We start from the raw sequence: 115,343 nt of genomic DNA, 5'->3' as shown, positions 1-115,343 counted from the left end.
CATTTGCGTAAGCGGATGGTTTTTTTTTGTGGGGGGTGCGCTATACTCTCCGCGTGCGTCATTGCAATGTTAGATTTGTCTGAACCGGGCTTTGGGTAGATTTCCCGGATTTATGGGATTTTTCTCGTCCTCTCATCTGTCTGAACTCGAATTTGGGGGAATTATTAGAATTTTTTGAATTTGCCTGGCATTCCACTAATTCCTTAATTTGATAAATTCGAGTTCAGACAAAACAACCAGACAAAAAATCCTGCCCATCCCAAAAATCCCCCCAAATCCCGGTTCAGACAAAAATCAACGAAATCAACGAAATCAAAAACATCAACGGTTATCTTTGCCCACATGCTGATATCACCATCTACCCTACGCACCTTTACCGAAGATATTTTCAAGGCAATAGGCTGTAGCCATGAACACGCCGCATTAGCTGCCGATGTACTGCTCAAATCAGATTTAAGAGGCATCGACTCGCACGGCGTGGCGCGTTTAAGCGGCTATGTACGCCTATGGGAGAAGAAACGAATTAATCCCGTACCGAACATCCGGATAGTACACGAAACACCCACCACAGCCACCATTGATGGCGACGCGGGCCTTGGTTTGGTGGTAGCGCCTTTCGCGATGGAAGTTGCGATTAAAAAAGCAGAACTATATGGCTCGGGTTGGGTATCGGTACGCAATTCCAATCACTTTGGTATTGCCGGCTATCATGGGTTGATGGCAGTAGAAAAAGATATGATCGGCTTCGCCATGACCAATGCCAGTCCGCTGGTGGCCCCCACTTTCTCTAACGAGCGTTTACTGGGAACCAACCCGATGTGCTATGCTTTTCCGGCCGGCAAATATCCACCGGTAATTGTTGATATGGCAACCTCGGCGGCGGCCAATGGCAAGCTGGAAATAGCCCAGCGTTTAGGAAAACAAGTACCAGAAGGCTGGATCCAGGACAAAGAGGGTAATTACACAACCGATCCGCATGCGCTGAAAACCGGTGGCTCGCTCCTGCCCCTTGGTAGTGATCGCGATCATGGCAGTCACAAAGGCTTCGGATTAAGTGCGACCGTTGATATTCTATCAGCAGTATTATCAGGTGCAAACTATGGCCCATGGGTGCCGCCGTTTGTTGCATTTCTTGATCCTCCTGCTGACCCTGTTGGTGCTGGTATAGGCCACTTTTTAGGCGCAATGCGGGTTGATGGTTTCCGCCCGGTTGATGAGTTTAAAAACCATTTAGATAACTGGATAGAGCGGTTTAAATCATCATCTACGGTTGATCCGGATCAAAAGGTAATCATCCCCGGCGAGCCGGAGTTAGAAGCAGAAGCTGATAGGTTAGCGAATGGCATACCATTAGTTGATGCCGTTGTAGAAGATTTGAATAAACTGGCTGAGCGGTTTGGAATAACTAAACTTTAAAAAACTCAAAACGGGTACATAGAATGAATTGCAACCCCACTTCCATCAAAAATGGCTATAATGTTTTTATATCTGATTGACCCAGGAAAAGTTTTAATTGATATTACTGAATTATCTTCCAATACGCTTTTCTTTCCATTATACATAAGTATGACTTGATCAAAATATTCAATAACGCATCCATTCGGTACAATCTTCGTCGAAATAGGTTTTATGGCCATATTGCTTTTAGTAACTCCTTTCGGCAATAAAAAATCAGTCGAACTCAATTTTACTGGTGAGTCCTTGTTATCTTTTCTAAAAGATAGTCCTTTTAAACTTCCATCGTTTAAAAAGAAAAAACAATTATTTGAACTGTTAAAAGAGTAGACAATATTTTCTTCGTCTATTCGAGAATTACTCAATAAATCATGCAAAGAATAGGCTTCGGTACCAACATCATCAATGCTGATTTTATTTGTATTAGCTTCATCTTTATATAAATACTTTCTTTCCTCTGTTCTGCTAAAAGCACTTTTTAAGTAATCGAAATTTCTTTGTGATTCGTAATTCAATACATCGTAGCCACTCCAACCAGATCTTAGCGAATTTTTGGAAACTGGCTTAGGTTTAACTTTTAACCTACTTCCTATCTCTACCATTTGGCCATGGAATAAGCCGTCCGAATTAGACGAAATCATTACAGATCCAGATTTGGCATTGATGTTTGTCGTTTTCGCGTCGAATACTCTCTCTATTTTTTCGTTAAGATGAACGGAATTATCATCGTTAATACTAAAACCTGATTCGTATAAACCTTGTCTATTTCCAATAAATAATCTCATTCCATAGACTTGCATATCAAATACGGGGACACTTTCTAACGTTTGTAATACTTTGGGTTCCGATTTATCCATGGTGAATTCATACTCAATATTGGTATACTTTCGCCAAAGTTTATCAAAACCTTCTTTGAATTGTTTTATAGAAAAAAAAGATTTTCCTTGTTCATTCTTTAACCAATTATTTTGAGAAAAAATAATTTTAAAGAAGTCGTGTTCTTCAGACCCTGGATATATATGTTGAGTTATAATATCCCATAATGGAATGGTTTTTAATTCACCTCCATTCTCAATAAGAAATAGTTGTCCGCCGTATAAATACCCATCCTGAAAATCTCCCTTAATGTAGAATCTAATAGTCTTCATAAAGTTCCTTTTTCTATTTTAACTATTACATGTAGCGGCAATTTATCCTTTAACAAATCAAGTTGTTCCGATGATGGTCGATTTTGAGGTTCATCGGTTGAAACCGGATATCCATGCCATGGCTCTCCATTATTTCTTTCATTTGGAAATTTAGCCAATTTTTCGCCATTTTTTCCAAGAGTCACCTTTGCAGAGTCTATTATACTAAAAATACAATTATTTTCTTGCGAAAACCAACAATTATAATCTTCTGCCGCAGGTTTAAATACGCTATATTCTTCTCCCTCGTCAATACACCACCTTGTCTTCTGCTTTTTATATTTAGCAGTTCTTCGATGGTCTTGTTTTGATGTGTAATAATGTCCATTAACGGTTGGTCCATATGTACCATCTAAATTTCTCGCGTACTTAATTAAGGGCATAAAATATAAATATATCTATCTTCATAAAGATATATTTATTTATAATAAAAATAGAAATATTGTATTAATAACAAATAACAACTTCGGCGAGATTGCTACTTGAATAAAAGTTAAAGGCCTGTTTTGCTTCGCAAAACAGGCCTTTAACAATAGTTTCCCCTTCAGGGGGGTAGGGGGTTAATGAATCAGGTTAAACAACCTGCTCCAGCGGATTTTATGAATAAACGATGCGTTATCATCAATACTCATCCAGATAAACAGTGCCTTGCCTACAATATGATCTTCAGGAACAAAACCCCAGAAACGTGAATCTTCCGAGTTGTGGCGGTTATCACCCATCATAAAATAATAATTCATTTTAAAGGTGTAGCTATCGGCTTTTTGTCCGTTAATGAGGATATTACCATCACTTACTTCAACCTTATTGCCTTCATAAACCGAAATACAACGGGCATATAGCGGATAAGTAAGGCTATCCAGCTTCACAGTCCAGCCTTTTTTGGGTACTATGATGGGCCCGAAATTGTCTACATTCCATTTATAATCAGGGATTTTAGGTGTAAGTACCGGGTTGGCAAACGCAGCAGGATATACCGCGTTAATCGGATCAGATGCCCCGCGCGGAGCTACCTCCTTCGTTACTGATTTAATTCCCGAATAGCTGCGTAATATCCGGGCCGATTCTTCGGTAGTGTTAGTTCTAAACTCCGGACTGTTTAAACCATCCGGCGGAACATCCGAAAGATGCAGATCAGTTGCCAGCTGCGGGTTTAAGCCGTTTCCGTCGGTTTTAACCAGGTATGTCATTTCGCCTTTAGGTGGTGTAATTGCGGCTTTCGAATTTATAAACACCTGTGCATTAACAACACTTAAAGTATCACCCGGTGTACCCTGGCAACGTTTTATATAATTTTCACGCTTGTCAACCGGTCGGTATAATGGCGAATCAGCATCCATCGGGTAGTTAAATACCACCACGTCGCCTTTTTTAATATCGCTTAAACCGGGCAGGCGGTAATATGGCAGCTCAATACCGTCCCAGTAAGCCTTGGTGTTAATAAGCGGCATGGTATGGTGCGCAAACGGAAATGCTAAAGGCGTCATCGGTAAACGCGCGCCGTAGTTTACCTTACTCACAAACAGGTAGTCGCCAATAAGCAGCGAACTTTCCATCGAAGCACTTGGAATTACATAAGCTTCGATAAACAGCGTACGAATCAGCGTAGCCGCTATTACCGCGAAGATGATTGCATCGGTCCACTCGCGGGTTTGAGTTTTTTTGAGGGCTACTTTATATTTTTCCCTGAATGCCGGGCCGGCCGATTGGCCCAGGTATTTGGTATCCTTATCACCTCCCCACTTCGGGAAATAAATAAAAGGCAATACCACACCTTGAAAATGCTCTGCAAGGGTAAATTTTCCGTACGATTTTAAAAAATCGATAAGCAGCCCCAACGCGACTAAAAAATTAAGACCGGGTACAAGCAGCAGAATAAACCACCATGCAGGTCGGCCGGTAAGCTTAATGATTATTAAAAAATTATATAACGGTACTATACCCTCCCAACCTGGCCTGCCTGCTTTTTGAAATAGCTTCCACAAACCGGCAAATGGTAATATTATAAAAAGAACAAATGCAATTATTAATCCTATTCCGTTCACAATGCTGTTTTTAAATTATAATTAATGGATCCCCCTGAATAAACGGTTCCAACGGATCTTATCAAAAAATGCCGCGGTGCTGTCAATACTCATCCAGGTAAATAAAGCCTTACCTACTACGTGATCTTCGGGTACAAAACCCCAAAAGCGCGAATCTTCCGAATTGTGGCGGTTATCGCCCATCATCCAGTAGTAGTTCATTTTAAAAGTATAAGTATCGGCTTTTTTTCCGTTAATGAATACATCCGCGCCTTTAACTTCTACCTTATTATTTTCGTAAATTTCGATAGCACGGCCATATACCGGGAAGGTGAGGCTATCCAGCTTAACCGTCCATCCTTTTTTAGGGATGATAATAGGGCCGTAATTATCTACATTCCAGGTATAGTGCGGAAATTTAGATGATATTTTATAACGGGGATATTTAACCGGATATACCGGATTCAGGGGATCGGCAGTGCCTTTCATGGTTATTGCCGGTATTATTGATTTTACGTTTGAGTATGTTTTTAAAGTGGCCAGGGCCTCTTTAGTCATCTTCATTTCATAACGGTTATCGCCCATGGGTTGCGGCTCTTCTATTTTAAGTTCATTCAAAATAGCCGGGTTAAACTCCGTTCCGTTGGTTTGAACAAAATAGCCTTCTTTCCCTCTTTCGGGGTTGGGTGCTTTTTTACCATTTACATAAACCTGGGCATCAACAACACTTAAAGTATCGCCTGGTGTGCCCTGGCATCGCTTAATAATATTCTCGCGTTTATCCACCGGGCGAAAATAAGGTGAGTCTGCTTCTATCGGCGCGTTAAAAACCACAATATCCTGTTTTTTAATATCACTTAAACCCGGCAAACGGTAGTAAGGCAGCTTAACCCCATCCCAGTAGGCTTTGGTACCAAAGGGGGTGGTGTGGTGCATAAATGGGAACGATATGGGTGTTATCGGCATCCTTGCGCCGTAATTCACTTTACTTACAAACAGGTAATCGCCCACAAGCAGCGAGTTTTCCATCGAGCCGCTGGGGATAACGTAAGCTTCGATAAATAAGGTGCGGATAAGGGTGGCAGCTATAACAGCAAAAATGATGGCGTCGCCCCATTCACGAAGCGTGCTTTTTTTCTTTTTTACCTTAGTTGTATTTTTCTTTTTCCAGAATTTCCAGTTCATAATCTTGATGTGCAGATTTCAGATGTGCAAATGTGCAGATTTTTTGATGTTTATATTTGTTGTATAAGATATATGTTACACGTTATATGTTACGCTCTTCAATATTAAATATAGGTTTTCATTAATTAATCATTTTTGCGTTCAAAATCTACACATTTGCACATCTGAAATCTGCACATATCCCTAATTAATTCTGCTAAAGACTCTGTTCCATCTTATTTTATTGAAAGATGGAGCTTCAGCGTCCCAGCTCATCCACACAAACACGGCCTTCCCCACAATATGATCTTCGGGTACAAAGCCCCAAAAACGCGAATCTTCCGAATTATGGCGGTTATCGCCCATCATCCAGTAGTAATTCATTTTAAAGGTATAGCTATCCGTTTTTTTCCCGTTAATGAATATATCCTTGCCCTTAACAGCTAACCCGTTATTTTCGTAAACCGAAATAGCCCTGCTGTAAAGCGGGAGTGTAACGCTATCCAGTTTTACCGTCCAACCAGCTTTGGGGATAACAAACGGCCCCCAGTTATCCTCGTTCCACCTCAGCCGCGGATTATGCGGAAATACTTCCGGATCATAAAATCCACGTAGCCGCACATCGGGCTTCACACTTTTGATATATGGTGATAATGCTAATTTCTCTGCAGAGGCAGCTGTAGTATTCAGTGTATAATCGGCCCGGGTAAACTGTTGCACATCTTTTAAATGAAGCCTGTAACGCATATCGGGCCCGGGCGCCCTGCCTGTTCCATCGGTATGCACCCCGTATTCCATTTGGGCATTGGCTGGCGTAGTTACGGATTTTCCGTTTATATAAACCTGGCCATATTCCATTTTTATCGTATCGCCGGGGCTACCCTCGCAGCGTTTAATATAATTATCCTGTTTATCAACCGGGCGGTAATACGGCGAATCGGCATCCATTGGGTAGTTAAACACCACGGCATCACCATTTTTTACATGGCTAAAGCCGGGTAGCCGATAGTAAGGCAGCCCGATCCCTCCCCAATATGATTTAGTGCCCGTATAAGGCATCACATTATGCGCAAAAGGAAAGGCCACGGGCGTCATCGGCAGGCGTGCACCGTAATTTATTTTACTTACAAACAAAAAATCGCCCACCATTAATGAGCTCTCCATAGATGAAGAAGGGATGGTATAGGCCTCCAAAAAAAATCCCCTGATAGCACAGGCCACAAGCAGGGCAAAAAAAGCAGCCTCTGCCAGTTCGCGAACCGGAGACTTTACTGTTTTGCCGTACCTTTCCCTGAAATCGTCACCCGCTACGGGCCCCACATATTGCGTGTGCTTGTCAAAACCCCATTTGGGTATAAACACAAAGGGCAGCAATACCGCCATGGTAATTTGCCGCACACGTACCTTGCCAAATGATTTATGGAAATCGATAAGAATGACGAAAAAAAGAATAAGATTGATACCAGGTACCGCGAGCAACAACAGCCACCACCATGGCCGCTGGTTTAACTTAAGCATAATATAAAGGTGGTAAACAGGGATAAGAGCTTCCCAACCCCGCCTGCCGGCCTTTTCAAAAAGCTTCCAGTAACCGGCCAGTATTAACAGCAATAGCGGGCTTATTGTGATAAAAACACCCATATAGCCCGCTATTCCCATTGGTATTAACAGTATAGTTTAGCTGTTAAAATCAAACATGGCTTCTACCGAGTAGAAACCTTTTTTATCGTGCAGCCACTCGGCGGCCAGTACGGCACCAAGGGCAAAACCGTTTCGGTTATGCGCCGTATGTTTAAACTCGATGCTATCCACCTCCGAATCATAAATAACTGTATGCGTACCCGGCACACTGTCAATCCTTAACGATTCGATCAGCAACTGGTTAGGCGCAACATTGGCATCGTCATCTTTATCATCAGTGGTTAAAACATTAACCCACTCGTTTTTACTATCAGTATTGTTGATAATGCCTTCAGCAATGGTGATGGCGGTACCGCTTGGCGAATCGAGTTTTTGAATGTGATGAATTTCTTCAACCTGTACCTCGTAGTAAGGATAGCGGTTCATCACTTTAGCCAGCAACTTGTTAACATGGAAAAACACGTTAACCCCCACGCTAAAGTTTGATGCATACAACAGCGAATTGTCGCCCTCCTCGCACAGTTGCTTTACTTCGTTCAGTTTTTCGTACCAGCCGGTGGTACCAACAACTACGGGCACGCCTGCATTAAAGCAATGCTTAATATTATCCAATACCGATGCCGGAGTAGTAAACTCAATTACCACATCGGCTTTCTGAAGATTTTCGGGAGTTAGATCATGAAGCGTTTCATGATCGATGGTCAATACAATTTCGTGCTTGCGGCTCTGGGCAATCTTTTCGATGATCTTGCCCATTTTTCCGTAGCCAAGTAACGCTATTTTCATTTCGGTTATCTGGTTTTCCTTAATTAAAACGTAAAGGTAACTTTTAAACCCGGAATATAGCTATTATTAAGTCCTGTTGCATATGTGGGTTGGTTAATTAATCCCGGCGCAACTTTAAACGACAGGTTATTATCCACCGTGTACGAGTGGATAAACTTGGCATCGATATAGGCATCAATAATCTGGATGCCCCAAACACCTAAAAAGCCAAAAATGCTCAGGTCGCGGTTACGGCGGGAGTTTTCACGTGCATCGTTCAGGTTGGCATCAGGTACTCCATTATCCCGAAAAGCGATATACTCCTCGTAATAAGGATCACCTTTTTTAGGTGGGTTGCCCTGCCGGTACCTCGAAATAGTAAGGTATTCTTTATAATAATGCTGGTTATCAATAATGTTTTTGGTAAACAAGCCTAAGCCAACGTAAATAGCGGGCATTTTCCACCACCAACCTGTGCGGTTATACCACTGTCCCCAGCCGGGTATCATTAATGAGCGCATAACCGCCTTATGCGGGCTGTGCAGGCTATCGGGATGGTAAATTTTTTCTTTTGCGGGATCAATGCGGGGAGCAAATGATCCTATTTGCGTTCCGGAGGCTTTCCTTTTTACTTTTTGGATGGTGTCCACTTTTTTTGCGGCTGTAGTATCAACCTGTGCTTTGGCTGCAAAGGCAAAAAAAGTGAACAATCCTAAAAATAACAGAGATCTATACATTATAAATATTAGCTTTACCAGTCAAGCATTTCCAGGATCCGACCGAGATCATCTTCCGAAAGGAAGGGAATTTCGATAACGCCGCTACCCCGGCTGCCTACTTTCAGTTTTACACGTGTGCTGAATTTCGAAGCCAGGTCGTCCTGGATCTTCTGCAACTGGTACGATACCGGCTCGGGTTGTTTGCCCTCTTTTTTTACCGGTGCTTTTTGCATATCCCTTACCAGTTCTTCAACCTTACGAACGGATAAACCTTCTTTTATGATATGCTGATGTATAAATATTTGTTTTGTAGGATCGGTAAGCGTTAAAATAGCCTTGGCATGACCCATGGTAAGCTCGCCATCGCGTATCGAAGCCTGGATAACCGGCGGCAACCTCAACAAACGAAGATAATTGGTAACGGTCGAGCGGTTTTTGCTTACCCTGTCGCCCAGCTCTTCCTGTTTCAGGTTACATTCCTCAATCATCCGCTGAAAGCTAAGGGCAACCTCAATGGCATTCAGGTTTTCGCGCTGAATGTTTTCGATGAGGGCCATTTCCAGCATCTGCTGGTCATTAGCTGTACGCACGTAGGCCGGGATCTGGGTTAAACCTGCCAGTTTTGAAGCACGGAAGCGGCGTTCGCCCGAGATTAGCTGGTATTTATGCGCACTTACTTTGCGCAGGGTAATAGGCTGGATAAGGCCCTGCAGTTTGATCGAATCGGATAACTCGGCTAATGCCTGCTCATCAAAATCGGTACGGGGCTGAAACGGGTTTACCTCAATTTCATCCAGCTTTATTTCATTTACCGAGCCGAGGTCGTTTACCTCGGCCGGGCTTGCAGTTTCTTTACTTTTATTTTGGTATGGTTGTACGTTGGGCGTATCATTCAACAGCGCGCTCAGTCCCTTGCCCAGGGCATTTCTCTTTTCACCACTCATTTGTTATACTATTGCTGCTGCAGTTGCAGGTTCGTCCTTCACCAAACCGTTTTTGGCTAATATTTCGCGTGCCAGGTTTAAATAATTCACGGCTCCTTTACAGGTTGCATCGTGCATAATTACTGATACACCAAAGCTTGGGGCCTCGCTTAAGCGGGTGTTACGCTGAATGATGGTATCAAATACCATATCCTCAAAGTGGGTACGAACCTCATCAACCACCTGGTTGCTCAGGCGTAAACGCACATCATACATGGTAAGCAGGATGCCTTCAATCTGTAATTGCGGGTTTAAGCGCGATTGAACAATTTTGATGGTGTTTAATAATTTACCCAAACCTTCCAACGCGAAGTACTCGCACTGTACCGGTACAATTACCGAATCGGCTGCAGTTAAGGCGTTAATGGTGATCAAACCTAACGATGGAGAGCAATCGATGATGATAAAATCGTACTCGTCGCGCACTTTATCAAACACCTGCTTCATTTTGTACTCGCGGCCGCTTAGGTTAATCATCTCAATTTCGGCACCTACCAGGTCAATATGCGCAGGAAGCAAATCAAGATTAGGGGTATCAGTTTTCTGGATAGCCTCGTGAGGATCAACCTCATTAATAATGCATTCGTAAATACTGTTTTTTATATTGCGGGGATCAAAACCGATACCCGATGTTGAGTTAGCCTGGGGATCAGCATCAACCAACAAAGTTTTAAAATCCAATACAGCTAAGCTTGCAGCCAGATTTATAGATGATGTAGTTTTTCCTACGCCACCTTTCTGGTTGGCCAACGCAATAATTTTACTCATTCTATAGTTTAAAAAAATTTATATTACTGTGATTTATAACAACGAAAAATAGAAACAGAAATTTCTACTTTCGTAAAGTTTTTATCCGGTGATAAAGATACGGAATTAAATAATGCAGAATTCCACAGGTTTTGCCTATTTACAAACATAATTATTGAATTGGCAGGTTATTGGTTTAAAGGTTTAGCTTAAGTTATGATTTAAATCATAGCGAAGCAAATTACTCAATAACAATATATTATCAAATAAACGATATCTTATTTTGCCGGTTTAATTATTAAAAATTATTAACATATCAATGATAACCATTATATCCTCAACCAACCGTCCCGGCAGCTCGACGCTTAAACTGGCTAAAATTTATCAGCAAAAGCTTCAGGAAAAAGGGGTTGAGGCCGGCATATTATCATTAGCACAACTACCTGCAAACATCATCGAAAGTGACCTGTACAACAAACGCAGCGCCGAATTTGAACCCATTCAGCAAATAGTAACCAATACCGATAAATTTATCTTCCTCATCCCCGAGTATAACGGCAGTTTTCCGGGCGTATTGAAAGTTTTTATAGATGCCTGCAGCTTTCCCGAAAGCTTTTATGATAAAAAGGCGGCATTGGTGGGCCTGTCATCAGGCAAGTATGGCAATATCCGTGGGGTTGATCATTTTACCGGCGTTTGCCATTACCTGCACCTTAATATTATGGCGCTTAAAATACATATAGCCGCCATCCATAAAGAGTTTGATGAAGACGGAAACCTGTTTAAGCCCGATACCCTTAAGTTTGTTAATGAGCAGATAGATAAGATCATTACTTTTTAGTTTTTGGGGATTACACCGATTATCGCATTAAAAATACCCAACCCGATATTCTCGGCAAATTATTTTTACGATCGATAATGTAATAATACGTACCCATATCAAGCGGGCGACCGTTACGTGTACCATCCCAGGGCCTGTTATAACCAATGCTTTTAAAAACTACAGCTCCGGCCCTGTCAAATACCATTAACAGGCAATCGGTATAAGCATCCAGATTAGTGATATTCCACACATCGTTAACGCCATCGCCATTGGGTGAAAATATGGTGGGGATGGTTAACTTAGGCGCACTGGTTATAAATTCTATATCATCCAGCAGCAAATCGTTTCCGGGACCACCGGGGGCGCTGTTACTTATTTTTAATACCAGGCTGCTTACACTTTCGGGCGTTTTAAACGTTAGGCTAAACTTTTTCCAAACAGGCGCGGCAGTAGCCGGTATTGGATGGGTTTGCAACATATCAAGCACCTCACCCGTTGTTGTTTCGATTGAAAAAAGAATATCGGGCTGTTGTACCGTTGGCCCTGTGATAGAACTTTTAAGCAGATTAATTACATAAGCCGAAAACTCGTACGTAGTGTTTGGGCATAGCGAAGGTACCATGCGGGTATAAAAAGTGCTGGGCTCGTTGGATGCATTGATCATCATCATATACCCGTTTTTATTGCCGGTATGATCAAACTTTACGGTATGCCACTCGCCGGGGCTACAGCCTTGCGTGGTGTTCACGATGGTATAAAACCCATCGGCAGTACACTCGGGCGTGTAGGTCATGTTGGTAACGCCGGGTGGCAGCGCGGGGCCATGACCAATACCCGAACCAAAATCTTCCCTGATAAGCCAGTGACCTAAATTACCGGTACAATCCATTGTTTGCGCGTTGGCATTTGCCAGGATCATCGCAAGCAAAAAAATAAAAAACAAGGTAGAAACACGCGCCTGCATGACCGGATCAACAGTTGAACCCTAAATTTAGGTTCAAACACGTATTTTACCCCGGCAGTCTACTGTTAGTTTTTTGTGAAGCGATGATAAGCCACTGTTTTAATGCGCAATATATACCCAACCCGATTGCAAAGGCGATCCGTTTTTTAAATCGATGATGTAATAATAAGTACCCGATGGCAAAACATAACCGTTATAGCCGCCGTTCCATGGTTTGCTATAGCCCGTGCTGCTGAAAACCTGCTGCCCGTTACGGTTATATACCTTAAGCTGGCTTTGCGGGTAGGTTTCGAGGGCTTCAATCTCCCAGGTATCATTTACACCATCACCATTAGGGCTGAATGTGGTATGGATAATGATTTTTTTGTAAACACGTACAAAAACATCGGCCGTGGTTGTACCGCATCCTATGCCCGAAGTGGCGGTCAGGGTATAAGTAATATCATGCGTTGGGCTGGCAATGGGGTTGGGACTTGTAGGATCGCTCAGGCCTTCAGTAGGTGTCCACGAATAGGTATCGGCATTGGAGGGCTTTGCATCCAGCACAATTGACTGGCCCTCAACTATTATCTCTTTAGGCGACAGCACTATTGTTGGCGGCGGCAGCACAGTTACCGTAACTGATTTTTGGTCTGTACAACCATTGTTGTTGGTTACGGTAACCGTATATACGGTTGTTTGGCTGGGCGAGGCTGTAGTTGTGCCCGATGTTGGGCTTGACAAGCCATCAACCGGCTGCCAGCTATAGCTTTTAATATCAGCTCCGTTTGGGGTTACATTTAACACGGTTGAAGCTCCGGCGCAGATTGGCGAAGGACTATTAATAGAAAAAACCGGCCTGGTATTAACCGCAAGATGTACCGTGTTAGAAAATACCGGGCAGTCGCCGGTAGTTGTTACCTTAACCCGGTAATCACCGGCATCAGCCATTGAAGCATGTTCAAGCGCAAAATTTTGCAGGTTCCGGTTTGCATCAGTAACACCGGGGCCAATCCATTCGTATTTCATTCCGCCACTGGCCAAAATATTAACAGGGTCGCCGTCACATACCGGGGCAACCTGGATAACCGGCGGCACCGGTTTTGGATTTTGTGTTATCCTAAGCGGTTCTGAGTAGGTGCGGCAATTAAGCGATGAAATATTATCACCTTCGGCAGCGGCCATCCGGTACGCATAGTTGCCCACAGGTGCATTGGCCGGCATTGAAAATGAATAAGTCAGATTGGTTTGCCCGGCTATATCTGCCCAGGTAACACCGCCATCTGTACTTTGCTGCCATTGAACTTTGGGAGCTGTATAGCCGCTGCCAAGCTGGGCAACAAGGTTGTAGTTACTGGGTGTACCCGCACAACTATTTTGAGGCATGGTATTACCTATAGTTGAAAATCCGGGGGTAATTAACGGGCCGCAAGCTCTAAATTCGATATCATCAAGCAGCAAGTCATTACCGTTGCCGCCGGGCCCGTTATTTTTTATCTCCAGAACAATGTTTGTAACGCCGGGACCGGTTGAAAAGGGCATACTGTATTTTACCCATTCGGGATTTGCTGTTGGCGGTATGGTGTTTGTATCGTATTGCTCCAGGATAGATCCGTCGGGCCTTCTGATAGTGAACAAAAGATCGGGCTGTACCGTGCCGGAAACACTTGCGGATAGTGTTAATAAGTTAAGTACATAGGCAGAGAATTCGTAATTAGTGTTCTCACAAAGATTAAGGCTTTTGCTTGCCGTAAAAAAAACCTTCGGCGTTTCCGAAGCATTTACAAGCATCATATATCCGCCCGCATTGCCTGTATGATCATGTGTAACAACATGCCATGTAGTGTGACACGAAGTTTGGCTGCTTACTATAGAGTATTGACCATCGTTTGCACAATCAGGCACGTAGAAAAAGTTAGTAATGCCGTCTTCCAGCGGGGGCCCCGTAGCATTCACTCCCGAACCAAAATCCAGTTTAACTACCGGATCGCCATAGCTGCCTTCACATTGCTGCGCTTTAGCCACAGAAAAAATCATTAAAAATAAAAGCAGGCAAAACAGTGACAGGGGCAGTCGTAGGTACATTAAGTGCTTGATTAAAAGGTCGAACTTTCAAAAATATATTTTTTTAGCTATCGCGATGCATAAAAGCTTGCAAAAGCATGAATATATTATCGCAGGCATGTATCTGCATCCCTATTTAAGCGAAAATGATATGATAATTAGTTGTTTAATAATGATGAGAGGCAGCTTAAATTCAATCAGTCTGCTCAATACGCAATAAACACCCAGCCCGAGCGTATCGGCTCGCCATCCTTTAAATCGAGGATATAATAATAGGTTCCGGTAGGTAAACGATAGCCGTTATAGCCACCATTCCAGGGTTTGCTATAGCCGGTAGTGGTAAAAACAGTTTGGCCGTTGCGGTTAAAAACCTTCAGTTCGCTTTTGGGATAAGTTTCAAGGGCCTTGATATTCCAGGTATCGTTTACCCCATCGCCGTTGGGCGTAAAGGCCGTGGGAATATTCACCTTTTTAAACACTTTTACAAAAACGCTTGCAAAGGCAGGTTCGCAGCCGTTATCAGACATGGCTTTGAGCGTGTAAGTAACGTCATCAACAGGGCTTGCCACGGGGTTTAATTTGGAGGGATCGTCCAGTCCGGTAGCGGGTGTCCATAAATAAATGCCGGCGTTGGGGGCCTGGGCCTCCAGCACAACAGATTTACCTTCAAATACGGTTTTATCCGGGCCGGCGATGGCCTGGGGTGAGGGTAAAACCTCCAGGGTTATCGTTTTACTATCTTCACAACGATTGGCGGTTATAGCAGTTACCGTATATACCGTGGTCTGCTTCGGGCTTACTGTTAAAGTGCCCGTAGCAGGATCGGATACACCTTCGGCAGGCGACCACACGTAAGTTTTGGCATTGGGGGCATAAGCCTGCAAAACCGCTGTAGTGCCGCTGCAAATTTGCGAGGGGCCGGTAATAGTGATTACCGGCTTAGTTTCAATACTAACAGTTATAATATTTGATTCCTTAACACAACCACCCGCCGATTGTACATACACTTTGTAATCACCGGCATCGGTTAATGAAGCATTTTTTATTTCCAGATCGGGTTTGTTTTTATTTACAGCATTTACTCCGGGGCCAACCCATTCATAGCTTGCGCCCCCCGAGGCCCTAAGGATTATTGGCTCGCCAACACAGGTATAAACAGGATCGATATGAGGCACTACGGGATATGAATCCATATTGATAGTGAGCACTCCCGAGTATGTACGGCAACCTGGCGAATTGATATTGCGTCCCTCGGCAACCGCAAGGCGATATTGGTAAGTGCCGGGTGGCTTGGTCCCGTCGAGCGTTAAATCATAGTTGGGTGAGGTGGCTTTAGGGTCCTGTATATCCGTCCAGGTAGTTCCTTTATCAAAACTGTTTTGCCATTGATATTTAGGATCGTCATAACCGGCGCCGGGATTAGCAACAAGGTGATAGGTTTTGGGATCCCCGGAACAGGCGGGCTGGGGTTGGGTATTACCTACCGCACCAAAACCCACAGGTATAGCAGGACCGCAAGCCCTGAATTCGATATCATCAAGCGCCAGATCATTACCCGTACCTCCCGGCGATTTATTGACCATCTCGAGTGTTATAGCGGTATTACCCCGCGGCGTTCTGAAGGGCATGCTGTATTTGCGCCAGTCGTCAGGGTTTGCACTTTCGGGTATGGCACCCGTATCATAAGTAACTTTTGTGCCATCGGCCCGGGTAATGGAAAAAACAATATCGGGCCTTGAAAAACCAGGGCCGGCTAATTCCTTTACAATCAGGTTAAGTATAAATGCCGAAAACTCATACTTGGTATCGGGGCATAACACACCATTGGGTATTTTGTAAGTAAAAAAAGTACTGGGATCATGCGAGGCGTTAACAATCATCATGTAACCGTTCGGGTCGCCGGTATGATCATGGGGGAGTGGTTGCCAGCCACCGGGATGGCAGTTTCCGCCACCGTTTCTCGGGTTAATATTACCACTGTTAACAATGGTATATTGGCCATCTGCCGGGCATGCCTGCGTATAGATAAAATCCGTAAAATCGGTGCCCAGGGGAGCGCCGTAGTTAGGTCCGGCACCAAACGTATATTTAAGTACAGGATCACCCAAACTGCCGGTGCATACTACCGATTGTGCCTTTGCTTTTGTAAAAACAAAAGCAATCATCAGCATTAAAAATATTTTGGCAACATCCGGGCGCATTCAATCAATCAGGGGATTAAAACATCAAGCCTTCAAAAATAATTTTTTTAATCAGCATAGCGCGCAAAAAGCATTCTAATAACCAATATATTACAGCTTGTTAAACAATTGTTTACGTTGAAACAAACACTGCCTTTAAAAAGTTAACTATTAGTATATCAATACTGCAAAATGAAAAACAAACTCATTATATATGCTTTAACTACCTCCAGCCTGTTTATTGCCTGCAAGCAAAAACCACATGCCAACTATAACAAAGCCGATACGGTGGTAAACAGCAGCCGGCAGGAAGTTAAGCTACCTGCGCCTTATGAAACCAAAGCTGTAAAAAACTTTTGTGAAGTGATTGGCTGGCCCAAAGGCAAAATGCCCGTTGCTCCGGCTGGCTTCTCGGTAAACCTTTATGCCGAAGGTCTGGATAATCCGCGCAATATTTATGTGGCCGGCAACGGCGATGTTTTTGTATCAGAAGCCAATACCGAAATAAGCGGTATTAAAAAAATTGGTGCCGACATTATAGGCGCGAGCAAATCGCAGCATTATAGTAAAAGTGCCAACCATATTTTGCTGTTTAAAGACACTGATGGCGATGGGGTGCCCAACTCAAAAACGGTGTTCATGAGCGGATTAAATCAGCCTTACGGGATGCTGATACTGGGCGACTGGTTTTATGTAGCCAACACCGATGCGCTTTGGCGTTACCCTTATAAATTGGGCGATATGAAGGTAAGCGGCAAAGGCGTTAAAATATTAAGCCTGCCTGCAGGCGGATACAATAACCACTGGACGCGCAACCTGTGCGCCAATGCCGATGGCAGCAAAATATATGTTTCGGTAGGATCGGGCAGTAATGTGGCCGAGCATGGCATGGAACATGAAAAAGAAAGAGCCTGTATTTTAGAGGTTAATCCTGATGGCAGCGGCAAGCGCATTTACGCTTCGGGCCTGCGCAACCCGGTTGGGATGGCCCTGCAGCCCGGCACCGGGGCTTTGTACACTGCAGTTAACGAGCGCGATGATCTGGGCGATAAGCTGGTGCCGGATTATTTAACTTATGTAAAGGAAGGCGGATTTTATGGCTGGCCCTGGGCTTATTTCGGGCAGCATGAAGACCCGGTTGTGGCACATAATGATCCTAACCCGGCGATGGTAAAAAGAACTGTTGTACCCGATTTAGCGCTTGGAGCACATACCGCATCGCTGGGATTAGCCTTTTATACCGGAACAAGCTTTCCGCAGCAATATGATAACGGAGCGTTTATAGGCCAGCATGGTTCGTGGAACAGCTCAAAACTGGTGGGGTATAAAGTGGCATTTGTCCCTTTTAACGGCAATAAACCGGGCGGCGTTGTTACTGATTTTTTAACGGGTTTTATTGCCGATAATGCTAAGCAAAAAGTTTACGGACGCCCTGTTGGGGTTGCGGTGGCTAAAGATGGCTCGCTACTGGTGGCTGATGATGCAGGGAATAAAATATGGCGGGTGCGACATTGAGAGCCCCTCTAAATCTCCTCCTCCGGGGGAAACTTCTTGTTATCTTTTTTGAAACCTTTTTGTATGTTCTTTATGGTGAAGAATTGGTATGATGGCTTATCAAGATATTTACATAGCGATGCTCACTTTTACAGCTACAAACACCTATTTTTGAAAACCATCGCCTATCATCCGTTTATGTTAAAACTGTTTACTACCCTTACTTTTGTTGTAGCTGCCACAGTTACAGTTAATGCTCAAAATAAAATCCCGCAAAAAAAAGACACCACGCAATTACAGCCGGTTGTTATAAAGGGGTACCTTAACGAACAACCTATTATCGGCGTACCGGCTTCTGTAAGCGTTCTTGGCGCTGCGCAACTCAGAATTCAGCCCGATAACTCGTTTGTAAATGCACTCAATACCGTGCCCGGCGTGCGTACTGAAGAGCGTTCGCCTGGCAGTTACCGGCTTTCATTAAGAGGAAGTTTGTTACGCTCGCCTTTTGGTGTGCGTGATGTGAAAATTTATTTTGATGATATCCCTTTAACCGACGCGGGCGGCAATAGTTACCTCAACGCAATTGACATAGCAGCGATACAAAAGGTAGAAATTTTGAAAGGGCCTGATGGCAGCTTGTTTGGCGCCAACTCGGGCGGGGTAGCTATCCTCAGTCCGCTAAACAGGTATAACGACAGTACTTTTATTTCGGCGGGAGTTAGCGGTGGATCGTACGGATTATTCCACGAAAAAACCAACGCCCAGCTTAAAAGCGCCGATTATACCCTCAACATTAATCAAAGTTATCAAACCTATCACGGCTACCGGCAAAACAGCGATATGCATCGCAATTACCTGCAACTGGCCGATAGCTGGAACTACAGTGGTAAAAACACGCTGAAAGCCCTGGGTATATTTTCAGATCTGGCTTATCAAACGCCTGGCGGCCTTAACCTGGCTCAATACAATACCGATCCGCGGCTGGCCCGCCAGCCAACTGCTACCTTGCCTGGGGCCATTCAGCAGCACATCCGCATCACTACCAAAATGTACTTAGGCGGATTAACTAACGAATACCATTTTAACAATCACATCCGCAATGTACTGGCCGTTTTTGGCAACCATGTTGATTTTGCCAACCCTTTTATTACTAATTACGAGCAGCGAAGCGAAAATACCTACGGTTTCAGAACTTATTTTGAGCTTACCGGCAATAAAAAAACCAACCTCGACTGGAAGATTGATCTCGGTTTTGAGTGGCAGCAAACCAACTCGCACATTGCCAACTACGGCAACAGGCAGGGCGTAAAGGATACCACCCAAACCATTGATGACATCCGCACCAACCAGCATTTTTTGTTTGTACGCTATGCGGCCGATGTTTATAAACGCCTGCATATTGAAGCGGCCGCGAGTTTAAATAACTATGGATATGATTTTAAAAATGTTTATCCCCTCGCTCAAAATAACTTTACCAAGCGCAGCTTCAGTGCGCAGCTAATGCCGAGGCTGGCCCTATCCTACCAGATTGTTAACCCGCTGGCCTGGAGGGCGAGTGTAAGCCGCGGCTATTCGAGCCCAACCACTGCCGAGGTAAGGCCCACAGACAATATCATCAACACCAGCTTACAGGCACAATACGGCTGGAACTATGAAACCGGCTTCCGCCTCCGCAACAGCGACGAAACCTTGATGCTTGACGCATCGGTTTATTACTACCGCTTAGATAATGCCATAGTACGCCGCCTTAATGCTGATGAAACCGAGCATTACATTAACGCCGGCGGCACCAATCAACTGGGCACCGAAGCTTCATTATACTACTGGATCATCCGACCGAACAGATACTTGTTTATCCGCGGACTGCAGTTTAATGAATCATTCACTTACAGCCATTTCAGGTTTAGGGATTATATTGTCACCAATGCCAACTACTCGGGCAACAGGCTTACCGGAGTTCCTAAAAATGTGTTTGTTACCAGCTTGCAGATCCGGTTTCCTGAAAATCTGGCATTGTTTGTACAGCATAACTTCACTTCAAAAATCCCGCTTAATGATGCTGCCACCGTTTATGCAAACCGGTATAACCTGTTGCAGGCAAGGGTTAGCTATCAGCCGCTTATCGAGCGTAAAACCCGCTTTGAGATTTTTGCTGCCACGGATAACCTGCTGAACGAAAAATACAGCCTGGGTAATGATCTTAATGCGGTTGGCAACAGGTATTATAACGCTGCACCTTTAAGGAATTATTCGGTTGGGATGAATTTTATGTATTGAGTGGTTCATAGTTGATGGTTCATAGATCATAGTAAAAATCCTAACGGGCCAATACTGGTCGAAGTTTAGCGACAGCGTAACTTCGACCTAAAGTGGCGGAAGCATTCTGCTTCCGGGATGCAGCGTTAAATATCTATTCAAATCGAAAAACTTAAGTTGAAAGTTTAATACAGTTAAAGTCGAGGTTACGCTGTCGCTAAACTTCAACCAGGAACCGGGCCTCGGCGGCCGGAGGCCGTGAGATAGTTGCCACTCGGTAGGAACCCATAGCCGTTAACTTAAGGATTTTTTTGTCGAAGAAAATTTGAAAAGAGAATAATGCGAGGCTTCGCCGTAGGGCAAAACCAATTAGATTTTCCCATATTTGTATAGTTTTAATATTTATTGAAAAGGCGGTTTGTTTCCAGGCAAGACCGCCTTTTCTTGTATAAATATAACACTTTTTTTCAGACGAAGTGCTTTTTGCTAAGGGAAAAGCTCCTTTCATTTTTGATAAAAGTAGATTCGTTTCAGATTATTCGGATACCCTGAATAGTTCCATCTGCTCGGTTATTAAGGCTGATAAAATTGCTGAACTCGCCCGCCAAAGCGGTTTTTGTCGTCGTAGTTCTAAACTTAAGCCAGAAGCATTTATTGATACGCTTGTATTCAATAGCATTGATCACCAGATTAGCCTTCAGGATTGTTGCGATGACCTGATTAGGCAAAGCGGTAAGTCATTGAGCAAAGTCGGCTTGCATAAACGGTTTAACGAAAGTGGTGTTGAATTTATGAAGCTGGTTTTAGCCGAACAAATGGCTACCAGATTAGCTATCCGGAATCACGATACCTGGCAACCATTCGCGCGGGTACTGATTACCGACTCTTGTAAGTTCTGCCTGCCTGATGAATATAAAGAGAGTTATCCGGGTTATGGAGGAGCTGTTACCAATCCGCTAATGAACATACAATACTCCTTTGACCTCAAAAATGGAGATTGGGAGAACCTGGAGTTAACCAAGGCAACAAAAAATGATCAGAGTTATTCAAAGAGAACAGCATGCCGCATAGCTAAAGATGATCTACATATCCGGGACCTGGGTTATGTTACAATGGCTTATTTGAGAGGAGTTACAGAGCGGAAAGCCTTTTTTCTTAACAGACTGCAACCGAAATGGAAACCTGTTCATAAGGCAACAGGCAAAGTAATTGACTGGTCCTCACTTTATGAGCGCATGCGGACCAATAAACAGGCATGCTTTGAAACTGAAATTGTACTTGGCAAAGGTAAAAAAGCGCTTGAATGCCGCCTGATCGTAGTACCAGTCGCAGAGCAGACCTGGGCTGAACGGATAAGAAAAGCTCAAAAACAGGCAAAGAGCCGGGGGCGGGAACTTTCTGAAGAATACAAACAGCGATGCCGGTTCAGCGTATTTATTACCAATGTAGATCCGGCTATCTTTAATTCAAACGATGTGATTGAACTATATCGTCTCAGATGGCAAATTGAACTCATTTTTAAAAGTTGGAAATCGTTGTTAAACCTCCACAGGATAAAGCCTGTAAAAAAAGAACGGTTTGAGTGCCTACTCCTTGCAAGGTTCATTTGGATATTGATCAACTGGAAAATATTCCGATGTCTCGACGATTCTATCCAAAAAGAAAATAGAGAATATGCCTGTTCTCATTGGAAGTTCTTTAAACAAGCCAGGTTATGGGCATATGCGTTAAGAATGGTGATGAACCATAACATAACGTTCGAAGCCTGGCTTGAGTTATTTATCTTCCCAATAATAAAAAGCCTGCTTATTGAACCGAAGAAAGGTAAAAAAGCAAGCTTCTGTATTGTCAATGATATCTTTAACCCCTTAAGTTAACGGCTATGGGTAGGAACCGAGCGGCAGCAAAGATTAAGTAAAAAGGGCTTCTGTTTTGCTGCGCAAAACAGAAGCCCTTTTACCGATTTGCAAACTGCAAACCCAAAACTGCAAACTGAAATCAAGGGTTCAAATTATCCCCGCCTTCAGCAATATTCCCTCCCCTGCCTTTTACATCAAAAGCGCGGAACTTTATGATCCCGCCTTTATAATCAACCGGCCCGGTGTATGCGTTACTGTTTGCATCCGGATCTTTACCATTGGTAGTGTAACGGATAGTTAAACCCGGAAATTCCACATTGCTCAGGTATTTTCCATCCTGTAAACTGATACCGGGTTTAGGTATGCGATAATCATAGCCCCCATTGTAGTAGCTCAACCGCGGCAATTCGCGCTTACCTAAAACATTCAGAAAATTGGCCCAAGCCTCATCATATAGCTGTTTGCTTTTCGCCGGATCTTTTTCTGTAGCCCATGCCGGGTCGGGTGCCCAGGCCCTTTCGGCCAGGCCAAGCAAACGGGGGAAGATCATGTAATCCATCCGCTCAGGGCTTTTAACCGTTTCGGCCCATAACGCACCTTGCAAACCTGCTATATTGCTTTTGCCATAATCGGTAAGCCGTTGCTTGCCTATAAAAATGTTCCTGTTGATAGGATTGCCCTGTTTATCCACATCGGCATTTTTAAAATAATCGTAGGGGATAAACGAGTAAAATTTATCAATCCCTAAAAATGCTCCCCAATAATAGCCAGGCTCATCAAATGATTTATAGTTGGCCATATCAAAGTACAGGTTGGTAACACAGGTTAACACCACTTTGTAACCGGCATTGGCCAGGCGGTAAGCCAAGTCTTCCTGTCCGCCGCCTAAAACATTGTTCCATACATCAACCTGTAGGTGCTCTTTCGTAAAATCGGGATTGGGTACATAAGCCGGTTGCCCATCCAAGGTGGTTTTGCGCAGGGCCATTTCCTCCCAGCCCGAAAGCAGGATTCCTTTTGCTTTCAGGATTTGGTTAACACGGCCGTAAAAGTAATACCACAAATCGTTGGTGCTTTGTATTTCGGGGTTACTCGCCTTTAGGGCCAGATAAGCAGGCGATTTTTCCCAAACATTGGCAGGAACCTCGTCGCCGCCAAAATGAATGGTTGGCAGCGGTGCGCCGGCTTCCTTATAAGTACCAATCAGGTCATTAACCACTGTTTGGATAAAATTATAGGTTGATGGCAGCGACACATCAATCACGTTATCATTCCAGTATTGTACCGAGCGGTAATCTGATTTATCATTCAAATCATACAGCAAGTTTTTTTCGGCTTCGGCTTTTTTACCTTCGGCCATCAAACGATCATAACGGGCATTCATGGCTTTAATAGATGCACGGGCATGACCGGGGGTTTCAATTTCGGGCACTACGGTGATGTGGCGGTCGTTAGCGTATTTCAGGATCTCGATATAATCGGCCCTGGTATAATAACCGCTCCCCGCAGCGTTGTTAACATCCGGGCCCGAACCGTGCGACGGTGGCAGGTTATGTTTGCTATCAAGCGTATGGCCGCGCTTTGAACCTACCGAAGTAAGCTCGGGTAAGGAGGGGATTTCTATTCGCCAGCCTTCGTCATCTGTTAAATGCAGGTGCAGTACGTTTAATTTGTACAGGCTCATCGCCTCCAGTAATTTTAAAACCTGTTTTTTGGGTTGAAAGTTACGGGCAACATCCAGCATCACGGCGCGGTGTGCAAAGCGTGGAGCATCAGCAATTTCAACACAAGGAATCTGTACCGAAACAGGTGCTTTAGACCATACATTTGCCGGAATCATGCTTTTGAATGATTGAATACCATAAAACATTCCGGTATTGGTTGATGCGCTGATAATTACGGAGGCCGGTTTTACACTAATTTCATAAGCCTCATCACCTAAACCGGTTTTGTATTGCAGCGATATCACATTATCCGAATAACGGTTGCCGTTCTTTTTACCTAAAAGGGCCACAATGTAACTATTTAACAGCGCAGCTTCTTTGGTAAAACGTGTGTCGGATGCCGAGGTATGAATATTGGCTGCAAATGTAAATGTGCCGGAGCTCGCAATATAACTTGCAGGCGTAGGGAAAACCTTAATCAATTGATCCGCCGGGATATCAGCAACTGTTTTATTCCTGTCATACACTATTTCGGGTGTAATCAATCCCTGGTAAGTGGGCTTAAAAGGAATAATGTTGTACGAACCAAATGAGTAACCTTTTTCGGGCTGAGCATCCCAAACCAGGTAAGGACCTTCGGGGGCATCGGTAATGTTCACCACAGGGTCATCACAAACAAATTCAATGCGGGCGGTCTCGCCGGGTTTCAAATCTTTAAAACCCGAAGTTGGGCTGATGCTGTACATATCGCCATTCACCGGCTCGATGATGGCGTTGTTGCTCAGGGCTGCCTTTGCAAAGCCACGGGCCGAATTAAAATAGATCTTCCATCCGCCGGCAGGCAAAATTTCGTGGCCTTTGTTGGTAATTATTAATGCAGTTAAGGCTTCATTTTTATTTTGATAGTTATTATCTATTACCTGCCAGTTGACGTGCAGGTTGGCTATGTTCGGTTTTTTATCATCAATAAATTTAAAACCGCTGCACACAAAAACCGCGGCGATAACCATCATCGTAAAAAGTTTGTTCATAATTGATTACTGTGCCTGTGAGATAGCAGACAGGTAAATATAATTACTTTTTAAATTATTTTAATAAGTAATTTCTTGAAGTACTTAGTCATAAGTAAAAAGTTATAAGCCAGCACGCAGAATAGTCATAGTTATCAGTTCATACACCAATCTCACTGAAGACTCAGAACTTTTTACTTACGACTTATAAAGAAAACTTAATCCAACCGTCACCCTCATACCCAAATATGAACTGTTTAGGGCGGATAATCTCGGCCAAAATTTCAATCGAGTCCACTATCCGCGGGCCGGGGCGGTTAAAGTACTGGTTACCATCGGCAATATACAACCTGTCGTTTTTAATGGCTTTTAGTTCGGTAAAACCGGGCAGTTCAAGCAACAGATTAATTTCTTTCATGGTACGCTCAATACTGAAACCGCAGGGCATTACCACTATAATTTCCGGATCCTGTAACCTTATGTCCTCCCATTGCACGTATGGCGAATGTTTACCATCCTGCGCCAGCAATGCAGTTCCACCGGCAATATTAACCAGGCCGGGCACCCAGTTGCCCGATATCATCAAAGGATTGAGCCATTCAATACAAGCCACGGTGGGCTTGCTTTCTATAAATTTAAGTTTATGTTTAATGATATCAACACGCTCCTGCAGGCTCTCCAATAAACCGGCACCTGCCTGCGGCACGTTGAAAGCAGCAGCAACTGTGGCTATATCCTTAAAAATATCGTCGAGGCTGTTTGGTTGCAGGGAAATGATCCTGGCCTGTTTGTCTAAATAGCTTTCCAGCGCCTCTTCCACATCTTTTAATGATACGGCGCAAACCTCGCATTGGGCCTGTGTTATTACTACATCGGGCTTAAGCGCTTTAATCTGTTCACGCTTCACGGTATAAACCGAAAGCGCATCGGCCAGAATCCCTTTTACCTTGATATCGATATCTATGCTGCTCATTCCATCGGTAAAATTAGCTTCGGTGCATACCGGCAACTGCCTCACCGATTCAGGAAAATCACATTCGTGAGATCTCCCCACCAGGTTCTCTTCCAATCCTAAGGCACAAATTATCTCGGTAGCGGCTGGCAGTAATGAAACTATTTTTTGAGCTGACATGTTAACAAATTAAAAGGTTGCAAATGTAAGAATTATAGATGTGCAAATTTCAGATGTGCAAATTTCAGATGTGCAGATGTGCAGATTTCGAATGTGCAGATGCGCAATATATCTGCACATCTGAAATTTGCACATCTGCACATTAACAACCTATCTTTACGGCGATGATATTTTTAACGTTTTTCATCGGGCTCATAGCTAATTTCATCGGCTACATACCGCCCGGTAATATAAACCTAACTTTAGTACAGATCACCATAAACCGTGGGATAAAGGAAGCTGTGCGTTTTATCACTGCGTTTTCGGCAGTCGAATTTTTCTTTACCTACTTTATTATGCACGCGGCAAGGTGGCTTTCGGGCCAGTTAAGCCTTGGTACCATTATCGATTGGGTAATGTTTGTGTTGTTCAGTGTAATGGGATACATCACCTGGATACACCGTAACACCCCTCCAAAAACAAACTACTCCGAACATGCCAGCATTAAATACGGCATTTTATTGGGCTTTTTAAACCCAATGCAAATACCCTTCTGGATGGTGACAGGCACTTACCTCATCACACACGAATGGATTTTAGACGGGCGCGTGGCACTGGTAATTTTCAGCCTCGGATCGGCAGGCGGCTCGTTTTTATGTTTATTTCTCTATGCCAAATTTGCCAAGTATATTAAGGAGAAATTTGCTTTGAGCAACAAACTGATCAATACCAGCATAGCCTTACTATTTTTCGGATTTGCGGCATATCACGTAGTAAAACAGATTTATTTAACTTTCTTTAAATAGAAACCATGATTTTCAGGATTTGAGGATTTCATGATATAGGGATGCCGTTCTACACACCTCATAATTCAAGGCAATCCTAAAATCCTAAAAATCAAGATTAAGAACATCCACCTTATCCTGCGCCAACTGCACCTTCAACTCATCAAGCGATGCAAATTTCACATCACCGCGGATGTAGTGATGAAATTCCATGCGGATGGTTTGGTTGTAGATCTCCTCGTTAAAATCAAAAATATTTACCTCGATGTTGCGGGTGAGGCCATTAACCGTTGGGCGGCTGCCTATGTAGGCCATTCCCTTATATTTTTTGCCCGCAACTGTAACCGTTACCGCAAATATCCCATCGGATGGGATGAGCTTGTATTTTTCTTCAACTACGATGTTGGCGGTAGGGTATCCTATTTGCCTGCCAATCTGGTCGCCGCGCACCACCTTGCCGGTAATAAAAAACGGGTAACCCAGGCAGGTGTTTGCCAGGCTGATGTCGCCATTGAGTAAGGCTGTACGGATGCGGGTTGAGCTAATGGCCACCTCATTAATATCCTGTTCCGGAATCTCCACCACATCAAAACCATAAACCGGACCGAGGCGCTGCAAATCGTCCAGGCCACCCAGGCGGTCTTTACCAAAGCGGTGGTCATAGCCAATCACTATTTTTTTGGTGCCTATTTTATTTACCAGCACGTCGCGGATATATCCCTCGGCGCTTTGGTTGGAAAAATCGCGCGAAAAGGGGGTAATAATCAGGTGGTCAACCCCGAGGCGTTCCATTAATTCGGCTTTCTCATCAATGGTGGTGATCAGCTTAATGCTTTCGTCTTCGGGATGCAGTATCATGCGGGGGTGTGGAAAAAAGGTAAGGATCACCGTTTCGCCGCTTATGCTATCGGCCAATTCCTTAATACCTGCTATTATTTTTTGGTGACCAACATGCACGCCATCAAATGTACCGATGGTTACTACCGCATTGTTTACCGCCTTAAAATCGTTTATATTATTGTAAACCCTCATTAATTATATGAGTAAAACACAAAGTTAATTTTTAGTTGATGGGATTAACCGCCCAGAGTGTTTGCGCTTTGTAAATTTAGTTAACGCGCAGTATGCACATCCGATACTTTCAAATCCCTGATGGTATTTACCAGTTCCATTACCTCCCAGGCATCCTCAATTTTGAAATTCCCGCTGCGGGTACGCCTCAATTTCGACAAATAGGCCCCGTTACCCAAAGCCGCCCCAAAATCATGCACCAGCGAGCGGATATAAGTACCCTTACTGCATACTACCCTGAAATCAATTTCGGGTAATTCAACACGGGTGAGCTCAAATTGGGTTATGGTTACATTGCGTAACTTAAGCTCCACATCCTCGCCGCGGCGGGCTTTTTCGTACAATCGCTCACCATCAACCTTTATAGCCGAATGTGCGGGCGGGTATTGCTGGATATCGCCGGTAAACTGTTTGCAATTGTTACGGAGCACCTCCTCGTTAAGTTGGCTGATGTCAAAACTTTTATCGGGCTGGGTTTCCATATCGTACGATGGTGTAGTAGCGCCCATCACCATAGTACCTGTGTATTCTTTCTCTTCGGCCTGGAAGGTATCTATCTGCTTGGTCATTTTGCCGGTGCAGATAATGAGCAGCCCGGTAGCCAGCGGATCGAGCGTGCCAGCGTGGCCTACCTTTAACTTAAGCGGTTTAAATGAGTTACGAAGTTTGCCAACCACATCAAAGCTGGTCCACTGGTAGGGTTTGTTAACCAGCAATAACTGGCCTTCGGCAAATTCTTCTATTTTGGTGTACGAGTTCTTCAAATCCTGTTAAATCGATCCGCGGTATAGCCGGATTTGTACAAAGGTACAATTTATGATTTGATTGAAGATATTGCCGATGTTGCCGAAAAGGCCATAAAGCATAAACGGGGCTCACCGGCCCCGTTTATGCTTATTAAAAAATTTTAAATTAAACGTTTTGCAGTTGGTAACCGCTTAACATCAGGCCGATGATTATGGCACCTACAATGATACGGTACCAACCAAATAATTTAAATCCTTTGCGTTCAACAAAAGTTATAAAGGTTTTTATAGCCAATAAGGCCACAACAAAGGCAATAACGTTACCTATAGCTAAAAGCTTAATCTCATCGCCGGTGAAAACATGTCCCTCCTTGTAAAAATCATAAAGCTTCTTACCTGTGGCTGCAAACATGGTTGGCACGGCTAAAAAAAACGAAAATTCGGCAGCGGCTGTACGACTAAGCTTTTGGGTCATGCCGCCAACAATGGTGGCTGCTGAACGTGAAGTGCCAGGAATCATGGCCAGGCATTGGAAAAATCCAATTTTAAGTGCAGTTAAATTACTGATATCTTTTTCGGCCTTTACCACCGGTTTATTGAACCATTTATCAACAAACAGCAAAATAATGCCGCCAACAAATAAGGTAATGCCTACTACATATACGCTCTCCAACAGAGCGTCAATTTTCTTGCTAAAAAGTACGCCGAAAATAGCTGCCGGGATAAAGGCAATAAACAGTTTCAAATAAAAATTAACTGATTGCAGAAATCGTTTCCAGTACAAAATAACAACCGAAAGGATGGCTCCTAATTGGATGGCGATGGTAAATAACTTTACAAAAGGATCGGCAGCTATGCCCATTACTGATGAGGCAATAATCATGTGCCCGGTTGATGATACGGGCAAAAATTCGGTTATCCCTTCAATAATAGCCAGGATAATAACGTGGATGAGTGTCATTAGGGTTCAGGGGGTTGATTGGGGTTATATATTTGTTGGCAGGTAAGCAAACTTACCTGCCCTGAAAAGGCACTCCTGTTAATATTTATTAATTAACCGACGGCTTTTTAAGTATAGCATAAAAGCCTAAACCAAAACCGGCCAGTACCACAACCGGGGCGATAACTATTTTGGTAGCACTGTAAATATCTGTAGTGCCCGACATGAGTACGAAACCCAAAGCAACAATAGCCACGCTGATGATCAGAAATTTATAATTGCTTTTATCAAATATAAACTGTACCGGTTGCGCAGGCGCTACAGGTTTAGCTGCGGCGGCCGAGGCTGATGTTTTTATAGTTGTTGTAGGTTTAATTTTTTGTGCCATATCTTTTTAATTTTGAATTGTTGAGTTAGTGAATTAATGATTGAGGGTTGGTCAAAAACCTTGAGCTACCTTAATCTTTTTCCATCGGCGAATTTCAAAACCTTTCCGCTTTTACCCTTCGCCTTTAACCTTATCTATACAGATCGTATATTTTTAAACGTAAAAATTTGTTAACTGCTAAAAATGTGCTGAAGCCTGATATAAAAATACCCAGACCAACCACGCCTAAAAACACAACGCCAAAATCATAGTAGTTTTGTAAAAACACCAGTTCGGGTACGTTATCATAAGCAATGTATAGTGTACCTATCAACAGTATAATTGCTATTAAACCGCCTAACAAACCATGCCAGATGCCGTACAACAAAAACGGCTTGCGGATAAAACCTTTGGTAGCGCCAACCAGCTGCATTGATTTAATGAGGAATCGCTGCGAATAAATGGCCAACCTGATGGTATTGTTAATTAACGCTACCGAAAGCACCACAAAAATTCCGGCAAAGGTAAGGATGATCAAACTGATGGTAGTTACGTTCTGGTTCATCTGGTCAACCAGCGATTGCTGGTATTTCACCTCTTTTATTAACGGGTTTTTAAGCAGTTCGGCTTTAAATTTTTCGATATCCTTGTTGTTGGCATATTCGGCTTTCAGGTAAATATCTACCGATTGTGATAGCGGGTTATAACCCAAAAACTTCACAAAGTCTTCGCCAAGATCTTTTTGCAGGTTGCGGGCTGCCAGCTCTTTACTTACATACTGGGTTTGCTTTACCATAATGTTGCCATCCAACTGTTTTTGAAGCTGTAATACATCACTTTCGTGCGCGGCATCATCAACAAAAATATTGAGTACGATATTTTCCTTTACGTAGCTCGATATATTTTTGGCGTAAACCAATATCAGGCCCAGTAAACCCACCATTAACAACACCATGGCTATACCAAATACAGTTGAAATGTATATGGTTTTGGTTTTTTTTGACGATGCACTTGCTTCAAATTCTTCCATTTACCTTTTTTAGATCTTAGATGTAAGATACGAGATTTGAGATCAGCTCCCTCCTTATGCTTACATCATAGTTGTGCGAAAATAAGAAACCCACCATAAAGGTAAAAGTTTATTACTTATAAATATTGTTTAATAACCCTTTAGCTAAACAGATTTAACATTTATTAACACTGACCGTTGATGGGGATGATTACGTTGATTACGTTGATTCTTTTCTGAACCGTCTTCCGGATGAGGCTGATTCTTAAATTCCCCAGATGAAATCAGCGAAATCAACGTAATCATTCTGATCAGCGGTTCAGACACCTAAACAAAGCGCCCTTGCCATTGTTGTAAATCATTATGACAAAGCCAGCAAACCAAAAAGATAAACCCTCGCCATCAGATACCCCGACCCACAGGCCGGCCGATGAGGGGCATAAAAGCAAAATACGCAAAGAGGATAAACAATACCATGCCGATAACCCGCATGGCGGCGATATTGCCAAAGAGCACGAAAAGGAAGAGCAGCCGGTGCATTCGGTAAAAAGTGTTCCGAAGTCATAAGTTCTAAGTCAAAAGTCGTAAGTCGCGTTCGGAAACAAAATAAAACTTGCAACTTTCGACTTAGAACTTAAGACTTACGACTTAACTATCCCCGCCGAGTTAAACTGCAGATCGTACAGCTTACGGTAATGCCCGTTCTCAATTTTCAACAGTTCCTGGTGGGTACCCATTTCCATAATCTCGCCGTGGTCAAGCACAATGATCCTGTCGGCATTTTGAATGGTTGATAAGCGGTGGGCTATCACTATAGCGGTACGGCCCTGCATCAGTTTATTGATGGCATTCTGAATCAGGATCTCGGTCTCGGTATCTACCGAAGAGGTTGCTTCATCCAGTACCAAAATAGCGGGATTGTAAACCAGCGCCCTGATAAACGAAATCAACTGCGATTGCCCTGCCGAAAGCGTTGAGCCGCGCTCCATCACATTGTAATCGTACCCGCCGGGCAAGCGCTCAATAAAATCGTGCGCGCCTACATCTTTAGCGGCGGCTATAATTTCATCACGGGTTATTGTTGGATTATTGAGGCTGATGTTATTGGCTATGGTATCGCTAAACAAAAACACATCCTGTATTACGGTGGCTATCTGCGAGCGCAGGTAGTTTACATCATAATCATGAATATCGTGCCCGTCAACCTTTACACAGCCCTGCCCTATCTCATAAAAACGATTAAGAATATTGATGGTTGATGATTTGCCGGCACCGGTTGCCCCTACCAGGGCCAGTGTTTCGCCGGGTTTAATATGGAAGCTGATGTTTTTCAGCACCCAGTTTTCATCGTTGTAAGCAAACCAAACCTTATCAAAGCTGATATCGCCCTGTAGCCTGCCTGTACGCAGGGTGCCTTTATTTTCGGCAACTTCGTCGGTATCCAGCACTTTAAAAATACGATCGGCACCTACCATGCCCATTTGCAGGGTGTTAAATTTATCTGCCAGCTGGCGGATAGGCCTGAAAAGCATGTTAAGCAGTACGATGAAACTGGTGATGAGCCCGGGGGTAATACCTTTTCCGGATGAGGTTATGGCGGCAATCTGGCTATCCGAAAGCATCCGTTTGCAGCCATACCATACCAGCAGGCCCATACAAATAGCAAACAAAATCTCAACTACCGGGAAAAATATGGAGTAATACCAGTTAGAACGGATATTGGCGTCGCGGTATTTTTCGTTTACGGCTTTAAACTTGCGCATCTCCTGGTCTTCACGGGCGAAGATCTGGATCACGCTCATGCCCGAGATATGTTCGGCCAAAAAGGTGTTAAGCCGGGCCACCTGTGTACGCACCTCCTGGAAGGATGATTTAATGGCTTCCTTAAATACATAAGTTGAAGCGAACAGGAATGGCATAGGGATGAGGGTAATGAGTGCCAGCTTCCAATCCTGCCAAAGCATGTAGCCGATAACTGCTATCACCAGCAGCATATCGCCCATAATAGAGATCAAACCTTCGGAAAAAATATCAGCAATTGTTTCCAGATCGGATACGGTACGGGTGATGAGCATCCCGATAGGCGTACGATCAAAATATTTTAGCCTTAAACTGGTAATGTGATTAAAAATATCAATCCTCAAATCGCGGATCACATACTGGCCCAGGGCATTAGTTAAATAGGTTTGGTAATACTGAGCAAAAGTTTGGATGATTAACTGGCCAATCATCAGCTCAACCATAAAAACCAGGCCGTTATAATCATCGTTCAGGATATTAATATCCAATGTGCGCTGAATAAGAATAGGCTGCAGCAGGGCATTGGCGGCTATAAAAATGGTTAGAAAAGTGGCTACAACAAATGTTTTGTTATAGGGCTTTACGTAATGCATTACCCGGCCAAGCAATTTCCAGTCGAGAGCCTTTCCGGTTACGCCTCCCCCGCCCCCTGAAGGGGGTGCCTCTTGTTTGGTTTGTGCCGTTGCCGGCGCATCCTGCTTATCTTTTTTATCTTTAGCCACTATATCAAAGTTAATGTATAATTATAAATCCTAAAACCTCATTAGCACTATTGTTCCACCTTCAGGGGGTTAGGGGGCGGGGCGTTAGCTGGTACGGATATTTAACCTCCGTTAAATATAACCCGCAGGCAGGCACACTGGTGCCGGCGTTCGATCTGTTTTTACTTTCAATAATTTCACGGATGCCTTCGGGCGGCATCTCGCCCCTGCCCACCATCATCAGTGTGCCTACTATAGCCCGTACCATATTACGCAAAAACCTGTCGGCCGTGATATGAAATACAATACCTTGTTCTGTTTTCACCCATTCGGCGCGGGTAATTTTGCAGTTATTGGTTTTTACCTGTGTGTTTGATTTGCTGAAACAGCTAAAATCAATATACTCCATCATCATAACCGCAGCCTGGTTCATCAGCTCCAGGTTTGGCTCATCGCGCAGCTGCCACGAAAACCCATGCAAAAAAGCATCTTTATTAAAGTGAATATGATATTGGTATGAGCGTGCCGTGGCATCAAAACGGGCGTGGGCATCGGCGTGTACCGGGATCACATTTTTTATGGCGATATCGTACGGCAGCAGGGCGTTTAGCCCCCCCCGCCCCCTGAAGGGGGTGCTTTCGAGCGCATTGGTTTCGCCTTCGGCGAATTGGGCATCGAAATGGGCGAAGAATTCTTTGGCGTGCACGCCGGTATCGGTGCGGCCGCAGCCGGTTGTTTCTATGGGCTGGCGCAGGATGGTGCTTAGTGCCTTATTAAGCAGTTCCTGTACGCTTACGGCGTTTTGTTGTATTTGCCAGCCGTGGTAGCTGGTACCGTTATATGCAAGTTCAATAAAATAGCGTTGTTGGCTCACAAAGGCAAAGTTAATAATAAGCAAGGCTTGCGGCTTCATAATTTGGTCATACTGATGTGGCAGGCTCAAATACATTTACAGCCTATAAGCAAAACATTTATATTTGCCTTTATAATTTTTAACACCATGCTGCAACGCATTCAAAGCATTTATCTTTTATTCGCCAGCCTTGTGCTGTTCGCGCTGTTCTTTTTCCCGCTTGCCCACAATGTTTATATTAATGATAAACCATCAAGCATTATGGTTACCGGTATTTACCAGGACGTAAACGGTGTACAGCAACATACCCAATCATTTGTGGCCCTTACGGTAATTACCGCCATAGTTGCCATTGTTCCGCTGGTTATCATCTTTTTATATAAAAACCGCAAACAGCAGATAGCTTTGTGCTACAGCGCCATGCTGGTACTTATTGGCTATAGCTTTTGGATGGCACAAACCGTTAAAGGCGCTGCCGGCAGCATTACGCTGGATACAAGCACTATGGGTATTGGCTTATTCCTTACCTCATTAAGCATCGTACTCATCATCCTGGCTAAAAAAAGTATTCAAAAGGATGAAAAACTGGTGCGTTCGGCCGATAGGTTAAGATAAACTCCTTATTTCTATCCATCATAAACATCTGTAAAACAGATTTTTAAATCCACATTTCCGGATAGTTTACAATTACCTGTTAACAGGTATTACAGTAAAAGCTTAAACTGCTATTTTTACTGATGAACTTATCTGATGAACAGGCTTTTAATCCGTGCACCCTACCTGGTTTTAGTTTTGTTGTTCATGGCGTTGGGATGCACCAAAGCCCGGGCACAACAAATGGATACCCTTTTTGTAAAAGGCCCCGTTAATGATGAGCTGAGCAACTATTACACCTGGTTTAAAGATGGCAGCAACAAACTTTCGCCCGGCGCGGTGCTCGACAGTCTTAAGGCCGGAAAATTTAAAGGCAACCATGGTGTTCACTCATTTAACCAGGGTTTTACCAAAAGCAGTTACTGGCTCGCTATCTATGTAAAAAACGACACTACTGTCCGTCTACCCGTTTTATGGAGTTTTTATAATAACAATATCAGTTTCAGCCTTTACGAAGTTAATCAGGCTAAAAATTCGCTCGCTTACCTGGGCAGTGCATCCAGTATGGATCCGCTTAGTAAACGTCCTTTCCCCGTGCGGAGCACATCATTCAGGATAGTGCTTCAACCACACCAATCAAAATTGTTGCTGGTTAAAGCACAAACCATTAATGCCGATAATATTTACTTCCCTACTGATATCACCACCGTAGCCGATTACCTGCAGTGGGAAACCCGCTATTCATTCCTGATAGGCAAATATATTGGCTACTTTATGTTTGCACTGGTATTTAATATACTGCTTTGGTTTGCTTTGAAAAACCGCATCCACCTTTGGCATGCGGCCTATGTGTTTACGCTTATCGGCTTTAATCTCAACGAGTTTTTGTTCGATTCGTTCACTTTTCCCGATTGGCTTTACCGGCTTTGGGTGCTTTTACCTAAATCATTATTCCTGCTGTTACCGGTTTACCTCTCATTCAACATTTTCCAGCTCTTTGTTAACCAAAAACAGGAGTATCCAGTGTTTTATAAACTGTTTGGGGGATATAAAATATTAGCTGTAATTGTACTTGTTATTGTGTTGCTAAACGCATTTTTGCTCCCTTTTGATAATGCCTTTGTTTCTATTGGGAGGCAAACAGCGTACTACCTGTCGTTTGCGGGGATTATATTACTGGGCATAAACATAATTGCGGGCATCATCAGGCGGCATTACTATACTATATTGTATTCTATATCTACGGTGTTCCTGCTACTTGCTTTTCTTGATTTTATCCTTAATGCCTTACGGGTTGGCCAGCTGTTTTTTATTTCGCCGGGCAATATAACGGTAGCCTTTACCTTCGAGATCCTGGCCCTTACGGTAATTTTTGTTTTTAAATATAAAAACGAGAAAAACAACAGCATCCACGCGCTTAATGAAACAGTAACCCTGCGCAACAACTGGACCACCGAAATTATTAAAGTGCAGGAAAGCGAACGCGAACGCATAGCCCGCGATTTACACGATGACGTTGGCGCCACCCTAAGTACCCTCAAACTTCACCTGAGCAACACCCCGGCAAAACCGCGCAATAAAAAGGAAGCGGCCGACTATGAGCGCACGATGGAACTCATCAATAAAATAACAGACGATGTGCGCAGCATCTCGCACGATTTGCTTCCGCACGATTTTATTGACGATGGTTTATTTTTTTCATTGCAAAACCGTGTAGATGCATTAAATTACCATGGCAAAATAAAATTTCAGCTGGTTACCGAGGGTGATGAAACCATGGCCGACCATACAACCGCCATCATCATTTACCGGATAATTAATGAGTTGATAAGCAATATCACCAAGCACTCGGATGCCAGCGAAGCTTCGGTACAGCTGGCCCTGCTGGATACCTGTATCCAGATTATTATTGAAGATAACGGCATCGGTATGAACAATGTAACCAACAAAAGCGGGATAGGCCTGCGTAACATTGCCAAACGTGTTGAGTTTTTAAATGGCCAGATGCATATCGACAGCAGTAAAAAAGGATCGACGTTTATAATAACTATTCCGGTTTTTAAAATTAACCAGGCAAATGATTTTACCTGATACACTTATCAATATCGTAATTGCCGAAGATCACCCAACGTTTTCGTTCGGGGTGGAGCAGTCATTGGCGCGTGTGCCCAATATGCGCATTATGGATAAGGTACTTAATGGTAAACAATTGCTGCAATTGCTCAATATTAAAAAACCCGATCTGATACTGATGGACGTGCTGATGCCCCATATGAACGGTATTGAAGCCGCTATCCGGATCAGAAAAGATTTCCCGGCCATCAAAATCATTTTTATTTCTATGTATGAGGAAAGTTCGGTGATTAAACAGTGCATGCAATATGGCCATGGTTATATCCCCAAAGCCTCCACTACCGATGAACTGATCAGCGTAATCAATACCGTAATAGCCGGCAATACCTATTTCCACAACAGTAAGCCGCTTTTATTTAAGCAGCCTTATAATGATGATCTGATTAAAAAATATAAACTCACCAAAAGGGAAATAGAGTTAATTCAGTTGTTGAAAGATGGGCTCACTACTAAGGAGATTGCCAACAAACTATTCCTGAGCACGCTCACCATTGAGACTCACCGCAAAAATATTTTCCGTAAGCTGGAAGTAAAAAACATTACCGAGCTGATAGTTTTTGCGCTAAATAACCAGATAGTAAGCTGATATTTTATTAGTTTAAGACCAGCATAAGCGCACCTTCTATTACAAAACTTATAATTAAGTTGCTTTTTTTCAGCAAATTAAAACCATTATGATAATAAATACGCCTGCCGCCAACTAATTCATGGGCATCTATTGTAATTAAAAATAATAAACACTATCTTTGCGCCCGATTTGGCGATGTTGCCAAATTCGTTATTTTAATTCATGAACAACCCATTTATTGAACTGGGAATCCGTCATGATATTGTTAATGCCATCTCTGAGTTAGGATTTGAAAATCCTACACCAATCCAGGAGCAGTCAATCCCGGTATTGTTAACAGGCAGCAACGATTTTGTCGGATTAGCCCAAACCGGGACCGGAAAAACTGCTGCCTTTGGCCTGCCACTTTTAGAACTGCTTGATTTCGAAGAAAATCACCCACAGGCACTTGTTTTATGCCCCACACGCGAACTTTGTTTACAAATCGCGAACGACATTAAGAACTACTCCAAAAAAATGAGCAACGTACACGTTGTTGCTGTTTATGGCGGAGCAAGTATTATGGATCAATTGCGCCAGATTAAACGCGGCGTACAGATTGTAGTTGCTACACCAGGGCGTATGCTTGATATCATTAACCGTAAGGCTATTGATTTTTCGGCTGTGAAGTATGTAGTATTGGACGAGGCTGATGAAATGCTCAACATGGGCTTTCAGGAAGACATTGATAGTATCTTATCTACCACACCCGAAGAGAAAAAAACCTGGCTATTCTCGGCCACCATGCCTGCAGAAGTTAGGCGGATCGCTAAAAAATACATGACCGATCCGTACGAGCTTACTATGGGCGCAAAAAACACCGGCAATGCCAATATCGAGCATGAGTACTATATAGTACGTGCCCGCGATAAGTATGCCGCGTTTAAACGTATTGTTGATTTTAACCCTGATATTTTTGGTATCGTATTTTGCCGTACCAAAATTGAAACCCAGGAAATTGCCGAATCGTTGATTAAAGATGGCTACAATGCCGATTCATTACACGGCGACCTTTCGCAGCAACAACGCGATAAAGTAATGAAACGCTACCGTGAGCGCAGCCTGCAATTGTTAATTGCTACTGACGTTGCAGCCCGTGGTATCGACGTTAACGACGTAACACACGTTATTAACTATTCATTGCCAGATGAGGTTGAAAACTACACCCACCGTAGCGGTCGTACAGCCCGTGCCGGTAAAACAGGTGTATCTATCTCTATCGTTAATGCTAAAGAGTTAGGTAAAATTCGCCAGATTGAGCGTGTTATTGGTAAAAAATTCGTTAAAGCTGAAATCCCGACCGGTTTTGATGTTTGCGAAAAACAACTGTTCTCTATTGTTCACAAAGTACATAACGTAACTGTAAACGAAGAGCAGATTGAACAATACCTGCCACGTATATACGACGAGTTTAAAGATTTCACCAAAGAGGATTTCATTAAACGCTTTGCATCTATCGAGTTTAACCGCTTTTTGGATTACTATAAAAACGCACCAGACCTAAACGCCAACATTGAAGAAGGCCGTAACAGGTTTGAAGATCGTGGCGAGCGTGGTAACGGTGTACGCGGTAATTTCACCCGTCTGTTCATCAACCTTGGTTCGGTAGATGAGTTTAACCGTGGCGATTTGTTAGGTTACATCTGTAACACTACTAAAATCAGCGGTCGTACCGTAGGTAAAATCGATGTTAAAGGTGTTTATTCATTCTTTGAAGTTCAGAACGAGGATGTTGATAAAGTGATGAGCAGCTTTAAAGAAGCCGAATACAAAGGCCGCCCTGTAAGGATAGAAATATCCGGCGAAGGCACCAGCGAACGCCGTGAAGGAGGTTACCGTGGTGGCGACAGGCGCGAAGGCGGATACCGTGGCGGCGATCGTCGTGAAGGCGGTTACCGTGGTGGCGACCGTCGTGAAGGTGGATACCGTGGCAACGAACGTCGCGAACATAGCAATGGCGGCGGTTTCCGCGATTTCTCTGGCAAACGCAGTGAAGATCGTCCGGAACGTAGAAGGAGATTTTAATCATCCGGCATAAAAAAACCACCATGTGCAAAGCATGTGGTGGTTTTCATGAGCTTCCTTTAGTAAGAAGCATTAGTTTTAGTTTAGTTTTGTTAACAAAGCCTTAAGTACCGCTGCACACGGAGAACGAAGGCTTTTGTTTTTATACACGTTTGAGTTTCTTCAACTCATTAGCAAAGCTTTCAGCCTTAAGCATTCCGCTTTAAGCTCCAAACTAACGGTTAAATTCAACAATATCCGAATCCGGATAGCAAAGCGTAAGTTTACTATCAGTAAGTTCCTTTATAGCAAACTTAGTGAAAGGGCGGGCTCCTTCGTACGAGGTATAAATGGTATCGCCTTTTACAAAATAATCCTCTTTACTGGCTTGGCCGTCATCCAGGATAAAATCCTTATCTGTAATAGAAAGTTTGGTTGCGCCATCCTTTGATTTCCAGTTACCTTCCAGCTTTTTATTTACCGCGGGGGGCGCAGGCGGGTTTGAGCAGGAATACAATACGGTGGCAGTAGCGGCAAACAACAGCATTAAAGCAAGCTTCTTCATAGCAATTACAGGTAAGGTATTTTAAACTAAAAGCCCCGCAGGGCTTGGTTAATTTTATTAATTGGCAGGTTTGTTAACCAGTTCAGATTCTTTCAGATAAACGCGGTGACCTTTTTTATCTACATAAAAATAGTGCGAATATTTGTCGATATAAATGGTTTCACCATTAGGTCCCGATTTGCCGGCGTATTTTTTATCTACAATAGCGGCAGTGCCTTTCACGGCAATTTCAGATGTTTTATGGCCTATTTTTTTAGTGGTTTTCTTGATTTTTCCACCCAGGGTTGAATCCTGATGCGTTTGGGCAAACCCCGGCGCAACCATAAAGGTACCGGCAGCTAATAAAGCTATTTTCAGCAGATTTTTCATAGCGACTTAATTAAGTTTGTTTTATTAAATCAGCTCAATTTTTCGGCCAAATTTTTCATTTCAACCACCGGCGAGCGTTTTTGATATAAAATAGCGTAAACAGCTTCGCAAATGGGGATGCTTACACCATACTGTTTATTAACCTCGTGCAGGCAATTTACTGCATAATAGCCCTCGGCAACCATGTTCATTTCCAGCTGTGCCGATGTTACGGTGTAGCCCTTCCCTATCATATTACCAAACGTACGGTTGCGGCTAAACTGCGAATAGGCGGTCACGAGCAAGTCGCCAAGGTAGGCCGATTCTTTGATATCCCTGTCAATAGGGTGCACAGCGGCCACAAAACGCTCCAATTCGCGTATGGCGTTAGAGATCAGTACAGCCTGGAAGTTATCGCCGTAGCCCACGCCGTGGCAGATACCGCTGGCTATAGCATATACATTTTTTAAAACCGCGCCATATTCAGTACCATAAATATCATCAGATACGATTGTTTTCAAATAACGGGTATTGATCATCCCGGCAAAATTAGCGGCCAGTTCGGTATCGCCCGAGGCTATCGTTAAATACGATAATTTTTCGAGCGCAACCTCTTCGGCATGGCATGGCCCGCTGATCACCATAAAATCACAAAACGATATATCGTATTTTTGATGCAAAAATTCGGCAATTATCAGGTTTTCGTCGGGTACGATACCTTTAATAGCGGATACTATTTTTTTGCCTTTTAAATCGGCCGGGGTAATATCTTTCAGCGCGTCTTTTAAAAAAGCAGCGGGTACGTTTAGCAATATGATGTCTGCTGCTTCAATAAGCGGCTTTAAGTCGGTCGATATATTCTGCTCAGGCAATTTAATCTCTACCGAACTTAAATAGTGAGGGTTATGAGCAAACTTACGCAGGTGGTCAACAGCCTCGGCATTGCGCATCCACCAAAAAATTTCTTTTTCGGTAGTGTTATCAATCAGCATTTTGATATTGGCCGTAGCCCAGCTTCCTCCGCCTACAACTGTTATCTTATTTATCTTTTTATCCATTAACTTAATAATAGCAATATGGCCGTATGGTTTTCATCGGCTAAGCAAATTAATAAAATATTATGCAGATTGGTGGCAAGACTTTTAGATGCAGGAGGCAAGAGATGGTTCCACGCCATTGCGAATAATAAAAGCCGAGGTCCCTGAAGGATTATATGACATTAAGTGTGATGGACCGCACCCTGTGCTTGTCGAAGGGTCGCGCGCAGAAACCCTCCCCGCCATGCTTCGACGGGGCTCAGTATGACACCCTTTTTTAAACATATCATGGGTAGGCACGAAGCAATCGCACGAAATCGAATCTGCCGCAGGTTTAGCGCAGCGTAACCTGTGGTTTAAAACCGTGGAAGTTTTCAACTTCCGGGTAATGGAATTTAAGTTATAAACTTAAACTATTACACACCACGGGTTACGCTATCGCTAAACCCGCGGCAGTGGGTAGGTACAAACAGAGATGCCCGGCTTCGCCGGGCATCTCTGTTTACTATATTTTTCTCATCTGCACATCTGAAATCCGCACATCTGCACATCCACTCATCTACTGCTTATTATTCTCGGCACTAAACAGTTTCGATTTATCAACTTTCTCCACCATCTGCCCGTCGCTCAATGTTTTAGATATGGCCGAGAACGGACCGGAAACCACTTCTTCACCGCCTTTCAATCCCGATAACACCTGGATGTACGAATCATCCTGGATGCCGGTAGTTACCTGCACCTGTTTCAGTTTCCCTGCATTCAAAACAAACACATATTCTTTGGCAACCGGGCTTATCTGAGGCTTGCTTTTATCGTCATCAGCTTTCGGCGGGCCATCATTTTGTTTTTTCTCTTCGCGGGTAGTTACCGATTGAATTGGTACTGATAAAGCTTTGGCCGAATTGGTACTGATATCAACAGTAGCTGTCAATCCCGGGCGGAATGGTGATGGGTTATCGGCTGTTTTTTTCAACAACGCGATGTACGATTCGGGGTTGATCCTTACTTTAACCGTAAAGTTGGTCACCTGATCGGCCGAGGTACCTACTACGTTGGCCGAGCTGCCTATTTCGGTAACTACACCTGTAAATTTCTTGCCTAAAAATGCATCAATCTCAATTTTTGATGAATCGCCAAGCGAGATCCTGTTGATATCGTTTTCGTTCACATCAACATTCACATCCATTTTGCTCAAATCAGATATGGTCATGATCTCGGTACCGGCAAATTGCTGGGTACCTAATACACGTTCGCCTTTTTCGATAGATAGTTTTGATACCACGCCATCAACAGGTGAATAAATAGTGGTTTTGGCAAGATTGTCCTGAGCCTCTTTCACCGAAGCCTGCGATTGAGCCAAACCGTATTGCGAACCAACTACATTTTGTTTAGCTGCCTCTAAAGCGGCTTTTGCATTTTCGTAAGCCGCTTTCGCGTTTTCAAACTCAGATACGGTTAACACCTTATTGTCGTAAAGTTCTTTACTGCGTTTGTAAATACCAACCTGGTTATTGTAAGTTGCTTCGGCCTGCTTTAGCATCTGGCTGGTGTTACCAACGCTTGCTTTTTGGGTATTATATGAAGCCACAGCACGGTCATAGCCCGATTGCAAAATATCTGGCCTGATTTTACAAAGCAACTGGCCTTTCTTTACGACGTCACCCTCTTTAATAGGTAATTCAACCACCTCGCCCGATACTTCCGGACTGATCTTTACCTCAACATGCGGTTTTATTTTACCACTTGCCGATACGGTTTCGTTAATCATCCGCGTTTCGGCCTTCTCTACGGCAACCTGCGTTAAGGCAGGCTTGCCAATTAAACCGGTTACTTTGGCAACGATCAGCAGGACGATCAGTGCACCAAGGCCTATCAGAATATATTTAGTAGTTTTTCCCATGACGGTGAATTATTGAATATTTTATGGTTTTAGTTTTTAATTAAAGGGTTATCGGGTTGCCTAAATAGTAATCAATCACTTTGCTCCTGAAAATTACCTGGTACTGCGCCTCAATCATATCAAACTGCGATTTATTGAGGTTGGTTTGCGATGTATTATAATCGAGCGAGTTAACCAAACCTACTGTATAACGCTGTGATATGGTATTAAAAGCAGCCTTATTGGCGTTATAGGTTTGTGTTGCCGATTGATAGCGTTTATCCGCAGCCTGCAAATCCCATACGGCCTGGTAAATAATTTTGCTCAGGTTGTTACGGGCAAGTTGCGCCGTTACTTCGGCATTTTGATTTTGCAGTTTGGCCTTACGTACGGCGGTGCGCGTGGTAAAGCGGTTAAAAATCGGAATCTGTAAACTCAAGCCTACTGTTTGGTTAAAGTTATCGCTTATCTGCCTAAAAAAAGGATTGCTTTTAAACCTGACGATATCGCCGGAAAATGGATCGGTATAAGCTATATTCTTGGCATCCGAAAAATATGAACCTGCCGCGCCGAATAATACTACCGAGGGGTAATAACCGCTTTGGGCTATTTTAATACCCTGCGCGGCGGCTTTCTGGCGTTGATCGGCCAAAATCACATCAGGGTTAACGGCGGTAGCTGTTTTTACAACATCCTGCGGATCATAAAGTATCTTAACATCTTTTAGTTTGCTTATATCGGGCCTTTCAACTTTGATATCGGTGGCCGGGTCCATCTCCATATACTGTTTTAGCGTTAATAAGGATTGCTCCAGCTGATTCTCAGCATTGGTATAATTAAGCTCATTGGTTGATACTTGTGCTTTAGCCTGCGACAGATCGGCAAGTGTCTGGTTACCCACATCAAAATTTTTCTGGGCACGGTCTAATGCTATTTTCGAAATATCAATCTGTTGTTGCGCTGCGGTAACCAAATCCTGGTTGGTTAGCACTAACAGGTAAGTTGTAACTACGTTTAATATCAGGTCGTTCTTTACTTTGGCAACATTTGTCCTATCAGCATCAAGCAAAATTTTGTTTTGGATGATGGTATTGCGCAACTGACCACCCTGGTACAGCGTTACTTGTGAGTTAAAATTACCATTAGCAGCCAAAATTCGCTGGTTAACGAACTGGTTGGTTGATGGGTCGATATTGCGGCCGAAATTAAATGATGTTTGCGGACTTACACTTAAATTTGGCAATTGATTGTTTTTTGATTGTTTCAGGTCTTCCTCGGTAATTGCCGCGGTAAACTGGGCTTGTTTAATGGTAAGGTTGCGTTCAAGCGCCAAATCAACGGCTTTTTGCAGGCCTATTACCTCTTGTGCACCCGCATTAAGTCCAAACATGCTAAGTATGATGGTGCAAATGAGCGTTGCCTTTACTGATAGTAATTTTAGTTTCATAAGGTTTTTCTATACAATGTTAAGCAACTGTTCATTACATTGCAGCGTTTATCTTTGTTAAATGTTGTTAATCGGGAATAAAACACAATTGTCTTGATCCGTATGTATTTGGTTAAAACTCCGCGACTGCTGAAAAAGCTTTATCCCGAACTGATTTGGGATGTAAACCAAACTACCCCTTGTATTTATCTCACTTTTGACGACGGCCCTATACCAATTGTTACACCAGCTGTATTAAATATTTTAAAACAATACAATGCCAAAGCCACCTTTTTTTGTATTGGCGATAATGTACGCAAACATCCCGACATTTTTGAAGAGGTAAAAGCAGGCGGCCACGCCATAGGTAACCACACTTTTAACCATTTAAAAGGCTGGAAAACCGAAACGCAAACCTATGTTGATAATTTTTTACATGCAGATGAATTGCTGGATACTACGCTGTTTCGCCCCCCTTACGGGCGTATTAAGCGGGCGCAGATTAAAGCTTTAAAAACAGCCAAACCCGGTTTAAAAATTTTTATGTGGGATGTGCTGAGCGGCGATTTTGACATGACACTGAAGCCGGAGGATTGTTTGAAAGGCGTGCTGAAATATACCGAAGCGGGATCGATGGTGGTGTTTCATGATAGCCTCAAAGCTTTTAAACGGTTGGAGTACGTTTTGCCGAGGGCTTTGGAGGTTTGGAGTAAGGGGGGGTATAGCTTTGGCCCCCTAACCCCCTGAAGGGAGAATTTTGACGATTAAAACAAATGCCATTGTTAATAAAAAAGCTGCACACCTGTTTAGGATGCACAGCTCTTATGCGTTTTACAGTTGCTTTCTTATTTTTTTACCGAAGCATTTTCGGCAGCTTTAATAATTACGGCGGCAACAAGTTTTGGTTGCGACATGAATACTACGTGGCTTCCTTTTATTTCGGTGATTGCTGTATTTGAACGTTTATACATAGCGCGCTCAATATCGGGGTTGATGCTTTTATCTTCGGTGGCAACTATACCGTAAGATGGTTTGTTTCTCCAGGCAGCATTAGTAAGCGGTGTAATAAAACCTTTTGCATAAAAAGCACCTTGCGAAGCGTACATGAAATCAGCTTCTTCTTTGCTGATATCGGCACAAAAACCGGCGTGGAATTTAGCTTTGTCGTAGTAAACTATGCCTTTATCATCTGGCGATAAAACACCATTTTCAGGAGCCGGAGGGGCAGTTTGTAACCATTGCACGGTTGTTTCACCTTTATCGGGCTGTAATGCGGCAATGTAAACAAGCGCTGCTACTTTAGGATGGTTACCGGCTTCGGTAATTACCGAGCCTCCCCATGAGTGGCCAACCAATATTGCAGGGCCATCTTGTTTATCTAAAGCTACGGTTACGGCTTTAACATCGTCTTCTAAAGAAGATAAAGGATTTTGAACCACGGTAACGTTATATCCTTTTTTGGTAAGTTCGGTATACAAGGCTTTATAACCTGATCCATCGGCAAAAGCACCGTGAACCAATACTACGTTTTTAACGGCCTGTGCCTGTGCCAATGAATTGAAACCTAAAACTACGGCAAAAGTTAATACTAAACTTAAAAGGCCTGCTTTAATTCTGTTTTTTAATGATGGAGTTTTCATATTGTTTTTGTTTTGAATTATTCTGTTTGATTTAACAATACAAAAGTGCCCCAAATGCGGCAGGTGGGAAATGTCGCGGTTTCCCGAAAGATTGTAATTTTTTCCCGGAGGAGGGCTAAATGAAAAAAGCTTAGTTTAATTCCCTCCCTCGGGAGGGGTGCGGCTGGTTTGCGCCGTCGCAGGGAGGGGTTTGTACGCCATGCTAACGGATGTATCGGGCGGTGAAACCCCTCCCTACACCCTCCCAGGGGAGGGAATCGCACATCCCCCCCGCTTTTGTCTCTCTAAATCAATACGTTTGCTTTCCCTTACGCCGCCACCGCCTGCACTTTCCCGCTCCTGAAATCAGCAGGCGATTGTTTGGTATGCCGTTTAAAGAAATTACAGAAATAGGCCGGATCCTCAAAACCCAGTTCGTAAGTAATTTGCTTAACCGACTTACTGGTATAACTCAACAAACGCCTTGCCTCAACAATAATCCTTGACTGGATTACCTGTTGCGGGGTTTTATCGTTATACAGCGAAAATATATTTGAGAGTGTTTTTGGCGACTTGTTCATCATTTCGGCATAAAAACTAACCGAATGCTCCGTGCGGAAATTCATTTCAACCAGCAGGTTAAATTTGCGGAAGATATCCAGCTTCTGATCTTGGTTATTTTCGGCAGGGATATATTTTGCCCGGGCCAGTTGTGTAACCATAATGATGAGCCGCTTGAGCAGCATGATCAGCATATCATTCTGGATATTATCTTTCGTATTCAGCTCGAGTGTGAAGATATCAAGCAATACTTTCAGCTTTGATTGATGAGGATCATCCAGGGGGATAAACAGCAGATCGCCCATGCCGAAAAGAAAGCCTACGCAGCTTACTTCGGTATCGTGGTCAACTATACAATAATACTCCCGGTTAAACTGCCAGGCAATGATCTCTGTGGGCCTTTCGAAAGTAAAGGTTTGATCGAACATGAGGGGCAGCAGGGTATTGGCGTTAAACTCGTGATCTATGCCATCTATATTGATAGTTTGTTTTGCGCCGGTATTCCAGGCTATGGTGAAATATTTTTTGGCTTTATCGCGGGTATAAAAAAAGCGGTCGAAATTTTCTTCTTTGCTGATCAGTAACAGATCGCCACCAGTTTTATGATCGGAAACAATTAGCTTCATTAATTTTTTGGTGTTAAAGATAAGGCAGATCGACGAGGTTTGAGGAGAACATGTGGGTTTTTGACATTTTTAAAACTTCGCGCCACACTATTTTTAAATACCAATCAGCTATTGGAGCTACTTTGAACTATTGCCGAATTATCTTTCCTTTGCAACCATGAGCAACGAACTCACCGACAAAGCATTTTGGGCCGGTTACTGGGAATCAAAAAAAGATCTGGCCTTCAACGTGCCGGCTAATTATACTTTTCACAAACTGTTAAAAAGCCTTATTGATGGCAGTAAACCGGCATCGGCTATCGAGCTGGGCGGCTTCCCGGGCTATTTCGCCATCTTTTTAAAAAAACACTTCGGACTCAAGACTACCCTGTTTGATTTTTATGTACACCCCAAAGTATTGAAGGAAGTTCTTGACGCCAACCAGCTTGGTAGTAATGACATAGCTGTAATTGAGGGCGACCTTTTTAAATACGAGCCCAATACCCAATATGACCTGGTACTATCCTGCGGACTGATTGAGCATTTTAATGATACCAAAGGCATTATCGAAAAGCACCTTTCGTTTTTAAAACCGGGTGGAACACTATTTATTACCCTGCCCAACTTTACCGGTGTTAACGGCTGGGTACAACGCAATTATGATTTGAACAATTACGAAAAGCATAACATCAGCAGCATGAACCCTACTTTGCTGGCCACCTGTTGCAAAGAGCTTGGCTTAAAAAATGTGGAAGCATACTACTACGGTAAATTTTCGGTTTGGCTTGAAGATAAGGCTAATAAGCCGGCTACTGCCAAAGCTATCACCAAACTGGTTTGGATAGCAGGGAAAGTGTTCACTAAGATAGTACCGGTAGAATCGAAGGCTTTATCGCCATATATTGTGGTTACGGCGACGAAAGCTTTGTAAGGCTGAAAGTTTCAAAGATCAAAGAAATCCAAAAATCCAATAAATCAGGGTTTACTTATCTTTTGCTTCACAAACCTTACCACGCGCTGCACCAAACTTCCTTTCCTGTTGGCCAGGAAATGTTTGATGGCTTTGTAAGCCTCTTCGTCCTCCTTAATTTCATTCGGAAATTGCGTTACGGCTTTGCGGGTCATCTGTACGTGATAAATATCCTCATTGTTTGAGTGCACTCCGCTGCCATCGTGCCCGATATTCTGAATGAGTGACTGCGACGGATTTAAGGTTAAGCCATTCTTCAAAAAAATGGATGCATACCAACGGATGGCCCAGGAGTTATTCTTCCCCGCTTTAAACTGTTGAATCTGTTTCCAGAAATTCATTTTGCCTTCTATCGAAAAACGGGCAATTTTCAATGTATCAAACTGCGCTATCAGCTTATCAACATCAGGTTCAAAGTTACGCCATGCGCGGGCCCAGGTAGCCCATCCCCAGCTGGTGGCCGCGCGATAAAAAAAAGTTTCGGGGAGATTTTTATCATGCAGGTTGTACATGTAGGCACCAATATGCATTACCTGCTCCTGGCTGGCATACCTGTTCAGGGCATCATTAAAATATTGCAGGGTGTAGGGTGATGAAAGCAGGTCATCTTCAAACACAATCACCTTGCCATATTCATACACCAATTGGGTAACACCGCTTATTACAGATTCGGCCAGGCCGAGGTTACGTTCGCGGGCAATAACTTTTACCGATTTGAAGCCTGTTACACCATTTACCAGTTGCCGTACCTCCTCTACTTTTCCCTTATCGGCATCGGTTTTAGCAGCATCGCAAAAAATATACAGCCGTGTTTCATCAGCCAATAAATTTTGTTGTAAATAGCTGATGGTTCGGCGGGTATGATCGGGCCGGTTGTAAACAAAAAGGGCTATCGGGGCAAGGTTTTGCATGTTGTAGTTTGAAGGCAGATTGGTTTGGCAGGATTACAGGATGCAAACACACACCGTCCCCTCCCAAACCATTAATGAGGTGGCAAAATTATAGCTAAAACAACGCCGTGCAAAACAAAAGCATAATTTGTTTTACCCTACCGATTTTACCGTAAATGTAATGCGGCGGTTAAGTTGCCGACCTGCAGGGTTATCCTTACCGTTAGGTAATTTATTAGGGGCAATAGGCATGCGTTTTCCGTATCCTTTAGCAGTAATGCGGCCTTGTTTAACCCCTTTCAGCAACAGGTAAGCAACGCAGGCCTCTGCCCGTTTTTGCGATAGTTTAAGGTTATCGGCATCGCTTCCTATGCCATCGGTATGCGAGGCAAGCTCTATCTTTATCTTCGGGTTATCAATCATCACCCCGGCCAGTTTATCAAGCGTACCGAACGATTCGGGGCGTAAATTGGCATTCCCAAAATCAAAGTAAATATTATCAACGGTAATAGGCACGTTAACCTTGTAGCTCTGCATGCAAATATCCGGATTGATCAATGTATCAATGCCAGGCCTTACTATAGGCGCCGGAACGGTTTTGGTAAAATATCCTTTTTGCGAAATCTCTACCTGGTAGCTGGGCAGCTTTTCTTTCACTTTAAAAACATAGCTGCCGGCCGTATCGGTAACAGCCGCCAGGATGCCCCTTTTTATAGCCGGGTCTTTAAGCAATACCCTTGCTCCGGCCATACCTTTTCCACTACCACAATCTATCACCTTGCCGTTAATGTACAGCGCCTGGTACTGCCCGGTAAAAAGGCTTAGGCAGCAATCAGAACCGCGGGCCGAACTGAGGTAAAATTTATTGGCATTATTGGGATCGAGATTGTAATAAAGATCGTCTTTTGAGGAGTTAACCGGGTAACCTAAATTTGAAGGAACCGACCAGTGACCGAAATCGCCGTCGCTGCGGTAAATATCAAAACCGCCCATGCCGGTAAAACCTGTCGAGCTGAAAAACAAAGCCTTATTGGCCTGATCGTAACAAGGCGATTGCTCATCATAAATGGTATTTACAGTACTGCCCAGGTTACTAACTGTTGTAGGTTGGCCATAATCGTCCAAATCACTTTCCCAGATATCATCACCGCCTTCACCGCCTGGCCTGTCTGATGAGAAGAACAAGCGCTTACCATCCGGCGTAACAAAAGGATGTTTTGAATTTGATCCATCAGCATTTACCGTATTGTTCAACCTTTCGGGCTGCTGCCATACGCTGTTCACCAGTTTACTTAAGTAAATAGCCGACACGGTTTTACCGCCTTTTTTATACCAACGGGTAAGGTACATTCTGTTACCTGTACCATCAAGTGCCGGAGTGGCATATTCAAATTGCCCTTCCTTATCAAAGGCGTTGAAATTAGTTGCCAGCGCTTTGGTCGAATCAAGTATCGCCGAGCTGTAAATGCGGTTGGTATAAAACTTATCCTTCTCCACCATTCTTGATGAGGTGAACCAATAGCGGCCCAGGTTTACCGAAAGCGCATAATCGCCCTGGTCCTTATTTAAAAACACCAATGGCGATACATCCACAGCACGCGGGTTTTCCATTTGCTTCATGGCATAACCGCAAGAAGCTATTTCCTTTTTGGCAATGGCCAGATATTTATCGTCGGCCGCGCTGCCTGCAAACAGGTTAAGCTGCTCTAATGCCTCCTGGTATTTACCGTTGGCCTGTAAACTAACCCCATACCATAGCGGTATTTGCGGGTATTGCTTTACTCCCTCGGGCGTATTTGCCTTTGCATACCATATAGCAGCATCGGTGTAATCTTTATACAAACGGTATGATTCGGCCAGTTTATAGGTTACGTACAGGTTTACCGCCTCCTTTTTTGAGGGAGTTGCTGCATCTGCAATATGCTTGTAGTAATAAGCAGCTGCGTAATATTCCTGCCTGTTAAAAGCCGAATCGGCCAGGGTTTTATAGTTTTTTGAGGCCTGTCCAAATGAAACCGCCGGAAATGCAAATAAAAAAAAGTAAAGTAAAAGCTTCTTCATATTATATCCTTGGGCATATTGGAGCCGGAGAATCGGCATAACGACTAAATATATAGCTTATTGATAACTCAAAACCACCTACGCCCGATGTTACCGAACGAAGGCCTGATGTATTAAAATCATAACTGGCACCTATCACCATGCGCCTGATGTGGTAGCCTATATTGGCAATCGCAGCATCCTGCAGGCGCAGCATGCCTCCAAGTACCAGGCCATTATCATCAGCAAACTTAAACTCGGAGTAGATACCGAAAGCCTTAATCTCAGCCTTATTTTGTTTAATGTAAACAGCATTGGGTATCACATCCAGCAATTGCGAAGCTTTGATGCGGATACCGCCGTGTGCGGTGAAACGCATCGGCAATTTACTGTTGATGCCGCCCGAGGCAAAGGGATCCTTTACATCGGTAAGGTGGTTTACGCTTACCCCGCCAAACAGGTTGGCTTTATTCATAGGATCGGCATTGTAATAATAGATGCCGGCGCCGGCATCAAATACCGTAGCCGATGAATAGCCAAAATTTTCAAAGTTGGGGATGGTGGGATCGAAACCGGTATTTGGATCGTACTGATTATCTGATTGCAATTTGCCTGGATCAAAGCTGCGGTTAATTACACCGGCCTGTAAACCAAAATGCAAACGCTGGTTACCATCACCTGAGATAGGGATCCCGTAACCAAACGAACCGTAGGCGGTAAAATAGTTATAACCGGCCGTGCCTGCTTTCTGGTCAAGCACGTTAAAACCAATGGCGGCCTTATCGTTTACCTTATGATCCATCGAAACACCGGCCGTACGGTAGCCATTGTTAATATTGCTCCACTGATCGCGAAAATTGGCTGAGAGGCGGGTATCACCGTCAAATGCGCCGGTAAGCGCCGGGTTTAACCACAGCGGGTAAGCATAATATTGCGAAAAGTGCGGATCAACCTGCGCTTTCACTATCCCTGCAGCCGCAAACTGCAACGCTATTGTAAGTATGAGTAATAGTTTTTTCATCGTAATAGCGTAATTGTTCCTTTTTTCTTCAATTCCGCTCCGTTATTCATCGTAGCTTTTAAATAGTATACATAAACGCCCACCGGCATTAATGATCCTTTAAAATAGCCATCCCAGCCTTTATTAATATCTGTTGAGGTAAAGAGCAACTGCCCCCATTGGCTGTACACATAAAATGCCATGGTTTGGATGTTTTTTCCGTGCACGTAAACCACATCATTATTACCATCGGCATTGGGTGTAAAGTTGTTGGCTACAAATATCACATTGTTGTTATCAATGGTAGTAGCTGTTACTGCCGCCGATGCCTGGCTAAGCGTACAGTCTGTTGCGCCAAGTGCTTTTACTGTAATAGTTACCGGCACATCCACATCAAGCCCGCTTATAGTATGGCTTAAACCGTTGGCGCCCGAGCTTGGGGCTTTATAGGTTGCACCATTATCGGTACTCACCTGGTAACTGGTGGCGCCGTCAACAGCATCCCATTTAAAGGTTACGCTGGTTGCAGTAACTTCGCCAACGGTAACCACAGGCGGGTTAAGTGGTTGCGTCATTTTTACCTGTACCGGAATACGGGCATTGGTAGTACAGCCCCCTGTGTTTGTAGCTTCAACATAATAAGTTGTAGCCGCATTTAAATTAGGGGTAGTATACGTAGCGCCTTTGGCCAGCAGGTGGCCGCCGGTTGCAGCATCGTACCATGATATTACGGAATTAGTTCCGGTGGCAGATGCGGTTAACGTAGCCTTTGTACCGGAACATATAGAAACTCCCGCCGCATCCACAACCGTAACCACAGGTGGCTGAACAGGAGTAACACTGATTGAAGTTCGTGATGATGAAATACAGCCTGTTGCATTTACAGCACGCACATAATAAGTTACCGCACCGTTTACATTATTCAATACAAGACTGGTGCCTGTAAATACAACATTGGCATCGTTGGGGTTGTTAAACCATTGATAAGTGATGCCGCTTTGCGGATTTTTTATGCTGAGGGTGGTTGTTGTGCCTGTGCAGGCGATAACCGTGCTCTGGTCAAACTGAGGGGCCGCAGGTATGGGATCAATGTTAACCTGTATGGTTGTCAGCGCGCTGCCGCAGGTACCATTTGATGCCTCAACGTAATAAGTTTTGTTGGTGTTTAAAATTGGTGTTGTATAGGTGCTTGCGGTTGATAACACCACAGTTTTAGCCGGAGAATCGTACCATTTATAAGTAAAACCGGCCTGCTGTGTAACGGCTAAGGTAACGCCCGAACCCGCGCAAATGCGGTAAACAGCCGCAGCAGGTGTTGGCGACGCCGGAGGAGGCGAAACCCTGATAATAATTACATTACTGTTAACCGGTGTTGTACAAGCACCTGAGGATACCACACGGCGGTAATAAGTATCCTTTTTTAAAGCCGCCGGGTCGTAATTTTTTCCGGTTGCACCAGTAATATCAGTAAAAGTCAAATTATCTGTTGATGACTGCCACTGGTATGTAAAAGTACCATCGCCGCCGGTTGGCGTGCTGCCGGTAATTGAGGTAGGATCGCCGGTTGAGCAAAACTGGGTTACCGGCGGTGCCGAAATGCTGTTGTTGGTTACCGAGCGGATGGGGCGTACGGTAACATCGTAATATGAATCGAAAGCGATAACGCCCGCAGTGCTGGTGCGGCGGCGCAGACTGTAAACGATGCTTGATGCCGTATTATTAGTTAACGATGAAGTAATGTAATCCTTCAAAGTATTGCCGGCGGGAGCACTAACCCAGTTGCCATTGCTGTTTATCTGCCACAAAAAACTATCCGGAACCGGGTTTTGAACTTCGCCGTTAAGCACAGCCGCCGCTGCCGAACAGATGGTAATGGTTATTACAGCCGGTGCAGGTGGGTTGGCAATATGATTAAATTTTATGACATCGTTATAAGCCGCAAATCCAGCTAAGGTATTAACATCGCCCATACCAAAAGCTTTAATCCCGGAGATCCGAAGCTCGGTTGTCCGGCCAAAAGTGGCATGCGGAATAGATAACAGGCAAAGTATTGCCCATAAAAAAAGGTTATATAAACGAGCAGGCATTGGGGTGCATAGCTTAAATTAATGGATAATGTTAATAATTATCCGTCATATTATTAAATTTTCAGAATATTTTAACTGCCGGCAAACTATTTTAAAGCCAGACGCAACAACTTTAGCCCTTAAGGGGTAATATGGCCTAAGTTTTTACTTAAACAGGTCGCCGCTGTGAAGCCGTAGCTTCATCCATTCTGTTCATTTTTACGGAGAAGTTAATTATAATGTTTACCTAAATACATTTTTTTAACATTAATTAAAAACACCAGGGTTGTACCGTAAAACACTATCCTTTTACATGATCATACTGAGCAGATTTATGATTGAAAAAAGAACTATCAATATTTGTGACAGGCCGGTTATTCACAATAAAAATCCGGACTAAGCGCCCCGTTTTAAAATGCGGTCAAATATAAGATTTATATCTTCCGAAATTTTTAAAATATAGGCCAGAAAGGCATAAACAATCCCCACAATTACCGAGCGGTAAAGCATATCAGCATATACATTTTTAAGCCGTGGCAGGTAAATACCTATCAGCATACAAACAGCAAAAACCAACAAGGCATACAAATGCGCTTTGCCAAACGGCTGAAGACCAAACTTGACCTTAATAAACAGCCAGTAGGTAAAATTGAGCACCAACATGGTAACCAGGTAGGATATGGCTGCTCCCATCATACCCATACGGGGTATCAGTACCAGGTTGCATACCAGGCATAATATCACACCGGCAACATAAAAAACAGTGGTAAGCCTGTAATATTTTGATAGGTTGATGATGTAATTATTAAGGCCGCCCGTCATATCAACCAAAAAAGCCACCCCTACTACTATGAATACGTTAAAAACGCCGGCGTACTCGGGCTTATGCAACAGCATAATGATAAATTGTTTATTCACCACAAGGCCGGTAAACAGCAGGCAACCTATCAGCATTTGTACTACCGATGTTTTGTAATATACCTTACCTATTTTGCCAACATCATTTGATGCCCATGCCTGCGAAACAATTTGTAACGACGTACGGCTTAAAGCCCGTGCCGGCATACTGATCACTACCGCGATGGCAAAAAAAGTACCATAAATACCTACGTATATAAATGATTGTTTGGTAAGCAAACTCAGCATCAGTGTATCCAGGTTTTGGATCATCACGAACGAGCTGTTGCTGAGCAGCGTAAATACCCCGTAGTTAACAAATTTCCATCGGTCGTTTTTTACAACTGCCTCTATCCGCGAGAATTTAAAATTGCCGTCTTTAATTATATAAATCCAGAGTATCAGCACCATCAGGGCGCTGGCTAAAACATAAATTAAAATAAAGGCATGATAATCAATCAGCCCCGCGGCAATAAGAAAAACGCTTGCAGTAGTAAACAACCGCAGCCCTACCTCGCGCAAAAAAGATGAAAACACATTTTTAAATACAGTAAGCGCAAAGCTTTCAATAACCGAAAAAGTTAAGGTAAAAAGCGCCAAAGGGATGAGATAGTAAAAATACCGCACCAGTAGCTGCGAGCCTTCCCTATCCTTATAATGATCAATGATATTATTGCGCGAAACCACAAATAACACGGTGAAAGCAATAAAACTGATCAGTGTCCACCAAAACGCAAAGGTTACAAAGCCGCCGTGTTTTTTATCGTCGGTGCGGTAGTATGGAAAAAATTTAATGATGATGTTGTTTATCCCTACACCTGCAATCTGGGTATAAAGTGCCAGAACAGTTGTTGTGAGGCTGAAAAAGCCAATCTCCTCAATACTTAATACACGCTGAAAAAGTATAATTCCGTTAAAAAAGCCCAGCATGATGCCCGCATATAAAATGAGGCTGTTAAAAAATCCCTGTTTCTGTAAAAGATTCATTGAGTTTTATTTGCTGATGCTGTTTTGAATGATACGATCGAGCAGGTTGATACGCAGATTGATATCGTAATTATTAATCATGTGCCAGCGCGCGGCGTTACCCATTTTTGCCGCCAGGTGCGTATCATCGGCTAATATCATCATTTTTTTGGCCATGCCTTCAATATCATATTCATCAACCAAAAAACCGGTTTCGCCATCAACAACAGCTTCCTTAATGCCGGAGTGGCGGGTTGAAACTACAGGCAAACCCGAAGATGAAGCTTCGAGCACGGTTACCGGCGTACCTTCCTTATCGCCATTGGCGGCGGTTACCGAGTGTTGCACAAAAGCCCGCATCTTAGCCATTAAAGCTCTTATTTCATCAGATTTCAGCACACCGGTTAGGGTAATGGCACCCTGAAGATCCAGTTGGATTATTAGATTTTTAGTTTCATCAAACAACGGTCCTGTACCGGCCATCCACAGTCCGGCATCGGGATATTTTTCGTGAACGATTTTGAATGCACGGACCAATGATTGAGGAGATTTCTTTTCGACAAAACGCCCCACAAACAAAAAATCACGTGCCGAAGCCGAAATATCAAGCAAGGGAAAAGCCGATGTATCAACTCCGCATGATGCAGTATACACTTTATCTGCCGGTGCCCCCATTTGCTTGAGCGTTTCGGCCATTTCGCCCGATACTGCTATAAATGCGCTTGCGTATTTAAAAGCACCCTGGTACAAATCGGCATAAGCGGCAACCGTATCACGATGAAATACATCAGCGCCGTGAAAATGGATCACTAAAGGTACCCCGGCAAGTTTGCAGGCCTCGGTAACAGATGCCCCCACCATTCCGTACTCGGCAAATACAGCGTCTATTTTATTTTCTGTGAGATAATTTTTTAATGCACGTGTACGGATGCCGATTTTTTTTTGCCTAAAAACTCTTTTTTGGATAAGATAAAGCAGCAAACCCAGTTTTGAACGGATCAGGGTTTTATCTTCATGATCATAAACCGGGAAAGCGCCGCCATAAAGCACCTTTTTGTTACCGCCAAGGCGGTAGATATGCATTTGTATAAAGGTTTCGGAAAATGCAGATTTATTGGGCTTGATGATACATAAGTTATATGCCTGATCCATATCAGCCTAACTTTTTACGAACAAATCCCCTGCGGAAGAAACTGCCTAATTTGTATATGGCCTTATTAAAGATCCTGCGGCTGCGCTGCGATGCGGTTACCGGTTTGGGATGAAAGAAAGCGGCTTCAAAATCGCTGTTTTTTTCCAGTACGATATGGGCATAGTCGCCAACATTCCATACATTTTTCAGTTCGTACAAAATAACCTCGGTGCCGGTATCTGCCGCCAGCTTACCAATCACATCAAATGAGATATGCTCATCAACAGGCTGCATAGTTTCGGGCTTGTTAACTAACGACCATTTGAGGTTTGCCGGGGTTGGCACGGTTAAAATAATCCGCCCCTTATCGCGTAATATTTTGGCCAATGCCGCATGAACAGCAGGCCTGTCGGTAACTGCAATATGCTCATACACATCCATAAATATGATGAGATCAAACTGTTCGTTAAAAGTATCGGGGGTAAGGATGCTTTCCTTAAAATTCAGTTTACTATCGCCAAAAAGCTTTTGGGCTATCTGGATAGACATGGTGCTTATATCGATGCCTGTAATAACAGCATCCGGCCAATACTTACGCATGCGCGAGCAGATATTACCCATTCCGCAGCCTACCTCTAAAATGCGCGCCGGTTTTGAAGGCGTAAAACGCTTAATGGTTTCCCATCCATATTCAATACGCGGGTTTACTACAATGTAATCATTAAGCTTGTTTTTAACGTGCTCATCATAATAAGACACTACATTTTCGCGGTTCGGATTTTCAGTCATTACAGATACAGAGTATATAAAGCTATGCTTTGCAGGTACAAAGTTAATAAATAATATTAAAGGGGCTTTTGGGCAACTATTACATAGATAGCACCGTCGCGGTCACGTTGCGCCTGGGTATTTATTTTATTAAATAACCCTATCATGGCCTGCATTACCAGCGCAAAAGGCGGAATTAAAAATTTAGGCAGTTTAACGGCAATACCATCCTGAAACAATTGCAAACCACTTGCAGATAAACCTAAAATGCCATAAAACATGCTGATCTTAAAATTTTCAGCCTCGATGGTTTTACGTAAACCTGCGCTTGTCCAACGCCAGTAGTCGTTAGGTGTTGGGTGATAAAACCAATGGCCATGGGTGGTGATGATAGCCGTTCCGCCGGGTTTTAAAATACGCAAAGCTTCCTGAAGATAGCCTGAGGGCGTATCAACATGCTCCAGTACCTGGTTGCTTAATACAATATCACAATAATTATCGGGCAATGTTGTTTTACTGTCAAAGCCTATATGGTGCTCGGCTTTGGGGTTCATTTCCAGGTCGATACCCAGGTATTTACCCACCAGCGGATCAATGAGTTCGCGGTAGGGCATGTCGCCGCAGCCAAAATCGGCCAGTAAAAGCGTTTTATTATCTGCGGTGAGCTGCTTTATTATTTCGATTGTTTTATCCCTCAGTTGCGAAAGGACTATGTAGCGCGTGTGAAAAATGGAGGGGTATAACCGGTCGTTACCTTTCATGCGGCTAATTTAGCAGTTTTACCGAAGTTTTTATTTACGCATTAAAAGAAGTGCCAGTTGCTCTGTTATCCTGTTTACAATTTAAATGAGTTGATTCTTAGTCATTTTTCCGGGCAGCTTTCTTTTTAGCAGCAGCCTTGGTAACAATCAATACTACGCCATTCGCGGCTTTCTCGCCGTAAATTGCAACTCCCGTTTTATCCTTTAACACGCTGATGCTTTCGATATCAGATGGATTAAGCGAGTTTAAAACAAAGCGGCTATTTTGCACTTTTCCGTCAACAATATACAACGGTTGCACAGGTCCGTTAACATCTCTGAGTATAACGGTTGATTTGGTTGTATCCCGGCGCACCTGTGTAGAAAATGACGAGACGGGGTTACCTGTTTCAACCGCGCCGGTTTTATTTTCTCCGGCTTTTTCTTTTTGATCATCGGCCAGCTTAAAACTTATCGGCACGCTGTACTGCACTTTAACTGGATGTCCGTTTTGTGTGCCGCATTTCCAGGCAGGCGAAAGTTTCAGCACCCGCACCGCTTCTTCATCGCAGCCGGAACCAATTCCTCTAACAACCTTCATATCAGTTAACGAGCCGTCCTTTTCAACTATAAAAGTAATAATTACCCGGCCCTGCACGTTGTTATCGCGAGCGGCTTTGGGATACTTAAGATTGATTGCCAAAAACTTGCCGAAGGCTTCTATACCACCCGGAAACTCCGGCACCTGTTCTACAGAGGTAAAAACAGGATCAGATGTAATTTTTCCTTTAATGCCCGGCACCGTATCAATTGTAGCTACATCATCCGGGGCCAGCGAAAAATTGATAGGTACAGAATATTGCACCCTAACCGGCCTCCCGTTTTGTATACCCGGTTTCCATTTTGGTGATAACGCTATAACACGCAGCGCTTCGTTATTCAAATCATCGGTAATACCCCTTACAATTTTCTCGTTTGACAGAGCGCCGTTTTTTTCAACAATAAAAGTGATGATCACCCGGCCCTGGATCTTTTGTTCGCGGGCGGTTGCAGGGTACCTGATGTTTGAGCCTAAAAATTTGCCAAAGGCTTCAATCCCGCCCGGAAACTCAGGCACGTTCTCAACAGCAGTGAACACCTCCGTAGTATCAGCAGGGGTAACCTGGTTATCCTCAATAGCAGGAAGTGGTTCATCAATTGTTATTTCGGTTACCTTACTGGCCGGGGTAGCAAAAACTTTATCGGCTTTGGTATTGATCACCGTAATAGCATCACTATTATTAATAGTAGCCGATGATAAAATCATCATCAAAATAAACAAAGGTGCCGAAAGCCCGTATTTGATCAGTTTAATGCGCTGCGAATTGTTTTTCTGCAACATTATAATCCTTGCCTTCAGCATACTTTTGTTAAAAAACGGGTTAACCAAATCATGTGTTGGCGTATGGAACGTTTGGCTTAAAAGCAGCATGGCGTAATCGGCCTTATTGGTGCCTGCTTTAATGGCCTGCCTGTCGGCAATAAACTCATGGATATGTTTAATGGCCATGCGGTAAAAATAAACCACCGGGTTAAACCAGTTGATAATCATCACCAACTCAACCAAAAGCACATCGGCCGAGTGCCATTGACGGGCGTGCACCTCCTCGTGGGTGCTGATGGCGGCATGTTCTTCATCATCGGCATTAAGTTTCACCGTTTTAAAAAAGGAGTAAGATACAGGAGGCTCGGGCTGGCTGATCACTTTTTTTAGCCTGATAAGCTGCCAGATTAGCCTGCCCGATAAAAACAGGATCCCAGCAACATAAATAATAAACAATATCTGCCCAATGCTCACCGGCGATTCTTCAATCGGCTTAAAGTGATAAACCAACACGGGGCTGTTATACAAAGTATATTTTACCTGTTGAGTGATAAACAGGTTTTGCACCCAGTTAGCCTGGATAACAGGGATCATGAACGACAGAACGGCGGCACTTACCAGGTAAAGCCTGTTAAGCTGAAAAAAAGTTTCCTTCCGCAACAACAGCATATAAAACCCGTAAAACAGCAACAGGTATATGTTTACCAACAACAGATATTGCCACCAGCTCATAATTATTTTTCTTTTAGTTTTTCAATCAGTTTCATGATCTCATCGGCCTCGTTCAGGTCGATTTTTTCCTTCTTCACAAAAAATGAAAACATGCGGTTAACCGAGTTATCAAAATAGCCGTTTAACAATTTATCGGCTGCAAAATTCTGGTACTGCTCTTTGCTGATAACCGGGTGATACTCGTGACTTTTGCCGTAGGCCGTATGCCCCACAAAACCCTTGGTTTCCAAAATCCGGATTATGGTTGATACGGTATTGTAGGCGGGCTTGGGCTCGGGCAACTGGTCGATAACGTCTTTAACATACCCTTTTTTTAATTGCCAAAGCACCTGCATAAGCTGCTCTTCGGCGCGGGTTAACTCTTTAATTTCCATGTGTGTACTTTTAATATTAATACCTCGTGTATTAATTTAACTGATCGGTTTATCTAAGGTAGATGATGTATTTCAAATTAACAACTAAATTTTTAGTTTTTAGTTTGATAAACTTTTAATTGCCATCTTCGTTGTGATACTTCATATACCATTTATAAATGAATATAACTTTTCATGGCGCTGCCCGTAACGTAACCGGCAGCAAGCATTTAGTTAGGCTTAATGACGGCACCGGCATTTTACTTGATTGCGGCATGTTTCAGGGCCTGGGCGAACAAACCGAAGAAATGAACGAGCATTTTGGTTTTAACCCAAAAAAGGTTGATCACCTGATCCTTTCACACGCACACATTGATCATTGCGGACTTATTCCGCGGCTGGTTGCCGAGGGTTTTGAAGGCAATATTTACTGCACCCCGGCCACAATGGACCTGGCCCGTATCCTGCTACTTGATTCGGCTAAGATCCAGATGCAGGATATTGAATATGACAATAAACACCGTGCCCGTAAAGGCCAGCCACTGCTTAGTCCGCTATATACCGACGAGGACGTGATGGAAGCCCTGCACCTGTTTAAAATTGTAGAATATGGTGAAGAATATGTGATAAACGAAAATGTAAAATTCAGCTTTACCGATGCCGGGCATATTTTGGGCAGTGCAGCGGTGCATCTCAATATTTTGGAGGATGTTAAAAGCTCCCGCATTTCATTTAGCGGTGATGTGGGGCGCTACGGCGATCTGTTATTGAAAAGCCCCGAACCTTTTGAACAGGCCGATTACATTTTGCTCGAATCAACATACGGCGACTCGCTTCACAAAGAACTCGGACCGATTGAAGATGCGCTGCTCGATATTATTAAACAAACCTGCGAGGTTAAAAAAGGAAAGGTGATCATTCCCGCTTTCGCCGTTGGACGTACACAAGAGCTTTTATACGCCTTAAATGGGTTGGAATTGAAGGGTATTTTACCTGATGTTCATTATTATGTAGATAGTCCGTTATCTGAAAAAGCTACCCAGATACTGATGAATCACCCCGAGGTATATAATAAACAAGTACAGGATGTTTTAAAGACGGATGCCAACCCGTTTGGGTTTAAAGGGCTAAGGTTTATTGAAAGCGTAGAAGAATCAAAAGCGTTAAACGATGATCCGCGCCCATGCGTTATTATAGCTTCATCGGGCATGGCCGAGGCCGGGCGGGTAAAACATCATATTAAAAACAATATCAACAACCAAAAAAACACCATTTTAATGGTTGGCTATGCCGAACCAAACTCGTTGGGCGGCCGCCTGCTGCGTGGCGATCATGAAGTACACATTTTTGGTGAACAATACGAGGTTAAGGCCGAAGTACGTTCGATCAGATCGATGAGTGCCCATGGCGATTACGACGACTTACTGCATTTTGTATCCTGCCAGGATCCGGCTTTGGTAAAAACCGTGTTTCTTGTCCATGGCGAATATGAGGTGCAGCATCATTTTGCCGGCAAGCTTAAGCAGAAAGGATTTCAGCATGTAGAAATCCCCTATCAGCACCAACGGATCGATTTAAAATAAGCTGGAAAATATTCTTTAATTCATAGAAAAATTTCCATATTTGTATTGGATAAACTTTTAAAGTCATGGAAAAGCGTAAATCAACCACCGGCAAAACACCAAAACCCAATCAATACAATATTGAGCCTATGGTAAGTTATGTAAATGACTTTCAGGAACCTTACATCACCATACCCCGGTACAATGATGATATCGGCCTGCTCGACAGATCAAAAAAAGGACTTGAAGCTAAAAGCGCTCTTGATTTTCTGGCACTTTCGGGTTTTACGCAGGATGAATTTCAGGAAACTTTTAAAACCACGGTAAAAACCATTCAAAACCACGTTAGCCGCCAGTTAAAGCTTGATGCCTCATTAAGCGAAAAACTGCTTAAATCATTCGCTTTGTTTGATAGCGGTATTGAGGTATTTGGTTCGGCACAGGCTTTTCAGCAATGGCTGCATGCGCCTGCTTATGGGCTCGGCAATCGTGTACCTTTTAATTTGATGGATACGATTACCGGAATTCAGTTTATTGACGAGGAGCTCACCCGCATAAAATACGGCGATCTGGCTTAAAACATGCTGATATACAGGATAGCGCTTGCCAAATACGCGGATAAGCTGATAGCATCGGGCAGGGCCGCACGTTGGAACCCGAACGAAGTGGATATGATCTATACGGCATCAAGCCGGTCGTTAGCCTGCCTTGAAAACGTGGTGCACCGTAACCAGCTGGGGCTTATTGCGGCTTTTAATGTAATGACTATTGAGGCGCCGGATAAACTTAAAATAACTACCCTTAAATTAGATGATCTCCGTGTTGATTGGAGCGATTTTAACCAAATGCGTTATACTCAATTGATAGGCGAAAATTGGATCAGGGAAAGAAAAACGGCTATTTTGGCCGTGCCATCATCAATTATTGAAGAAGAATTTAACTACCTGCTTAACCCTAAACATGAAGATTTTGGGGAGATCAAACTAATCCGGTCGGTACCGTTTATTTTCGACCAGCGGATAAAGCAATAGATTTAATAACAAAAACGTCATTGCGAGGAACGAAGCAATCCCAAACTATACAGGTCGAACCTGCTAATCGGGGATTGCTTCGTTCCTTATAATGACACGTGTTTGTCAATTTTTATATTACCTTGCCGGTTGAGGTTTCGGCAATTCTTTACGCGGAATCATCTCGGCGCGTTGCGAAGTATGATATACAAATGAAGCTACGATGGTAGCAGCCTGTTTCAAATCATCTTCTATCAACCTGTCATAAGTATCCTGGTTACTATGGTGGGTACGGGTACCATAGTCAATTGCATCCTGTATAAACTGGAAGCCTGGAATGCCAACCGCATCAAACGACAGGTGATCCGTGCCACCTGTATTTCGGATGGTAAGCGTGGTAGCGCCTAAATCTTTAAAGGGCTCTAACCATGCCTTGAAAATAGGCGCGGCAGCCGAATCGCCCTGCAAATAAACGCCGCGGATTTTACCGGTGCCGTTATCTAAGTTATAATAGGCCGATAGCTTAGCTTGTTCCGGTTTTAATTCCATGGTTTTTGGATCGCCAAAGTGGTTGGCTACGTAACCGCGCGAACCAAATAAACCCTGCTCTTCCGAGCTCCATAAGGCTATGCGGATGGTGCGTTTTGGTTTAAAGTTGATGGCTTTTAATATACGCATCGCCTCCAACATTACCGCGCTGCCGGCCGCGTTATCAGTAGCGCCGGTTGCCGCATGCCATGAATCAAGGTGACCGCCAATCATTACCACCTGGTTTTTCAGTTTTTTATCCGTACCCGGAATTTCGGCAACAACATCGTAACCCTGCAAATCATCAGTAATAAACTGAGTTTTAATTTCGGCCTCCAGTTGTACCGGCTGTCCGCCTTTCAGCAAACGTAATATACGCTGATAATCTTCGCTGCTGGTTTCCAGCTCGGGCGCTACTGCTTTGGCTGTATCAGCGTACGACGCGCCGTTGGTTGTAAACACCGTGCCATCAGTGCCGCGGCCCTGGCTTAATATCAGGCCTACTTTTTCGTCAACCAAAAACTGGCTTAAAGCAGTTCTGAAAGCGCGTAACTTACGGAATGATGCCATTTGTGCAGCGTTAGGATCAGGAGCATTGCGCCGCGGACCGGCCGGTGTAGCTTTGGCATTAGCCATTTCTGCAAGCTCTTCGTCGGTGTAGCGGGCTGCATCAATCTTCCAGGTGCGTTCGGTTGGGGCTTTGGTATCAAATATTACAATTTTACCGGCCAGCTTGCCTTTATACTGCTCCAACTCGACAGCCGAATCGGCTTTTAAAATCATCACGTCGCCTTTAATTAAGCCATTGGTACCAGGTGTCCAGGCTTTAGGAATAGCGATAATAGCGTGATAATACGGAACGGTAATGGCGGCGTAGTTTTTCTGCACTTCCCAACCTTTACCAAATTTGCCCCAGCTTTCCAGCCTGGCATTGCTCATGCCCCAGGTTTTAAGCTGGTTAACAGCCCATTTCTGCGCACGGATTAAACCCGGCGAGTTTGCCAGGCGCGGACCCGAAACATCAGTAAGGTAAAAGGCCGTTTCCATTACCTTTGAATGGTTCAGGCCTTCCTCCCTTATCTTTTGCACCATGGCCGCATCAACGGGCTCCTGGGCTAATGCCGGTACTGCAATACCGGCTGCAATAAAACACGAAAAAAGTAGTTTTAACTTCATAATAAATAAATTATAAGATCAGTTCAGTCAGTAACAAACCTATTTATAATAAATTAAAATCGGGGAGATGTTGATTTAACAAAGTTGTTACATGCTTTATATTTTATAAGGTATATTTGGCTTATGAGTAATTACAGATTAGACAGAATGGCATTTAAAGCGCAAACTGCAAAAGAAGCTGCAAAGCATAGTACTTACTACAAAGATTTAACCTGGCAGGAGCGTTTACGTATCGCCAACTATTTAAACAGCGTTGCTTATAATTATCCGGAAAACGAACCGCCACGATTAGATCGGACAGCGTTTAGCATTAGAAAGCGCCAAAAATAATGGGCAATATTTTCAATCAGGATTTTCGGGACTTCATACATGAATTGAATGAAGGAGGTGTGAGATATATTTTGATAGGAGGCTACTCTGTTATTTTACACGGACATTCGAGAAGTACTGGTGATATGGATATCTGGATCGACAGGACTATTGAGAATTACAAGAAGTTAAAACTTGCATTTAGCAGATTTGGGATGCCAATTTTTGATATGACCGAAGAGAAATTCATGTCTCCGGAAATTGAAGTGTTTACTTATGGTAGGCCCCCTACATCCATTGATGTGATGACTACAGCATTGGGACTTGATTTTGATACCTGTTTTGAAAATGCCATCTATTTTGAAGAAGACGGTTTATCAATAAGGACAATACATCTAAACGATTTAATCAGCGCAAAAAAGGCATCTGGAAGACACAAAGACTTGGATGATCTTGACAACCTTATAAAGTAATACCTAAATGCGTCAGCCCTCCGGCGTTTTTTTCAACTCCGTTAGGAGTATCGTGTTTATAGTAGTGAGTTGTCATAGCGAGCAGGCTCCGTAGGTGCCCTGTATTCTAAAAAGCCAAGTCCTGTATAATTGTTAATTAATCAACAGCTTATAACCCCTGCCATGCACGTTAATGATCTCAACGTTCGGGTCATCTTTAAGGTATTTGCGGATCTTGCTTAAAAACACATCCATACTGCGGCCGTTAAAGTAATTATCATCGTGCCAGATATTTAGCAGGGCCTCTTCGCGGGTAAGCACTTCGTTTTTGCGCATACAAAGCAGGCGCAACAATTCGGCTTCTTTGGTTGAGAGTTTTTGCTGGGTATCGGCAATCATGATCATCTGCGAAGTATAGTCAAAAGTGTATTTGCCGATGTTAAATGAGGTTTGCTTTTCCTCTTCTTTTTTTCCCGCATTATCCGTGCGCTTCAATAACGCGTTTATCCGGAGAAGTAATTCTTCAATACGGAATGGTTTAGTGATATAATCGTCCCCACCCAAATTAAAGGCCTGGGTTTTATCTTCAATCATACCTTTGGCTGTAGCAAAAATAATAGGCACCTGGGCGTTAATTTTGCGGATATCCTTGCCAAGAGTAAAGCCATCTTTTTTGGGCATCATCACATCCAGTATCAGCAAATCATATGCTTGTTTGGTAAAGGCGCGCAGGCCTTCTTCCCCATCCTTACACAAAACCACATCAAATTTTCCTTTCAACTGCAGGTAATCCTGCAATAACAAACCCAGGTTGGCATCATCCTCAACAAGTAGTATTTTTTTCATGCTTATTCTTTAGTCCGGAGCTTACGCCACCGCGAATTTCAACTCAAACTCCGAGCCTTTGTCTTTTTCAGATTTTACACCTATGGTGCCGTTAAGGCGTTTCACAATCGTATTAACATAGCTTAACCCCAATCCAAAACCTTTAACATTATGCACGTTACCGGTTGGGATGCGATAAAACTGCTCAAATATTTTTGATTGCTGATCGCGGCTCATTCCTATGCCCTTATCTGCAACCCTGATAACAACCTGCCCGCTTTTAACGGCAGTGCTTATGGTAATATCAGGCGCCTCATTACTGTATTTGATGGCATTATCAATCAGGTTGTATAGCACGTTCGAAAAGTGGAGTTCGTCGGCAATAATGAAAGCATTATCGGCCTCGAGATGCAGCGTGGTTTTGGCATTGCACTTTTGCAGCTTAAGTTCCATACTATCAAGCACCAATGAAACCATTTCATTTACATCAACCGGCTTTTTATCCAGTTTAAAATCGTTACGCTCAATACGGGCAATATTCAGTACCCTTTCAATATGACTTCCCAGGCGCGCGTTTTCTTCAAAAATGATATTAGCCAGGCGGGAAACGCGGGCTTTATCTTCGGCTATTTCGTTATCCCGCAAAGCTTCACTGGCAATCATAATGGTTGATACCGGCGTTTTAAACTCGTGGGTCATGTTGTTGATAAAATCGATCTTCATTTCTGAGATCTTTTTTTGTCTCAGGATAGAGAAGATGGTATAACCAAAACAAAATATCAACACCATGGTAAGGCCGCCGGTGGTAGCCATCGATGCTGTCATGTTGCGCAAAATGAGCGAGTTTTTTTGCGGGAAGGATAGCATGATCTTACCCGGATCATTGATTACCTCTTTAGTAAATATTGGCGTTTGATAGGTGTTGGCCGCAACAAATACCGGAGGTTTCTCGCCCTCGCTATCACTGGCGTTCGAGAATATGAGCGAATCGCTGTTGGCAGTACTTATTTCATAGCTAAATGGCAACGTAATGCCACGGGTATGCAGCTCAAACCTCAATAACGAATCAATCCAAAGCGGATTAATGCGCTTGTTAAGCGGCTCACCCGATTTCCTGTACTCTTCGGCAAGGTTTTCAATAACGGTAGGTTTGTTGCTGGCCAGGTGCACTTTCTCAAGCGAATCAACCTCCAGCATTTTTTTGATCTGCAATAGCTGTTTTTCCTTTTGCTTGCGGGCTTGCTCCTGAACCCAAAGCGGGTTAATGCGGGGTACAGAGATCATCTGTTTACCAAATTGCGGATCTACATAAACATACCTCAATGTATCATACTTATGCAGTTTTTTAGGGCGCGTTATGCGGCGGGTAATGTGTGTACGTACAATTTCGGGTGTTAGCTGTTCATGCACCACACCAAACTCATCAGTATATTCTTCAACATGCACTTTAAAATCAACAGTACCTTCGGTTTGCAGCAGTCCGTTCAGCTCATCATCCATTTTTTTATGGTTGATCATTCGCTGCAGGCTATCCCTGAGCATGGCTATCCTTTTTTCGCGGGCAGTTTGTTTTTTGCTTCCGCTATTGGTTTTTACAGTGCGGATAGGTGCCGATCCGCCATCTTCACTGTCGGCAATTACATTACTAACGGGTTGAGTTTTGGCCTTTAAAAAGTTATTGGCGTCCTGCCGGGTAACTTTATCAACCACGCTATTGAGCGATTCGCGCACCGAACGATCAAACAGATCAGATTGCATCTGGTACGATTGGCGCAGGAAATAAAACTGCATGGCTATTACGCTCAAAAGCGCAAAACCCATCAATCCAATTATTAAACCTATGCTTCGTTTCTTCATTTGTTAACACACAAAATTATTTGAAATACATGTACGGTGTTGGTTTTTAACAATATTTAACAAAAGTTAGGGTAGAGATTAGAGGTTGGAGATCGGAGGTTAGTGGCATATTGTCCCCCTTTCGCAAAACATACTCGCCATAAAACTCCATAGGAGTACCGTGTTTATAGTTATAATCGTTTAGGATTTTTTGGCTCCGTAGGGAGCCTCCTTTTAAAAGCGATTACCCCGGGCTTTATTCACCTAAAGCAATATACAACATATATTATACCTGGCGACCGTAAAAACAAAAGGCTCCCTGTTTAATGAGGAGCCTTTTGAAAATTTTATTTTTATGCTGATAGCTTAGAACGGCAAATCGTCATCATCGCTTGATGAGCTGATATCGGCAGCCGGAGCAGCGTATTGAGGTGCGGCAGCAGCGCTGTTAGCAGCAGCCAGCGGAGTAATCCTCCATAACTGTAACGAGTTGAAATATGTCTTTTTGCCGGTTTTGTCTGTCCACGGACGGCCTTTTAAATTGAATGAAACTTCAACATCGTCGCCAATTTTTACGTTATCCAACAAATTGCAACGATCCTGTATCGCTTCAAACTTTAAATATTCAGGGTATTGAGGGTTCTCAATATATTCAAGTATAAGTTCGCGTTTTTTTAGCGATTCGGTTACTTGCTGGGTAGCCGACACTTCATGTACCTTACCTTTAACTTCCATAATTAGTCTTCAAATAATTTAAAATGTAAAGTTAATAGTAATGAAATTAAAATGGGGGCTTTTTAATTGTTAATTTTGCCTAATTAATATGCAAGTTTTCCACACCGAGAGTAAGATCATCATTACCTGTAATAAAAGACTATCGCCCTACCTGCAACAGGAGGTTGAAGCTTTAGGGTACGAGCCAACCCGTGTTTTCAATACCGGAGTTGAGCTTAAAGGCACCGTTACAGATACCATACCGCTTAATTTAAATCTGCGCTGCGGCAGCCAGATCCTGTATTTATTAAAAGCATTCACCGCCAATGACCCTGCCGAGCTTTACAACGAGCTGGTAACCATTGAATGGGAAAAGCTGATAGATTTTTCGGGATATTTTTCGGTAACATCCAATGTTAATAACGAACATATCCTTACACCCTTGTTTGCCAACGTTAAGGTAAAAGATGCCATTGTTGACAGGATTAAATCGGCAAAAGGCATCAGACCCAACTCTGGCCCGGAGGCTAATAAAACAGTTGTACACTTATACTGGCAGGATAACCGCGCCGAGATATTTTTAGATACATCGGGCGAAACGCTGGCCAAGCATAGCTACCGCAAAATACCGGGCAAGGCCCCCATGCTGGAAGCATTGGCAACCTCAACCATTATGGCAACCAACTGGGACAGGAAAAGTACTTTTATAAACCCCATGTGCGGCTCCGGAACATTGGCTATTGAAGCCGCCTTGCTGGCTACAGATAAACATCCCGGCCTTTTCAGGATGAACTATGGCTTTATGCACATTTTAGGCTATGATGAAACGGTATTTTTTGCCGAACGCCGCGCTTTAAAGGATAAAGCCAAAAAAGAAACCGGCTTTAAAATTATCGCCTCGGATATTTCGGCCGATGCGGTGGATGTTGCCCGCAAAAATGCCAAAACCGCTGGCGTAGAACATTTGATTGATTTTGCCGTTTGTGATTTTGAAGAGACGGAAGTACCTGCCGAACCGGGCATTGTTATGTTTAACCCCGAATACGGCGAGCGTTTAGGCGTACACACCAAATTGGAAATGACTTATAAACGCGTAGGCGATTTTCTGAAAAAGAAATGTCTTGGCTATCGCGGTTATGTGTTTACCGGGAACCCCGATCTGGCCAAAAAAATCGGCCTTAAGGCAGCAAGAAAAATTGAATTTTACAACGGAAAGCTTGACTGCCGTTTGTTTGAATACGAACTTTACGAAGGCAGCAAACGCGAGCCCAAACCCGAAAATTAAATGAAAAGGATTCTGTTTTTTATAACACTTATTTTATCATCAGTACTTGTAAAGGCGCAAACGCAACTGGTTTTCCCATTTCAGGGCGGCAGCCCCATTATGAATCGCTTTTTTAAAGACAGCCTTGTTGTATCGCCCGAGATCATGAAAAAGAAGGCCACCGGTACAGCCGTTTTTAAGTTTACGGCAGATGATAAGGGCACTATCAAAAAAATTATTGTTTATTATGCTGATGATGCTATCCTGGTAGTACCCATTATTGATGCGCTCAGAAAATCGAACCATAAATGGATTATCCCCGATCATGAAAAGCTGCACGATTTTATTCTCCCTTTTTCAATCAGCTTTAATGCCTCGGCAAATACCAGTAACGCTACCATTAAGCAAGCCTTTGAGTATTACAGCCAGCGCAAACCCATTATATCATACAACCAGGTACCGATAGAGACTGCAACCTTGCTGCCTACAGTATTGATAAGCTATGATTTGACGGAATAAGATCCCCAACCGGGCATTATAAGCAACAGGTAAAGCGATGAATTGAAAAATTTATCGCTTTTTTTTTATTTTTTTTGATATCGTATTAATTAATCCGCTGTTTAAAGCCCTGGGCAATTCAAACTTATACACAGCTGTTAAAATTTACTTTAAATTAAAAATAACAAAACCAAAATGTCGGTAATTACGTAAGTTTTGAAAAAAAATAAAAAAAGCAAAATCCAGGCATAAATTATTCTCGTTAGTTATAGTTGAATAATTATGTAATTGGATGAAAGATATGCTTAATATCAAGATAAAAGCGATTGCTGCTAACATCAGGCATACCAGGGAAGGATTAAATTATACCCAGGAATACCTTGCCGCCAAGCTTAGTATCTCGCAAAATGCTTATAGTAAAATTGAATTGGGTTATACCAAAATAACCGTTGAAAGACTGTTTCAGATAGCCGCCATTTTGGAGGTTGATGTTACTGAACTGATAAATACTGATAAAGTAGCCGCTGCTTAACGTTTTATACACATTACCCTTGTTCCATCTTTTGCTTACTATCTTTGCGAAAGATGGAACATAACTCTTTAATATCCGCCACAATTACCTTTGTGCGCGATACGCTTAAAAATGCCGAAGGTGGCCACGACTGGTGGCACATTCACCGTGTGTGGACTAACGCCAAACTCATTAATCAAACAGAAAAAACCGATCAGCTTGTAGTTGAGCTTACTGCCTTGCTGCATGATATTGCCGATAGCAAATTTCATAACGGCGATGAAGAGATAGGGCCGCGTACGGCAGGCAACTATCTGCAAAGCATGAATGTTGATGCGACTATTGTTGAACATGTACAGCAAATTATCAGGCACATGAGCTTCAAAGCCAGTTTTGATAAACCTTCATTCCACTCGCCCGAACTGGCCGTGGTACAGGATGCCGACCGCCTTGACGCCATTGGCGCAATTGGTATTGCGAGGGCCTTTACTTATGGTGGCTTTAAAGGCCGCGAGCTTTATAACCCAGAAATTAAGCCAAACCTTAACATGACCAAAGAGGAATATAAAAACACCTCGGCCCCCACCATAAACCATTTTTACGAAAAGCTTTTATTGCTTAAAGATAAAATGAACACCGAAACCGGCAAAAAACTGGCCGCGCAAAGGCATGCATTTATGGAAGCTTATTTAACACAGTTTTTTGATGAATGCGATTTGAAGTAAAGTTGAAAGCTTACTTTTACGCCAAATTAAGTTTATGAAAAAAATTTTACTTAGTATATTTTCATTATTTACGGCTGCATTTGCCTTTGGGCAGGATACCGTAAAACAGCAGCGCTTTAACTTCCATTTCCAACAAACGGTTATTACGCAGCATAAGCCATCGTTCCATGCCGATTATACCGGCGATAACAGTTTGCTTACCGAAAAGGAAACGCAAAGCTCTATAACCACCACGCTTTTTGGCGGTGCAAGATTATGGAAAGGGGCCGAGGCCTATTTCAATCCCGAACTTTCTGGCGGATCTGGTCTGAGTAAAACTTTGGGAGCGGCCGGCTTTCCAAACGGCGAAACTTTTCGCGTTGGCGGTGCCGAGCCTAAAATTTATATAGCCCGCTTATATTTTACCCAAAACTTTGAATGGGGAAAAGAAAAAGATACCATCAGCGATGATGCCAACCAACTGGCGGGCCTCAAAAGCAAACGGTATTTTTCGGTTACCGTGGGCAAATTTGGCATGGCCGATTTTTATGATGGCAACGAATTTAGTCATGACCCGCGTACACAGTTTATGAACTGGAGTTTGATGGATAACGGAGCATGGGATTATCCCGCCAATACCCGTGGCTACGTAATGGGTATCCATACCGAGCTGGGCCAGCCTAACTGGACACTGCGCTTCGCCTTCACCATGTCGACAACTACGGCAAACGGAGCTATTTGGGATCAGAAAATTGGTAAAGCCAATACCCAAACCATTGAGTATGAAAAACGCTACACCCTTAACGGGCAAAAAGGCGCCGTACGCATCCTTGGCTTCCGCAATAACGGCAAAATGGGCAATTATAGGCAGGCCCTTGCGCTTAGTCCCACGGCACCTGTTGTAGATACCACGCAGGCCTACGGCAGGCATAAATATGGTTTTGGCATCAGCGCCGACCAATATTTAACCAAAGATTTTGGCGTATTTGCCAAAGTAAGCTATAACGATGGGAAAACCCAAACCTGGTATTTTACTGAGATCGACCGATCATTAAGTTTCGGCGGTGTGCTGAAAGGCGGCTCATGGAACCGTGGCGATGACGAACTGGGCCTGGCTTTTGTTGCTAATGGCATATCATCAGCTCACCGCGATTACCTCGCCGCCGGCGGTTACGGTTTTATTATTGGCGATGGCAAACTTAACTACGGCACCGAGTTTATTGCCGAGCTTGATTATAAAATCAACGCTTATCAAAAAAAATTCTGGCTTACCCCCGGTTACCAGTTTTTGCTGAACCCGGCTTATAATAAAGACCGCGGGCCGGTAAATGTGCTTTCATTAAGGGCGCATATCGAATTTTAAAAGTTGCTTTAAAGCGCCGGTACAGGTCAATTAAAAACATTGAATTTACCGGCGCTTTATCTATTTTCTTCTTTATTCTTTCGCATTCGCGGATAAGTTTCTTTCTTCCTCCTACGCTATGATTTGCGTTGCTGTACATGCTAAACAGAAGCAATTAATTTGAATTTTCGATATTTTCAAAATAGTAAATCTTCCATCACCCCTAATTAAAACAAGGCACCCAAATTTGGTTTTTAGTTTCTTAATTATCAAACATTAACACGTTGTTAATCTTTCATTTAAGCAAAATCCATACTCCTGTTTTGCGTATCTTAACGAAGTACAACACAGATGTGCTGTATAAAAAATAATCCAGGCATAACAAATAAACTAATCATCATAAAATCACCTTTACAACCCTAAGCTATTTTAATTATGGAAAATGTATCTGTTTACACTGCCGCGTTTATTTCATGGATAAGCACCTTCGGTCTTAATTTATTAAGCGCCCTGCTTGTTTTCGTTATCGGTCTTTATATTATTAACTGGCTTGGCCGCATTTTTAACACATCAATGGCTAAAGGCAAAATTGATGTATCGCTGCAATCGTTTTTCAGCAGTTTAATGATGGCAGGTTTACGCGTATTGTTGCTGATAACCGTTGCCGGCATGCTGGGCATTCAAACAACATCGTTTGTTGCTATTATCGGTGCGCTTGGCCTGGCTGTAGGTTTGGCCCTGCAGGGCTCGTTGGCCAACTTTGCAGGTGGCGTGCTTATCCTGGTTTTCAAGCCTTTTAAAGTTGGCGATATCATCGAATCGCAGGGGCAAAACGGCGCGGTGATTGAAATCCAGATTTTTAACACCGTATTGCTTACACCCGATAATAAAACGGTGATACTGGCAAACGGTGCAGTATCAAACAATACCGTTGTAAACTACAGCAGGCACGGCAGCATCCGGGTAGATATCTCGTTGGAGATTGAACCTCAAAACGATATGGATGTTATACGCCAGATTGCTATTGATGCCTGTCTGTCGCACCCTCTTGTTTTAGCTAACCCGGCGCCGGTTGTTAACGTATCTAAAATAAATGAAGGCAAGATAGCGATAGGTATTTGCCCATATGCTAAAGCTCATGATTACTGGACGGTATTTTTCGGAACCCAGGAACTTATTAAAAAAGCATTTGATGAGCATAAAGTTGGGATGCCCAAGCCTCATTTTTATATTACCCAACGCCCTGTACATACTACAGCTATTGCTTAAACGTACCCGATTGACGTGGAACGAAGTTAGCTTGATAAACCGAAGAAGGCTGTTTCTTACTTCAGAAACAGCCTTCTTCGGTTTAATATCATTTTGATTCTTCAGTTTCTGTTTTACTCAATAACCTCGCACTTTCGGCCAGTTTTATAAACTCGGCGCGGTATCCCTCGTTATCATCACCTTTTGCGGCACGTGCCATACTGATGGCCTGTTTATAACTTGCATTTTGCTTAAACTGCGAATCGCGCAGCAACATCCCAATCTCGGCTACCGAGGCCGCGAAACGAAAATCGGTAGATGTAGCGTTTAAAGCCATTGGCTGATCTTTTACAACAACCTGGCTCAATTTACTTTTCATCGAGGTTGGCTCCTTATACCTGAATTTAATGGTCATCATTTCATCAGATGCCGAAGAATAATTGGCTTTAGCCGGTTTTTGATATTTAAGCGGATCAACGCTTTAAGAATAATCATCTTTAACACCAGCTGGTACTATTTCATAAAAAGCAGTAACTGTATGGCCCGAGCCCATATCGCCGGCATCTTTTTTATCATTATTAAAATCTTCTTTGGCTAAAACCCGGTTCTCGTAACCCAACAAGCGGTAAGCCTGCACCCTGGCCGGGTTAAACTCAATCTGCAGCTTAACATCTTTTGCTACCGTAAATAAAGTACCGCCAAACTCGCTTACCAGGGTTTTGCGGGCTTCGGTAATGTTATCTATATAGGCATAATTACCGTTGCCTTTATCGGCAAGTACTTCCATTTTACTGTCTTTGTAATTGCCCATCCCAAAACCAAGTACCGAGAGCGAGATACCACTTTCGCGCTGGCGCTCAATTAGTTTTTCCATATCATCGTCGCCGGATGCGCCTACGTTAAAATCGCCGTCGGTGGCCAGGATCACCCTGTTGTTGCCGTTTTTCAGAAAATTCTTTTGGGCTATGCTGTAGGCTAATTTTATACCCTCCCCTCCGGCCGTAGATCCCCCGGCACTCAGGTTATCGATGGCATTGTTGATGGTTTCTTTATGATCGCCGGGGGTTGAGGCAAGTACTTCGCCAGCCGCGCCTGCATACACTACAATAGCCACCCTGTCTTTGGCGCGCAATTGGTTAACCAACATTTTTAATGAGGATTGCACCAGCGGCAATTTGTTAGGCATATTCATCGACCCCGAAACATCTATCAAAAAAATGAGGTTTGAAGCAGGCAGATTACCGGTAGGAATAGTTTTGGCTTTTAAACCGATGCGGATAAGACGGTGCTTATTATTCCACGGAGCGGTTGATAGCTCGGTATGAATAGCAACCGGATCGCTATTGGTTGGGCTGCTAAGGTTATAGCTAAAGTAATTGATCATTTCCTCAACCCGCACGGCATCAACCGGTGGCAATTGCCCGCCGTTTATAAAACGCCTCACATTGCTGTACGACGCGGCGTCAACATCAACCGAAAAAGTGGAGAGCGGCTCACTTTCCGGATTTTTAAATCCGTTTTCGGTAATGGCCTTATAACTTTCATCCTGCGGATCGGCCGGCGCAGGGGCAATATAACCATATTGATTAGCATTCACATTTGCTTTTATCCGATTACCTTTTGATGTTACGTAAAGACCAGCCACCTTGCCTGCTAACTGGTTGGTTATTGTATAAGGCTGACTTACAATGCCGTTGCTAACAGAGCTTGCGCTGCCGGTAATATTTACCCTTCTTTTGGGCGCGCTCATAGTAACCACCACTTCGGCAAGCGATTGTGATGATGCATTGAGGTAAACATTCAGCTTATCGCTTTTATCCGGTTTAACAGTTTGCGAAACATAGCCTATAAAACTAAAAGTGAGCGTGTTTTTACCCTCGGGTAAATTGATACTGTATCTGCCTTTGGCATCTGTTAGGGTACCCATGGGTGTACCGTTAAGCCGTACCGCTACACCGGGTATCGGCAGGCTGTCTTTACTATCGTACACCACGCCGCTTATTTGGCGCACATTAAGGGGCTTAAACCCGGTTAAGCCTGCAAACAACAAAATAATCACAAATATTCTCTTCATGGCTCCTTTTATTTTTACCTTAAGGATGCCCGGAATACTTGATTTCCATAAACCATTAAAAAAAATTAATTTTGTAATGTTTTAATGAACCTATTTATAAAACCCAAAAAACCAGGGACATCAACAGACGAGGAACTACTTAGTGATTATCGGGCAAACGGTAACCTAACGGTTTTGGGCAGCTTATACCAACGGTATATGCAGCTTATTTATGGCATTTGCCTTAAATATCTGAAAGATGAAGAACTGGCCAAAGATGCCGTAATGGGTATTTTTGAAGAGCTGGTTGATAAAGTGCAGAAGCATGATATTAAACAGTTCAGAAACTGGGTTTACGTACTTGGGCGCAATTATTGTTTGATGCAATTGCGAAGCGGTAAAAAATTAGACCTGGTTAATTTAGATGAGGTTATGGAATTTACCCCACTTGTGCATCATGATGATAATAACAAGGAAGAAACACTAAAAGCGCTTGAAAGCTGTATTGAAAAGCTAACGGGTGCACAAAAACAAAGTATCGATCTTTTTTATTTAAAAGAGAAGTGCTATAAAGAAATTGCCGAAATAACCGGGTATACCTTAAATGAGGTGAAAAGCTATATCCAAAACGGCAAGCGTAATTTAAAAATTTGCCTCGAACGTAACAGTGCATAGTAAAGGGATCGACATATTGCAAATACAAAAGTACCTTGCCGGCGAGCTTGATGCCCGTGCTATGCACAAGCTTGAAATGCAAGCGCTTGACGATCCGTTTTTAATGGATGCCCTTGAAGGTTATGGGAGTGTCAAAACCGACCAGCACCTTAACCTGGCCGATCTGTCGCGCCGTTTGCAGGAACGAACCAAAGAAGAACGTGGTTTTGTTATTCCGTGGAAGGTTTGGCCTATAGCGGCTTCTGTTTTAATTGTGCTTACCATTGGCGGGCTGTACCTAAAAAAATCGGCAAATACAGAGCTCAAGCCTGATAAAAACATTGCAGACAATAATATTACGCCGCCGATACCGATAGTTGGCGATACTATAAAAAAAGGCGATACCATAAAATCGCCGCTGGTTGCGAAGCAGGCATCAAAGTTTTTTACTCCCGGAGGCAAACGAAAATCGACCAAAGCATCTGCAAATGCCATTTACCAACAGGAAATTTCGGCAGGCGATAATAAAATGGCTAACAACCTTGTACCAGCTGCCAATAGTGGTTTTGGCTCTGAACCGCCTGCAGCAACCGAAAATAAGAGTACGTACCAATACAACGTAAAACCTGATGTAAGCCTTGACGAAAGGGTTGCCTTAGGTTATACCTCATCAATTAAAAGAGACTCGACAGCTCAGAATTTATTGGGGTTAAACGCCAAAACTACCGCCAAACCCACCCCTCCGGCGTTATTTAAATTACAGGGTAAGGTTGACGGTGTAACTTCAACCCCGGCACCCGGCTTCAGCAATAAAGCCGCTGCTGAATCATTGTATATAGCCGGTACCATTATTTCGAGAGATGACGGTTCGCCTATTATCGGCGCGGCCATCAGGATAAAAGGCACTAACCGCAGTACCGTAACTGATGTTAACGGCAAATTTTCGCTTTCATCCCCGGTTGATAATGCCACGCTTGATGTGGCTTATATCGGTTACCAGCACCGCCAGGTTAGCGCCACACGCGGCGACAGTGTAAAAATTGCTTTAGCCGAAGATAAAAGCGCGCTTAGTGAAGTTGTAGTGTCCGCCTACGGCCGCAAACGGGATGATGACGATAGCGATGCACCCGCCGTTGTGGCAGCACACCCGCAGCTTGGTTGGAGCGCTCTGAAAAAATATCTGCAAACCAATGCCGTATTGCCCGATGGAACAACGGGAACAGTAACGGTTATATTCACCGTTTTCCCGAGCGGAATAATTGATGAGTTCGGCATCAAAAAAGGCTTGAACGAAACGGCTAACCAAAAAGCCATTGAGTTGATTAAAAACGGCCCATCATGGGTTGGCAACACCAACCATAAACCCGAGCAGGTTACGGTGAAAGTGAAGTTTCAGAAACAGCAGTAGTAAAATTATTGTCGATGAATTTGCCTCCCGCAATAAAAAAGTCGCCTAATATTCCTTATCCACTATGAGTTAGCATAAGCTCACTTTAATCCCAATTCTATCCCGCTTGGTTATTTGGGCTAAAGCCTTCTTTCTGCTTTCATTATCAGTTGGTTAAAACCAACGGCAATGAAGTTAAATGCGGATTCAGAAATACCGATAAACCACCAAAAAACTTAAAGCCTTTGCGACTTAGTTCCTTTGCGTGCTTAAAATGAACGACAACGAATTTAAATGCAAATTATGTTACTAAACCGCAAGCATCATTAAAATCTTTGCGCCTTAGCGCCTTAGCGTGCCTAAAAATATACAGCAGGCCTAATCACAACAAAAGGAAACAAGCTACCTCATCCCCTTTTCAATCCAAAAAAATCTTTATTTATCCTTTCTTCTTATCAGCAAAACCAAATACCTTTTGCAATAAAGGTGTAGTGCGTGCGCCAAGGTTTTGACGGATGTTCAGTTCCTCTTTAGCTATCTCCACAAACAACCCTTCAATAGCTTTTTGGGTTACATAATCGCTGATATCGGGATTAATTTTTGATACAAAAGGAACTTTATTGTAAGCCTGGGCAGCATCGGTGTAGTATTTGGTGGCGTTAACCTTGTTTAAGCTGCCTTGTATTACAGGTTTAAACTGTAAGCTAAGTTTAGCCGTTGTAGTACGTTTAAAATATTGTGTTGCCGCATCCTGGCTTCCCAATAAAATATTGGTAACATCCTGTAAGGTCATTTGCTTAATGGCATCAACAAAGATAGGTTTGGCCTGTTTGGCTGCATCTTCGGCAGCACGGTTAAGCGATAGGATCACATTATCGCAAAGGCTATTCAAACCCAAACTGCGTAAAGTTTTCTCGGCTTTTTGTGCTTCGGGCGGGAAAAGGATTTTAATGGCTGCGTTGCCAAAAAAACCGTTAAGTGCCGAAAGATGGTCGGAACTTTTGCCGGTGCCTATTTCAAGCGCCTGCTTTAAGCCGTTGCCAATTTCGAGCGAGGTTGGTGTGCCCTGGTTTTGAACGGTTGCGTTGGCTACCTGGTTAAGGGTATCACAGCTGCTTAAAGTAATAAAGGCAATTAATGCCGGTATGATAAGTAGTTTTGTTTTCATAGTAAGTAAATGTAACAAAAATACCTGCCTTCGGTTAGGCAAAAAAGTGTAACAAAGCAAATACCGAACCGGCAATCAGTGCCGAAATAGGTATGGTGATGATCCAGGCCCAAACCAGGTTAATGGTTACGCCCCAACGCACGGCCGATACCCTTTTTGTTAAACCCACACCTATAATTGAACCTGTAATGGTATGCGTAGTTGAAACCGGAATCCCGAAACGCTCGGTAATAAACAGGGTAATAGCACCCGCGGTTTCGGCGCTCACACCTTCAAGCGGAGTTACCTTGGTAATTTTGGAGCCCATTGTTTTCACAATCTTCCAACCGCCCGACATGGTGCCGGCAGCAATAGCCGAGTAGCAGGCCAAAGGGATCCACTCGGGCATTGTATCGCCTGCTTTAATTATTTTTGATGCGATAAGGCTTACATATAAAATACCCATTACCTTTTGTGCATCGTTACCACCGTGAGCAAAGCTTAATGCTGCTGATGATACCAGCTGCAGGCGTTTAAACCAACGCTCGGCAACAGCAGGACGTGCATTTTTACACAGGTGTAATATTACAATGGTAACTATGTAAGCTATCAGCAAACCAATAAATGGCGCTAAAACTATGTAGGCTATAATTTTAAGTACATAATTCATCTCTACGGCTTTGGCAACATTAACACCCAAAAAAAGTGCGTTAGTCATGCCCGCTCCGGCAAAACCGCCTATCAATGTATGCGATGAACTTGAAGGAATGCCAAACCACCATGTGATCAGGTTCCAGGTAATGGCGGCAACCAATCCGGCTAAAATTACCGGCAGCGTAACAAATTGTTCTATAACAATTTTTGATACCGTGTTGGCCACCTTGTGGTCTTTTATAAAAAAGTAAGCAGCAAAGTTAAAAACCGCGGCCATTAATACGGCCTGGAAAGGTGTTAATACTTTGGTGGATACGATGGTGGCAATAGAGTTTGCCGCATCATGAAAACCGTTGGTATAATCAAACAGCAGGGCAAGTACAACAATAACTACAAGTAGGGAAGTAACCATTTAGTTGGAGATAAGGTAATACTTAAGCGTTTTTAACTAAAATTGATTCCATAACATTGGCTGCATCTTCGCACATATCGGTGGCGGTTTCTAAAGCGGCCAAAATTTCTTTGTATTTGATGAGGCGGATAGCGTCTTTTTCATACAGGAACAAATCTGCTACGGCACGGTCAAACACATAATCTGCCTGGTTTTCAACGCTGTTTATCCTGATGCATGAATCGGCTATGTTACGCACGTTACGCAGGTCTTTCAGTTCTCTTACCGCTTTTTCCAAATCGATGCTGGCCTGTAAAATCAGGTCAGACAGTTTGCGGATGTGCTCGTTCAAATCATCAATACGGTACAGGCTCATACGGTTGGCAGCGCCTTGTATGTAATCGGCAACATCATCAATAGCAGTGGCCAGTGCGTGGATATCTTCGCGATCAAAAGGGGTGATAAAGTTCTTGCCCAGCTCCAGGTAAATCTGGTGGGTGTACTCATCGCCTTTATTTTCCAGTTTATCAATCTGTTTATAAAGCTCTTCGCGGGTGGCTTCGTTGTTGGAGTTTACAGCTTCAACCAATACTGTGGCCATGGCTACAACGTTGGCTGTGGCCTGTTCAAACAATGGGAAAAAGATTTTTTTATCTTTTGGTACAAAATATTGGAATATGCTGTTTAATGACATAATGATTTGAAATTGTGTAAAGGTACGGTTAGTATATTAAATTAATGTTAACTTTTTAACACAGGTAAATTTGGGAATGGTATAGTTTGCTTGGCCCGCTGCAAAGTGAAGCCAAATGTTGAACCCAAACCTTCGGTACTGCGCACATTGATGGTTTGCTGATGTGCCTCAATAATGTGCTTAACAATAGCCAGGCCCAGTCCCGAGCCGCCAATTTGCCTTGAGCGGCTGCTATCGGTACGAAAAAAGCGTTCGAACAGGCGCGGCAAAAATTTTTCTTCAATGCCTATGCCGTCATCGGTAACTTCAATCAACACCTGATCATGCAGTTGAAAAAGGCTTACCGAGGTACTGCCTTCCTCCTTACCATATTTAAACGAATTATCGATCAGGTTCACCAGCACCTGGCGGATCTTCTCCCTGTCGGCATTAACCACAATGGGTTCATCATATTTCTGCTTAAAAATCAGCTTAATATGGTATTGCTTGCCTTTAATCTCCAGCGATTCAAATACCTCTTTTATTAAATCGTTGATCTTGAATTTGGTGTAATTGATCGGCATTTCGCCCGATTCCAGTTTCGAAATCTCGTCCAGATCTTTGATCAGGTAACTCAGCCTGTCAACATTTTTTGATGCTTTTTCCAAAAACTGGCGGGCCATTTCCTTATCTTCAAAATCATCATCCTGCAGGGCCTCTATATAACCCTGGATGGCGAAAAGCGGCGTTTTAAACTCGTGCGAGATATTGGATAAAAAGTCGCGGCGAAATTTTTCCTGTTTGCGCAGTTCGTCAATTTCGCTCTTTTTTTCTTTGGCCCATTCTTTAACTTCCTGTTCTACATCGGCAATGGGGTTGGCCGATACGTGCTCGCCCAAAGCATCGCGCAAATCACGGCCCAGCTTCAGGTTATGGATCAGTTTATAGATAAGCTTGATGCGTGAATAGATGTATTTTTCGATAAGGTAATAGAAAACGAAGTAGCTTACGCCTAAGGCAACGCTGAAAGTCACCATTACATCGTACCACTTATGCTGAAAATAAAAGTTAACCGCCGAGAGCGTAATAGCCACGCCCAGCGAGGTTGTTAAAACCAGTACACGCAAATTCATAGCGTAAAGCTACGATTTATAGATGATTAACTCCCACCTGAAGGGCCAGCGCCATGTTAATTTAAAGTTATTAATTTGTGCCTTTTTTAATAGAGCTAATAATTCGTGCTTTTTAAAGCCGCGCCGCACCGAAAGCGGGCCATCATTTTGTGCCATTTTATTACCTGTAATTCTTGTAATCAATACCACGGCGTAATACAAAACAGGGTGCCGGTGTAAATCGGTTATAATGATTCCTTTTTGCGCCGAGGTCATCATGTTCTGTAATAATACTATCCATCGCTCGTCGTCAAAATGATGGCTGAACAGGCTGCAGATAATCACATCTGTTGTGTTAAGCAAATGAGTATCTTCAATAACATCGGCATTTATATAACTGATATTATTAAATCCTTTTGATTGTTGGCGGGCGTAACGTACTGCGGCAGTTGCAGCATCTATGCCTTTTAGTTTGAGATATATTTTTCGGTTAATGGCCCATTTGGCTATCGCAATGAGGGCATCGCCACCACCACAACCCCAATCGGTTACGGAAAATCCATTTTGCACCGGAAAATGCCTTAGCGTTTTGATGATACTTTTGTGGCCGCCAAACAAGGCGTTCATTTTTCCTAAACCTTCTAAAACGGGATCAATTTCTGTTGATGGGAGACCAAAATCATCCATCATCTCGAGGGTGTCTGTGCGGTAACTTAAATCGGGCATATATAATACAATACGCCTGAACTATGCAAATGGTTGGCCGTGAGTTTTACTTATCAGGTATTGCGCTACCGATGGCAGGCGTTTCAGCGTGTTTAACGCCAAGGCAGTCATGTTATCATTACCAAACAAACGCTGCAATTGCCGGCCTACCCAAAGGCGTTGGGCAAACTGTTTATTCCAGGTATAGGTATAATCCTGCTCAAGTGCCAGTCGCTTATCGGCATTAAAACTACCGGGTTTGTAGTGAGTGATGATTTTTTCTGAAAGAATTTTTGCCGAGTGAATCGCCATAGTCATACCGTTACCGCAAAGCGGGGCAATCATCCCTGCAGTATCCCCGCTCATGAGGATGTGGTTATCAACAGGTGCTTTTTTTTCGAACGAGATTTCGTTGATCACCTCCGGCTTATCCAGCAAAAATTCTGCATTTCTGAAAATCTCATCGAGATAAGGGTTTTTACGGATCACGTTCTCTTCCAAAGCCTGTAGGGTACCGTATTTACGCAGGTCATCCCGGTGGGCCATATAGCACATACAGTACCTGTCACCATCCGTTTTACTTACACCACAGTAACCGTCTTTGTAATTATTAAGTTGAATGAGATCAGTAGGGAAATCCATCCGTAAATGAAATTTCACGGCCAGATAAGGGCTTCGTTTATAAAAAAACGGCCGTTTTAATTTTTGATCGAGATTGGAGCGTTTACCAAATGAGCCGATGACCAATGGGGCGGTGAATGCGCTTCCGGGAGTTAAAACTTCAAAATGATTATCAACAAAACTAATATCCTCCGCACGGGTATTTACCAAAATGTTTACACCTTCGGCAAGCGCTTTCTGATAAAGGAAATTATCAAACGAAAAGCGGCTCAAGCCAAAACCGCCCAGATCCAGTTTTTGCGATAGTTTAATGCCCGATGCAGCTGTAACCTCCAGGCGGTTGATGCGGGCAACATTCAATTCATCGAGGTTGATATCTAATGATGATAAAAAAGGGATCACCTCGTTCGAGATATATTCGCCGCAAACGCGGTGCATGGGGTAGCTTTTGCGTTCGACAACGGTAACCTTTAGCCCGGCCCGGTTAAGCAGGATAGCATTAAAAAGCCCTGCCAATCCTCCGCCAACTATAATTACATCCGTCATATACAGGCTTAATGCATTTCGAGGATCATCCCTTCAACGGTTAAACCCGGACCGAAGGCGAAACTCAGGATCTTTTGATCGATTAGGTTACCGGCCTTCAGCATCTTATCCAATACAAATAAAATAGTAGCCGACGACATATTGCCGTATTCCCGCAGAACCTCGTAAGCGAAACTGTTACTTTCTTCGGGCAGTTCAAGCGCTTCTTCAACGGCTTCTAAAATAGTCCGCCCTCCCGGATGTACCGCATAAGCTGAAATATCTCCTATTTGGGTTTTGGCTTTTTGCAAAAACCTATCGGTAAGCGCAGTAATATGTTTTTTTATTTGCTTTGATACTTTAGAGGTTAGCTTCATCTCGAAACCTGTGTTACCAACATACCAGCCCATTTCATCGCGGGCCTCTGTAACAAATTCCGAGTAGAAATTTTTAAGAGAGAAGCAGGCTCCTCTACCCAAACGGTTGGCAGTATTTTCAACCAGCACGGCTGCCGCCCCGTCCGAAAACAAGGAGTTGGCCACCCAATTATCCAGCGTGTTAGCTTTTTGAAAATGCAGGGTGCAAAGCTCAACGCTTACCACCAGCACTTTGGCATTGGCATCGGCCCGGCAAATGTAATCGGCAACTTTCAAGCCATTAATAGCGCCGTAGCAACCCATAAAATTGATGCAGGTGCGCTCGGTATTGCGGTTAAGCCCAAGGCGATCCACCAGTTCAATATCAATGCCGGGGGCATGCATACCAGTGCAGCTTACCGTTACCAGGTGAGTTATTTTAGTGTTGATGTCTTCCTGAAAACCGGCAAAGCAGTTTCGCGCAGCATTTACAGCTATTGATATAGCTTCCTTTTCGTAAAGTTTAAGCCGCTTTTGGGTGTCAGGGAAAGGCTCAAGGTCATCAGTTTGTTTAAAAAAGGTGTACTTTGATGGATCGCTGAATGCAAAATCAGGGATAACAGAATAACGGTACTCAATGCCCGAATTATCGTAAATACTTTTTAACCTTGCGGCATTAGTTTCGTCCAGGCCAAATGCGTTCGCCATAAAATGGTAAATATCCTGCTGGGCAATACGGTTTTGGGGATTAGCTATCCCGATAGCACTAATGCAACTCTCCATTAAAAATTATATAAACCTGTTTTATTTGCTGATCTCGACTGATACCGAAACATTAGCCTCGTTAGATAAGATCAGGTTTTTACCGCCGATACCAAAATCCGTACGTAAAATCATGAAATCGCCTTTTAGCTGAGCGGTATTACCAACTTCGGTGTAGGTAAAAGGAATCTCAATCAACTTTGTTTTATCTCTAATAGTTACGTTGAAACTGCCCGTATAGTTGCTCCCGCTTTTACGTTTAAATGAAACAGATTTCAGGGTAATTTTCGGGTATTTCGCTACATCAAAATAATCCTCGCTTTTTAAGTGATTATCACGGCCTTCGCTATCGGTATTTACGGTGTTTGACGCAACCGAGGCTTCAATACTGCTGCCGGACAGATCATTGGGTTTAAATTTTATTTCGGCCTGTAAACCGGTAAAAGTTCCGTTTACGTTAAAACCAAGGTTTTTTATTTTAAAGCTTACATCCGATTTGGTTACCGTTTGGGCAAAAGCTGTTATTGTTAAAGTGCTTAAAAATACGAGGGTAAAAAGTTTTTTAATCATGTTGTTTAAACGTTGTTTCAAACATAATAATTTATGCAAGTCAAAATTTTATATTGGTAACAATTTATAATTAAATCGACACCCGGGCAACCGGCGATTGTTTTTAGCTGTAAATTAACTTAGTACCCGTAAAAACAAAGCATGTTGTTGAAACAAATTATCCCAACCAGATCAACCCTGGCGCATTTGCGCTTTGTGTTTTCGGTATTTTTATTGCCGGTGTACCTGTTTGCTTTTAGCCAGGCTGATACTGTGAAGCCCGCCACCGCCTGGCTGGTGTTTTTTATATGGCATGCATTAGCCTTCCCGGCCAGCAACGGCTATAACAGTTATTTTGATAAAGATGAGGATAGTATAGCGCTGTTGGCCAAGCCTCCCGAGGTGGATATCAGTTCGTACTATTTTTCTATTTTTTTAGAGGTGCTGGCTTTTTTACTTGGTTTTTTGGTAAGCTGGCAGTTTGCCTTCGCGGTGCTGATCTATGGTATTATGTCCAAACTATATAGTCACCCGGCAACCCGCTTAAAGAAATATCCTTTTATCAGCTTCCTTACCGTGTTTATTTTCCAGGGATGTTTTATTTACTATACCACTTATGCGGCCTTAAGCGGGATGAATCTGTTTAGCCATTGGGATATCGGCTTTGTTATTCCTGGCGCCATCAGTTCATGCCTCATTGGCGCATCGTATCCTTTAACACAGGTTTACCAGCATGAGGAAGATAGCCGCCGTGGGGACAAAACGCTGAGCATAGTGTTGGGTTATAAAGGTTCATTTATATTTTCGGGGGCATTGTTTGCCTGCGGTATAGCGCTATCTTATTGGTACTGGCATTTGGCGGGAATGCTGCTTAACTTTTATTTCTTTTTGGTATGCGCCGCGCCGATATTCATTTTCTTTAATTACTGGTTTTACAAGGTGGGCAAATCAACCGATAACGCCAATTTTAAAAATGCTATGCGTATGAATTTTATTAGTTCGGGATGTATGCTGATTTACTTTGGGGTATTGGCGGTGTTTAGTTAATTTTGATCATACAAGCCAGACTTACGAAGTTTTTTAAACTTCGTAAGTCTAAAAAGCAATAATGCCCACCACCACGTCATTGCAAGGAACGAAGCAATCGCACGGAAGCAGGAGGCTATGCAAGTCCACCCTGTACTGTTCGCGATTGCTTCGTTCCTCGCAATGACGGGTAGAAACATTTTTTACTGCTTCGCAGCCCAGGCATCCATCTTAGCTTCAAAAACAGCCATTGGCATAGCACCATCTTTCAGCACCTGGTCATGAAACTCTGCTATATTAAACTTGTTGCCCAATTGCTTCTCGTATTTAGTGCGCAGTTCGCGAATTTTAAGCGCACCTATTTTATAGCTTAAAGCCTGGCCCGGAATGGCCATGTAACGCTCAATTTCGGCTGTAGCACCTTGCTCGCTGATGGCTTCATTATCCATCATATATTTAATAGCCTGCTCGCGGGTCATGCCTTTGGTGTGAATGGCTACATCAACAACCAGGCGGATAGCGCGGTGAATTTCATCACCCAAAGCGCCCATATGCTGGTACGGATCGGTGTATAAACCCAACTCTTTTCCTAACGATTCGCAATATAAAGCCCAGCCCTCAACATAAGCCGTTTCGCCGCCATCAAACCTGCGGAATTTTGGTAACGAAGTATTTTCCTGTGTTAACGAGATTTGGTAATGATGGCCGGGGATAGCCTCATGCAAAAACAAGGATTCCATACCTGATGTGGTGTTAAACTTGGTAGCATCCAATATCGGCACATAAAAAATACCCGGCCTGCTGCCATCTGCCGAACCCTGGTTATACTCCGCACTCGCCGATGCCGCACGGAAAGCCTCAGTCTGCCTGATCTCGAATGGGGTTTTAGGCACATGGTTAAACATTTTTTTCAGGTTAGGCTCCATGCGGTGGTGGATATTTTCGAAGGCCGCCAAAACCTGTTGCGGCGTTTTATATGGCGTAAATTTAGGGTCGGTTTTCATGTATTCGAAAAACGCCTGCAGGTTGCCTTTAAAGCCTACGCTGGTTTTGATGCTGTCCATCAGGCCCCGGATGCGGGCTACTTCTTTTAAGCCGAGTTGATAAATTTCTTCAGGGGTTTTATCGGTAGTGGTTTGCTGTTTAACCAGGTAAGCATATTTAGCAGCACCGTCCGGCAGCGATGAAAAACCAGATGTGATACGTGCACGCGGCAGATATTGATTTTTCAGGTAGTCGGCCAATTTTTGGTAGGTTGGATTAACAATCGTAGCGATAGCTTTTTTATAAGCTTCGGTTAACTGTTTTTTGTCTGCGTCCGAAAAATCTTTAGGGAAATTATTCACCGGGCCATAAAACAGGCTTTTTTCCACATCTTTCGATACCAGATCCTGCATTTCGGGGATCATTTTAACTACCAGTGCTTTAGGCAAAACTACGCCTGCTTTAATACCCTTATCAAAATTGGCGATAGCGGTATCAGCCCAAAACTGGAAAGCAAACAAACGTTTCAGCCAATCACTATAATCCACAACCGTTTTAAAAGGTTGCGAGCCTGAACCTGAACCCATTTGCCCCATCGTAATGGGCAGGGCATAAAACTGGTTCATCGGCATATACTCAAAATGATGCTTAAAATTATCGAGGGATAATTGTGCTTCGTAAGTGAAAATATCATAGGATAGCTGATCGTCGGTATTGAGTTCGTTTCGTTCAAAGTTTTTCACTTTGGAGAGGTATACCGAATAATAATCGTGCGCTTTTTTCAAAAACTCGGCCGAGCCGTCGTTAGGCAATAAATCATTATAGCGCCTGTCGCCGATGCTGGTTGCACTTAGCGGGTAAAGTTTCAGACCATCCTGAAAATAATTTTCAAAAACCTTGGCGAGCTCTTTATTGGCCGGGATATCAGTTTTATTATCTGATGATTTGGGTTGATTGCAGGCCAGGAAACTGCCGGCAATGCCGAGTATAAGTAGTAGTTTTTTCATTGATGTGGGTTGAAAGGATAAAGCTAAGGAAAGGCAGGTAGAATTAATAATGATATCTGCACTGGAGGATAAATACAGAATCACCCTCAACTCTATAAATCAATCTATGCTCGAGATTAATACGGCGCGACCACCATCCCGCTAAATTGTGCTTTAAAGGCTCAGGCTTGCCGGCTCCTTCATAAGGAGTCCGTTCTATTTCTTTGATAAGAGAATTGATCTTTTTTAAAGTGGCCTTATCCGTACTTTGCCAATAGAGATAATCCTCCCATCCGGGACTTTGAAAAATAATTTTCACTCTTCGATCAGTTTTCTTTCCTGACCCAAACCCTTTTCATATTCTTCGATCCCCTGAAGCAATCTTGCTGCATTTTTCGGACTTTTTAAAAGGTAAAAAGTTTCCTCCATGCTTTCGTAATCAGATTTTGACATCACTACTACGTCCTCCGCATTAGTGCTGGTTACAATAAGTGGTTTATGATCATTCCGCACTTTATCTAAAAACGATTTTAGCTGCTGTCTGAATGTTGTATACGTTGTCGTTTCCATCGGGATACTTTTTTATAAAGATATAAAACCGAAACGGCATGTACAATTTATTGTACATGCCGTTTTTTATTCTAACATGAGCGGTTTATAAACCCATCTCCTTTTTCAAAAACTTCCCGGTAAAGCTTTCCTTCACCTTGCACAAACCTTCAGGAGTTCCGGAGAAAAGAATAGTGCCACCACCAGAGCCACCTTCCGGCCCAAGATCAATTACATGGTCAACTACCTTGATCACATCAAGGTTATGTTCAATCACCAGCACGGTATTTCCTTTATCAACCAACTGGTTAAGCACGCCTAACAACACGTTAATATCCTCAAAATGTAAGCCGGTGGTAGGCTCATCTAAAATATAGAAAGTATTACCGGTATCTTTTTTAGATAGTTCGGTGGCCAGTTTAACACGCTGAGCTTCGCCGCCCGATAGCGTGGTTGAGGCCTGACCCAAGGTGATATAGCCCAAACCTACATCGTTAAGTGTTCTTACTTTACGGTAGATAGATGGGATATGCTCAAAAAACGGCGTAGCATCTTCAATGCTCATATCCAGCACATCGCTGATGGATTTGCCGCGGTAGCGTACTTCCAGCGTTTCGCGGTTGTAACGTTTGCCGCCGCATTCTTCGCAAGGGACTTGTACATCGGGCAAAAAGTTCATTTCTATCACTTTCATACCGCCGCCCTGGCAGGTTTCGCAACGGCCGCCTTTTACGTTAAATGAAAAGCGACCGGGCTTATACCCCCTGATCCTCGACTCCGGCAATGCCACAAACAGGTTCCGGATATCCGAGAACACGCCAGTATAGGTAGCCGGGTTTGAGCGCGGCGTACGACCGATTGGCGTTTGATCTATCTCAATTACCTTATCTATATTTTCCAGCCCTTCAATTTTATCATAAGGCAGCGGATGTTTCTTAGCTCTGAAAAAGTGATGGTTTAGTATCGGATACAATGTTTCGGTGATCAAACTTGATTTACCGCTTCCCGACACTCCTGTTATACCGATCAGTTTACCTAACGGAAACTCGACCGATACTTTTTTAAGGTTATGGCCGGTAGCTTTTTTTAGCTTCAGCGTTTTCCCATTACCCTCACGGCGTTTTTTGGGGATCGCTATTTCGCGCTCGCCATTAATGTATGATGTAGTAAGGGTATGCTTTTCCATCAGCTGGGCGGGAGTGCCTTCGGCAACCACCTGTCCGCCGTGTACGCCGGCTGCCGGGCCCATGTCTATCACATGGTCGGCTTCCAGTATCATATCTTTATCGTGTTCAACTACCAATACGGTATTGCCCAGGTCGCGCAGGTTTTTGAGGGCGGTTATCAGGCGTTCATTGTCGCGTTGGTGCAGGCCGATGCTTGGCTCATCCAAAATGTACATTACGTTCATCAGCTGCGAGCCAATTTGCGTAGCCAGCCTGATGCGTTGTGCCTCACCGCCCGAAAGGGTTTTGGCCGTACGATCGAGCGTTAAATAGCTCAAACCCACATCCAGCAAAAACACAATGCGCGCACGGATCTCTTTTAATATCTCTTTGGCTATCACATTCTGGCGTTCGCTCAATCTCTCTTCCAGACCATCGAACCACTCTTGCAGGTGGTTGATATCCATAGTAGCCAGCTCGAATATGTTTTTGCCATCTACCTTAAAGTGCAGCGATTCTTTTTTCAATCGCGCACCCTCGCAAACCGGGCAGGTACGGAGCACACGGTAATTCTCCATATCATCCATACCTTCGTCGTTGCGGCGTTCCTGCTGCTCTTCCAGCATCCTTATAATGCCCTCAAAAGTGATCTGGTAATTTTGAACGTTCCATTTATTGTATTCAACGGCTACGCTTAACGGGTCAGGCGCGCCATTTAATATCATATCCAGCTGATCGCGGTTCAGCTTCTCTATCGGGGTTGATAACGAGAACTCATACTTTTTGGCCAGCGATTTCAGCACCTGGAAAATCCATGTTTCCCGGTACTCGCCTATCGGGGCCAAACCGCCGTTCATGATGCTGAGTTTGGGGTTCGGGATTACCGAGGCTTCGTCTACCTCAAAAATATATCCCAGGCCATTACACTTTTCGCAGGCACCGTAAGGCGAGTTGAAAGAGAATGTGTTTGGTTGAGGTTCATCATACGAGATACCCGAAACCGGGTCCATCAGGTACTTACTATAATAGGATACGTTATTCTCTTTATCGGCAATACGGATAATTCCTTTAGCTATTTTTAATGCTTGTTGTACCGAGGTATATAAACGCTTGCTATCTTTTTCGCTTACCACCAGGCGGTCAACCACAATATCAATGTCGTGGATCTTGTATCGGTCAACCTGCATTTTGGGTTCAACATCGGCAATGGCACCATCCAGCCATACTTTTAAAAAGCCTTGCTTACGGATAGATTCAAACAGCTCGCGGTAGTGGCCTTTACGTGCCTTTACCACCGGGGCCAGGATATTTACCGGCTGACCATCAAATTTTTCACTGATGGTTTTCAGGATCTGATCTTCGCTCATGCGTTCCATCTTCTCGCCGGTGGTGTACGAGTAGGCATCGCCCGCGCGGGCAAACAGCAAACGCATAAAATCGTAAATCTCGGTAATGGTGCCAACTGTAGATCGCGGATTTTTACTGGTGGTTTTTTGCTCGATAGCGATAACCGGGCTCAGTCCCGAAACTTTATCTACATCAGGGCGCTCCATCCCACCCATAAACTGGCGCGAATAAGCCGAAAATGTTTCCATATAACGGCGCTGCCCCTCGGCGTAAATGGTATCAAACGCTAATGATGATTTACCGCTTCCACTCAAACCGGTAATTACCACCAGTTGGTTGCGCGGAAAGGAAACATCAATATTTTTCAGGTTATGCACCCGGGCACCATAAACTTCAACTTCACTTTGCTCGCCCAGGTCAACAGGAGGTTTTGTACTCATATTTGATTAATGTGGATATACCAACATTGTTTGAAGCTAATTATTATAGTTACCAGAATTTTACAGAACCCTGTTTTCCTAAAATTTTTGGCTTAAGCTATCGGTAATTTGCTACAAATATAAGCAAAAAAGGCCGGTAGTCTACTATAGACAACCGGCCTCAAAATGCTCCGTAATGTAATCTTTTAATTAATTTACAGTGTAATTACCTGTGCTTAATTAAATGCCAGCAACTGTGGCGCGGGGGGCAGGAAAAAATAATTCTGATACCCGTGATCCTTTGGCTGTTCAATAACCGCCTTCATGGCAATCAGCTTGTAAACGTACGAACCGGTTTCGCGGTTCAGCTTCATGCGGAAGTAGTTATCTTCGTTTTGCCTGTTAATGGCGCGCGCTAATTTGATCGAGCCATTGTTATAAGCGGCAGCCGCCAGTGTCCAGCTGTTAAATTCACCGTATAATTCTTTGATATACTTGCAGGCCGCGATGGTTGATTTGCGCAGGTTTAAGCGCTCATCGGTTCCATGGCCAACCCTTAAGCCATAAGTGCGTGCCGTACCGGGCATAAACTGCCAGATACCATTAGCCCCCTTTGGCGATTTACCCGATGTGAAACCGGATTCGACCAGCGGGATGTATTTAAAATCGTCGGGAATACCGTAAAACTTTAAAATTGGCTCAATAATTGGGAACCATTTTTCGGCTTTGCGGTGCAGGACGTTGCTTTGCACGTTTCTAAAATCGTGCTTTCTGAGTGTTTTGAAAAGTTTGTAATTAACTTTTGCATCATTAACTGGTAAAGCTTCATTGGCAAAGTTGTAAGCAACTGCATTTTTGCTTCTTGAAATAAAAATAAACTTCGAGGTTCGGAGGCTTAATGGCAAGGGTTTTGTACCCGTTTCAGTAATTGTTGTACCGAAAATATTAAGCATTGAAATGAGAACCAGCACCAGCATTACGGAGCGCGTAAGTAAGTGTTTTTTGATCATTTCTTTTCTTATCATTAACTATACATTTTGGTAGAATGTGCTGCAAAGGTATGTTTCATAAGGCACATTATCAAATACTTAGCAAAATGCCAAATTTTTTAGCAGCGGTTTTCGGTTCAAAAACCGCCTTTAAAACCGTTTAAACGGCGATTTTGTTTGATGATATTTTTTTGATTTTTTTGATCGGATTTTACCGAAAAAGCGTAACTTTGACCCTCACGCTGCGAAAGCGCTAAACAAAAAATTATGGTATTTAAGAGACCAGCAGGTAGTCGCGAAGACAGACCAGAAAATAAAAAAAGTGGCGAAAACAGGCCACGCAAATCGCCGTCAACTCCAAAGGGTAAAGCTACCCCAAATGGCGAAAAGAAAAAACTCACCCGCCCGGAAAAAACATTTCAACCAAACAGGTTCAGTGACGATAAGCCTAAAAGCAATTTTAGAAGCGGATCTTCGTTGGCAGGTGATAAAAAATTCGGCGCAAAACCACGTCCATATTCAGGTCGCCCAACAACCGGCGATGATAATGACAGACCAAAAAGAAGCTTTGGCAATGATGCCCAGGGCGAAAGCAAAAGCTTTTCACGCAAACCATACTCAGGTCGCCCTACTACGGGTGATGATTCGAGGCCAAAAAGAAGTTTCGGTAACGATGCTTCGGGCGAAAAGAAATCATTTGCGCCACGCACCCGCTCATCAGCAGGCTTTGAAGGTAAACCAAAAAGAAGTTTTGGCGGCGAACAAAGCGGCGAGCGTAAATTTGGCGCCGGCTCGCGATCATCAGAAGGTAGTTTCAAAAAACGCGAAGGCGGTTTCAGGGATAAGCCTTCATTTGGCGACAGGCCCGCGCACCGTCCGGATGATTTAGCCAATCAGCCCGATGCACCAAAAACAATGCGCGGCCGTAAAAACGGTCCCGCCAAATCCACCAAATCTACAGATGACGGGCTGATCCGTTTAAACCGTTATATCTCAAACGCGGGCATCTGCTCTCGTCGTAAAGCCGACGAACTTATTGCTGCCGGCGTAGTATCAGTGAACGGCGAGGTAGTTACCGAGCTGGGCACCAAGATTGATCCGTTTAAAGACGTTATCAAATACAACGGCGAAACGCTTAAACGCGAAAAAATGGTTTATGTATTATTAAATAAACCAAAGGATTACATCACTACTACCGATGATCCTCAAGAGCGCCGTACCGTAATGCACCTTGTTGAAAAAGCAAGCCGCGAACGCATTTACCCGGTTGGCCGCCTTGACCGCAATACCACAGGTTTATTGCTAATGACCAACGACGGCGAACTGGCCGATAAACTATCGCACCCACGAAACAGCATCACCAAATTATACCAGGTTGAACTAAGCAAAAGCTTAACCCAGGGCGATTTAAACAAATTAGCCTTTGGTTTGGAACTGGAAGACGGCGTTATTAAGCCCGATTCGGTATCGTACGTTACCGGCGGAACAAAACGCGAAGTAGGCATCCAGATCCACAGCGGCAAAAACCGCATCGTTCGCCGCATGTTTGAGCATTTGGGTTACGAAGTGGTAAAACTTGACAGGGTTATTTATGCCAATCTTACCAAAAAAGACCTTCCACGCGGCCGCTGGCGCTATCTTGAAGAAAAAGAGGTGATCCAGTTAAAGCATCTTATTAAATAAATTTAAAAAGCTCCGTTAATCCACGGGGCTTTTTTTGTGTCTATTTGCTATCTTGCAAAGCAATAAACCATCAATAACCAACCATGAAAAAATTTTTGTTGCTCATAGCTATGCTTTCACCCGCGCTAACCTTTGCACAAAATAAAAAAACAGGCCCTAAAACTTTCGATCTGATTGTGGGCACATATACTACAGGCAAAAGTAAAGGCATTGTAGTTTACCGCTTTTATGCCGAAACAGGCAAGCTGGCTTACCTGAGTGAAATTGATGGCGTTAACAATCCATCGTACTTAACACTAAGCGCTAACAACAAATTCATTTACGCGGTTAACGAATTACCTAAAGGTGAGGTAAGCGCGTTCTCGTTCGAGGCTAAAACAGGCAAACTTACTTTCATCAACAAACAATCAACTTTAGGTGCCGACCCCTGCCATATTTCGGTTGATAAGGATCAGAAAAATCTGCTGATCGCTAACTACTCAAGCGGTAATGTGGCGGTGATGCCTTTAAATAAAGATGGTTCGATAGCTAACGGCATCCAAACCGTACATGATGACGGCCACAGCATCAACAAAGAACGCCAGGAATCCGCCCACGCGCACATGGCCGTATTAACGCCCGATGAAAAATATGTGCTGTATAATGATCTGGGTACCGATAAAATCAACATCTATAAATATCACCCCAACAAAGAGCCCCGCATAGTTCCCTCTTCGCCTGCTTTTGTAAGCGTTGCACCCGGAGAAGGCCCAAGGCATTTAGAGTTCTCTGCAGATAAAAAAACTGCTTACCTGGTAACCGAAATGGGATCGAACGTAATTGTGTTCGATTATAAAAATGGTCAGCTGAAACAAAAACAATCTATCACTATGCTGCCTGATGGTTTTAGCGGTCAAACGGCCGGTGCTGCTATCCATTTATCGCCGGATGGTAAATTCCTTTACGCTTCAAACCGTTTAGAAACCAACGAGATTAATATTTACTCGGTTAACAAGGAAACCGGCATGCTTACCTTCGTAGCCCGCCAATCAACCTTCGGCAAAAACCCACGCGATTTTGCTATCGACCCAACCGGCCGTTTCCTGATCGTAGCTAACCAGGGCAGCGACAACATGTGGGTATTTAAAATAGATCAAGCCACCGGCAAGCTTAACCAAACCGGCATCCGTGTTGAGATTGGTAACCCCGTATGCCTGAAATTTGCACCAGCGGAATAAGCAGGAAAAAAGACATTATATCCCACCACGTCATTGCGAGGCACGAAGCAATCCCAAACTATACAGGGCGGATCTGCTAATCGGGGATTGCTTCGTGCCTCGCAATGACGTGGTGGTTATAAATTCCTCTAAAATATAAAAGGCGAAGCGTAGAAATAAATTTCAATGCGTCGCCTTTTATATTTTCGTAAAATGCTTTCAGCTTAATTTTTAGTGAACGAATAAATAACATAACCGGTGCTATTGCCTACTGTAACCGGCGATTTCAAGGTCATGGTTGAGCCATCGTTAGCGGCAATATCCAGGCGGTAACCTTCGGCTACGTTTTTGGCTTTATCGCCTTCGTATATCTTTTTGAATTGGAATTGTGTACCGGTAGTACCACCATTATAAACCGACCAGAATATAGTTTGTGAAGTACCGTTGGACAAAGTATAAATACCGTTACCGCTGTTGGTTAATTTCCAGGTGCTGCCAACAAAGGCTTCGGGCGGGGCCTGGTCAAATACGCTTTGTACTGCATTTTGTACAAGGCCGTCATAACTTACATTATTGCAGGTCCAGGTACCTACAAATTTTCCGCGCGATACATTGGACGTAGTAGTGTTTTTGGTACTGGAACAGGCCGAAAAAACGAAAATAAGAGATAAGATTGCGATTGAGGTTTGAACTAACTTTTTCATGACAGTGTATATTTTATGCATAAATAGCATAAATCCTGCCAAAGGTGCAAATTATAGGTTCACGGCCTGCTGATGCATCTTTTTTTCCAGCTCTTTTAACTGCTGGTTTATTGATTCGGCAACCAGGTCTGCCTCCTTAACCTTTTTCAGGCTGCTGATGAACCTTGGGTTGGTGTCTCTGTCTGATAAGATTTTACCTATGCGCTTGATGACATTCATAAAATATTCCTTATAGCTATATTTTACGGGAGATGTTTAGGTTAGGTTGCATTTATTTTAACAATTTTACATAAAGTTTAGTATAACGTTTTACCAACCGGTTCTAAAGTAAAAAAACAGCACCCTCATAACATATTGATCAGGTTAACATTCATAAAAAACTAATCTCTATTCTCCAATCACTAATCTCTACCCAGCCGCTTTATTCAGAAAAGCAATTAACTGCTCCATAGCCTTTGCCCGGTGACTGATGGCATTTTTTTCGGTCATGCTCATTTCGGCAAAAGTGATATCGTACCCCTCAGGTTCAAAAATAGGATCATAGCCAAAACCTCCTTCCCCGGCAATTTCGTTACGGATGGTTCCTTCAACAGTTCCTTCAAAAAAATACTCGTCACCTTCCCACATTAAGGAGATCACCGTACGAAAGCGTGCTTTTCGGTTTGTTTCGCCCTGTAAGTTTTCAAGCACCTTGCCGATGTTTGCTGCGTGATTGCCATGCGTACCGGCATACCGGGCCGAATAAACACCTGGCTCGCCGTTAAGGGCATCTATCTCCAGCCCGCTATCATCACCAAAACAATTCAAGTGATATTCTGAGTATACATGTTGGCTTTTGATAGAAGCATTGGCTTTAAAGGTGGTACCTGTTTCTTCAATGTCATCGTAACAGCCAATATCATGCAGCGTAAGCAATTTGATCTCTCCGTTTATTTTGGCCGAAACTTCATCAAGCTTATGGCGGTTATTGGTAGCAAAAACTAATTGTTGCATAAATACTCAGTGGCTTTTATAATGTTTTTACCAACTCCCAAAATGTCTTCTTATACTCCACGTTGTCCATCATATCACCAAACGAATAGGTATAAAGTGCGGTAATACCATTTGATGTAACCGGTTTATTAGGCTTTAACACTTTCAAATCAGGAGGGAGGGCATCCATTCCTAAAAGCAACACCTTTGTCGGTTTAAAAAACAGTTTAAACTCGCTGAATTTGGTAGTGCTGTAGGTTGCCGTGTTTAAAATAGCCACATCATCCGGGTTATATCCCTTGCGTTTCAGTATATTTTCAAGAGCGGCCCAATGCTCGGGCTTAATAAATTCGGCATCGGTGTAATGGGTAAACACCAAAAAATGCTGCAAGTTTTTACCCATATACTTAAAGCCCATATCCGGCGTTTTATTTTCGGTTTTAGGCTCGGAAACGATGGAAGGGATTGTAATAGATGGAGTTGGGACATTTACAATAGGTGCGGCTTTTTTAAGTTCGGACACCGGCTCTGAAACTATAGTGGTTATTGCTACCGGTGTAGTTAAGGTATTTTGAGGTTGTATGGCCGGGATTTCTGCGGATGCGGATTGAGCAGTGTTTTCATACAACGCTTTATCAGCATTAAGCAGGTAAATCTCATCCTCTAAAATAAAACGCAACGCGGCCGGGTTCTCAACTTTCACTTTAACAAATTTTAACCAAAAGTAGTTAAACTGTTTCAGGGTTTATAGGCATATTAGCACAATTATAGCTTCATGATTTTCAGATAAAATATTTATCAGGCTATAATTAATAAATTTTACCGAAATTCGTAGTTTTTAACGGGTTAAGTATGCCCGTTTTATTTAGCATACAGCGTTACATGAGAAAGTTTGGAGTTTTAGTACTTAGTTTTATTTTAACAATAACATTTGCAAAGGCACAGGTTGCATCAGATACATCGGCAAAAAAATTAGTCCAGTCCGATTCGCTTGCCGCCCGTACCCCTGGCAAAACGCTTGATAAAATTGCAGCAGTTGTGGGTAACAGCCCTATATTGCTTTCGGATATCGAATTATCATACGCCAACTTTTTGGTACAGGGCAACCAGCCCGATCCTACCGTAAAAGCGCGTATTCTGCAAACTCTGCTAACCCAAAAATTGTTAGCCCAGCAGGCAGCTATTGATAGTATCGAGGTTAAAGAAGAAGATGTTGATGCCAACGTTGATCGCCGTATGCGCGAAATGACGCAGCGTGCCGGTGGCCAGGATAAGCTTGAAGCATTTTTAGGCCGTTCGCTTATTCAATACAAAGACGAGATCCGCCCGGATTTGAAAGAGCAGATGGTTGCCCAGAAAATGCAGCAGCATATTACCGAAAAACTGAATGTTACCCCGCAGGATGTTAAAAAGTTTTATGATGGGATAGCTAAAGACAGTCTTCCGTCATTTAATAAAGAAGTTGAAGTTGGCGAGATAGTTTTTCAGCCCAAACTAAACAAAGAAGAGAAAGACCTGTACAAAGCCAAAGCCGAAGAACTGCGCCAGCGTGTTAAAAAAGGCGAAGATTTTGGTACCCTGGCCAGGCTTTATTCGCAGGATCCGGGCTCGGCACCAGAGGGTGGTGACCTGGGCTTTGCCGATCGTACTACCTTCGTAAAAGAGTTTACCGCAAATGCCTTTAAATTAAAAGCGGGAGAAATCTCACCTGTGTTTGAAACGGATTTCGGCTTTCATTTTTTACAGGTGATTGAACGCCGGGGCGAGCAGGTACACGTACGTCATATCCTCATCAGCCCGGTTGTTACCCAGGCCAGTTTGGATAGGGCAAAAGCCAAGGCTGATAGTATTTATGTACTGCTTATTAAAGATAAAAACATAGCTGTTGATTTTTCGAGCGCTGCCGCCTTTTATTCAGACAATAAAGACACTAAATATAACGGTGGTATGATGCTGAATGCCGAGGATGTGCAAAGCCGCTCAACCTTTATCCCAACCGATAAGCTTGACCCTAAGGTTGCCTTAATTACCGATACTTTAAAAATAGGCAGCATTTCGAAACCGGATATCTTTACCGCTGCCGATGGTAAAAAGAGCTACAAGATATTGATGCTTAAATCGGCAACCAACGCACACAAAGCTAACCTGGAGCAGGATTTTCCTAAATTGAAGGAGTATGCTTATAACGATAAGGTGAATAAAACTGTAAGCGCATGGTTTGATAAACGCCGTAAAGAAACTTTTATCAAAATTGATAAAGAGTACCAGGCTTATGATGTATTGAAAAAATGGGTTAACACCAATCCCGAACTGGTAATCCCTGAAACCAAAGTCAAATCATCGTCTAAATAATTTTATGCAACACCGTTCTGATGTAGAAGCTGCCGACGCTTTAAAGCAGGCTTACCAGCAAATTCGCGCCGAAATAGGCAAGGTGATAGTAGGCCAGGATGAAGTGATTAAGTTCGTGCTCATCTCTATTTTCAGCAACGGGCATTGCCTACTGGTTGGTGTACCCGGCCTTGCCAAAACGCTGCTGGTGCAAACCGTAGCGCAGGTGCTCGACCTTGATTTTAAACGCATCCAGTTTACGCCCGACCTGATGCCATCAGACGTCATCGGTTCGGAAATTTTGGGCGAAGACCGCAATTTTAAATTCATCCCGGGTCCGGTATTTTCAAACATCATCCTTGCGGATGAAATAAACCGTACACCACCCAAAACGCAGGCGGCTTTGTTAGAAGCCATGCAGGAAAAAGCGGTGACAGCAGCAGGCATTACCCACAAACTGGCACAGCCGTTTTTTGTACTGGCTACCCAAAACCCTATTGAGCAGGAAGGAACCTACCCCCTGCCCGAAGCACAGCTGGACAGGTTTATGTTTAACGTGGCGTTAAGCTATCCATCGTTTAAAGAAGAATTGCAGGTAGTTAAAAACACCACCAGTACCAATAAGGTTGAGGTTAACAAGCTGCTTAATGCCGATCAGATCATTTATTTTCAGCAACTGGTGCGCAACATCCCGGTTACCGATAATGTGATGGAATACGCGGTAAAACTGGTATCAAAAACCCGCCCCAACGGCGAGTTCGCCACACCGCAAATAAACCGGCTGTTAAGCTGGGGGGCCGGCCCGCGGGCATCGCAATTTCTTATCCTTGGTGCTAAATGCCACGCTGTACTTAATGGCAAATATTCGCCAGATATTGAAGATGTGCAGGCCGTGGCCAAACCCATCCTTAGCCACCGTATAGTGCGTAGTTACCATGCCGAAGCAGAAGGCTTATCGGCAAGCGACATTATCGAGAAGTTATATTAAGAGGAGCGATTATTACTGCAACCGGCTTAATATCATCTTTAAAAAGTTGTAAAAGAATCCGTTTCGGATGTTAAAACTTTTCTTTTATGACTAACTCCACCAAATTTTATATATAAAAAACTTTATCCGGCTATTAATCGTACCTTTGGAAACATTATAAATAAGCTTCTCCTAATAATTCAATGGTTATCATTATATTTTTCGTAGCGCACTGGTTTCTGTCGCTATTCTTCCAAACATTCTTTTTACACAGGTACGCATCGCATAAAATGTTCACTACCAACAAGTTTAACGAAGGCGTTTTTTACCTGCTTACCTACATTTGCCAGGGTTCATCATTTTTAAACCCACGCGCGTATGCTATTATGCACCGCGAACATCATGCCTACAGCGACACCGAAAAGGACCCGCATTCGCCGCATTTTTTTAAAGATGTTTTACAGATGATGATCTATACGGCCAAAAGCTACAGGCTGCATGTACGCAGGTTAAAAGAGCCTGAAGAACGTTTTAAAGGCAACATCCCCGAATGGCGCTTCGTTGATTTCATCGGCTCTTCGGCAGTGTCACGCATCTCATTCGGCATTTTATATATTTTATTTTATGTAGAATTTGCAACCGCCTGGTGGATGTATCTGTTAATCCCTATCCACTTTTTAATGGGACCAATTCACGGCGCTATTGTTAACTGGTGCGGGCATAAATACGGTTATCAAAATTTTGATAACGGCGATAAATCAAAAAACACCACCCCGTTTGACTTTTTGATGCTTGGCGAACTGTTTCAAAACAATCACCACAAACATCCCAATAAACCCAACTTCGGCGCCAGATGGTACGAGATCGACCCGGTTTATCCCGTAATGAAACTCATGCACTGGATGCGGATAATTAAGCTGCGAAAAGCGTATTTGTAAGCCTAAAGCCGAAGGCTTAAAGCAGAAAGCAAAGAACAAGCCAAAGGCTCAAAGCAACAATAACATAAGGCCTAAAGCAAGGAAGCAAAAAAAAAGCTTTCTACTTTAGGCCTTCTGCTTTTAGCTCAATTTTTTCTGCTTTCAGCTTTAAGCCTTCGGCTTTCAGCTCCTTTCCCTATCTTTGCTGCTCATAAATACATAAACCCATGAGTGTTTCTTTATTAGCTCAAAATTTGCACGGCTCCGAGATTATCAAAATCGCGGGCGAGATCAACGAATTAAAACGCCAGGGCCAGAATATCGCTAACTTAACCATCGGCGATTTCGACTCAAACATTTATCCTATCCCTACCCCCTTAAAGGATAAGATCATTGATGCCTATAATCATAACCAAACCAACTATCCGGCTGCCGATGGTATGCTGGATTTGCGCCAGAGTGTAAGCGGCTTTTTAAAAAAGAGCTTCGATCTTGACTATGCTCCCAACCAGATCCTGATTTCGGGCGGTTCACGTCCGTTAATCTATTCTATATTTTTGGCAGTAGTTAATCCCGGCGAAAAAGTGGTTTTCCCTGCCCCATCATGGAACAATAACCACTACAGCGATTTGCTGAACGCCGAACCGGTTATTATCCCAACCACTCCCGAAAATAACTTTATGCCTACGGCCGATGATATCCGTCCGCATTTAAAGGGAGCTGCTTTGTTGGCTTTATGTTCGCCATTAAACCCAACCGGCACCATGTTCAGCAAAAAGGACCTGGAAGAGATTTGCGATTTGGTTATAGCCGAAAACAAAACCCGTACGGCCGGCGAAAAACCATTGTACTTATTGTACGATCAGATCTATTCGCAATTAACTTTTGGCGATCATAAACATTATAACCCGGTAACACTTCGCCCGGAATTAAAAGATTACACCATTTTTGTTGATGGCGGTTCGAAATGTTTTGCAGCTACCGGTGTACGTGTGGGCTGGGGTTTTGGTCCGGAATTGGTAATAGAAAATATGAAAGCCATTGTTGGGCACATGGGCGCCTGGTCGCCAAAGCCTGAGCAGATGGCTATGGCTAAATTTTTAACCGACGAGAGTGATGTAAATTCATACCTTGCTGATTTAAAAGAAAAGATCCAGGCCAGCCTTACGGCACTGCACGAAGGTTTCCAGGAAATGAAAACCAGTGGTTTGAACGTGGATTCGATAGAACCAATGGGTGCCATCTACCTAACCCTGAAAATAGATTACGCCGGCAAAACTACGCCCGATGGCAAGGCGCTTAAAGATTCGGCAGACATTAATTTTTATTTAATTAAAGAAGCCGGAGCCGCATTTGTACCATTTTCAGCATTCGGTACCGGCGATGATGTAAACTGGTTCCGCGCATCGGTTGGCGCTACGCCGCTGAATGAGATTGAGGCTTTGATACCGAGGGTAAAAGCAGCGTTAAGTAAGTTGAAATAAGAGTCGCCCGCTAAATCTCCCCCTAAAGGGTGAGACTTGAAAATAACAACAAGAGCGATGATTGAATTCATCGCTCTTGTTGTTTAAAAGGTATTATTAATACGTTCACAAACTCCCCCTTTAGGTGGCCGGGGGGCTACGCCTGCCCTATCTCCAGCTTACTGATCTTGTTATTTCCATCAACAGTAAACTTAAAATACGTTTTAAAATCTCCCCATTGGTCGCTATGAAATTTCCCATATAGGTGCAACCCGTTGTACTCAACCTTATCAATTGAAGTAAAACGTTCATGGCCTATGGCTTTTTCAAAAAAGCTTTTGAAATTCATTTTGTTGCCATCATCAAACAATTGGGCATTGGGTGTAAACAGAGCAAACCAGGCGTTTTTATCGCCGCCCTGCAGGGCATCGATGGCTTGCTTTACTATGGGGTTAGTTAATTTTTCGGTATTCATGGTTTGGATATTTTGTTGGGCCGGTGTTTGAGCACCTGCACATTGTGCATTTACTGATGAAGTAATTAAAGCTCCATATACTAAATAATGGTTGAGCGTTTTCATGGTATGGTAGATGTGCTATCGAATAATATTAATTAAATGTGTTGCCAAATACGGGCAGCAGGTTAGTTTGACGCTCACCTGCTGCCTGTTGTTACTACACTGAGAATTAATTTGTTGCGCCGCCGTTAACCAGCAGGTGCTGGCCGTTCACAAAGGACGACAGATCGCTGGCGAAAAACTCGGCTACATTGGCCACGTCTTCCACTTCGGCCAGTCGGCCCATTGGGCAGCTATCCAGCAATTGTTTCCTTAAAGCGGGGTAGCTATCGGCTTCGGCAAAAATACCCGAATGATCAACTGCAAACGGTATGATAGAGTTAACTGTTACACCGCGGTGACCGATCTCTTTCGAAAGGATATCCACCAGGTAGCGTGGCGTGGTTTTGCTGCCGCCATACACGGCCATTCCTGGTACCGGGAATGAAGTAGTGCTTGAAGCAATGTAAATGATCCTGCCGTTATCTTCTACATTTTTGGCAGCCTGCTGCATGGTGAAATAAGTGCCTTTGGTGTTGATGCCAAACACTCGGTCAAACTGTTCTTCGGTAAAATCAACTACCGGCGTTTCAACCAATTCGATACCGGCATTGGCTACTACTATGTCTATCTTACCAAATTCTTTTTTTGCCTCGGCAAATAGCCTTTCAATATCGGCCACTTTGCTTACATCTGCCTGTACGGCAATTACTTTTGCACCCATGGCCTTAATGTTACTTACCACCTCATCGGCCGACGCCTTATCGCGCGAATAGTTAATTACGATACTGGCACCAAGGGCTGCATAACGTTCTGCAATTGCTTTACCTAAACCACGGGCCGAGCCGGTTATTACTGCTACTTTATTATTTAATGAGTTCATTTTATTTGTTTTGGTCCGGAAGTCGGAAAGTCCGAAAGTCCGGAAGATGATTTAATTGATTATATATTTTGCTTGTCGCACTTTTATTTTACTTGCGGACTTTCCGACTTGCGGACTTCCGGACTACTAAGCTTACGCCATTGCGCCATTTAAACCGATAATTTGGCCACTTATCCATTTGGCGTCATCGCCGGCCAGGAAAGCTACCACTTTGGCAATATCTTCAGGCTCGCCCAGGCGGTTAAAGGCATTGAGGGAGTTAAGCCTGTCTATCAGTTCCTGTGGTTTGCCTTTGGTGAATAGTTCGGTATTTACCGGGCCGGGCTGTACCGCGTTTACATTGATGCCACGCGCGCCAACTTCTTTGGCAAATACACGGGTTAGCTGTTCAACTGCGCCTTTGGTTGCAACGTAGCTACCGTAAGATGGGGTTAACAAGCGGGTTTGTGTTGATGAAAAATTAATTACCGATCCGTTATCGGCCAGTTTAGTGGCGGCTTCGCGCAGGGTATTGAAAGTGCCGGTTACGTTGATACTAAACTGGCGGGCAAAATCCTCGTCGGTAGTATCTTTTAATAATTTGGTGATCATGATGCCGGCGTTGTTTACCAGTACATCTATTTTACCGTAGTGGGCAATAGCGGCATCGAATAAAGCGGCTACCTCATCGGCTTTGCTTACATCGGCCTTCAGGGCAATGGCATCGCCGCCTTGTTGTTTAATGCTGTTTACAGTTTGGTCGGCCGCATCTTTGCCGCCGGCATAGTTTACAATTACTTTAGCGCCTTCGGCAGCTAATTTTTGTGCTATCGCTGCGCCGATGCCTCTTGAAGCGCCGGTTATTAATACTACTTTTGATGCTAATGTGTTCATGGTTTCCTTTGTTTATTTTGTTAATGTTTTTGTCGTTGTTGATTGACAATACAAAGGTGGCAACAGAAGAGGCCCTGAATGATACACATATCAAAGCATTACATACGAATATTTAAGAATGGGATTTGTGATATGGTTGGAGAATGATTAGTATGGGGATTTTGGCTAAAGCCATCTAAGAAACCGGCTCTGGTTCCGTCGGTTAAAACCGACGGCAATGAAGAAAAAGAGTAAACTGCAAGCAGAGCCATTATCTTTATAATATATGGCAATCATTTCTCGAATACCGCAAAGAAAAAGTTTCATTTCCGTCGGTTTTAACCGATGGAATATTAGAGCATTTTTATGACTTTAGCCAAAATAAACGAGACAAGTCCCTACGCTATCCCCGCATGTTCTTTCCTAAACAACACCGGCGACATATCGGTATGCTTTTTAAAATAGTTGCTGAAATGTGTTGCCTCATTAAATCCTAAGCGGAAGGCGATCTCTTTAATGGATGCCTGCGAGTTTTGCAGCAATGCTTTGGCCTCGGCAATGGTTTTCTCGGCTATCCAGGTGCTGATGGTTTTGCCGGTTTTTACTTTGATTACATTGCTGAGATAGTTAGGGTGCAGGCTTTGTGCATCGGCATAATCCTGAACGCGGAAAACTTGTTCGGCGAGGCCGCCGGCAAGGTCGCGGTAGTGTTTTTCGAGCAGGCGTTTAAAGCTTTTTACAATTTCCGAACTGCGGTTACCCTCGTATATGGGGTTATAATCCTTCCAGATATATTCTTTAAATTTTAATAAAACCACCACAAACAGGTTACCGATAATGCGGTAGCGGTACGGACTTTCCGAATCGTACTCCTTCCTGATCTGGTGATACAAAGTTTCAAACTCAGCAAATATTTCGGGTGCCAATACACGCGCCGGAAAAGTTTCGGCCAGCAAAAAGGGAAATTCATCAAAAATATTAGCATGCACATTTTCCTTCAAAAACGATTCGCTCAGCGTAAACAGGTACACATCATCAATATGTTCCCAGTTAAACGAGCGGAAGTGCCCTGGATTGGTAAAGTAAACCGCGCCGGGTTGCAGTTTGTAGTTTTGCTCATCTATAGTATAATCACCGTCGCCGCTTTTAATAAAGGCGAAAACAAAAAAGTTAAGCCTGCTTAAAGGCGATTTAAATGGCGATGGCTGGTTAACATCCCTCAGGTTAAAAACAGTAAAATCGGTATGCTTAATAAGGTGCAGCGGCAGGCCCAGGTGCTTGTACTGATCATAAAGATTATTAAAAATCTGATTTTCGTTGTCCAGGTGCGGCATGGGTAGATGTTTGTATCAAAGCTATGTGGGTTGGGGGAGATTTGCAAGCGGCTGAATTTGTCTGAATCAGAATTTTCAGAATTAAAGAATAAACAGAATCTTATTTTTCTAATTCTGAAAATTCTCAAATCCTGAAAATTCTGATTCAGACAAAAATCTACTTCCGCTTCAAAAAGCCATACTTCGCCAACTTTTCATACAAATACCCATCGCGTTTCATGGCTTCCGAAAGGGTTTTATCCTCCATATCATCCACCTTCCCTACCCCAATCCTTTGCGAACTGTAAATACCCGTATGCCCGCTAAATAGGTAAGCCGTAAAACAAGCTATCGCGAATAGCAGAGCGTGCTCTCCGCCGAATAACTCGATCCCCATAAAAGTACAGGCGAGGGGTGTATTGGTCGCTCCCGCAAAAACAGCTATAAAACCTAAAGCGGCAAACAGGCTCACCGGAGCGTTAAGTAATGCAGATAAAGTATTGCCCATTGTAGCGCCTATATAAAATAACGGAGTAACCTCTCCGCCCTTAAAACCTGTTCCGAGGGTAATGGTGGTATAAATGGTTTTCCATAGCCAGCTCCAGGTATCGGCACCGCCCGCGTGAAAAGCCGAGGGAATGGTAACAGCTCCTGCATGCTCAGCATCTACACCTAAACTCAAATAATCGGGTTTACCATTAATGAATGTTAAGGCGATGATGATTAACCCGCCAATAGCCGGAATAAGCCAGGGCGTTTTAACATAATGGGTAAAAAAACTTTTGATACCATGCACCATCCGTGCAAACAGGTAGCTGGCCAGGCCAAATGCTATTGAGGCGACAATCACCTTGATGATAAGCAATAAATCTGTTGAAATATAGCCCGAAAACCAATGCGGAACGGCTGGCAAAATATCGATATGATAAGCTGTATGATGAATGCCCCAGGCAGCAACGGTAACATCGCCGGTAATACCCGCAATGAGGCATGGCAGCAATGCATTGTATTGCACGCGGCCAATCGTTAACACTTCCATGGCGAAAACAGCGCCTGTGAGGGGAGTGCCAAATACCGCTCCAAACCCGGCGGCTATGCCTGCTGTGAGCAAAGTTTGCGTATCGGCAGGGTTAAGCTTAAACCATTTGCTCATCATTTGGGCAATACTCCCTCCCATTTGTACAGCCGTACCCTCGCGCCCGGCCGAACCGCCAAACAGGTGAGTAATAATAGTTGTAAGTAAAACCAACGGTGCCATGCGCTTAGGAACGCCGCCGCCCGGATTATGAATTTCATCAATAATGAGGTTGTTCCCCTTCTCGGCCGAGCGGCCAAATAGTTTATAAATAAAATAAATAGCTATACCGGCCAGCGGCAGCAGGTACAACAACCAGCTATGCGCAAAACGAAAATGAATAGCCCCGCTCAAAAGCCACAAAAAGAAAGCTACCGCGCTACCGATAAAAGCGGCAACAGGAATAACAATCACCGTAAACCTTAAAGCGTTTTTTAAAATTGAAAAATGCTGCGACGAGAAAAGATTGTTTTGCATAATGCTGATATTTATTTGCCCACAAAAAATTAGCACAGGTTAAAACCCGCGTATTAATTATCTGTAGGCGCCATCAGCTTTTTAGGGCGGTTAAGTAGGAAGACACCATTTCCTTTTTTGATATGGCTAATATAAGATGTTTCGATTGAAAATAAAAACCGGGGAATCGCTTTAAGATACGAGGCACCTATGGAGCCTAAAAACTTTGTTGGGATTTTCTATAGACACGGTACTCCTACGGAATTGAGAAAACTTCGGTTATTATAGCCATGTTCAAAATTGGTGATTAGAGTATTTGCAGCTACACTCCGTAGTAGTACCGTGTTTATAGCAAACAAAGAAAAAAAATTCCCGGCCCCGCAGGTGCCTCGTATCTCAAAGCCGCTGCCACTAAATAAATAGCCTTACTAAGCACGTATGCACAGTAAGGCTATTTTCCTGATCCTGAAAAAGACCGGCTTAAGGGTTGTTTTTAAGCCATGCTTAGTGTTTCCACATCCTTAATTGCCAGCAGCATTAATTTACCCTGGTATTCCACCCAGATGTCGGCGAAACCGTTTTCCTCGTACCCCATAAATTTTAATGGATGACCTATATGAAGGTTTTTCCACGTTTTTCCGATGTACTTAAGGAGTTGTCCGCTTTTTAGTGTGTGCTTTGCCATAAGTTTAACTTTTAGGAAGTGAAAGACTAAATTAATTAACGTAAACGACAAAATTTAATTCCTGGCGAATATTTTGAATATTGTATCAGGTTTATTACAACTGTAATTTAAACAGCTTTGGCCTTGCTTTGCTCAATCACTTCAAGGTAGAAGTTTTCGTACATGGGCAAAATATTGGATAGTTCGAACTCTTTAGCGTGCGCCAAAGCGTTCTCTTTAAAGGTAGCTAAACGTTCTTCATCTTCCAAAATAAATATTGCTTTTTCGGCCATGCCGTCAACATCTCCCGGATCCTTCAAAAAACCGGTTAACCCGTCAACATTCAGCTCGGGCAGACCGCCGGCGTTACTGCTTATTACAGGTACTTTGCAGGCCATAGCTTCAAGCGCGGCCAAACCAAAACTTTCGGATTGTGAAGGCATCAAAAACAGATCAGATACCGAAAGAATCTCTTCAATAGCGTCCTGTTTACCCAAAAAGCGCACATTATCGGTCACGCCAAGATCGCGGCAAAGCTGTTCGCACATTGAACGTTCAGGGCCATCGCCCACCATCAGCAATTTCGATGGGATCTTTTTAATCACCTTCGCAAAAATCTTGATCACATCTTCGGTGCGTTTTACTTTACGGAAATTGGACGTGTGAACCAATATTTTTTCGCCCGAAGGAGCGATTGCCTTTTTAAAGTGATCTTTAGGCTTGAGGCTGAAACGGGTAAGATCTATAAAGTTCGGAATCACCAGGATATCTTTCTGGATTTCAAAAAATTTATAGGTATCGTCTTTAAGGTTTTGCGATACGGCGGTTACGCCATCGCTTTGGTTAATGGAAAAAGTTACCACCGGTTTAAAGGTGCGGTCTTTACCAACCAACGTAATATCGGTACCGTGTAGGGTTGTTACCACCGGGATATAAATGCCATAGGTCATCAAAATTTGCTTGGCCATAAACGCGGCCGAAGCATGGGGGATGGCATAATGCACATGCAGTACATCCAGTTGTTCGTGGCGCACCACATCAACCAGTCTACTGGCCAGGGCCAGCTCATACGGCGGAAAATCAAACAGGGGGTAATTAGACACCGAAACCTCGTGGTAAAACAAATTTTCGGAAAAGAGATCCAGGCGCGCCGGCTGGTTATAGGTAACAAAATGAACCTGGTGACCACGACCCGCAAGGGCCTTACCAAGCTCTGTAGCTACAACCCCGCTTCCGCCAAAGGTTGGGTAACAAACAATTCCGATTTTCATTAATATGTTTTAATTGGTGCAAGTTTAACAGCAATTTACATCAAAAATGTTAAGCTTGTGTAAAATGATAAGGCGATGATAATATGATTATAACAGCAGTAAACTTAAACATGTTTTGTCTGTTTAAACACGTATTGTACAGTAAAACAACCTATTGACTATCAACATGAAAAACAACCTCAATTTAAAAATTAACGGCATACAACACATAGGTGTGCCTGTAACTGATATTAAAGTATCACAGCAATTTTACACCCGGTTGGGCTTTAGCAATGTAATGCAGGCCACATTTACTGATAACGGCGGCACCGGCACCTGTATCATGATGCAGCGTGGTAACATGATTATTGAACTATACCAACTGCCCGAAGCCGGCCTGGCAGAGATCCGCTCGCGCCGCAACGGGCATATTGACCATATTGCTTTTGACGTGGATGATATAGATATTGCCTATAACGCTGTTAAAAAAGCCGGTTTTGACATCATCGAACCCGAGCCGGTATTCCTGCAATTCTGGAAAAACGGCTGCAAATATTTTAATATTACCGGGCCGGACGGCGAGCGGCTGGAATTTAACCAGGTGCTTTGATTTCGGAATTCGGATGTTCGATTTTGGATTTGGTTTGATTTTGGAACTTTTATTGGCTGCTTGGATAAAAATGAATGTCATCCCGAACTTGTTTCGGGACCCCACATGCTAAGTTTCCGCTTGCTTAGCATAACGGTTACCAAGCTTGTGGGATGCTGAAATAAATTCAGCATGACCTTTATGTTTTTAAAACTCCCTGAACAACGGCCTGCTGATAAGCGGCGAAAACGACCAGGGGATGGAGCTTAAAATTACCAGCAGAGCAATGGTAAGCCATATAGCCATCGTTTTAAATTTTTCCTTATCGCTTGTTTTACGTTTGGCTTTGGCCGATGCTATGGTGATGAGTGTAATACCGATCAGCATCATGGTAATATGCTCCATGCCAAAAAAACGGATCTGCCGGTTATGCACAGCCTCTTTAAAGTTGTTAAGAAAATAGCTTACCACCGGGCTTATAAAGTATAGCCCTAAGCCAATCAATAATTGCACGTGGGCGATAGCTGCGGTAATAATCCGCACCCGGTTGTCAAACTTCGAAAAAGGTTTATTACCCAACCAGCCCGCATAGGTGCGGTATAAAGCAAAAAGCAAACTGGCCAAAACAAACCAGCGGATAAGCGAGTGCAGTGCTAAAATAAAGGCATACATATATCAGTGAATGACGACTGGTAACGTAAAAGATTTTAAAAGAATAAAATTATTTTGATGCCAAACCCCTGATATAAATCTCACCCGGCTTATCGGTCGGCCGCCTGTCGTGGGTAGGCGCTCTGAGCATATCAGGGTTAACTGTCCATATATTAATTGTAACGGCCGAAAGCGGATCCCAATAATTATCCCTGATCTGATCAATACGGATCAGGGCCTTTTTTTCAATAAGCAAGCTTTCGTCATCAATAAAATAGCCATTTAGCGCAAACTTTACTTTGCCTTTGGTAGTGTAAAGCTTCTTTAAATCGGGAAGGCGTATGGCATCAATCTTTATTCCGCGTTTTAAATTAATCCGCACAAGCCCATACCTGGCATTGTTAAACAGGTTTTTAGGAATATTCTTATCCTTTAAAACCGAAATAAAGCTCACGTCCTGAGGGTTTATATCTAATGTACGCGCAATTATTTTATCATTTATAATAAGCAAAGCGTTGCATTCGGCTGCTCCCGGTAAATGGCGGTACAAAGTGTCGGCAGGATCTGTAACAGCAGGTGCAGCTTTTTTTGCCGTATCTCTTTGTTTATCCAGCGTATCCAGTCGCGTTTGTAACACAGGTTTAACAGCCATCGACGACTGTAGTATCGTCTTGTTCGGGGTTGTTTGTGCTAAAGCCGCAAGCCGGTTAAGGAGTGCTAATAAAGCGATTAAGGTTTTTTTCATAGGTTTATAATTTATGGATAAGATGCAGGTACCATGCAATTTCCATAAATTATTTGAAAAAATTATAACAGATTAGTAATCCACCAGGTATTCCCAAATGGGTCTTTCACACCGGCACTTCTTCCATAAGGCTGATCTGCCGGGGGCATAATGCTTTCTGCACCATTATCCAATGCTTTTTGATAGGTATCATCACAACTTTCCACATAAACAAACATACCGGCATTTTGCTGCTGATAAGTATCGGTTGCATCGGCAAACATAATGGTGCTGCCATTAATATTTATTTCGGCATGCATAATGGTATGCTCATCGCGCATGGTTTTAAATTGTTCGGTAGCGCCAAAAACAGTTTGGGTGAATTGGATAAACTCAGCTGCGTTTTTAACAATTAAATAGGGCATTACTGCCTGATAATTTTCGGGGATGTTGATTGTTGCCATAGTTGGTTTTTTTATTCAAAATTACCTCTCCGCAGGTTTCCGAAATTGTAAAAATCAGACATTTAAATTTCCCGGAATTCCGTGCCCTCTGCTTTGCCCGAAAAATAATAGCCAGGATGATAACCTGTAAATGCTTTTACGTCATGTATAAAATGTGATTGGTCGTAGTAACCGCATTCCAGGGCTATTTGTGTTAAGGTTTTGGGGCTATTGTATTGTTTCAGAGCCTCCTGCAACCGTACCAGGCGCATATAGGTTTTAGGGCTAAAACCGGCATACTGCTTAAATTTACGATCGAACTGCCTTGCCGACAGGCTGTAAGTATCAGCCAGTTGAATAACAGGCAGTCGATGTTTACCGTGTATAACATGGCGAATGGCCGTGATGATCCGCTCGTCCTTAAAGGTATTTTGCCTTAACCGGGCAATTAAAAATGTTGATAATGTCTCCGCGCGTTTTAAATTATCCGGAGCCAGCATAATCTGTTCTTCCAGCTCGCGACCGGCCTGGTTTAAAAAAGTATCGAAATCAAACGCCTGGTTGCTGGTTTCACTGCTGGCAACGTTAAAAAAATAAGGCACTGCAAAAGGGTAAATATATGCGCCAAAAATGCCAAAGCTCTGGGTGGTGATAAAGCGCCGATATTGGGTGGTTTGAAACTGGATGCCCGATGGCCCTGCGTTTTGCCCGCTTTTATCGGTTAGTTCGTTAAAAGAAGATTGGTAATGAAAAACCAACTCCGTACAACCATCGGCAACCGAGCGGTAAGTATACGATGGCTCATCCGGCCCCAGTTCATGCTCAAGCACCCAGTAAAATCTTACAAAGGGTTTTAGCTCGGCCGGTGGCTGGATGGTGAAATAACGCATGGTTTGATTTCGGATTTGGGATGTTCGATTTCGGATTTGATTAAATTTAGGATTTTATGGTGGATAAAGTGTGA

At 43.4% G+C, this 115,343-nt stretch carries 104 protein-coding genes, 1 pseudogene and 1 riboswitch; of the genes and pseudogenes, 34 read left to right on the top strand and 71 right to left on the bottom strand.

Annotation, left to right across the window (positions count from 1 at the left end; all coding sequences use genetic code 11):
* Nucleotides 1-342: 342 nt before the first annotated feature.
* Entirely contained in the window at nt 343-1,416 is a 1,074-nt protein-coding gene (locus HYN43_RS27160) for an Ldh family oxidoreductase (RefSeq protein WP_119406997.1), read from the top strand.
* Nucleotides 1,417-1,421: 5 nt separating this feature from the next.
* Here the strand turns inward: HYN43_RS27160 and HYN43_RS27155 are convergent, their stop codons facing one another.
* From HYN43_RS27155 to HYN43_RS27115, 9 genes are all read right to left on the bottom strand, one after another.
* Nucleotides 1,422-2,603 carry a hypothetical protein gene (locus HYN43_RS27155; protein ID WP_119406996.1) on the bottom strand — a complete coding sequence of 394 codons (1,182 nt, stop codon included), beginning with the start codon at nt 2,601-2,603 and terminating at the stop codon, nt 1,422-1,424.
* Nucleotides 2,600-3,025: a hypothetical protein gene (locus HYN43_RS27150; protein WP_119406995.1), complete on the bottom strand. Its 426-nt coding sequence runs from the start codon at nt 3,023-3,025 to the stop codon at nt 2,600-2,602. The genes HYN43_RS27155 and HYN43_RS27150 overlap by 4 nt, the downstream gene beginning before the upstream one ends.
* Nucleotides 3,026-3,202: 177 nt before the next feature.
* Entirely contained in the window at nt 3,203-4,627 is a 1,425-nt protein-coding gene (gene lepB, locus HYN43_RS27145; RefSeq protein ID WP_245447037.1) for a signal peptidase I, read from the bottom strand.
* Between the two features lie 81 nt (nt 4,628-4,708).
* Complete coding sequence (lepB, locus tag HYN43_RS27140) at nt 4,709-5,851, bottom strand: signal peptidase I (RefSeq protein ID WP_119406994.1); 1,143 nt, start codon at nt 5,849-5,851, stop codon at nt 4,709-4,711.
* Nucleotides 5,852-6,034: 183 nt separating this feature from the next.
* Nucleotides 6,035-7,489: a signal peptidase I gene (gene lepB, locus HYN43_RS27135; protein WP_119406993.1), complete on the bottom strand. Its 1,455-nt coding sequence runs from the start codon at nt 7,487-7,489 to the stop codon at nt 6,035-6,037.
* Nucleotides 7,490-7,507: 18 nt separating this feature from the next.
* A complete protein-coding gene (gene dapB / locus HYN43_RS27130) occupies nt 7,508-8,257 on the bottom strand; it encodes a 4-hydroxy-tetrahydrodipicolinate reductase (protein WP_119406992.1) in 750 nt (249 codons plus the stop codon).
* A gap of 23 nt (nt 8,258-8,280) precedes the next feature.
* Nucleotides 8,281-8,973, bottom strand: coding sequence for a DUF5683 domain-containing protein (locus tag HYN43_RS27125; protein ID WP_162996650.1), 693 nt, complete (start codon nt 8,971-8,973; stop codon nt 8,281-8,283).
* Nucleotides 8,974-8,987: 14 nt separating this feature from the next.
* On the bottom strand, nt 8,988-9,899 hold the full coding sequence (locus tag HYN43_RS27120; RefSeq protein WP_119406990.1) for a ParB/RepB/Spo0J family partition protein: 912 nt from the start codon (nt 9,897-9,899) through the stop codon (nt 8,988-8,990).
* Nucleotides 9,900-9,902: 3 nt separating this feature from the next.
* The gene (locus tag HYN43_RS27115; RefSeq protein ID WP_119406989.1) at nt 9,903-10,706 is read right to left on the bottom strand and encodes a ParA family protein; all 804 of its coding nucleotides are present in this window, start codon (nt 10,704-10,706) and stop codon (nt 9,903-9,905) included.
* 298 nt (nt 10,707-11,004) lie between these two features.
* On the opposite strand from HYN43_RS27115, the gene HYN43_RS27110 reads away from it, so the two are divergent.
* Entirely contained in the window at nt 11,005-11,526 is a 522-nt protein-coding gene (locus tag HYN43_RS27110) for an NADPH-dependent FMN reductase (protein WP_119406988.1), read from the top strand.
* A 19-nt stretch (nt 11,527-11,545) separates the two neighbouring features.
* Here HYN43_RS27110 and HYN43_RS27105 read toward each other — a convergent pair whose 3' ends face one another.
* The 3 genes from HYN43_RS27105 to HYN43_RS27095 all read right to left on the bottom strand — a co-directional run bounded on the left by HYN43_RS27105 (nt 11,546) and on the right by HYN43_RS27095 (nt 16,680).
* On the bottom strand, nt 11,546-12,472 hold the full coding sequence (locus HYN43_RS27105; RefSeq protein WP_119406987.1) for a T9SS type B sorting domain-containing protein: 927 nt from the start codon (nt 12,470-12,472) through the stop codon (nt 11,546-11,548).
* Nucleotides 12,473-12,571: 99 nt separating this feature from the next.
* Nucleotides 12,572-14,488 carry a T9SS type B sorting domain-containing protein gene (locus tag HYN43_RS27100; protein WP_162996649.1) on the bottom strand — a complete coding sequence of 639 codons (1,917 nt, stop codon included), beginning with the start codon at nt 14,486-14,488 and terminating at the stop codon, nt 12,572-12,574.
* A gap of 233 nt (nt 14,489-14,721) precedes the next feature.
* Nucleotides 14,722-16,680, bottom strand: coding sequence for a T9SS type B sorting domain-containing protein (locus HYN43_RS27095; RefSeq protein ID WP_162996648.1), 1,959 nt, complete (start codon nt 16,678-16,680; stop codon nt 14,722-14,724).
* A gap of 207 nt (nt 16,681-16,887) precedes the next feature.
* On the opposite strand from HYN43_RS27095, the gene HYN43_RS27090 reads away from it, so the two are divergent.
* The 3 genes from HYN43_RS27090 (at nt 16,888) to HYN43_RS27075 (ending at nt 22,322) form a co-directional block, all read left to right on the top strand.
* Nucleotides 16,888-18,210: a PQQ-dependent sugar dehydrogenase gene (locus HYN43_RS27090; RefSeq protein ID WP_119406984.1), complete on the top strand. Its 1,323-nt coding sequence runs from the start codon at nt 16,888-16,890 to the stop codon at nt 18,208-18,210.
* Nucleotides 18,211-18,360: 150 nt separating this feature from the next.
* The gene (locus HYN43_RS27085; protein WP_245447035.1) at nt 18,361-20,466 is read left to right on the top strand and encodes a TonB-dependent receptor; all 2,106 of its coding nucleotides are present in this window, start codon (nt 18,361-18,363) and stop codon (nt 20,464-20,466) included.
* A 455-nt stretch (nt 20,467-20,921) separates the two neighbouring features.
* Nucleotides 20,922-22,322 (top strand): IS4 family transposase, encoded by a 1,401-nt coding sequence (locus tag HYN43_RS27075; protein WP_119406982.1) that lies wholly within the window; start codon nt 20,922-20,924, stop codon nt 22,320-22,322.
* Nucleotides 22,323-22,443: 121 nt separating this feature from the next.
* Here HYN43_RS27075 and HYN43_RS27070 read toward each other — a convergent pair whose 3' ends face one another.
* Together HYN43_RS27070 and HYN43_RS27065 are read right to left on the bottom strand one after the other, a co-directional pair.
* Nucleotides 22,444-24,999, bottom strand: coding sequence for a family 20 glycosylhydrolase (locus HYN43_RS27070; protein WP_119406981.1), 2,556 nt, complete (start codon nt 24,997-24,999; stop codon nt 22,444-22,446).
* Nucleotides 25,000-25,183: 184 nt separating this feature from the next.
* Entirely contained in the window at nt 25,184-26,110 is a 927-nt protein-coding gene (locus HYN43_RS27065) for a cobalamin-binding protein (RefSeq protein WP_119406980.1), read from the bottom strand.
* Between the two features lie 164 nt (nt 26,111-26,274).
* On the opposite strand from HYN43_RS27065, the gene HYN43_RS27060 reads away from it, so the two are divergent.
* Nucleotides 26,275-26,895 (top strand): LysE family transporter, encoded by a 621-nt coding sequence (locus HYN43_RS27060; protein ID WP_119406979.1) that lies wholly within the window; start codon nt 26,275-26,277, stop codon nt 26,893-26,895.
* A gap of 84 nt (nt 26,896-26,979) precedes the next feature.
* Here the strand turns inward: HYN43_RS27060 and HYN43_RS27055 are convergent, their stop codons facing one another.
* The 5 genes from HYN43_RS27055 to HYN43_RS27035 all read right to left on the bottom strand — a co-directional run bounded on the left by HYN43_RS27055 (nt 26,980) and on the right by HYN43_RS27035 (nt 31,028).
* Nucleotides 26,980-27,906, bottom strand: a complete 927-nt coding sequence (locus HYN43_RS27055; RefSeq protein WP_119406978.1) for a bifunctional riboflavin kinase/FAD synthetase — start codon at nt 27,904-27,906, stop codon at nt 26,980-26,982.
* Between the two features lie 80 nt (nt 27,907-27,986).
* Entirely contained in the window at nt 27,987-28,709 is a 723-nt protein-coding gene (gene truB / locus HYN43_RS27050) for a tRNA pseudouridine(55) synthase TruB (protein ID WP_119406977.1), read from the bottom strand.
* Nucleotides 28,710-28,857: 148 nt separating this feature from the next.
* A complete protein-coding gene (locus tag HYN43_RS27045) occupies nt 28,858-29,652 on the bottom strand; it encodes an undecaprenyl-diphosphate phosphatase (protein WP_119406976.1) in 795 nt (264 codons plus the stop codon).
* Between the two features lie 88 nt (nt 29,653-29,740).
* Nucleotides 29,741-30,019 (bottom strand): DUF3098 domain-containing protein, encoded by a 279-nt coding sequence (locus HYN43_RS27040; RefSeq protein ID WP_119406975.1) that lies wholly within the window; start codon nt 30,017-30,019, stop codon nt 29,741-29,743.
* Between the two features lie 130 nt (nt 30,020-30,149).
* A complete protein-coding gene (locus tag HYN43_RS27035) occupies nt 30,150-31,028 on the bottom strand; it encodes a cell division protein FtsX (protein ID WP_119406974.1) in 879 nt (292 codons plus the stop codon).
* A 342-nt stretch (nt 31,029-31,370) separates the two neighbouring features.
* On the opposite strand from HYN43_RS27035, the gene HYN43_RS27030 reads away from it, so the two are divergent.
* The gene (locus tag HYN43_RS27030) at nt 31,371-31,574 is read left to right on the top strand and encodes a hypothetical protein (protein WP_119406973.1); all 204 of its coding nucleotides are present in this window, start codon (nt 31,371-31,373) and stop codon (nt 31,572-31,574) included.
* Between the two features lie 74 nt (nt 31,575-31,648).
* On the opposite strand, the gene HYN43_RS27025 is transcribed toward HYN43_RS27030, so the two are convergent.
* Both HYN43_RS27025 and truA read right to left on the bottom strand, forming a co-directional pair.
* A complete protein-coding gene (locus tag HYN43_RS27025; protein WP_119409146.1) occupies nt 31,649-33,400 on the bottom strand; it encodes an ABC transporter ATP-binding protein in 1,752 nt (583 codons plus the stop codon).
* A gap of 190 nt (nt 33,401-33,590) precedes the next feature.
* Nucleotides 33,591-34,421: a tRNA pseudouridine(38-40) synthase TruA gene (truA, locus tag HYN43_RS27020; RefSeq protein WP_119409145.1), complete on the bottom strand. Its 831-nt coding sequence runs from the start codon at nt 34,419-34,421 to the stop codon at nt 33,591-33,593.
* A gap of 87 nt (nt 34,422-34,508) precedes the next feature.
* On the opposite strand from truA, the gene HYN43_RS27015 reads away from it, so the two are divergent.
* From HYN43_RS27015 to HYN43_RS27000, 4 genes are all read left to right on the top strand, one after another.
* Nucleotides 34,509-34,976, top strand: a complete 468-nt coding sequence (locus HYN43_RS27015; RefSeq protein WP_119409144.1) for a DUF4293 domain-containing protein — start codon at nt 34,509-34,511, stop codon at nt 34,974-34,976.
* A gap of 135 nt (nt 34,977-35,111) precedes the next feature.
* A complete protein-coding gene (locus tag HYN43_RS27010; protein ID WP_119406972.1) occupies nt 35,112-37,046 on the top strand; it encodes a sensor histidine kinase in 1,935 nt (644 codons plus the stop codon).
* Nucleotides 37,033-37,674, top strand: a complete 642-nt coding sequence (locus HYN43_RS27005; RefSeq protein ID WP_119406971.1) for a response regulator transcription factor — start codon at nt 37,033-37,035, stop codon at nt 37,672-37,674. The genes HYN43_RS27010 and HYN43_RS27005 overlap by 14 nt, the downstream gene beginning before the upstream one ends.
* Nucleotides 37,675-37,878: 204 nt before the next feature.
* Nucleotides 37,879-39,720 carry a DEAD/DEAH box helicase gene (locus HYN43_RS27000; protein WP_119406970.1) on the top strand — a complete coding sequence of 614 codons (1,842 nt, stop codon included), beginning with the start codon at nt 37,879-37,881 and terminating at the stop codon, nt 39,718-39,720.
* A 214-nt stretch (nt 39,721-39,934) separates the two neighbouring features.
* Here HYN43_RS27000 and HYN43_RS26995 read toward each other — a convergent pair whose 3' ends face one another.
* The 5 genes from HYN43_RS26995 to HYN43_RS26975 all read right to left on the bottom strand — a co-directional run bounded on the left by HYN43_RS26995 (nt 39,935) and on the right by HYN43_RS26975 (nt 44,975).
* On the bottom strand, nt 39,935-40,264 hold the full coding sequence (locus tag HYN43_RS26995; RefSeq protein WP_119406969.1) for a hypothetical protein: 330 nt from the start codon (nt 40,262-40,264) through the stop codon (nt 39,935-39,937).
* Between the two features lie 57 nt (nt 40,265-40,321).
* Nucleotides 40,322-40,633: a hypothetical protein gene (locus HYN43_RS26990; RefSeq protein ID WP_119406968.1), complete on the bottom strand. Its 312-nt coding sequence runs from the start codon at nt 40,631-40,633 to the stop codon at nt 40,322-40,324.
* A gap of 29 nt (nt 40,634-40,662) precedes the next feature.
* Nucleotides 40,663-41,670 carry an NAD(P)H-dependent glycerol-3-phosphate dehydrogenase gene (locus HYN43_RS26985; protein ID WP_119406967.1) on the bottom strand — a complete coding sequence of 336 codons (1,008 nt, stop codon included), beginning with the start codon at nt 41,668-41,670 and terminating at the stop codon, nt 40,663-40,665.
* A gap of 538 nt (nt 41,671-42,208) precedes the next feature.
* Entirely contained in the window at nt 42,209-43,549 is a 1,341-nt protein-coding gene (locus HYN43_RS26980; RefSeq protein ID WP_119406966.1) for an efflux RND transporter periplasmic adaptor subunit, read from the bottom strand.
* A gap of 40 nt (nt 43,550-43,589) precedes the next feature.
* A complete protein-coding gene (locus tag HYN43_RS26975; protein ID WP_119406965.1) occupies nt 43,590-44,975 on the bottom strand; it encodes a TolC family protein in 1,386 nt (461 codons plus the stop codon).
* A gap of 102 nt (nt 44,976-45,077) precedes the next feature.
* On the opposite strand from HYN43_RS26975, the gene HYN43_RS26970 reads away from it, so the two are divergent.
* Nucleotides 45,078-45,701, top strand: coding sequence for a polysaccharide deacetylase family protein (locus HYN43_RS26970; protein WP_119406964.1), 624 nt, complete (start codon nt 45,078-45,080; stop codon nt 45,699-45,701).
* Nucleotides 45,702-45,799: 98 nt separating this feature from the next.
* Here the strand turns inward: HYN43_RS26970 and HYN43_RS26965 are convergent, their stop codons facing one another.
* The gene (locus HYN43_RS26965; protein ID WP_119406963.1) at nt 45,800-46,594 is read right to left on the bottom strand and encodes an alpha/beta hydrolase; all 795 of its coding nucleotides are present in this window, start codon (nt 46,592-46,594) and stop codon (nt 45,800-45,802) included.
* 308 nt (nt 46,595-46,902) lie between these two features.
* Nucleotides 46,903-47,760, bottom strand: coding sequence for a helix-turn-helix domain-containing protein (locus HYN43_RS26960; RefSeq protein WP_119406962.1), 858 nt, complete (start codon nt 47,758-47,760; stop codon nt 46,903-46,905).
* A gap of 157 nt (nt 47,761-47,917) precedes the next feature.
* Between HYN43_RS26960 and HYN43_RS26955 the strand changes: the two genes are divergently transcribed.
* Nucleotides 47,918-48,670 carry a class I SAM-dependent methyltransferase gene (locus HYN43_RS26955; protein ID WP_119406961.1) on the top strand — a complete coding sequence of 251 codons (753 nt, stop codon included), beginning with the start codon at nt 47,918-47,920 and terminating at the stop codon, nt 48,668-48,670.
* Between the two features lie 44 nt (nt 48,671-48,714).
* Here the strand turns inward: HYN43_RS26955 and HYN43_RS26950 are convergent, their stop codons facing one another.
* The 10 genes from HYN43_RS26950 to HYN43_RS26905 all read right to left on the bottom strand — a co-directional run bounded on the left by HYN43_RS26950 (nt 48,715) and on the right by HYN43_RS26905 (nt 61,677).
* A complete protein-coding gene (locus HYN43_RS26950; RefSeq protein ID WP_119406960.1) occupies nt 48,715-49,620 on the bottom strand; it encodes a glycosyltransferase family protein in 906 nt (301 codons plus the stop codon).
* Nucleotides 49,621-49,752: 132 nt separating this feature from the next.
* Nucleotides 49,753-51,660, bottom strand: coding sequence for an OmpA family protein (locus HYN43_RS26945; protein ID WP_162996647.1), 1,908 nt, complete (start codon nt 51,658-51,660; stop codon nt 49,753-49,755).
* 1 nt (nt 51,661) lies between these two features.
* Entirely contained in the window at nt 51,662-52,660 is a 999-nt protein-coding gene (locus HYN43_RS26940) for a PorP/SprF family type IX secretion system membrane protein (RefSeq protein ID WP_119406958.1), read from the bottom strand.
* Nucleotides 52,657-54,726, bottom strand: a complete 2,070-nt coding sequence (locus HYN43_RS26935; protein WP_119406957.1) for an Ig-like domain-containing protein — start codon at nt 54,724-54,726, stop codon at nt 52,657-52,659. Before HYN43_RS26935 ends, HYN43_RS26940 begins: the two co-directional genes overlap by 4 nt.
* Before the next feature lie 375 nt (nt 54,727-55,101).
* Nucleotides 55,102-56,589, bottom strand: a complete 1,488-nt coding sequence (locus tag HYN43_RS26930; protein WP_119406956.1) for a lipopolysaccharide biosynthesis protein — start codon at nt 56,587-56,589, stop codon at nt 55,102-55,104.
* Between the two features lie 6 nt (nt 56,590-56,595).
* Nucleotides 56,596-57,720 (bottom strand): glycosyltransferase, encoded by a 1,125-nt coding sequence (locus tag HYN43_RS26925; RefSeq protein ID WP_119406955.1) that lies wholly within the window; start codon nt 57,718-57,720, stop codon nt 56,596-56,598.
* Between the two features lies 1 nt (nt 57,721).
* Nucleotides 57,722-58,489, bottom strand: coding sequence for a class I SAM-dependent methyltransferase (locus tag HYN43_RS26920; protein WP_119406954.1), 768 nt, complete (start codon nt 58,487-58,489; stop codon nt 57,722-57,724).
* 56 nt (nt 58,490-58,545) lie between these two features.
* Nucleotides 58,546-59,229, bottom strand: coding sequence for a class I SAM-dependent methyltransferase (locus HYN43_RS26915; protein WP_119406953.1), 684 nt, complete (start codon nt 59,227-59,229; stop codon nt 58,546-58,548).
* 97 nt (nt 59,230-59,326) lie between these two features.
* Entirely contained in the window at nt 59,327-61,303 is a 1,977-nt protein-coding gene (locus tag HYN43_RS26910; RefSeq protein WP_119406952.1) for a M56 family metallopeptidase, read from the bottom strand.
* Nucleotides 61,304-61,305: 2 nt separating this feature from the next.
* On the bottom strand, nt 61,306-61,677 hold the full coding sequence (locus HYN43_RS26905; protein ID WP_119406951.1) for a BlaI/MecI/CopY family transcriptional regulator: 372 nt from the start codon (nt 61,675-61,677) through the stop codon (nt 61,306-61,308).
* A 158-nt stretch (nt 61,678-61,835) separates the two neighbouring features.
* Here HYN43_RS26905 and HYN43_RS26900 point away from each other — a divergent pair, with 158 nt between their 5' ends.
* From HYN43_RS26900 to HYN43_RS26890, 3 genes are all read left to right on the top strand, one after another.
* Nucleotides 61,836-63,239: an MBL fold metallo-hydrolase RNA specificity domain-containing protein gene (locus tag HYN43_RS26900; RefSeq protein WP_119406950.1), complete on the top strand. Its 1,404-nt coding sequence runs from the start codon at nt 61,836-61,838 to the stop codon at nt 63,237-63,239.
* Nucleotides 63,240-63,304: 65 nt separating this feature from the next.
* Nucleotides 63,305-63,796, top strand: coding sequence for a type II RES/Xre toxin-antitoxin system antitoxin (gene parS / locus HYN43_RS26895; RefSeq protein WP_245447033.1), 492 nt, complete (start codon nt 63,305-63,307; stop codon nt 63,794-63,796).
* 3 nt (nt 63,797-63,799) lie between these two features.
* Nucleotides 63,800-64,249 (top strand): RES family NAD+ phosphorylase, encoded by a 450-nt coding sequence (locus HYN43_RS26890; RefSeq protein ID WP_119406949.1) that lies wholly within the window; start codon nt 63,800-63,802, stop codon nt 64,247-64,249.
* Between the two features lie 117 nt (nt 64,250-64,366).
* On the opposite strand, the gene HYN43_RS26885 is transcribed toward HYN43_RS26890, so the two are convergent.
* Complete coding sequence (locus tag HYN43_RS26885; protein WP_119406948.1) at nt 64,367-65,932, bottom strand: M20/M25/M40 family metallo-hydrolase; 1,566 nt, start codon at nt 65,930-65,932, stop codon at nt 64,367-64,369.
* Nucleotides 65,933-66,055: 123 nt separating this feature from the next.
* On the opposite strand from HYN43_RS26885, the gene HYN43_RS26880 reads away from it, so the two are divergent.
* A complete protein-coding gene (locus tag HYN43_RS26880) occupies nt 66,056-66,262 on the top strand; it encodes a hypothetical protein (protein ID WP_119406947.1) in 207 nt (68 codons plus the stop codon).
* Nucleotides 66,262-66,714 (top strand): DUF6036 family nucleotidyltransferase, encoded by a 453-nt coding sequence (locus HYN43_RS26875; protein WP_119406946.1) that lies wholly within the window; start codon nt 66,262-66,264, stop codon nt 66,712-66,714. Before HYN43_RS26880 ends, HYN43_RS26875 begins: the two co-directional genes overlap by 1 nt.
* Before the next feature lie 132 nt (nt 66,715-66,846).
* Here HYN43_RS26875 and HYN43_RS26870 read toward each other — a convergent pair whose 3' ends face one another.
* From HYN43_RS26870 to HYN43_RS26860, 3 genes are all read right to left on the bottom strand, one after another.
* Complete coding sequence (locus tag HYN43_RS26870) at nt 66,847-67,539, bottom strand: response regulator transcription factor (protein WP_119406945.1); 693 nt, start codon at nt 67,537-67,539, stop codon at nt 66,847-66,849.
* A gap of 21 nt (nt 67,540-67,560) precedes the next feature.
* Nucleotides 67,561-69,375 (bottom strand): sensor histidine kinase, encoded by a 1,815-nt coding sequence (locus tag HYN43_RS26865; RefSeq protein ID WP_245447032.1) that lies wholly within the window; start codon nt 69,373-69,375, stop codon nt 67,561-67,563.
* Between the two features lie 345 nt (nt 69,376-69,720).
* Nucleotides 69,721-70,089 (bottom strand): DUF3127 domain-containing protein, encoded by a 369-nt coding sequence (locus tag HYN43_RS26860; protein ID WP_119406943.1) that lies wholly within the window; start codon nt 70,087-70,089, stop codon nt 69,721-69,723.
* Between the two features lie 88 nt (nt 70,090-70,177).
* Here HYN43_RS26860 and HYN43_RS26855 point away from each other — a divergent pair, with 88 nt between their 5' ends.
* From HYN43_RS26855 to HYN43_RS26830, 6 genes are all read left to right on the top strand, one after another.
* On the top strand, nt 70,178-71,353 hold the full coding sequence (locus HYN43_RS26855) for a THUMP domain-containing class I SAM-dependent RNA methyltransferase (RefSeq protein WP_119406942.1): 1,176 nt from the start codon (nt 70,178-70,180) through the stop codon (nt 71,351-71,353).
* Nucleotides 71,354-71,851: a hypothetical protein gene (locus HYN43_RS26850; RefSeq protein ID WP_119406941.1), complete on the top strand. Its 498-nt coding sequence runs from the start codon at nt 71,354-71,356 to the stop codon at nt 71,849-71,851. It abuts the gene before it with no gap.
* Between the two features lie 271 nt (nt 71,852-72,122).
* Entirely contained in the window at nt 72,123-72,362 is a 240-nt protein-coding gene (locus HYN43_RS26845) for a helix-turn-helix domain-containing protein (RefSeq protein ID WP_119406940.1), read from the top strand.
* A 53-nt stretch (nt 72,363-72,415) separates the two neighbouring features.
* Entirely contained in the window at nt 72,416-73,066 is a 651-nt protein-coding gene (locus HYN43_RS26840) for an HD domain-containing protein (RefSeq protein ID WP_119406939.1), read from the top strand.
* Nucleotides 73,067-73,100: 34 nt separating this feature from the next.
* Entirely contained in the window at nt 73,101-74,408 is a 1,308-nt protein-coding gene (locus HYN43_RS26835) for a carbohydrate porin (RefSeq protein ID WP_119406938.1), read from the top strand.
* Between the two features lie 414 nt (nt 74,409-74,822).
* Nucleotides 74,823-75,656, top strand: coding sequence for a mechanosensitive ion channel family protein (locus HYN43_RS26830; RefSeq protein ID WP_119406937.1), 834 nt, complete (start codon nt 74,823-74,825; stop codon nt 75,654-75,656).
* A gap of 88 nt (nt 75,657-75,744) precedes the next feature.
* On the opposite strand, the pseudogene HYN43_RS26825 reads toward HYN43_RS26830, so the two are convergent.
* Nucleotides 75,745-77,709 (bottom strand): annotated as a pseudogene (locus HYN43_RS26825) (vWA domain-containing protein).
* A gap of 84 nt (nt 77,710-77,793) precedes the next feature.
* On the opposite strand from HYN43_RS26825, the gene HYN43_RS26820 reads away from it, so the two are divergent.
* Both HYN43_RS26820 and HYN43_RS26815 read left to right on the top strand, forming a co-directional pair.
* Nucleotides 77,794-78,363, top strand: coding sequence for an RNA polymerase sigma factor (locus tag HYN43_RS26820; RefSeq protein ID WP_119406936.1), 570 nt, complete (start codon nt 77,794-77,796; stop codon nt 78,361-78,363).
* A 16-nt stretch (nt 78,364-78,379) separates the two neighbouring features.
* Nucleotides 78,380-79,750: a carboxypeptidase-like regulatory domain-containing protein gene (locus tag HYN43_RS26815; RefSeq protein ID WP_162996646.1), complete on the top strand. Its 1,371-nt coding sequence runs from the start codon at nt 78,380-78,382 to the stop codon at nt 79,748-79,750.
* Between the two features lie 418 nt (nt 79,751-80,168).
* Here HYN43_RS26815 and HYN43_RS26810 read toward each other — a convergent pair whose 3' ends face one another.
* From HYN43_RS26810 to HYN43_RS26775, 8 genes are read right to left on the bottom strand one after another with little or no spacing between them, the layout of a single operon-like run.
* Nucleotides 80,169-80,897, bottom strand: coding sequence for a DUF4197 domain-containing protein (locus tag HYN43_RS26810; protein WP_119406934.1), 729 nt, complete (start codon nt 80,895-80,897; stop codon nt 80,169-80,171).
* A gap of 34 nt (nt 80,898-80,931) precedes the next feature.
* Nucleotides 80,932-81,942: an inorganic phosphate transporter gene (locus tag HYN43_RS26805; RefSeq protein ID WP_119406933.1), complete on the bottom strand. Its 1,011-nt coding sequence runs from the start codon at nt 81,940-81,942 to the stop codon at nt 80,932-80,934.
* Nucleotides 81,943-81,964: 22 nt separating this feature from the next.
* Nucleotides 81,965-82,615, bottom strand: coding sequence for a DUF47 domain-containing protein (locus HYN43_RS26800; protein ID WP_119406932.1), 651 nt, complete (start codon nt 82,613-82,615; stop codon nt 81,965-81,967).
* A gap of 47 nt (nt 82,616-82,662) precedes the next feature.
* Nucleotides 82,663-83,727, bottom strand: a complete 1,065-nt coding sequence (locus HYN43_RS26795; RefSeq protein ID WP_119406931.1) for a sensor histidine kinase — start codon at nt 83,725-83,727, stop codon at nt 82,663-82,665.
* A 9-nt stretch (nt 83,728-83,736) separates the two neighbouring features.
* A complete protein-coding gene (locus HYN43_RS26790; RefSeq protein ID WP_119406930.1) occupies nt 83,737-84,432 on the bottom strand; it encodes a methyltransferase domain-containing protein in 696 nt (231 codons plus the stop codon).
* Between the two features lie 21 nt (nt 84,433-84,453).
* Nucleotides 84,454-85,578 carry an NAD(P)/FAD-dependent oxidoreductase gene (locus HYN43_RS26785; protein ID WP_119406929.1) on the bottom strand — a complete coding sequence of 375 codons (1,125 nt, stop codon included), beginning with the start codon at nt 85,576-85,578 and terminating at the stop codon, nt 84,454-84,456.
* A gap of 8 nt (nt 85,579-85,586) precedes the next feature.
* On the bottom strand, nt 85,587-86,696 hold the full coding sequence (locus HYN43_RS26780; protein WP_119406928.1) for a type III polyketide synthase: 1,110 nt from the start codon (nt 86,694-86,696) through the stop codon (nt 85,587-85,589).
* Between the two features lie 21 nt (nt 86,697-86,717).
* On the bottom strand, nt 86,718-87,245 hold the full coding sequence (locus tag HYN43_RS26775; RefSeq protein WP_162996645.1) for a YceI family protein: 528 nt from the start codon (nt 87,243-87,245) through the stop codon (nt 86,718-86,720).
* A 141-nt stretch (nt 87,246-87,386) separates the two neighbouring features.
* Here HYN43_RS26775 and HYN43_RS26770 point away from each other — a divergent pair, with 141 nt between their 5' ends.
* The gene (locus HYN43_RS26770) at nt 87,387-88,271 is read left to right on the top strand and encodes a UbiA family prenyltransferase (RefSeq protein ID WP_119406926.1); all 885 of its coding nucleotides are present in this window, start codon (nt 87,387-87,389) and stop codon (nt 88,269-88,271) included.
* A 182-nt stretch (nt 88,272-88,453) separates the two neighbouring features.
* Here the strand turns inward: HYN43_RS26770 and HYN43_RS26765 are convergent, their stop codons facing one another.
* The 5 genes from HYN43_RS26765 to HYN43_RS26745 form a co-directional block, all read right to left on the bottom strand.
* The gene (locus HYN43_RS26765; RefSeq protein ID WP_119406925.1) at nt 88,454-90,241 is read right to left on the bottom strand and encodes a DUF885 domain-containing protein; all 1,788 of its coding nucleotides are present in this window, start codon (nt 90,239-90,241) and stop codon (nt 88,454-88,456) included.
* Nucleotides 90,242-90,284: 43 nt separating this feature from the next.
* A complete protein-coding gene (locus tag HYN43_RS26760) occupies nt 90,285-90,539 on the bottom strand; it encodes a Txe/YoeB family addiction module toxin (protein WP_119406924.1) in 255 nt (84 codons plus the stop codon).
* Nucleotides 90,536-90,790, bottom strand: coding sequence for a type II toxin-antitoxin system Phd/YefM family antitoxin (locus HYN43_RS26755; RefSeq protein ID WP_119406923.1), 255 nt, complete (start codon nt 90,788-90,790; stop codon nt 90,536-90,538). The genes HYN43_RS26760 and HYN43_RS26755 overlap by 4 nt, the downstream gene beginning before the upstream one ends.
* An 85-nt stretch (nt 90,791-90,875) precedes the next feature.
* Nucleotides 90,876-93,722, bottom strand: a complete 2,847-nt coding sequence (uvrA, locus tag HYN43_RS26750; protein WP_119406922.1) for an excinuclease ABC subunit UvrA — start codon at nt 93,720-93,722, stop codon at nt 90,876-90,878.
* Nucleotides 93,723-93,937: 215 nt separating this feature from the next.
* Complete coding sequence (locus tag HYN43_RS26745) at nt 93,938-94,726, bottom strand: lytic transglycosylase domain-containing protein (RefSeq protein WP_245447030.1); 789 nt, start codon at nt 94,724-94,726, stop codon at nt 93,938-93,940.
* 231 nt (nt 94,727-94,957) lie between these two features.
* Between HYN43_RS26745 and HYN43_RS26740 the strand changes: the two genes are divergently transcribed.
* Both HYN43_RS26740 and HYN43_RS26735 read left to right on the top strand, forming a co-directional pair.
* Nucleotides 94,958-96,373, top strand: a complete 1,416-nt coding sequence (locus HYN43_RS26740; RefSeq protein ID WP_119406921.1) for a pseudouridine synthase — start codon at nt 94,958-94,960, stop codon at nt 96,371-96,373.
* 83 nt (nt 96,374-96,456) lie between these two features.
* Nucleotides 96,457-97,590: a lactonase family protein gene (locus HYN43_RS26735; RefSeq protein WP_119406920.1), complete on the top strand. Its 1,134-nt coding sequence runs from the start codon at nt 96,457-96,459 to the stop codon at nt 97,588-97,590.
* Between the two features lie 203 nt (nt 97,591-97,793).
* Here HYN43_RS26735 and HYN43_RS26730 read toward each other — a convergent pair whose 3' ends face one another.
* The 4 genes from HYN43_RS26730 to HYN43_RS26720 all read right to left on the bottom strand — a co-directional run bounded on the left by HYN43_RS26730 (nt 97,794) and on the right by HYN43_RS26720 (nt 99,948).
* Nucleotides 97,794-98,273, bottom strand: a complete 480-nt coding sequence (locus tag HYN43_RS26730) for a hypothetical protein (protein ID WP_119406919.1) — start codon at nt 98,271-98,273, stop codon at nt 97,794-97,796.
* Between the two features lie 51 nt (nt 98,274-98,324).
* Nucleotides 98,325-98,492: a hypothetical protein gene (locus tag HYN43_RS30545; protein ID WP_162996644.1), complete on the bottom strand. Its 168-nt coding sequence runs from the start codon at nt 98,490-98,492 to the stop codon at nt 98,325-98,327.
* Between the two features lie 189 nt (nt 98,493-98,681).
* The gene (locus HYN43_RS26725; protein WP_119406918.1) at nt 98,682-99,266 is read right to left on the bottom strand and encodes a non-canonical purine NTP diphosphatase; all 585 of its coding nucleotides are present in this window, start codon (nt 99,264-99,266) and stop codon (nt 98,682-98,684) included.
* 16 nt (nt 99,267-99,282) lie between these two features.
* Nucleotides 99,283-99,948: a hypothetical protein gene (locus tag HYN43_RS26720; protein WP_119406917.1), complete on the bottom strand. Its 666-nt coding sequence runs from the start codon at nt 99,946-99,948 to the stop codon at nt 99,283-99,285.
* A 179-nt stretch (nt 99,949-100,127) separates the two neighbouring features.
* Between HYN43_RS26720 and HYN43_RS26715 the strand changes: the two genes are divergently transcribed.
* The 4 genes from HYN43_RS26715 (at nt 100,128) to HYN43_RS26700 (ending at nt 104,944) form a co-directional block, all read left to right on the top strand.
* Nucleotides 100,128-101,597, top strand: a complete 1,470-nt coding sequence (locus tag HYN43_RS26715; protein WP_119409141.1) for a peptidylprolyl isomerase — start codon at nt 100,128-100,130, stop codon at nt 101,595-101,597.
* Between the two features lie 4 nt (nt 101,598-101,601).
* The gene (locus HYN43_RS26710) at nt 101,602-102,564 is read left to right on the top strand and encodes an AAA family ATPase (protein ID WP_119406916.1); all 963 of its coding nucleotides are present in this window, start codon (nt 101,602-101,604) and stop codon (nt 102,562-102,564) included.
* 182 nt (nt 102,565-102,746) lie between these two features.
* Nucleotides 102,747-103,481, top strand: coding sequence for an acyl-CoA desaturase (locus HYN43_RS26705; protein WP_119406915.1), 735 nt, complete (start codon nt 102,747-102,749; stop codon nt 103,479-103,481).
* Between the two features lie 206 nt (nt 103,482-103,687).
* A complete protein-coding gene (locus HYN43_RS26700; protein WP_119406914.1) occupies nt 103,688-104,944 on the top strand; it encodes a pyridoxal phosphate-dependent aminotransferase in 1,257 nt (418 codons plus the stop codon).
* A 136-nt stretch (nt 104,945-105,080) separates the two neighbouring features.
* On the opposite strand, the gene HYN43_RS26695 is transcribed toward HYN43_RS26700, so the two are convergent.
* The 7 genes from HYN43_RS26695 to bshA form a co-directional block, all read right to left on the bottom strand.
* On the bottom strand, nt 105,081-105,503 hold the full coding sequence (locus HYN43_RS26695; RefSeq protein ID WP_245447028.1) for a hypothetical protein: 423 nt from the start codon (nt 105,501-105,503) through the stop codon (nt 105,081-105,083).
* A 106-nt stretch (nt 105,504-105,609) separates the two neighbouring features.
* Nucleotides 105,610-106,362 (bottom strand): SDR family oxidoreductase, encoded by a 753-nt coding sequence (locus HYN43_RS26690; protein WP_119406913.1) that lies wholly within the window; start codon nt 106,360-106,362, stop codon nt 105,610-105,612.
* A gap of 132 nt (nt 106,363-106,494) precedes the next feature.
* Nucleotides 106,495-107,235: an SDR family oxidoreductase gene (locus tag HYN43_RS26685; RefSeq protein WP_119406912.1), complete on the bottom strand. Its 741-nt coding sequence runs from the start codon at nt 107,233-107,235 to the stop codon at nt 106,495-106,497.
* Nucleotides 107,236-107,612: 377 nt separating this feature from the next.
* On the bottom strand, nt 107,613-108,548 hold the full coding sequence (locus HYN43_RS26680; RefSeq protein WP_119406911.1) for a helix-turn-helix domain-containing protein: 936 nt from the start codon (nt 108,546-108,548) through the stop codon (nt 107,613-107,615).
* Nucleotides 108,549-108,705: 157 nt separating this feature from the next.
* Nucleotides 108,706-110,079: a voltage-gated chloride channel family protein gene (locus tag HYN43_RS26675; protein WP_119406910.1), complete on the bottom strand. Its 1,374-nt coding sequence runs from the start codon at nt 110,077-110,079 to the stop codon at nt 108,706-108,708.
* A 57-nt stretch (nt 110,080-110,136) separates the two neighbouring features.
* A riboswitch (Fluoride riboswitch) is annotated at nt 110,137-110,201 on the bottom strand.
* Nucleotides 110,202-110,551: 350 nt separating this feature from the next.
* Nucleotides 110,552-110,743: a hypothetical protein gene (locus HYN43_RS26670; RefSeq protein WP_119406909.1), complete on the bottom strand. Its 192-nt coding sequence runs from the start codon at nt 110,741-110,743 to the stop codon at nt 110,552-110,554.
* Nucleotides 110,744-110,850: 107 nt separating this feature from the next.
* Nucleotides 110,851-111,993: an N-acetyl-alpha-D-glucosaminyl L-malate synthase BshA gene (gene bshA, locus HYN43_RS26665; RefSeq protein ID WP_119406908.1), complete on the bottom strand. Its 1,143-nt coding sequence runs from the start codon at nt 111,991-111,993 to the stop codon at nt 110,851-110,853.
* 166 nt (nt 111,994-112,159) lie between these two features.
* Here bshA and HYN43_RS26660 point away from each other — a divergent pair, with 166 nt between their 5' ends.
* Entirely contained in the window at nt 112,160-112,582 is a 423-nt protein-coding gene (locus HYN43_RS26660) for a VOC family protein (protein ID WP_119406907.1), read from the top strand.
* Between the two features lie 186 nt (nt 112,583-112,768).
* Here the strand turns inward: HYN43_RS26660 and HYN43_RS26655 are convergent, their stop codons facing one another.
* The 4 genes from HYN43_RS26655 to HYN43_RS26640 all read right to left on the bottom strand — a co-directional run bounded on the left by HYN43_RS26655 (nt 112,769) and on the right by HYN43_RS26640 (nt 115,269).
* On the bottom strand, nt 112,769-113,233 hold the full coding sequence (locus HYN43_RS26655) for a hypothetical protein (protein WP_119406906.1): 465 nt from the start codon (nt 113,231-113,233) through the stop codon (nt 112,769-112,771).
* Nucleotides 113,234-113,282: 49 nt separating this feature from the next.
* Nucleotides 113,283-113,957, bottom strand: a complete 675-nt coding sequence (locus HYN43_RS26650; protein ID WP_119406905.1) for a hypothetical protein — start codon at nt 113,955-113,957, stop codon at nt 113,283-113,285.
* A gap of 62 nt (nt 113,958-114,019) precedes the next feature.
* Nucleotides 114,020-114,400, bottom strand: a complete 381-nt coding sequence (locus HYN43_RS26645) for a VOC family protein (RefSeq protein WP_119406904.1) — start codon at nt 114,398-114,400, stop codon at nt 114,020-114,022.
* Between the two features lie 62 nt (nt 114,401-114,462).
* A complete protein-coding gene (locus HYN43_RS26640) occupies nt 114,463-115,269 on the bottom strand; it encodes a helix-turn-helix domain-containing protein (protein ID WP_119406903.1) in 807 nt (268 codons plus the stop codon).
* Nucleotides 115,270-115,343: the final 74 nt, after the last annotated feature.

The sequence above is a fragment of the Mucilaginibacter celer genome, assembly GCF_003576455.2.
Classification (GTDB): Bacteria; Bacteroidota; Bacteroidia; order Sphingobacteriales; family Sphingobacteriaceae; genus Mucilaginibacter; species Mucilaginibacter celer.
The sequence above is the reverse complement of the archived record's forward strand: the minus strand, read 5'-3'. Positions and strand labels throughout refer to the sequence as shown.

Coding starts and splice junctions, on each gene's coding strand:
- HYN43_RS27160 (WP_119406997.1), top strand. CDS start 343: ATGCTGATATCACCATCTACCCTACGCACCTTTACCGAAGATATTTTC.
- HYN43_RS27155 (WP_119406996.1), bottom strand. CDS start 2,603: ATGAAGACTATTAGATTCTACATTAAGGGAGATTTTCAGGATGGGTAT.
- HYN43_RS27150 (WP_119406995.1), bottom strand. CDS start 3,025: ATGCCCTTAATTAAGTACGCGAGAAATTTAGATGGTACATATGGACCA.
- lepB (WP_119406994.1), bottom strand. CDS start 5,851: ATGAACTGGAAATTCTGGAAAAAGAAAAATACAACTAAGGTAAAAAAG.
- lepB (WP_119406993.1), bottom strand. CDS start 7,489: ATGGGAATAGCGGGCTATATGGGTGTTTTTATCACAATAAGCCCGCTA.
- dapB (WP_119406992.1), bottom strand. CDS start 8,257: ATGAAAATAGCGTTACTTGGCTACGGAAAAATGGGCAAGATCATCGAA.
- HYN43_RS27125 (WP_162996650.1), bottom strand. CDS start 8,973: ATGTATAGATCTCTGTTATTTTTAGGATTGTTCACTTTTTTTGCCTTT.
- HYN43_RS27120 (WP_119406990.1), bottom strand. CDS start 9,899: ATGAGTGGTGAAAAGAGAAATGCCCTGGGCAAGGGACTGAGCGCGCTG.
- HYN43_RS27115 (WP_119406989.1), bottom strand. CDS start 10,706: ATGAGTAAAATTATTGCGTTGGCCAACCAGAAAGGTGGCGTAGGAAAA.
- HYN43_RS27110 (WP_119406988.1), top strand. CDS start 11,005: ATGATAACCATTATATCCTCAACCAACCGTCCCGGCAGCTCGACGCTT.
- HYN43_RS27105 (WP_119406987.1), bottom strand. CDS start 12,472: ATGCAGGCGCGTGTTTCTACCTTGTTTTTTATTTTTTTGCTTGCGATG.
- HYN43_RS27100 (WP_162996649.1), bottom strand. CDS start 14,488: ATGATTTTTTCTGTGGCTAAAGCGCAGCAATGTGAAGGCAGCTATGGC.
- HYN43_RS27095 (WP_162996648.1), bottom strand. CDS start 16,680: ATGATTGCTTTTGTTTTTACAAAAGCAAAGGCACAATCGGTAGTATGC.
- HYN43_RS27090 (WP_119406984.1), top strand. CDS start 16,888: ATGAAAAACAAACTCATTATATATGCTTTAACTACCTCCAGCCTGTTT.
- HYN43_RS27070 (WP_119406981.1), bottom strand. CDS start 24,999: ATGAACAAACTTTTTACGATGATGGTTATCGCCGCGGTTTTTGTGTGC.
- HYN43_RS27065 (WP_119406980.1), bottom strand. CDS start 26,110: ATGTCAGCTCAAAAAATAGTTTCATTACTGCCAGCCGCTACCGAGATA.
- HYN43_RS27060 (WP_119406979.1), top strand. CDS start 26,275: ATGATATTTTTAACGTTTTTCATCGGGCTCATAGCTAATTTCATCGGC.
- HYN43_RS27055 (WP_119406978.1), bottom strand. CDS start 27,906: ATGAGGGTTTACAATAATATAAACGATTTTAAGGCGGTAAACAATGCG.
- HYN43_RS27045 (WP_119406976.1), bottom strand. CDS start 29,652: ATGACACTCATCCACGTTATTATCCTGGCTATTATTGAAGGGATAACC.
- HYN43_RS27040 (WP_119406975.1), bottom strand. CDS start 30,019: ATGGCACAAAAAATTAAACCTACAACAACTATAAAAACATCAGCCTCG.
- HYN43_RS27035 (WP_119406974.1), bottom strand. CDS start 31,028: ATGGAAGAATTTGAAGCAAGTGCATCGTCAAAAAAAACCAAAACCATA.
- HYN43_RS27030 (WP_119406973.1), top strand. CDS start 31,371: ATGACAAAGCCAGCAAACCAAAAAGATAAACCCTCGCCATCAGATACC.
- HYN43_RS27025 (WP_119409146.1), bottom strand. CDS start 33,400: ATGCATTACGTAAAGCCCTATAACAAAACATTTGTTGTAGCCACTTTT.
- truA (WP_119409145.1), bottom strand. CDS start 34,421: ATGAAGCCGCAAGCCTTGCTTATTATTAACTTTGCCTTTGTGAGCCAA.
- HYN43_RS27015 (WP_119409144.1), top strand. CDS start 34,509: ATGCTGCAACGCATTCAAAGCATTTATCTTTTATTCGCCAGCCTTGTG.
- HYN43_RS27010 (WP_119406972.1), top strand. CDS start 35,112: ATGAACAGGCTTTTAATCCGTGCACCCTACCTGGTTTTAGTTTTGTTG.
- HYN43_RS27005 (WP_119406971.1), top strand. CDS start 37,033: ATGATTTTACCTGATACACTTATCAATATCGTAATTGCCGAAGATCAC.
- HYN43_RS27000 (WP_119406970.1), top strand. CDS start 37,879: ATGAACAACCCATTTATTGAACTGGGAATCCGTCATGATATTGTTAAT.
- HYN43_RS26995 (WP_119406969.1), bottom strand. CDS start 40,264: ATGAAGAAGCTTGCTTTAATGCTGTTGTTTGCCGCTACTGCCACCGTA.
- HYN43_RS26990 (WP_119406968.1), bottom strand. CDS start 40,633: ATGAAAAATCTGCTGAAAATAGCTTTATTAGCTGCCGGTACCTTTATG.
- HYN43_RS26985 (WP_119406967.1), bottom strand. CDS start 41,670: ATGGATAAAAAGATAAATAAGATAACAGTTGTAGGCGGAGGAAGCTGG.
- HYN43_RS26980 (WP_119406966.1), bottom strand. CDS start 43,549: ATGGGAAAAACTACTAAATATATTCTGATAGGCCTTGGTGCACTGATC.
- HYN43_RS26975 (WP_119406965.1), bottom strand. CDS start 44,975: ATGAAACTAAAATTACTATCAGTAAAGGCAACGCTCATTTGCACCATC.
- HYN43_RS26970 (WP_119406964.1), top strand. CDS start 45,078: ATGTATTTGGTTAAAACTCCGCGACTGCTGAAAAAGCTTTATCCCGAA.
- HYN43_RS26965 (WP_119406963.1), bottom strand. CDS start 46,594: ATGAAAACTCCATCATTAAAAAACAGAATTAAAGCAGGCCTTTTAAGT.
- HYN43_RS26960 (WP_119406962.1), bottom strand. CDS start 47,760: ATGAAGCTAATTGTTTCCGATCATAAAACTGGTGGCGATCTGTTACTG.
- HYN43_RS26955 (WP_119406961.1), top strand. CDS start 47,918: ATGAGCAACGAACTCACCGACAAAGCATTTTGGGCCGGTTACTGGGAA.
- HYN43_RS26950 (WP_119406960.1), bottom strand. CDS start 49,620: ATGCAAAACCTTGCCCCGATAGCCCTTTTTGTTTACAACCGGCCCGAT.
- HYN43_RS26945 (WP_162996647.1), bottom strand. CDS start 51,660: ATGAAGAAGCTTTTACTTTACTTTTTTTTATTTGCATTTCCGGCGGTT.
- HYN43_RS26940 (WP_119406958.1), bottom strand. CDS start 52,660: ATGAAAAAACTATTACTCATACTTACAATAGCGTTGCAGTTTGCGGCT.
- HYN43_RS26935 (WP_119406957.1), bottom strand. CDS start 54,726: ATGCCTGCTCGTTTATATAACCTTTTTTTATGGGCAATACTTTGCCTG.
- HYN43_RS26930 (WP_119406956.1), bottom strand. CDS start 56,589: ATGAATCTTTTACAGAAACAGGGATTTTTTAACAGCCTCATTTTATAT.
- HYN43_RS26925 (WP_119406955.1), bottom strand. CDS start 57,720: ATGGATCAGGCATATAACTTATGTATCATCAAGCCCAATAAATCTGCA.
- HYN43_RS26920 (WP_119406954.1), bottom strand. CDS start 58,489: ATGACTGAAAATCCGAACCGCGAAAATGTAGTGTCTTATTATGATGAG.
- HYN43_RS26915 (WP_119406953.1), bottom strand. CDS start 59,229: ATGAAAGGTAACGACCGGTTATACCCCTCCATTTTTCACACGCGCTAC.
- HYN43_RS26910 (WP_119406952.1), bottom strand. CDS start 61,303: ATGAGCTGGTGGCAATATCTGTTGTTGGTAAACATATACCTGTTGCTG.
- HYN43_RS26905 (WP_119406951.1), bottom strand. CDS start 61,677: ATGGAAATTAAAGAGTTAACCCGCGCCGAAGAGCAGCTTATGCAGGTG.
- HYN43_RS26900 (WP_119406950.1), top strand. CDS start 61,836: ATGAATATAACTTTTCATGGCGCTGCCCGTAACGTAACCGGCAGCAAG.
- parS (WP_245447033.1), top strand. CDS start 63,305: ATGGAAAAGCGTAAATCAACCACCGGCAAAACACCAAAACCCAATCAA.
- HYN43_RS26890 (WP_119406949.1), top strand. CDS start 63,800: ATGCTGATATACAGGATAGCGCTTGCCAAATACGCGGATAAGCTGATA.
- HYN43_RS26885 (WP_119406948.1), bottom strand. CDS start 65,932: ATGAAGTTAAAACTACTTTTTTCGTGTTTTATTGCAGCCGGTATTGCA.
- HYN43_RS26880 (WP_119406947.1), top strand. CDS start 66,056: ATGAGTAATTACAGATTAGACAGAATGGCATTTAAAGCGCAAACTGCA.
- HYN43_RS26875 (WP_119406946.1), top strand. CDS start 66,262: ATGGGCAATATTTTCAATCAGGATTTTCGGGACTTCATACATGAATTG.
- HYN43_RS26870 (WP_119406945.1), bottom strand. CDS start 67,539: ATGAAAAAAATACTACTTGTTGAGGATGATGCCAACCTGGGTTTGTTA.
- HYN43_RS26865 (WP_245447032.1), bottom strand. CDS start 69,375: ATGAAGAAACGAAGCATAGGTTTAATAATTGGATTGATGGGTTTTGCG.
- HYN43_RS26860 (WP_119406943.1), bottom strand. CDS start 70,089: ATGGAAGTTAAAGGTAAGGTACATGAAGTGTCGGCTACCCAGCAAGTA.
- HYN43_RS26855 (WP_119406942.1), top strand. CDS start 70,178: ATGCAAGTTTTCCACACCGAGAGTAAGATCATCATTACCTGTAATAAA.
- HYN43_RS26850 (WP_119406941.1), top strand. CDS start 71,354: ATGAAAAGGATTCTGTTTTTTATAACACTTATTTTATCATCAGTACTT.
- HYN43_RS26845 (WP_119406940.1), top strand. CDS start 72,123: ATGAAAGATATGCTTAATATCAAGATAAAAGCGATTGCTGCTAACATC.
- HYN43_RS26840 (WP_119406939.1), top strand. CDS start 72,416: ATGGAACATAACTCTTTAATATCCGCCACAATTACCTTTGTGCGCGAT.
- HYN43_RS26835 (WP_119406938.1), top strand. CDS start 73,101: ATGAAAAAAATTTTACTTAGTATATTTTCATTATTTACGGCTGCATTT.
- HYN43_RS26830 (WP_119406937.1), top strand. CDS start 74,823: ATGGAAAATGTATCTGTTTACACTGCCGCGTTTATTTCATGGATAAGC.
- HYN43_RS26820 (WP_119406936.1), top strand. CDS start 77,794: ATGAACCTATTTATAAAACCCAAAAAACCAGGGACATCAACAGACGAG.
- HYN43_RS26810 (WP_119406934.1), bottom strand. CDS start 80,897: ATGAAAACAAAACTACTTATCATACCGGCATTAATTGCCTTTATTACT.
- HYN43_RS26805 (WP_119406933.1), bottom strand. CDS start 81,942: ATGGTTACTTCCCTACTTGTAGTTATTGTTGTACTTGCCCTGCTGTTT.
- HYN43_RS26800 (WP_119406932.1), bottom strand. CDS start 82,615: ATGTCATTAAACAGCATATTCCAATATTTTGTACCAAAAGATAAAAAA.
- HYN43_RS26795 (WP_119406931.1), bottom strand. CDS start 83,727: ATGAATTTGCGTGTACTGGTTTTAACAACCTCGCTGGGCGTGGCTATT.
- HYN43_RS26790 (WP_119406930.1), bottom strand. CDS start 84,432: ATGCCCGATTTAAGTTACCGCACAGACACCCTCGAGATGATGGATGAT.
- HYN43_RS26785 (WP_119406929.1), bottom strand. CDS start 85,578: ATGACGGATGTAATTATAGTTGGCGGAGGATTGGCAGGGCTTTTTAAT.
- HYN43_RS26780 (WP_119406928.1), bottom strand. CDS start 86,696: ATGGAGAGTTGCATTAGTGCTATCGGGATAGCTAATCCCCAAAACCGT.
- HYN43_RS26775 (WP_162996645.1), bottom strand. CDS start 87,245: ATGATTAAAAAACTTTTTACCCTCGTATTTTTAAGCACTTTAACAATA.
- HYN43_RS26770 (WP_119406926.1), top strand. CDS start 87,387: ATGTTGTTGAAACAAATTATCCCAACCAGATCAACCCTGGCGCATTTG.
- HYN43_RS26765 (WP_119406925.1), bottom strand. CDS start 90,241: ATGAAAAAACTACTACTTATACTCGGCATTGCCGGCAGTTTCCTGGCC.
- HYN43_RS26755 (WP_119406923.1), bottom strand. CDS start 90,790: ATGGAAACGACAACGTATACAACATTCAGACAGCAGCTAAAATCGTTT.
- uvrA (WP_119406922.1), bottom strand. CDS start 93,722: ATGAGTACAAAACCTCCTGTTGACCTGGGCGAGCAAAGTGAAGTTGAA.
- HYN43_RS26745 (WP_245447030.1), bottom strand. CDS start 94,726: ATGATAAGAAAAGAAATGATCAAAAAACACTTACTTACGCGCTCCGTA.
- HYN43_RS26740 (WP_119406921.1), top strand. CDS start 94,958: ATGGTATTTAAGAGACCAGCAGGTAGTCGCGAAGACAGACCAGAAAAT.
- HYN43_RS26735 (WP_119406920.1), top strand. CDS start 96,457: ATGAAAAAATTTTTGTTGCTCATAGCTATGCTTTCACCCGCGCTAACC.
- HYN43_RS26730 (WP_119406919.1), bottom strand. CDS start 98,273: ATGAAAAAGTTAGTTCAAACCTCAATCGCAATCTTATCTCTTATTTTC.
- HYN43_RS30545 (WP_162996644.1), bottom strand. CDS start 98,492: ATGAATGTCATCAAGCGCATAGGTAAAATCTTATCAGACAGAGACACC.
- HYN43_RS26725 (WP_119406918.1), bottom strand. CDS start 99,266: ATGCAACAATTAGTTTTTGCTACCAATAACCGCCATAAGCTTGATGAA.
- HYN43_RS26715 (WP_119409141.1), top strand. CDS start 100,128: ATGAGAAAGTTTGGAGTTTTAGTACTTAGTTTTATTTTAACAATAACA.
- HYN43_RS26710 (WP_119406916.1), top strand. CDS start 101,602: ATGCAACACCGTTCTGATGTAGAAGCTGCCGACGCTTTAAAGCAGGCT.
- HYN43_RS26705 (WP_119406915.1), top strand. CDS start 102,747: ATGGTTATCATTATATTTTTCGTAGCGCACTGGTTTCTGTCGCTATTC.
- HYN43_RS26700 (WP_119406914.1), top strand. CDS start 103,688: ATGAGTGTTTCTTTATTAGCTCAAAATTTGCACGGCTCCGAGATTATC.
- HYN43_RS26695 (WP_245447028.1), bottom strand. CDS start 105,503: ATGAAAACGCTCAACCATTATTTAGTATATGGAGCTTTAATTACTTCA.
- HYN43_RS26690 (WP_119406913.1), bottom strand. CDS start 106,362: ATGAACTCATTAAATAATAAAGTAGCAGTAATAACCGGCTCGGCCCGT.
- HYN43_RS26685 (WP_119406912.1), bottom strand. CDS start 107,235: ATGAACACATTAGCATCAAAAGTAGTATTAATAACCGGCGCTTCAAGA.
- HYN43_RS26680 (WP_119406911.1), bottom strand. CDS start 108,548: ATGCCGCACCTGGACAACGAAAATCAGATTTTTAATAATCTTTATGAT.
- HYN43_RS26675 (WP_119406910.1), bottom strand. CDS start 110,079: ATGCAAAACAATCTTTTCTCGTCGCAGCATTTTTCAATTTTAAAAAAC.
- HYN43_RS26670 (WP_119406909.1), bottom strand. CDS start 110,743: ATGGCAAAGCACACACTAAAAAGCGGACAACTCCTTAAGTACATCGGA.
- bshA (WP_119406908.1), bottom strand. CDS start 111,993: ATGAAAATCGGAATTGTTTGTTACCCAACCTTTGGCGGAAGCGGGGTT.
- HYN43_RS26660 (WP_119406907.1), top strand. CDS start 112,160: ATGAAAAACAACCTCAATTTAAAAATTAACGGCATACAACACATAGGT.
- HYN43_RS26655 (WP_119406906.1), bottom strand. CDS start 113,233: ATGTATGCCTTTATTTTAGCACTGCACTCGCTTATCCGCTGGTTTGTT.
- HYN43_RS26650 (WP_119406905.1), bottom strand. CDS start 113,957: ATGAAAAAAACCTTAATCGCTTTATTAGCACTCCTTAACCGGCTTGCG.
- HYN43_RS26645 (WP_119406904.1), bottom strand. CDS start 114,400: ATGGCAACAATCAACATCCCCGAAAATTATCAGGCAGTAATGCCCTAT.
- HYN43_RS26640 (WP_119406903.1), bottom strand. CDS start 115,269: ATGCGTTATTTCACCATCCAGCCACCGGCCGAGCTAAAACCCTTTGTA.